Annotated in this window: 119 protein-coding genes, 8 tRNA genes, 1 rRNA gene and 2 pseudogenes (2 of these 130 cut by a window edge); 62 read left to right on the forward strand and 68 right to left on the reverse strand. The window is 50.3% G+C overall.

The window, feature by feature from the left end:
• Both BWM17_RS00350 and BWM17_RS00355 read left to right on the forward strand, forming a co-directional pair.
• Nucleotides 1–801, forward strand: the 3' portion of a protein-coding gene (locus tag BWM17_RS00350) for a cbb3-type cytochrome c oxidase subunit I (protein WP_309491890.1). 789 nt of this gene lie to the left of the window's left edge; only the last 801 of its 1,590 coding nucleotides appear in the window; its start codon lies beyond the left edge, outside the window; it ends in the stop codon at nt 799–801.
• Between the two features lie 121 nt (nt 802–922).
• A tRNA-Gly gene (locus tag BWM17_RS00355) sits at nt 923–997 on the forward strand.
• A 184-nt stretch (nt 998–1,181) separates the two neighbouring features.
• Here BWM17_RS00355 and BWM17_RS00360 read toward each other — a convergent pair.
• A tRNA-Glu gene (locus BWM17_RS00360) sits at nt 1,182–1,252 on the reverse strand.
• A 426-nt stretch (nt 1,253–1,678) separates the two neighbouring features.
• Here BWM17_RS00360 and purN point away from each other — a divergent pair.
• The 3 genes from purN to BWM17_RS00375 are packed head-to-tail and all read left to right on the forward strand — an operon-like array spanning nt 1,679 to nt 4,438.
• Nucleotides 1,679–2,431 carry a phosphoribosylglycinamide formyltransferase gene (purN, locus tag BWM17_RS00365; RefSeq protein WP_309491891.1) on the forward strand — a complete coding sequence of 251 codons (753 nt, stop codon included), beginning with the start codon at nt 1,679–1,681 and terminating at the stop codon, nt 2,429–2,431.
• 15 nt (nt 2,432–2,446) lie between these two features.
• Entirely contained in the window at nt 2,447–3,367 is a 921-nt protein-coding gene (locus tag BWM17_RS00370) for a bifunctional 5,10-methylenetetrahydrofolate dehydrogenase/5,10-methenyltetrahydrofolate cyclohydrolase (RefSeq protein WP_414641309.1), read from the forward strand.
• 30 nt (nt 3,368–3,397) lie between these two features.
• Nucleotides 3,398–4,438 (forward strand): hypothetical protein, encoded by a 1,041-nt coding sequence (locus BWM17_RS00375; RefSeq protein ID WP_309491894.1) that lies wholly within the window; start codon nt 3,398–3,400, stop codon nt 4,436–4,438.
• 140 nt (nt 4,439–4,578) lie between these two features.
• Here the strand turns inward: BWM17_RS00375 and BWM17_RS00380 are convergent, their stop codons facing one another.
• The gene (locus BWM17_RS00380; protein WP_309491895.1) at nt 4,579–4,776 is read right to left on the reverse strand and encodes a 30S ribosomal protein S17e; all 198 of its coding nucleotides are present in this window, start codon (nt 4,774–4,776) and stop codon (nt 4,579–4,581) included.
• Between the two features lie 217 nt (nt 4,777–4,993).
• Here BWM17_RS00380 and BWM17_RS00385 point away from each other — a divergent pair, with 217 nt between their 5' ends.
• Both BWM17_RS00385 and BWM17_RS00390 read left to right on the forward strand, forming a co-directional pair.
• A complete protein-coding gene (locus BWM17_RS00385; RefSeq protein WP_309491896.1) occupies nt 4,994–5,215 on the forward strand; it encodes a histone family protein in 222 nt (73 codons plus the stop codon).
• A 191-nt stretch (nt 5,216–5,406) separates the two neighbouring features.
• Nucleotides 5,407–5,528 (forward strand) — tRNA-Gln (locus BWM17_RS00390).
• Between the two features lie 11 nt (nt 5,529–5,539).
• On the opposite strand, the gene BWM17_RS00395 is transcribed toward BWM17_RS00390, so the two are convergent.
• Complete coding sequence (locus BWM17_RS00395; RefSeq protein ID WP_309491897.1) at nt 5,540–6,640, reverse strand: peptidylprolyl isomerase; 1,101 nt, start codon at nt 6,638–6,640, stop codon at nt 5,540–5,542.
• 146 nt (nt 6,641–6,786) lie between these two features.
• Here BWM17_RS00395 and BWM17_RS00400 point away from each other — a divergent pair, with 146 nt between their 5' ends.
• On the forward strand, nt 6,787–7,383 hold the full coding sequence (locus tag BWM17_RS00400; RefSeq protein ID WP_309491898.1) for a CDP-alcohol phosphatidyltransferase family protein: 597 nt from the start codon (nt 6,787–6,789) through the stop codon (nt 7,381–7,383).
• 55 nt (nt 7,384–7,438) lie between these two features.
• Here the strand turns inward: BWM17_RS00400 and BWM17_RS00405 are convergent, their stop codons facing one another.
• Nucleotides 7,439–8,287, reverse strand: a complete 849-nt coding sequence (locus BWM17_RS00405; protein WP_309491899.1) for a hypothetical protein — start codon at nt 8,285–8,287, stop codon at nt 7,439–7,441.
• Nucleotides 8,288–8,387: 100 nt separating this feature from the next.
• On the opposite strand from BWM17_RS00405, the pseudogene bcp reads away from it, so the two are divergent.
• Nucleotides 8,388–8,847: pseudogene (gene bcp / locus BWM17_RS09645) on the forward strand (thioredoxin-dependent thiol peroxidase).
• A 7-nt stretch (nt 8,848–8,854) separates the two neighbouring features.
• Here bcp and BWM17_RS00415 read toward each other — a convergent pair.
• A complete protein-coding gene (locus BWM17_RS00415; protein WP_309491900.1) occupies nt 8,855–10,060 on the reverse strand; it encodes a DUF1152 domain-containing protein in 1,206 nt (401 codons plus the stop codon).
• A 148-nt stretch (nt 10,061–10,208) separates the two neighbouring features.
• Between BWM17_RS00415 and BWM17_RS00420 the strand changes: the two genes are divergently transcribed.
• Nucleotides 10,209–10,670: a hypothetical protein gene (locus tag BWM17_RS00420; protein WP_309491901.1), complete on the forward strand. Its 462-nt coding sequence runs from the start codon at nt 10,209–10,211 to the stop codon at nt 10,668–10,670.
• A 176-nt stretch (nt 10,671–10,846) separates the two neighbouring features.
• Here the strand turns inward: BWM17_RS00420 and BWM17_RS00425 are convergent.
• Nucleotides 10,847–10,931: transfer RNA gene (locus BWM17_RS00425), tRNA-Leu, on the reverse strand.
• Nucleotides 10,932–11,092: 161 nt separating this feature from the next.
• Here BWM17_RS00425 and BWM17_RS00430 point away from each other — a divergent pair.
• On the forward strand, nt 11,093–11,584 hold the full coding sequence (locus tag BWM17_RS00430; protein ID WP_309491902.1) for a hypothetical protein: 492 nt from the start codon (nt 11,093–11,095) through the stop codon (nt 11,582–11,584).
• On the opposite strand, the gene sfsA is transcribed toward BWM17_RS00430, so the two are convergent.
• On the reverse strand, nt 11,585–12,301 hold the full coding sequence (sfsA, locus tag BWM17_RS00435) for a DNA/RNA nuclease SfsA (RefSeq protein ID WP_309491903.1): 717 nt from the start codon (nt 12,299–12,301) through the stop codon (nt 11,585–11,587).
• 249 nt (nt 12,302–12,550) lie between these two features.
• Complete coding sequence (locus BWM17_RS00440; protein WP_309491904.1) at nt 12,551–13,399, reverse strand: class I SAM-dependent methyltransferase family protein; 849 nt, start codon at nt 13,397–13,399, stop codon at nt 12,551–12,553.
• A 74-nt stretch (nt 13,400–13,473) separates the two neighbouring features.
• Here BWM17_RS00440 and BWM17_RS00445 point away from each other — a divergent pair, with 74 nt between their 5' ends.
• Nucleotides 13,474–13,638, forward strand: coding sequence for a DNA-directed RNA polymerase subunit P (locus BWM17_RS00445; protein WP_309491906.1), 165 nt, complete (start codon nt 13,474–13,476; stop codon nt 13,636–13,638).
• On the opposite strand, the gene tgtA is transcribed toward BWM17_RS00445, so the two are convergent.
• From tgtA to BWM17_RS00480, 7 genes are all read right to left on the reverse strand, one after another.
• Nucleotides 13,635–15,251 carry a tRNA guanosine(15) transglycosylase TgtA gene (gene tgtA, locus BWM17_RS00450; protein WP_309491907.1) on the reverse strand — a complete coding sequence of 539 codons (1,617 nt, stop codon included), beginning with the start codon at nt 15,249–15,251 and terminating at the stop codon, nt 13,635–13,637. The two genes, BWM17_RS00445 and tgtA, sit on opposite strands and share 4 nt — an antisense overlap.
• A gap of 137 nt (nt 15,252–15,388) precedes the next feature.
• Nucleotides 15,389–15,742 carry a twin-arginine translocase TatA/TatE family subunit gene (gene tatA / locus BWM17_RS00455; RefSeq protein ID WP_309491908.1) on the reverse strand — a complete coding sequence of 118 codons (354 nt, stop codon included), beginning with the start codon at nt 15,740–15,742 and terminating at the stop codon, nt 15,389–15,391.
• A gap of 14 nt (nt 15,743–15,756) precedes the next feature.
• Entirely contained in the window at nt 15,757–16,557 is an 801-nt protein-coding gene (gene tatC / locus BWM17_RS00460; protein WP_309491910.1) for a twin-arginine translocase subunit TatC, read from the reverse strand.
• 124 nt (nt 16,558–16,681) lie between these two features.
• Nucleotides 16,682–17,218 (reverse strand): type 1 glutamine amidotransferase domain-containing protein, encoded by a 537-nt coding sequence (locus tag BWM17_RS00465; RefSeq protein WP_309491911.1) that lies wholly within the window; start codon nt 17,216–17,218, stop codon nt 16,682–16,684.
• Nucleotides 17,219–17,276: 58 nt separating this feature from the next.
• Complete coding sequence (gene dnaJ / locus BWM17_RS00470) at nt 17,277–18,368, reverse strand: molecular chaperone DnaJ (protein ID WP_309491913.1); 1,092 nt, start codon at nt 18,366–18,368, stop codon at nt 17,277–17,279.
• 167 nt (nt 18,369–18,535) lie between these two features.
• Nucleotides 18,536–20,350, reverse strand: coding sequence for a molecular chaperone DnaK (gene dnaK, locus BWM17_RS00475; RefSeq protein ID WP_414641311.1), 1,815 nt, complete (start codon nt 20,348–20,350; stop codon nt 18,536–18,538).
• A 184-nt stretch (nt 20,351–20,534) separates the two neighbouring features.
• Nucleotides 20,535–21,062, reverse strand: a complete 528-nt coding sequence (locus tag BWM17_RS00480; RefSeq protein WP_309491915.1) for an Hsp20/alpha crystallin family protein — start codon at nt 21,060–21,062, stop codon at nt 20,535–20,537.
• A gap of 87 nt (nt 21,063–21,149) precedes the next feature.
• Between BWM17_RS00480 and BWM17_RS00485 the strand changes: the two genes are divergently transcribed.
• Both BWM17_RS00485 and BWM17_RS00490 read left to right on the forward strand, forming a co-directional pair.
• Nucleotides 21,150–21,896, forward strand: a complete 747-nt coding sequence (locus BWM17_RS00485; protein ID WP_309491916.1) for an ArsR/SmtB family transcription factor — start codon at nt 21,150–21,152, stop codon at nt 21,894–21,896.
• A 14-nt stretch (nt 21,897–21,910) separates the two neighbouring features.
• Entirely contained in the window at nt 21,911–22,381 is a 471-nt protein-coding gene (locus BWM17_RS00490) for a YkgJ family cysteine cluster protein (RefSeq protein ID WP_309491917.1), read from the forward strand.
• A gap of 138 nt (nt 22,382–22,519) precedes the next feature.
• On the opposite strand, the gene BWM17_RS00495 is transcribed toward BWM17_RS00490, so the two are convergent.
• Nucleotides 22,520–22,981, reverse strand: a complete 462-nt coding sequence (locus BWM17_RS00495; protein ID WP_309491918.1) for a 50S ribosomal protein L22 — start codon at nt 22,979–22,981, stop codon at nt 22,520–22,522.
• Between the two features lie 143 nt (nt 22,982–23,124).
• Here BWM17_RS00495 and BWM17_RS00500 point away from each other — a divergent pair, with 143 nt between their 5' ends.
• A complete protein-coding gene (locus BWM17_RS00500) occupies nt 23,125–23,721 on the forward strand; it encodes a class I SAM-dependent methyltransferase (protein ID WP_309491919.1) in 597 nt (198 codons plus the stop codon).
• On the opposite strand, the gene BWM17_RS00505 is transcribed toward BWM17_RS00500, so the two are convergent.
• From BWM17_RS00505 to BWM17_RS00515, 3 genes are all read right to left on the reverse strand, one after another.
• Nucleotides 23,681–24,622: an MBL fold metallo-hydrolase gene (locus tag BWM17_RS00505; RefSeq protein WP_342766479.1), complete on the reverse strand. Its 942-nt coding sequence runs from the start codon at nt 24,620–24,622 to the stop codon at nt 23,681–23,683. The two genes, BWM17_RS00500 and BWM17_RS00505, sit on opposite strands and share 41 nt — an antisense overlap.
• 212 nt (nt 24,623–24,834) lie before the next feature.
• The gene (locus tag BWM17_RS00510) at nt 24,835–25,971 is read right to left on the reverse strand and encodes a uroporphyrinogen decarboxylase family protein (protein ID WP_309491921.1); all 1,137 of its coding nucleotides are present in this window, start codon (nt 25,969–25,971) and stop codon (nt 24,835–24,837) included.
• 17 nt (nt 25,972–25,988) lie between these two features.
• Complete coding sequence (locus tag BWM17_RS00515; RefSeq protein ID WP_309491922.1) at nt 25,989–26,651, reverse strand: cobalamin B12-binding domain-containing protein; 663 nt, start codon at nt 26,649–26,651, stop codon at nt 25,989–25,991.
• A 196-nt stretch (nt 26,652–26,847) separates the two neighbouring features.
• Here BWM17_RS00515 and rrf point away from each other — a divergent pair.
• A 5S ribosomal RNA gene (gene rrf / locus BWM17_RS00520) occupies nt 26,848–26,966 on the forward strand.
• Nucleotides 26,967–27,123: 157 nt separating this feature from the next.
• On the opposite strand, the gene BWM17_RS00525 is transcribed toward rrf, so the two are convergent.
• The 4 genes from BWM17_RS00525 to BWM17_RS00540 form a co-directional block, all read right to left on the reverse strand.
• Nucleotides 27,124–28,317, reverse strand: coding sequence for an MFS transporter (locus tag BWM17_RS00525; protein ID WP_309491923.1), 1,194 nt, complete (start codon nt 28,315–28,317; stop codon nt 27,124–27,126).
• A gap of 54 nt (nt 28,318–28,371) precedes the next feature.
• Complete coding sequence (locus BWM17_RS00530; protein WP_309491924.1) at nt 28,372–29,055, reverse strand: hypothetical protein; 684 nt, start codon at nt 29,053–29,055, stop codon at nt 28,372–28,374.
• Between the two features lie 159 nt (nt 29,056–29,214).
• Complete coding sequence (locus BWM17_RS00535; RefSeq protein WP_309491926.1) at nt 29,215–29,850, reverse strand: hypothetical protein; 636 nt, start codon at nt 29,848–29,850, stop codon at nt 29,215–29,217.
• Nucleotides 29,851–30,001: 151 nt separating this feature from the next.
• On the reverse strand, nt 30,002–30,709 hold the full coding sequence (locus BWM17_RS00540) for a helix-turn-helix transcriptional regulator (protein ID WP_309491927.1): 708 nt from the start codon (nt 30,707–30,709) through the stop codon (nt 30,002–30,004).
• Nucleotides 30,710–30,969: 260 nt separating this feature from the next.
• Here BWM17_RS00540 and BWM17_RS00545 point away from each other — a divergent pair, with 260 nt between their 5' ends.
• Nucleotides 30,970–31,689 carry an ABC transporter ATP-binding protein gene (locus tag BWM17_RS00545; RefSeq protein ID WP_309491928.1) on the forward strand — a complete coding sequence of 240 codons (720 nt, stop codon included), beginning with the start codon at nt 30,970–30,972 and terminating at the stop codon, nt 31,687–31,689.
• Nucleotides 31,686–32,378, forward strand: coding sequence for a heme exporter protein CcmB (locus tag BWM17_RS00550; RefSeq protein ID WP_309491929.1), 693 nt, complete (start codon nt 31,686–31,688; stop codon nt 32,376–32,378). The genes BWM17_RS00545 and BWM17_RS00550 overlap by 4 nt, the downstream gene beginning before the upstream one ends.
• Nucleotides 32,379–32,555: 177 nt before the next feature.
• On the opposite strand, the gene BWM17_RS00555 is transcribed toward BWM17_RS00550, so the two are convergent.
• The 5 genes from BWM17_RS00555 to BWM17_RS00575 form a co-directional block, all read right to left on the reverse strand.
• Nucleotides 32,556–33,251: a cytochrome c biogenesis protein gene (locus BWM17_RS00555; protein ID WP_309491930.1), complete on the reverse strand. Its 696-nt coding sequence runs from the start codon at nt 33,249–33,251 to the stop codon at nt 32,556–32,558.
• 2 nt (nt 33,252–33,253) lie between these two features.
• Nucleotides 33,254–34,414 carry a carboxypeptidase-like regulatory domain-containing protein gene (locus BWM17_RS00560; RefSeq protein WP_309491931.1) on the reverse strand — a complete coding sequence of 387 codons (1,161 nt, stop codon included), beginning with the start codon at nt 34,412–34,414 and terminating at the stop codon, nt 33,254–33,256.
• Nucleotides 34,415–34,485: 71 nt separating this feature from the next.
• Complete coding sequence (locus BWM17_RS00565) at nt 34,486–34,989, reverse strand: cytochrome c-type biogenesis protein (protein WP_309491932.1); 504 nt, start codon at nt 34,987–34,989, stop codon at nt 34,486–34,488.
• The gene (locus BWM17_RS00570) at nt 34,986–36,941 is read right to left on the reverse strand and encodes a heme lyase CcmF/NrfE family subunit (RefSeq protein ID WP_309491933.1); all 1,956 of its coding nucleotides are present in this window, start codon (nt 36,939–36,941) and stop codon (nt 34,986–34,988) included. Before BWM17_RS00570 ends, BWM17_RS00565 begins: the two co-directional genes overlap by 4 nt.
• Before the next feature lie 24 nt (nt 36,942–36,965).
• Nucleotides 36,966–37,355: a cytochrome c maturation protein CcmE gene (locus BWM17_RS00575; RefSeq protein ID WP_309491934.1), complete on the reverse strand. Its 390-nt coding sequence runs from the start codon at nt 37,353–37,355 to the stop codon at nt 36,966–36,968.
• Between the two features lie 296 nt (nt 37,356–37,651).
• On the opposite strand from BWM17_RS00575, the gene BWM17_RS00580 reads away from it, so the two are divergent.
• From BWM17_RS00580 to hemA, 4 genes are all read left to right on the forward strand, one after another.
• Nucleotides 37,652–38,629, forward strand: coding sequence for a formate dehydrogenase subunit gamma (locus BWM17_RS00580; protein ID WP_309491935.1), 978 nt, complete (start codon nt 37,652–37,654; stop codon nt 38,627–38,629).
• Between the two features lie 146 nt (nt 38,630–38,775).
• Nucleotides 38,776–40,326, forward strand: a complete 1,551-nt coding sequence (locus tag BWM17_RS00585; protein WP_309491936.1) for an ammonia-forming cytochrome c nitrite reductase subunit c552 — start codon at nt 38,776–38,778, stop codon at nt 40,324–40,326.
• Between the two features lie 153 nt (nt 40,327–40,479).
• The gene (locus BWM17_RS00590; RefSeq protein ID WP_309491937.1) at nt 40,480–42,363 is read left to right on the forward strand and encodes an ammonia-forming cytochrome c nitrite reductase subunit c552; all 1,884 of its coding nucleotides are present in this window, start codon (nt 40,480–40,482) and stop codon (nt 42,361–42,363) included.
• Between the two features lie 69 nt (nt 42,364–42,432).
• Complete coding sequence (hemA, locus tag BWM17_RS00595; protein ID WP_309491938.1) at nt 42,433–43,758, forward strand: glutamyl-tRNA reductase; 1,326 nt, start codon at nt 42,433–42,435, stop codon at nt 43,756–43,758.
• Nucleotides 43,759–43,813: 55 nt separating this feature from the next.
• Here the strand turns inward: hemA and BWM17_RS00600 are convergent, their stop codons facing one another.
• Entirely contained in the window at nt 43,814–43,945 is a 132-nt protein-coding gene (locus BWM17_RS00600) for a hypothetical protein (protein WP_309491939.1), read from the reverse strand.
• A gap of 139 nt (nt 43,946–44,084) precedes the next feature.
• A tRNA-Arg gene (locus BWM17_RS00605) sits at nt 44,085–44,188 on the reverse strand.
• 122 nt (nt 44,189–44,310) lie between these two features.
• On the opposite strand from BWM17_RS00605, the gene lysS reads away from it, so the two are divergent.
• Entirely contained in the window at nt 44,311–45,957 is a 1,647-nt protein-coding gene (lysS, locus tag BWM17_RS00610) for a lysine--tRNA ligase (RefSeq protein ID WP_309491940.1), read from the forward strand.
• A gap of 36 nt (nt 45,958–45,993) precedes the next feature.
• On the opposite strand, the gene BWM17_RS00615 is transcribed toward lysS, so the two are convergent.
• From BWM17_RS00615 to BWM17_RS00630, 4 genes and pseudogenes are all read right to left on the reverse strand, one after another.
• Nucleotides 45,994–46,917, reverse strand: a complete 924-nt coding sequence (locus BWM17_RS00615) for a hypothetical protein (RefSeq protein WP_309491941.1) — start codon at nt 46,915–46,917, stop codon at nt 45,994–45,996.
• A 36-nt stretch (nt 46,918–46,953) separates the two neighbouring features.
• Nucleotides 46,954–48,897, reverse strand: coding sequence for an arginine--tRNA ligase (locus tag BWM17_RS00620; RefSeq protein WP_309491942.1), 1,944 nt, complete (start codon nt 48,895–48,897; stop codon nt 46,954–46,956).
• A 170-nt stretch (nt 48,898–49,067) separates the two neighbouring features.
• Nucleotides 49,068–50,243, reverse strand: a pseudogene (gene pscS, locus BWM17_RS00625) (O-phospho-L-seryl-tRNA:Cys-tRNA synthase); the annotation flags it as partial.
• A 42-nt stretch (nt 50,244–50,285) separates the two neighbouring features.
• Nucleotides 50,286–51,308, reverse strand: coding sequence for a DUF169 domain-containing protein (locus BWM17_RS00630; protein WP_309491943.1), 1,023 nt, complete (start codon nt 51,306–51,308; stop codon nt 50,286–50,288).
• A 456-nt stretch (nt 51,309–51,764) separates the two neighbouring features.
• On the opposite strand from BWM17_RS00630, the gene mtrE reads away from it, so the two are divergent.
• The 12 genes from mtrE (at nt 51,765) to BWM17_RS00690 (ending at nt 60,427) form a co-directional block, all read left to right on the forward strand.
• Nucleotides 51,765–52,670 carry a tetrahydromethanopterin S-methyltransferase subunit E gene (gene mtrE / locus BWM17_RS00635; protein WP_309491944.1) on the forward strand — a complete coding sequence of 302 codons (906 nt, stop codon included), beginning with the start codon at nt 51,765–51,767 and terminating at the stop codon, nt 52,668–52,670.
• Between the two features lie 14 nt (nt 52,671–52,684).
• Nucleotides 52,685–53,425 (forward strand): tetrahydromethanopterin S-methyltransferase subunit D, encoded by a 741-nt coding sequence (gene mtrD, locus BWM17_RS00640; RefSeq protein WP_309491945.1) that lies wholly within the window; start codon nt 52,685–52,687, stop codon nt 53,423–53,425.
• Nucleotides 53,426–53,429: 4 nt separating this feature from the next.
• Entirely contained in the window at nt 53,430–54,233 is an 804-nt protein-coding gene (gene mtrC / locus BWM17_RS00645) for a tetrahydromethanopterin S-methyltransferase subunit MtrC (protein ID WP_309491946.1), read from the forward strand.
• 10 nt (nt 54,234–54,243) lie between these two features.
• Nucleotides 54,244–54,582, forward strand: a complete 339-nt coding sequence (mtrB, locus tag BWM17_RS00650) for a tetrahydromethanopterin S-methyltransferase subunit MtrB (protein ID WP_309491947.1) — start codon at nt 54,244–54,246, stop codon at nt 54,580–54,582.
• Nucleotides 54,583–54,586: 4 nt separating this feature from the next.
• Nucleotides 54,587–55,369 (forward strand): tetrahydromethanopterin S-methyltransferase subunit F, encoded by a 783-nt coding sequence (mtrF, locus tag BWM17_RS00655; RefSeq protein WP_309491948.1) that lies wholly within the window; start codon nt 54,587–54,589, stop codon nt 55,367–55,369.
• A 4-nt stretch (nt 55,370–55,373) separates the two neighbouring features.
• A complete protein-coding gene (gene mtrF / locus BWM17_RS00660) occupies nt 55,374–55,592 on the forward strand; it encodes a tetrahydromethanopterin S-methyltransferase subunit F (protein ID WP_309491949.1) in 219 nt (72 codons plus the stop codon).
• 11 nt (nt 55,593–55,603) lie between these two features.
• Nucleotides 55,604–55,837, forward strand: coding sequence for a tetrahydromethanopterin S-methyltransferase subunit MtrG (gene mtrG, locus BWM17_RS00665; RefSeq protein ID WP_309491950.1), 234 nt, complete (start codon nt 55,604–55,606; stop codon nt 55,835–55,837).
• Between the two features lie 9 nt (nt 55,838–55,846).
• Nucleotides 55,847–56,788 carry a tetrahydromethanopterin S-methyltransferase subunit H gene (gene mtrH / locus BWM17_RS00670; protein ID WP_309491951.1) on the forward strand — a complete coding sequence of 314 codons (942 nt, stop codon included), beginning with the start codon at nt 55,847–55,849 and terminating at the stop codon, nt 56,786–56,788.
• A gap of 91 nt (nt 56,789–56,879) precedes the next feature.
• Nucleotides 56,880–57,239, forward strand: a complete 360-nt coding sequence (locus BWM17_RS00675) for a hypothetical protein (RefSeq protein WP_309491952.1) — start codon at nt 56,880–56,882, stop codon at nt 57,237–57,239.
• 104 nt (nt 57,240–57,343) lie between these two features.
• A complete protein-coding gene (locus BWM17_RS00680) occupies nt 57,344–58,750 on the forward strand; it encodes a cobyrinate a,c-diamide synthase (RefSeq protein WP_309491953.1) in 1,407 nt (468 codons plus the stop codon).
• A gap of 29 nt (nt 58,751–58,779) precedes the next feature.
• Nucleotides 58,780–60,198: a cysteine--tRNA ligase gene (gene cysS / locus BWM17_RS00685; RefSeq protein WP_309492369.1), complete on the forward strand. Its 1,419-nt coding sequence runs from the start codon at nt 58,780–58,782 to the stop codon at nt 60,196–60,198.
• A 49-nt stretch (nt 60,199–60,247) separates the two neighbouring features.
• Entirely contained in the window at nt 60,248–60,427 is a 180-nt protein-coding gene (locus tag BWM17_RS00690) for a hypothetical protein (protein WP_309491955.1), read from the forward strand.
• Here the strand turns inward: BWM17_RS00690 and ileS are convergent.
• Entirely contained in the window at nt 60,424–63,612 is a 3,189-nt protein-coding gene (gene ileS / locus BWM17_RS00695; RefSeq protein WP_309491956.1) for an isoleucine--tRNA ligase, read from the reverse strand. The two genes, BWM17_RS00690 and ileS, sit on opposite strands and share 4 nt — an antisense overlap.
• A 192-nt stretch (nt 63,613–63,804) precedes the next feature.
• Between ileS and BWM17_RS00700 the strand changes: the two genes are divergently transcribed.
• Entirely contained in the window at nt 63,805–65,871 is a 2,067-nt protein-coding gene (locus BWM17_RS00700) for an STT3 domain-containing protein (RefSeq protein ID WP_309491957.1), read from the forward strand.
• Here BWM17_RS00700 and BWM17_RS00705 read toward each other — a convergent pair.
• The 5 genes from BWM17_RS00705 to BWM17_RS00725 form a co-directional block, all read right to left on the reverse strand.
• Nucleotides 65,868–66,059: an RNA-protein complex protein Nop10 gene (locus tag BWM17_RS00705; RefSeq protein ID WP_309491958.1), complete on the reverse strand. Its 192-nt coding sequence runs from the start codon at nt 66,057–66,059 to the stop codon at nt 65,868–65,870. The genes BWM17_RS00700 and BWM17_RS00705 overlap by 4 nt on opposite strands.
• Nucleotides 66,060–66,073: 14 nt before the next feature.
• Nucleotides 66,074–66,883: a translation initiation factor IF-2 subunit alpha gene (locus BWM17_RS00710; RefSeq protein WP_309491959.1), complete on the reverse strand. Its 810-nt coding sequence runs from the start codon at nt 66,881–66,883 to the stop codon at nt 66,074–66,076.
• Between the two features lie 71 nt (nt 66,884–66,954).
• On the reverse strand, nt 66,955–67,152 hold the full coding sequence (locus BWM17_RS00715; protein WP_309491960.1) for a 30S ribosomal protein S27e: 198 nt from the start codon (nt 67,150–67,152) through the stop codon (nt 66,955–66,957).
• A gap of 11 nt (nt 67,153–67,163) precedes the next feature.
• The gene (locus tag BWM17_RS00720; RefSeq protein ID WP_309491961.1) at nt 67,164–67,439 is read right to left on the reverse strand and encodes a 50S ribosomal protein L44e; all 276 of its coding nucleotides are present in this window, start codon (nt 67,437–67,439) and stop codon (nt 67,164–67,166) included.
• Nucleotides 67,436–67,984 (reverse strand): hypothetical protein, encoded by a 549-nt coding sequence (locus BWM17_RS00725; protein WP_309491962.1) that lies wholly within the window; start codon nt 67,982–67,984, stop codon nt 67,436–67,438. The genes BWM17_RS00720 and BWM17_RS00725 overlap by 4 nt, the downstream gene beginning before the upstream one ends.
• Nucleotides 67,985–68,130: 146 nt before the next feature.
• Here BWM17_RS00725 and BWM17_RS00730 point away from each other — a divergent pair, with 146 nt between their 5' ends.
• Entirely contained in the window at nt 68,131–68,334 is a 204-nt protein-coding gene (locus BWM17_RS00730) for a ferredoxin (protein ID WP_309491964.1), read from the forward strand.
• Nucleotides 68,335–68,340: 6 nt separating this feature from the next.
• On the opposite strand, the gene BWM17_RS00735 is transcribed toward BWM17_RS00730, so the two are convergent.
• A complete protein-coding gene (locus tag BWM17_RS00735; RefSeq protein ID WP_309491965.1) occupies nt 68,341–69,582 on the reverse strand; it encodes an FprA family A-type flavoprotein in 1,242 nt (413 codons plus the stop codon).
• Between the two features lie 95 nt (nt 69,583–69,677).
• Here BWM17_RS00735 and BWM17_RS00740 point away from each other — a divergent pair, with 95 nt between their 5' ends.
• Nucleotides 69,678–71,399, forward strand: a complete 1,722-nt coding sequence (locus BWM17_RS00740) for a 2-oxoacid:acceptor oxidoreductase subunit alpha (protein WP_309491966.1) — start codon at nt 69,678–69,680, stop codon at nt 71,397–71,399.
• 1 nt (nt 71,400) lies between these two features.
• Nucleotides 71,401–72,258 carry a 2-oxoacid:ferredoxin oxidoreductase subunit beta gene (locus BWM17_RS00745; protein WP_309491967.1) on the forward strand — a complete coding sequence of 286 codons (858 nt, stop codon included), beginning with the start codon at nt 71,401–71,403 and terminating at the stop codon, nt 72,256–72,258.
• A gap of 54 nt (nt 72,259–72,312) precedes the next feature.
• On the opposite strand, the gene BWM17_RS00750 is transcribed toward BWM17_RS00745, so the two are convergent.
• Together BWM17_RS00750 and BWM17_RS00755 are read right to left on the reverse strand one after the other, a co-directional pair.
• A complete protein-coding gene (locus BWM17_RS00750; protein ID WP_309491968.1) occupies nt 72,313–73,716 on the reverse strand; it encodes an NAD(P)/FAD-dependent oxidoreductase in 1,404 nt (467 codons plus the stop codon).
• Nucleotides 73,717–73,792: 76 nt separating this feature from the next.
• Nucleotides 73,793–74,632, reverse strand: a complete 840-nt coding sequence (locus tag BWM17_RS00755) for a metallophosphoesterase (RefSeq protein WP_309491969.1) — start codon at nt 74,630–74,632, stop codon at nt 73,793–73,795.
• A gap of 173 nt (nt 74,633–74,805) precedes the next feature.
• Here BWM17_RS00755 and BWM17_RS00760 point away from each other — a divergent pair, with 173 nt between their 5' ends.
• Both BWM17_RS00760 and BWM17_RS00765 read left to right on the forward strand, forming a co-directional pair.
• The gene (locus BWM17_RS00760) at nt 74,806–75,150 is read left to right on the forward strand and encodes a hypothetical protein (protein ID WP_309491970.1); all 345 of its coding nucleotides are present in this window, start codon (nt 74,806–74,808) and stop codon (nt 75,148–75,150) included.
• Between the two features lie 83 nt (nt 75,151–75,233).
• On the forward strand, nt 75,234–75,896 hold the full coding sequence (locus BWM17_RS00765) for a V-type ATP synthase subunit D (RefSeq protein WP_309492370.1): 663 nt from the start codon (nt 75,234–75,236) through the stop codon (nt 75,894–75,896).
• Here BWM17_RS00765 and BWM17_RS00770 read toward each other — a convergent pair.
• Nucleotides 75,883–76,254: a nascent polypeptide-associated complex protein gene (locus tag BWM17_RS00770; protein ID WP_309491971.1), complete on the reverse strand. Its 372-nt coding sequence runs from the start codon at nt 76,252–76,254 to the stop codon at nt 75,883–75,885. The two genes, BWM17_RS00765 and BWM17_RS00770, sit on opposite strands and share 14 nt — an antisense overlap.
• Before the next feature lie 75 nt (nt 76,255–76,329).
• Between BWM17_RS00770 and BWM17_RS00775 the strand changes: the two genes are divergently transcribed.
• The 3 genes from BWM17_RS00775 to hflX are packed head-to-tail and all read left to right on the forward strand — an operon-like array spanning nt 76,330 to nt 78,623.
• A complete protein-coding gene (locus BWM17_RS00775; RefSeq protein ID WP_309491972.1) occupies nt 76,330–76,803 on the forward strand; it encodes a PUA domain-containing protein in 474 nt (157 codons plus the stop codon).
• Between the two features lie 55 nt (nt 76,804–76,858).
• Nucleotides 76,859–77,374: a multiprotein bridging factor aMBF1 gene (locus BWM17_RS00780; RefSeq protein WP_309491973.1), complete on the forward strand. Its 516-nt coding sequence runs from the start codon at nt 76,859–76,861 to the stop codon at nt 77,372–77,374.
• A complete protein-coding gene (hflX, locus tag BWM17_RS00785; protein WP_309491974.1) occupies nt 77,325–78,623 on the forward strand; it encodes a GTPase HflX in 1,299 nt (432 codons plus the stop codon). Before BWM17_RS00780 ends, hflX begins: the two co-directional genes overlap by 50 nt.
• Here hflX and BWM17_RS00790 read toward each other — a convergent pair.
• A complete protein-coding gene (locus tag BWM17_RS00790) occupies nt 78,613–79,179 on the reverse strand; it encodes a tRNA (cytidine(56)-2'-O)-methyltransferase (RefSeq protein WP_309491975.1) in 567 nt (188 codons plus the stop codon). The genes hflX and BWM17_RS00790 overlap by 11 nt on opposite strands.
• Before the next feature lie 193 nt (nt 79,180–79,372).
• Between BWM17_RS00790 and BWM17_RS00795 the strand changes: the two genes are divergently transcribed.
• The 3 genes from BWM17_RS00795 (at nt 79,373) to BWM17_RS00805 (ending at nt 80,511) form a co-directional block, all read left to right on the forward strand.
• On the forward strand, nt 79,373–79,876 hold the full coding sequence (locus tag BWM17_RS00795; protein WP_309491976.1) for a hypothetical protein: 504 nt from the start codon (nt 79,373–79,375) through the stop codon (nt 79,874–79,876).
• The gene (locus BWM17_RS00800; RefSeq protein WP_309491977.1) at nt 79,869–80,426 is read left to right on the forward strand and encodes a TIGR00295 family protein; all 558 of its coding nucleotides are present in this window, start codon (nt 79,869–79,871) and stop codon (nt 80,424–80,426) included. Before BWM17_RS00795 ends, BWM17_RS00800 begins: the two co-directional genes overlap by 8 nt.
• Before the next feature lie 9 nt (nt 80,427–80,435).
• Nucleotides 80,436–80,511 (forward strand) — tRNA-Val (locus BWM17_RS00805).
• A 67-nt stretch (nt 80,512–80,578) separates the two neighbouring features.
• On the opposite strand, the gene BWM17_RS00810 is transcribed toward BWM17_RS00805, so the two are convergent.
• Together BWM17_RS00810 and aspS are read right to left on the reverse strand one after the other, a co-directional pair.
• Nucleotides 80,579–81,262, reverse strand: coding sequence for an N-glycosylase/DNA lyase (locus BWM17_RS00810; protein WP_309491979.1), 684 nt, complete (start codon nt 81,260–81,262; stop codon nt 80,579–80,581).
• Complete coding sequence (gene aspS / locus BWM17_RS00815; RefSeq protein ID WP_309491980.1) at nt 81,259–82,581, reverse strand: aspartate--tRNA(Asn) ligase; 1,323 nt, start codon at nt 82,579–82,581, stop codon at nt 81,259–81,261. The genes BWM17_RS00810 and aspS overlap by 4 nt, the downstream gene beginning before the upstream one ends.
• A 169-nt stretch (nt 82,582–82,750) precedes the next feature.
• Here aspS and BWM17_RS00820 point away from each other — a divergent pair, with 169 nt between their 5' ends.
• On the forward strand, nt 82,751–83,590 hold the full coding sequence (locus BWM17_RS00820) for a thymidylate synthase (RefSeq protein ID WP_309491981.1): 840 nt from the start codon (nt 82,751–82,753) through the stop codon (nt 83,588–83,590).
• A gap of 1 nt (nt 83,591) precedes the next feature.
• On the opposite strand, the gene BWM17_RS00825 is transcribed toward BWM17_RS00820, so the two are convergent.
• The 3 genes from BWM17_RS00825 to albA form a co-directional block, all read right to left on the reverse strand.
• The gene (locus BWM17_RS00825) at nt 83,592–84,125 is read right to left on the reverse strand and encodes a hypothetical protein (RefSeq protein ID WP_309491982.1); all 534 of its coding nucleotides are present in this window, start codon (nt 84,123–84,125) and stop codon (nt 83,592–83,594) included.
• Nucleotides 84,126–84,248: 123 nt separating this feature from the next.
• Complete coding sequence (locus BWM17_RS00830; protein WP_309491983.1) at nt 84,249–84,992, reverse strand: MBL fold metallo-hydrolase; 744 nt, start codon at nt 84,990–84,992, stop codon at nt 84,249–84,251.
• Nucleotides 84,993–85,113: 121 nt separating this feature from the next.
• Nucleotides 85,114–85,389, reverse strand: a complete 276-nt coding sequence (albA, locus tag BWM17_RS00835) for a DNA-binding protein Alba (protein WP_342766484.1) — start codon at nt 85,387–85,389, stop codon at nt 85,114–85,116.
• Between the two features lie 188 nt (nt 85,390–85,577).
• On the opposite strand from albA, the gene BWM17_RS00840 reads away from it, so the two are divergent.
• The 3 genes from BWM17_RS00840 to BWM17_RS00850 all read left to right on the forward strand — a co-directional run bounded on the left by BWM17_RS00840 (nt 85,578) and on the right by BWM17_RS00850 (nt 86,415).
• Nucleotides 85,578–86,045, forward strand: a complete 468-nt coding sequence (locus BWM17_RS00840) for an Lrp/AsnC family transcriptional regulator (protein ID WP_309491985.1) — start codon at nt 85,578–85,580, stop codon at nt 86,043–86,045.
• A gap of 102 nt (nt 86,046–86,147) precedes the next feature.
• The gene (locus BWM17_RS00845; protein ID WP_309491986.1) at nt 86,148–86,315 is read left to right on the forward strand and encodes a 50S ribosomal protein L40e; all 168 of its coding nucleotides are present in this window, start codon (nt 86,148–86,150) and stop codon (nt 86,313–86,315) included.
• Nucleotides 86,316–86,338: 23 nt separating this feature from the next.
• Nucleotides 86,339–86,415 (forward strand) — tRNA-Val (locus BWM17_RS00850).
• A gap of 48 nt (nt 86,416–86,463) precedes the next feature.
• Here the strand turns inward: BWM17_RS00850 and BWM17_RS00855 are convergent.
• Together BWM17_RS00855 and BWM17_RS00860 are read right to left on the reverse strand one after the other, a co-directional pair.
• Nucleotides 86,464–86,883, reverse strand: coding sequence for a secondary thiamine-phosphate synthase enzyme YjbQ (locus tag BWM17_RS00855; RefSeq protein WP_309491987.1), 420 nt, complete (start codon nt 86,881–86,883; stop codon nt 86,464–86,466).
• A 165-nt stretch (nt 86,884–87,048) separates the two neighbouring features.
• Nucleotides 87,049–87,285 (reverse strand): hypothetical protein, encoded by a 237-nt coding sequence (locus BWM17_RS00860; RefSeq protein ID WP_309491988.1) that lies wholly within the window; start codon nt 87,283–87,285, stop codon nt 87,049–87,051.
• Nucleotides 87,286–87,462: 177 nt separating this feature from the next.
• Here BWM17_RS00860 and BWM17_RS00865 point away from each other — a divergent pair, with 177 nt between their 5' ends.
• Entirely contained in the window at nt 87,463–88,107 is a 645-nt protein-coding gene (locus BWM17_RS00865) for a hypothetical protein (RefSeq protein ID WP_309491989.1), read from the forward strand.
• 103 nt (nt 88,108–88,210) lie between these two features.
• Nucleotides 88,211–88,288 (forward strand) — tRNA-Gly (locus BWM17_RS00870).
• Nucleotides 88,289–88,370: 82 nt separating this feature from the next.
• Here the strand turns inward: BWM17_RS00870 and BWM17_RS00875 are convergent.
• A complete protein-coding gene (locus tag BWM17_RS00875; protein WP_309491990.1) occupies nt 88,371–88,577 on the reverse strand; it encodes a hypothetical protein in 207 nt (68 codons plus the stop codon).
• A 143-nt stretch (nt 88,578–88,720) separates the two neighbouring features.
• Between BWM17_RS00875 and BWM17_RS00880 the strand changes: the two genes are divergently transcribed.
• Entirely contained in the window at nt 88,721–88,945 is a 225-nt protein-coding gene (locus tag BWM17_RS00880; protein WP_309491991.1) for a TRAM domain-containing protein, read from the forward strand.
• A 101-nt stretch (nt 88,946–89,046) separates the two neighbouring features.
• Nucleotides 89,047–90,234, forward strand: a complete 1,188-nt coding sequence (locus BWM17_RS00885) for a glycosyltransferase (RefSeq protein ID WP_309491992.1) — start codon at nt 89,047–89,049, stop codon at nt 90,232–90,234.
• Between the two features lie 307 nt (nt 90,235–90,541).
• Here the strand turns inward: BWM17_RS00885 and BWM17_RS00890 are convergent, their stop codons facing one another.
• From BWM17_RS00890 to BWM17_RS00910, 5 genes are all read right to left on the reverse strand, one after another.
• Nucleotides 90,542–91,411, reverse strand: a complete 870-nt coding sequence (locus BWM17_RS00890) for a DUF7714 family protein (protein WP_422653017.1) — start codon at nt 91,409–91,411, stop codon at nt 90,542–90,544.
• 14 nt (nt 91,412–91,425) lie between these two features.
• Nucleotides 91,426–92,325 carry a quinolinate synthase NadA gene (gene nadA / locus BWM17_RS00895; protein WP_309492371.1) on the reverse strand — a complete coding sequence of 300 codons (900 nt, stop codon included), beginning with the start codon at nt 92,323–92,325 and terminating at the stop codon, nt 91,426–91,428.
• A gap of 110 nt (nt 92,326–92,435) precedes the next feature.
• Nucleotides 92,436–92,828 (reverse strand): hypothetical protein, encoded by a 393-nt coding sequence (locus BWM17_RS00900; RefSeq protein ID WP_309491994.1) that lies wholly within the window; start codon nt 92,826–92,828, stop codon nt 92,436–92,438.
• A gap of 395 nt (nt 92,829–93,223) precedes the next feature.
• Nucleotides 93,224–93,544: an NADH-quinone oxidoreductase subunit NuoK gene (locus BWM17_RS00905; protein WP_309491996.1), complete on the reverse strand. Its 321-nt coding sequence runs from the start codon at nt 93,542–93,544 to the stop codon at nt 93,224–93,226.
• 407 nt (nt 93,545–93,951) lie between these two features.
• On the reverse strand, nt 93,952–94,104 hold the full coding sequence (locus BWM17_RS00910) for a YHS domain-containing protein (RefSeq protein WP_309491997.1): 153 nt from the start codon (nt 94,102–94,104) through the stop codon (nt 93,952–93,954).
• A 362-nt stretch (nt 94,105–94,466) separates the two neighbouring features.
• Between BWM17_RS00910 and BWM17_RS00915 the strand changes: the two genes are divergently transcribed.
• The 7 genes from BWM17_RS00915 (at nt 94,467) to BWM17_RS00945 (ending at nt 100,958) form a co-directional block, all read left to right on the forward strand.
• Nucleotides 94,467–95,072 (forward strand): Lrp/AsnC ligand binding domain-containing protein, encoded by a 606-nt coding sequence (locus BWM17_RS00915; protein ID WP_309491998.1) that lies wholly within the window; start codon nt 94,467–94,469, stop codon nt 95,070–95,072.
• A gap of 305 nt (nt 95,073–95,377) precedes the next feature.
• Complete coding sequence (locus tag BWM17_RS00920) at nt 95,378–96,055, forward strand: Lrp/AsnC ligand binding domain-containing protein (RefSeq protein WP_309491999.1); 678 nt, start codon at nt 95,378–95,380, stop codon at nt 96,053–96,055.
• Between the two features lie 240 nt (nt 96,056–96,295).
• Nucleotides 96,296–98,863: a heavy metal translocating P-type ATPase gene (locus BWM17_RS00925; RefSeq protein WP_309492000.1), complete on the forward strand. Its 2,568-nt coding sequence runs from the start codon at nt 96,296–96,298 to the stop codon at nt 98,861–98,863.
• A gap of 24 nt (nt 98,864–98,887) precedes the next feature.
• Nucleotides 98,888–99,127, forward strand: a complete 240-nt coding sequence (locus BWM17_RS00930; RefSeq protein ID WP_309492001.1) for a hypothetical protein — start codon at nt 98,888–98,890, stop codon at nt 99,125–99,127.
• A 15-nt stretch (nt 99,128–99,142) separates the two neighbouring features.
• Nucleotides 99,143–99,787 (forward strand): methyltransferase family protein, encoded by a 645-nt coding sequence (locus tag BWM17_RS00935; protein WP_309492002.1) that lies wholly within the window; start codon nt 99,143–99,145, stop codon nt 99,785–99,787.
• A gap of 2 nt (nt 99,788–99,789) precedes the next feature.
• Complete coding sequence (locus BWM17_RS00940) at nt 99,790–100,107, forward strand: DUF5676 family membrane protein (protein ID WP_309492003.1); 318 nt, start codon at nt 99,790–99,792, stop codon at nt 100,105–100,107.
• Between the two features lie 689 nt (nt 100,108–100,796).
• Entirely contained in the window at nt 100,797–100,958 is a 162-nt protein-coding gene (locus tag BWM17_RS00945) for a hypothetical protein (RefSeq protein ID WP_309492004.1), read from the forward strand.
• Nucleotides 100,959–101,580: 622 nt separating this feature from the next.
• Here the strand turns inward: BWM17_RS00945 and cdhB are convergent.
• The 10 genes from cdhB to BWM17_RS00995 all read right to left on the reverse strand — a co-directional run.
• Nucleotides 101,581–102,123, reverse strand: a complete 543-nt coding sequence (gene cdhB, locus BWM17_RS00950; protein ID WP_309492005.1) for a CO dehydrogenase/acetyl-CoA synthase complex subunit epsilon — start codon at nt 102,121–102,123, stop codon at nt 101,581–101,583.
• A gap of 2 nt (nt 102,124–102,125) precedes the next feature.
• Nucleotides 102,126–104,456, reverse strand: a complete 2,331-nt coding sequence (cdhA, locus tag BWM17_RS00955; protein WP_309492006.1) for a CO dehydrogenase/acetyl-CoA synthase complex subunit alpha — start codon at nt 104,454–104,456, stop codon at nt 102,126–102,128.
• Between the two features lie 69 nt (nt 104,457–104,525).
• Complete coding sequence (locus BWM17_RS00960) at nt 104,526–104,741, reverse strand: DUF1858 domain-containing protein (RefSeq protein ID WP_309492007.1); 216 nt, start codon at nt 104,739–104,741, stop codon at nt 104,526–104,528.
• A gap of 18 nt (nt 104,742–104,759) precedes the next feature.
• Nucleotides 104,760–105,083, reverse strand: a complete 324-nt coding sequence (locus BWM17_RS00965; protein WP_309492009.1) for a metalloregulator ArsR/SmtB family transcription factor — start codon at nt 105,081–105,083, stop codon at nt 104,760–104,762.
• 109 nt (nt 105,084–105,192) lie between these two features.
• Nucleotides 105,193–105,888 carry a TorD/DmsD family molecular chaperone gene (locus BWM17_RS00970; protein WP_309492010.1) on the reverse strand — a complete coding sequence of 232 codons (696 nt, stop codon included), beginning with the start codon at nt 105,886–105,888 and terminating at the stop codon, nt 105,193–105,195.
• The gene (locus BWM17_RS00975; protein WP_309492011.1) at nt 105,851–106,966 is read right to left on the reverse strand and encodes a 4Fe-4S dicluster domain-containing protein; all 1,116 of its coding nucleotides are present in this window, start codon (nt 106,964–106,966) and stop codon (nt 105,851–105,853) included. The genes BWM17_RS00970 and BWM17_RS00975 overlap by 38 nt, the downstream gene beginning before the upstream one ends.
• On the reverse strand, nt 106,959–110,423 hold the full coding sequence (locus BWM17_RS00980) for a molybdopterin-dependent oxidoreductase (RefSeq protein WP_309492014.1): 3,465 nt from the start codon (nt 110,421–110,423) through the stop codon (nt 106,959–106,961). Before BWM17_RS00980 ends, BWM17_RS00975 begins: the two co-directional genes overlap by 8 nt.
• Complete coding sequence (locus BWM17_RS00985; RefSeq protein ID WP_309492016.1) at nt 110,420–110,893, reverse strand: hypothetical protein; 474 nt, start codon at nt 110,891–110,893, stop codon at nt 110,420–110,422. Before BWM17_RS00985 ends, BWM17_RS00980 begins: the two co-directional genes overlap by 4 nt.
• A 9-nt stretch (nt 110,894–110,902) precedes the next feature.
• Complete coding sequence (locus BWM17_RS00990; protein ID WP_309492017.1) at nt 110,903–111,304, reverse strand: cupredoxin domain-containing protein; 402 nt, start codon at nt 111,302–111,304, stop codon at nt 110,903–110,905.
• Between the two features lie 7 nt (nt 111,305–111,311).
• A protein-coding gene (locus BWM17_RS00995; RefSeq protein WP_309492018.1) for a 4Fe-4S binding protein crosses the window boundary here: on the reverse strand, nt 111,312–112,354 show its 3' portion. 418 nt of this gene lie beyond the right edge of the window; 1,043 of the gene's 1,461 nt are visible here — the last part of the coding sequence; its start codon lies off the right edge, out of view; the stop codon is at nt 111,312–111,314.

The following is a 112,354-nucleotide window of genomic DNA, read 5'->3' on the forward strand; positions in this document are numbered from 1 at the left end:
GTGTTCTGGTGGGGTTTGGATATGATTGCCGACGGCGATGTTTTGATATGGGTGGCTGGAGCCTTGTATCTTCTCGCTCCTTTACTCACAAACCGGAAACTTTACGCTGAAGATGTGGTGAGGAAGGTTATCCTAGCAGACCTTCTCATCTCCATGGGCGTGTGGAGCCACCATCTGATGTCCGACCTTCCCCAGCCTTCGTTTATGAGGCTGATCTCAGGGCAGTTCATAACTTGGGGTGAGTTCTTCACCATGGGGCTGACGTTTTTCGCCGTCCTGATGACCGTCTGGCTGGCTCGGCCGGTTAAGCTAACTATGCCTCTGAAATTCATGCTGGGGGGTATTTTCGGCTTCATGCTTGGAGGAGGTTCAGGGCTGCTTCAAGCCAACTACGCTTTGAACCTAGTCATGCACAACACCCAGTGGGTTCCCGGATTCCACATTCACCAGATGGTGCTGGTGGGGTTAGGCGGCGTCATCTTCGCTGTCATCTACGCTCTTCTGCCCATGTTGACAGGCACTGAGTTGAAGAGTCAGAAGCTGAGCAACCTTCACTTCTGGCTTTGGATGATCGGAGGCGTAGGTATGGCCTTTTCCATGGGGCTGGCGTGGACGCCGGGTATGCTGAGGAGAACCCTCTACCCTGACACTACCATCTACCTGCCCTATATGAGCTCAGCCATGTTCTTTGGAATACTGCTCGCCATCGGATTCCTAGCCTTCATCATAAACCTCGTCCATACCTACGGGCTGCGAACACTGGTAGGACTCTTCATACCTCAGAGGAAAACCAAACCCTAAACCGGCCGGACATCCCTAAATAGGCGAGCTTTTTTTCATGCCGCTGAAGACTGGAGGAGAATATCTAAAAATCCGGAGAGAGTTAAATCTAAGAGCGAGTAATAGTAGAAATCTGAACGGCGCGGCCGTGGTCTAGCCTGGCCTAGGACAGGGGCCCCCCAAGCCCCTAACCCGGGTTCGAATCCCGGCGGCCGCATTCAGCTACCCCGTTTACGGACTTCGTCTATCCTTTTGATCCATCAGCCTTTGCAGGCTTGCAAAATGCGAGAAGGGGAAAAATGGATTTTGAGTTAATTCTTTGAGCATCTCCTGCCGGTCTTTTTGACTGCAAATACGCATAAAGCGGAAATTTTAACCAGCAACATAAGAAGGTTTATTAGTGCTCCGGGCGGGATTCGAACCCGCGACCTCCGGCTCGAAAGGCCGGAATACTTGACCGGGATTTACCAGCCTGGCGCAGGAAAACCCCGCACCGTTTGAGGGCTGCCTATACTACCGGAGCTCCCTTGTCTGAGCGTGGCTTCGACCTTCTAGGTTTGGAAAGCTAGACGCGGGAAGGGTTTAAAAGACTTTCTTCAGAAAGACCTACTTCTCAGCCACCGGCAGCGGTGGCATTGCTGGCAGTTTCCGCGGCAGGTTTTGAGGTTTGAGTTTTTAAAAACTAGACGGCCGTCTATGAGTTCCACGTTGAAATATCTCTGTAAGCTGCAGTCTTCTTTCAAGTTTCGCATGAATAATTCTACAAAACGGATGGGTGGCGGAGTATTTTAGGGTTCCCTTTATCGTCTTAAATTCAGATAGGGGCCCCATAAAATATTAAAGTGAAAAGGACTAACTCTGCATCATCCTCAACGGTTAAACCTCAGGATGACCCACCATGGGCGGCTGCAATCTGGCGGTTTTGGCTTCAGGCGAAGGAACAAATTTCCAAGCCATAGCCGACCATGTGGCGGCAGGGGTTCTTCGAAACGTGAACCTGAGGGTTCTGGTTTACAACCGCCCTGAGGCGAAGGTGAAGGATAGGGCGGAAAAATGCCAGGTGCCTAGCGAGTTTGTTTCCCACGCAGGTAAGGACAGGGGAGAGTTTGACGAAGAAGTCATAGACACTCTGAACAGGTATGGCGTCGACCTCATTGCCTTAGCCGGCTGGGACAGGATACTTGGAGCGGAGTTCATTGAGAAATACCGGTGGAAGATATTGAACATCCACCCATCCCTACTCCCTTTCGCCGGGGGTAAAGGCATGTACGGCCGAAAAGTCCACAAAGCCGTCTTAGAGTCAGGAGTGAAGGTCACAGGACCCACGGTTCACTACGTTGACATAGCCGTAGACCGAGGGCCGATAATCGACCAGTATCCGGTACACATCGGCGACATCTACGGACTACCCATAGCTTGGGAGGACAAGATCACCCTTCTCGCGGAAAGGGTGCTTCTCTACGAGCATAGGCTGTATTCTAGGGTGATCCAGCTGCAGGCGGATGGAAGAATAAAAATTGAAACCGAAAAAGTGGAGAGGGAAGGCATGACTTGGGAGCTGACCATCGCAGTCCCAGATTACAGCGGAAACTGGCTTAAAGAATGGAATGAGAGGCAGAGAAAGTTTCTAGCCCTTCAAAACGAAAAATAGGAAGGTGCTGAAGCCATCGCAGTCCTAATGCACGCTGAACCGATTTTCAAGAAAATCAAGGAAGAAGTTAGAAGGGAACTGGCAGCCTTCAAAGAAGAGGGAATAACTCCCGGCTTGGCCGCCATCATAGCCACCGATAACCCTCCAGAGCTCCTCACGGCTAAAAAATACGTGGCCCTGAAAGAAGCTGACTGCAGAGAAGTTGGAATCTATTTCGAAGCCCATGAAATATGCGGGTATTCTCCTGAGGACAGGGAAAAAGCTTTGCTAGGCTTGATCGAGAAGCTCAATTTAAGAGACGACATCACCGGCATACTGGTTCAAATGCCTCTCCCAGGGTTTATCAACAGAGAGAGACTTCTTGAAAAAATAAACCCGATGAAGGACGTCGACGGGCTGACCCCCTACAACAAGGGTCGAATGCTGAGCTCCTACAGCTTGGAAGAGGATCTTCTCCCCTGCACGGCGGTGGGCATCGTGCAGCTGCTGGAGTATTACAGAATAAACCCAGCTGGGAAAGACGCTGTGATCGTGGGAAGAAGCGACCTAGTCGGACGGCCTCTGCGCATCCTACTTGAAGACAGGGATGCGACAGTAACATGCCTCCACCGGAAAACCAAAAACAAGTACGAGAAAGTAGCGGAGGGAGACCTCGTCGTTTCAGCCGTAGGGCGGCCTCCTGAACTTTACAGGGAAGACTCCTTCAGGCTTACGGCGGAGCTGATAAAGGACGGCGCTGTCATTGTGGGAGTGGGAGGGAAAAGAGACCCCGCCACCGGCAAGATGTACTTCGACGTGGATGTGGAAAGCGTGTCTGAAAAGGCATCGTACGTCACGCCCAACATCGGAGGCGTAGGCTTGATGACTCGGGCGAGGCTGCTGAAAAACCTGATTAGTGCAACAAGGCGGCTGGCGGAACAAGTGAAGCCCTACTGAATTTCAGTCCTTTCCAAAGGGGGAAGCTTGGTGAAAATCAGGTTCACGAGGATTGTTAGAAAAGCCAAGATTCTGACCGGTTCTAACAGTGTGGAGGAATACCGCCTAGAACACAGAGTCGACCCCCTAACCGGCCGCTTGTCCACCGTCTGCCCGGGAATAAAGGAAAAAAGGGGATTGTTCTTCGGAAAACCGGATTGGACCTTAGTCAAGACCTTGGCAGAAGAAAGCAAGGCCTCTTGCCCCTTCTGCCCCGAGAACCTTCAAAGCGCAACAGCGAGATTCTACAATCTGAAGAAAAAAAGGCTAAGGTTTGGGAAAGCCTGGGCTTTTCCGAACCTCTATCCTCGAGCTGAATTCGAGGCAGTGGCAGTCTTAACTCCCCGCCACTTTCTTGGCCTAAACCAGTTTACCCCTCGGGTTCTCTACGAGGGCTTGAGAGTACTCCTGGAATGCGCTTGGGAAGCTTGGGAATCTAAGCCTCGTTTAAAATACGCCTGCATTGGGGGTAACTATCTTTTTCCAGCCGGAGCCAGCCTTTTACACCCCCATTTTCAGCTTATCATGCGGGATCTTCAGTTTAACTATGTAAAGGAACTTTCCCGCTGCAGTGAAGCCTACCATAGGGAACAGGGGGAAAATTATTGGGAAGCATTGGTGAAGCAGGAGAAGTCCCGGGGAGAAAGGTTCGTTGGCTACGTGAACGGAACCTACTGGTTAACTCCTTTTGCCCCCCAAGGAATGGATGAGGTTCAGGCGGTGGTTTTGGGGAAATCTCACCTCTTAGAGCTTGATGCCTGCATTCTGAAAGGTTTAGCCTCAGGCCTCTCAAAAGTGCTGAAATACTACGACGAAACAGGACTCTCAAGCTTCAATATAGCTCTCTACTCGGAGGCCTTGGGTGTGAAAACAGAGCATTTCACCTGCCTTTTGAGGGTGATTTCAAGACCCAACATGCGGGAGAACTACACCAACTTCGACGGCTGGTACGCCCAGAAGCTGCTGGATGAAACAGTACTCGTGGATTCACCGGAATCTCGAGCGGCAGATCTTCGAAAACTTTTCCCATAACCGGTTTTTACGAAGGGTCTAACCTCGTTCGTTGAAAGAAGGTCGGAGGAGGTGCCTTTACATCCTCATAAGCCCGAGGCTTCGGTTCAGGTCAGTCTCCTCATTCCAGAGGAAAAAATTCGGCAACCCTATTTAAGAATTTAGCCTGAAAGTGCGCCGTGTTTTTTGATCTTGGTGATGTAACCTGCTATCTGGTCTTTGATTTTCTTCGACTCCGACCCAGTGAGTTCGTCTACTATTTTTTTGTTATGTTCAAAATCGGCTGTGAAGAGGTTGGAATACCTTTCCATCAGAGTCTTGGAAATCCTCTTGACTAGCGCTGTCTTAATGCGGCCCAAGCTTCACTCCCAGCACAGCCATAGATGGTTTCGTGAACTTCAATAAATCATTTTGCATGAGGGCTGAAAAACTGTTTTCTCGATTTTTTCGGTAAACTCGCCTTTTTTTGAGGGAGAGTGCTTCTTCAGTTCATTTTTTAAGCTGAAAGTTAACGTTAAGCCGATGCAAAAGTTTATTATGTGATTTAGGCTAAAAATATTATTGGTGCATGGAAAAATGTCCGAAAAAGAGATGTCCCTCGCCCCTCTCCACAGGCTGATAAAAAAGGCTGGCGCCTACAGGGTTAGTGAGTCAGCTGCCGATGAGTTGAGGAGATCCCTAGAGGACTTGGCGGTTAAAATAGCCAAGGAAGCCATGGATTACTGCGCTCACGCGGGAAGAAAAACCGTGAAAAGGGAAGACATCGAGCTGGCCTTGAAGAAACTTCTGAGGGAATAACACCATTTCAGCTCCGATGCTCGCCATCTGAAAGCTGAAGTTGCTGAGAGCTTCACTCTCACACTAATCCTTACTTTCGAAGTCTTTCTTAAACTGAACGTAAGCTGATCCAGCTTTCTATATGGAGTTCTGAAATGGTTTGCAGGGAAGAGAAAAAAATAAGGGCAGCCATTTAATACTTCGAAGAATGTAGCCCGGTGGTGTAGCGGTCAAGCATAGCGGGCTTTGGCTCGCCCTTCCGCGAGAAGAAACCCGCCGACGGGAGTTCGAAAGGCGCTTTCAAGGCAGCCCGAAAGTCTCCCCCGGGCTACCATACCCGCGGTTTTATGTGCGGGCTTTCTCAGCCTTCCATTTTTCCAGTTCTCCGTCGACGGTTGGGATCGTTTCTTCGGGTATTGCGCATCGCATGGGGCCTCCTCGGCAGCCTCCGCTCCAGTAGCAGATTCTGTGGCTTCTGAGGGCTATGATGTCCTTGGCTTTGAGGGGTTCGCAGCCTTGCATTCTCAGTTTGGCGGCTATATCCTCTGTCAAGGCTCCTCCACGAGCAGCGTCCCATCTGCCCTCCCGGTATAGTTGGATTAAAGCTTTCAGAAAACAGTAGACTTTTTCTCCTCTCTCGTCAAGAACTTTCCTCACCATGTCCCGGACAGAGTTCCTTCTGTCACCCAGTTCGAAGCCTCTTTTTTTATCGAAAAAATAATGCTCCCCTACAAACCGGTCGATGTTGATCCAGACAGGCCATCCGACCTTGTTGAGGATTTCAATGAATTTCTCGTCGGAGTTCACTTGGATGATTTTTTCTAAAGCTTCCTCTCTTTCCCTGTCGGTGAAAAACTGGAGTTTAGCCGTTTTATGTTTTTCATCAAACTGGTTAAACCATTCCAGCCCTGCCTGCTTCCCCATGTTGTAGAGGTCTTTGTCGTTGTAGTAAAATCGTTTAATCAACATCCTTCTCTCTGCCAACTTATCTGCGTGTTCACCTGCAAGGCGGGGGGCTTCATCTTCTACGTCCACTATTTCCAGCTTGAACTTTATCGCTCGCCCGGCTAGGGGATGGTTCAAGTCGAGAGTAACACTGTCCTCCCTCACCTCCACGATGGTGGCCATCTGGGTTTTCCCCTCCTCGGTTTTCAGCTGAACAATGACTCCCTCCTTAATCTGCTCAGATGGCCCTTGGAACATTTCCTTGGGAATTTCAACTGTCAGGTTTTCTTCCCGTATACCGTGGGCTTTCTCCGGGGGGATGATGACGGTTTTCTTGACCCCTTTCTCAAGCCCCAACACAGCTTCTTCTAAGCCTAGAAGAACGCGGCCTTCCCCCACTCTAAACTCGATGGGGTCTCTGTGAAGGGTGGAATCGACCACGCGGCCGTCAACTTCGGCGATGTAATGCACCTTCACAAGGCTTCCTTTCTCAACAACCAAAAACTTCAACCTCTCTGAAGATGAAAAGATAGTTCGATATAAATACTCTCCTCCATCGAAAAGGAAAGGGCAACGCGAAACCGAAAGGAAAAATCATAAAGATGGGAAGCCCGTTAACCTATCGTCCGTGAAGGCAGAAACCCATGTTGACGAAGCTGAGAATCCGCGTGGAAGAGCTGCTGTGTACACTAGCCGAAGGGCTTCTGAAAGCCGGCGTCGGCCCCAACACCATGACCGCCCTAGGTTTCATCCTAGCGGTTTCCGCAGGCTATTTTTACGCGTTTTCCCCCCAACCACGGTTTATTTGGCTGGCTGCCTCCCTACTCCTTATCTCAGGACTGTTCGATGCTTTGGACGGGGCGGCGGCTAGGCTCAGCGGCCGGGCTACGAGTTTCGGAAGCTTCTTAGACTCTCTGCTGGACAGATACAGCGACGTAGCTGTCATCTTCGGAATCACTCTCTCTTACAGGGAAGTTTCAGTCCTCGGGGTTTCCGGAATGATATGGGGAATACTGGCTCTCACCGGTTCTCTGTTGGTGAGCTACACCAGAGCGAAGGGGGAAAGCCTAGGCATTTCCATGGGGGGAGTAGGCTTGGCGGAAAGGCCGGAGCGCATCCTCATCATATTTGCTTCCAGCATCTTCCTCCGGCCGGATTTGGGTTTGGCCGCTGTGGCCGTGTTATCCAACCTAACCGTGGCTCATAGGAGCCTTCACATTTACCGCCAATCCAAGCCCAAATAAGCTGGCTTTTAACCTCCGCTTTCGCCTTCAAAGTGACACCTGCGGTTGAAAAGAGCTAGGATGCTTCCAGCTGCTTGAACATCTTCAAATATTCGGTTTTGATGTCTTTCTCCCTCTCCTCGCTTCCTAAGACTTTCACCAAAAGCTCGGAGGGATATTTCTTCAAGTCCTCCATCAGGAAGCGAGGGGAGGTGAGCAGAAAATAGGGCTTGGCAAGTTGAACCAGTTTTTCAGCTTCCCATCCTCCCCTCTGGATGGCCGCCCTGATCTCTTCAACCTCGATGCCTAAGGCTCTGGAGAAATAGTGAGCGGATAGAGACACTGCCTTTTCCAAGGTTTCTTCGAAGGAGATAGGGAGATAGAAGAGAGGCTTCCTCAGCCACCACCTCTTCTCTAGTCTCGGAGTCAGATAGAGGTAGTGCCGGATGGGTGTGCCTGCGAATTTTTCCCTAACCTCTTCGTTGACGCTTAACATTCTTTTACCTATCCCCGCGAGGAGGATGGGCATGGGGAGGGGGCTCAACTTTTCCACCGCCTTTTCCATCGCCTCTCTCCATATCTCTAAGGGCTTCCCCCTCTTTCTTTTGAGGGGATATTTCGAAGATCCGAGAACCAAGGCTATACCGGCATGCCTCTCTCTGCCTTCCACTGTGCGGACGAATTCTTCCAGAAGCCTCTCCGAATCTTCAGCTAGAATTTGCAGAGTGTACACAGCACGGCTTCGCCCTTGTGTTTCGCAGGCTTCCAAAAACCTTTGATACGACCTCAGGGGTAGGCCTTCTTTTTCGGCGTCGAAAACATGGTACTGTGTCAGCTTGGGGGCGCTACCTATGAGGTTGACGATGTCCTCATCGGAGATCTCGCTTCTCTTGTAAGCGAAACCGACTAAGCGGCTGTTTTCCATTTTCCAAAGAGAATTGGGCGGCTTCTCCTTATTTAAATTTCACAGCACGGGTGAATAGGCTTATCGGGTGGGGCGTCTAAACAATTGTTTAGGGGACGTTATCTTGGTTGAGGTAGGCGATATGGCTCCGGACTTCACCCTCATGTCCGACAGCGGCAGGGAGGTTTCCTTAAGGATTACCGGGGAAAGAAAGTGGTCCTCTACTTTTACCCGAAGGACGGAACTCCCGGATGCACCCAAGAAGCTAAGGAGTTCAGGGATTTAGGTGAGAAGTTTGAGGAGGAAGACGTGGTCATCTTGGGAGTGAGCAAAGACAGCGTTGAGTCTCACCGGAAATTTAAGGAGAAAAACCGTCTGCCCTCCCCCTTCTAAGCGACCCGGAGGGGAATGTTCTGGACCTCTACGGGGTTTGGAAGCGGAAAAGTCTTTACGGCAGAAGTTTTCTAGGCGTGGAGAGAACCACCTTTCTCATCGACGAGGAAGGGAAGGTGGTGAAAATCTATCGGCAGGTTAAGGTGAAGGATCATGCGAAAACCTGTCTCCTTGACCTCGCAGGTTGAGCGACGGCTACCCCGTAGGTTTTGCCCGTCCTCCAGCTGGCTTTCCTAGGCTTGACTTCGGTGAAACCCGAATGGGCAGCCGGCTTTTCCGCCGAGTTTTCTCCCATTCCTTGTAGGAGGTAATGTTCAGCCTCCTGATTTCAGCTTCAAAATCCAGCTCCGTGAAGACTCCCCTCCGGTGTAGGGCTTCGTTGGCTTCCCAGAGGGATTTGGAGCCTTGAATCCTCTGAGCTAAGGGGCTTAGGCTGAACAAGGTTTTTGCATCGAGGTAGAAGGTGAGGGTTGAAAGAATCGATACGTGAACCTTCCTCGTTCCCTCCCTTATGCGTGTTAGGCCTCTGAATCCCCTGGCGGCCATGAGGGGAATGTTGCTGGCCTCGGTGAAAACCATCTGCGAAATTTTTTCCATGAGTTTTACATCCTCAGCGGTCATTCCCCAAGCTCCGAGATAACCCCCCGCCCTCGCCACCTCAGAAAGCCGGCTTAAAATCTGTCCTCCGGAGAGTTCCCCGTCGCTTCCAAACCCGAAGACGCCGATGACCGGTGAGCCCCCCAGCTGGGCTAGGGCTGAAAGCATCATGGCGTCGGCTAATGGGGAGCGCAGGCCTTTTTCGCTCCCTTTCGCCAAGACATCTCCTCCGCTGTCGATGCCGAAGACTAAGTTCACGCCCAGCTTCTTCAAAGCCTCTTTCAGGCCCGTACATAGGCCTTCAACTCCCAAGGTCAAGTCCAGGAGGAGAACTTTTTCACCCGTAGCCTCTGCGAACCTAGCTGCTTGGAAGACGACGCCTTTCCTGCTCTTAGTCTTCTTCCCCGCCAAGGCAACGGTTTCGGAAAGAGGGTAAATGTTTTCCATTTCTTTTAGAGGACGAGGCCCCGGCTCAGAGTCCACCACAAACCTTTCCCAAGGGACGGTTCCGAAAAACACCTCCCAACCGGCATGCTTGAGGAGATTGGCTGTAGGGACAGTGGCGAGAATGTCTCCTCCGCCTCCTATTCCCGCCACCAAACACCGCCCACCCTCAGCTTTACCGAGAACTTTCTCCAAGAACATGGGGTGAACCCCCGGAGTCTGTTTTTCGGGGTGGTTGAAGCTGAGCCTAGGCGGCCTTTCAGTCTGGCTCTGGGAAATACACAGCCTTACGGGTGATTTCCAGAGAGCAGGCGTTATGGGTTGAGCAGTGCCGCTGGCATGCTTGAGCGGTTTCCTCATCGGAGTAACCCAACCCGCATAGTTCGCAGGTGTAAACGTCTTTCCCGTCCTTCCTTATCTTTTTAACCAAAGTGCCACCATCCATCGAAAGCCTTAAAGAAGTAAAGTCCGCCTCTTTTTAAAGGTTTAAAACCTTTCCCACCCCAAGATGGGCGGAGGAGAAGGGGAAATAATACCTCGTCTAGCGGCAGTAGGCTTGGCCTTAAGCGCGGCCGGAGCTGCCTTAGATTTCACCTCAGGAACCCTCATGCTTCAAAGGACTTTCATGCCCACAATGCCCGGCATGGGAATGGGGATGAGGATGGCCGCTTTCCCCGCCTACGCTGCTTGGTGGGCTTTTCTGCTGTATGCCCTCGGAAGCCTGCTCATAGTCACGGGAATCCTCGGAGCCACAAGGATGAGTATGGGAAGGATGCATGTCTTCGGAGCTCTGATGGCAACTTACGGGGTTATCATGCTGGCCGTCGGAGCCCTGATGCTCTCGGGAGTTACACCCATGATGCAAGGGGCCGTCTTCTCCGGCTTGGGGATGCTCGCCGTAGGGGCAGGTATGACAGTTAACGGGCTGCTAATGGTCGCCAGCCAAAAGGTCATGAAGCCCAGCACCTAAGCCGCAACAGAAGATGTCGTTCCTCCCCACCGTGCTAAAGGGGATTGGGGGAATTTGGAGTTTAACCATTATGCTGAAAATCCGCAGGCTAATACGCAGGGATGGGAAATGAACCTACGTCTTCTATTAAACATGAAGAAACTCCCCCTTCCAGCCTCCTTCCTCAAAAAGAGAGGTGGAGGGGGTGGGATTTGAACCCACGAGGGCCTACGCCACGGGATCTTGAGTCCCGCCCGTTTAACCTGGCTTCGGTACCCCTCCTTTGAGGCTATGAGGTTGGTAGCTTCAGGACCCTAAAATATCTTCACTCTTTCGGAAGACTTGTAGTTTGGTAAGCGCTAGGTATAATAAACCTAGCTTCCATCCCTCCCTTGAAGGCTTCTACTCAAACGGACGCTTTCAGACTCTTCAAGGGAATAACAATGGATCGAGAGTGGTATCGAAAGAAGGTTAGGGAAAGCCAGGATTTCGGAGACCTCTTCGAAGTAGTCAAGAAATCCGTTCTAGAAGTGCTGGGCCACCAGAGAGCTGGGCTGATGCTTTACCTAGCTGACTTACCGCTTTACGTGGGCGCCTATCATGGAGTGAACTCCAACACCATCGTCGTCAACCGGGCTTTGCTCAGGCTGGTACGCGAGGAGACAGAGTCAGCGGAGGAAATGAACTCCTTCGTCTACGTCCTCCTCCTCCACGAGTACCTCCATTCTTTAGGGTTTGTGGACGAAACTCAGGTCAAAAACCTAGCCAGACGTGTGGCCTTGGAGACCCTCGGAGAGGAGCACCCAGCGGCTAAGGCCTCTCAAGACCCTTACTCCTTGCTGAAGCGCAGGATCCCCTTGGACACCCCCTTTGCCATGGACGCGCCGGAGCTCGTCAAGGATTTTGATAGGCAAGCTCAACGCTACTTCGTCTAGTCACAGGGCCACTCTGATGCGGCCTATTAACTCCAATTCTCGCCCTGTAAACCGGGCTGAGTACGCATAGACTTCCAGTCCGCCCAAGGCGGCCTCCCTCAGGGAAGCTGCAAACCTAGGGTCCGCAGCGGAGTTGGCAGTGAAAACTTCAGCATCCTCCCTCTGCACCACGAAAACTAAGCAAGCCCGATGACCCATTTCCAAGGTTTCCGTTAGCTCTTTAACATGTCTTCGACCCCGCTCCGTGGGGGCGTCTGGAAAGAGGGCAACTCTTTCCCTCACCAGCGTGCAGGATTTCACCTCTACCCAACACTCGCCACCCGAAGAATCGGCGAGGAGGAAATCGAAACGGCTTCCCCTGAACCTGGGTTCAGAGCGGATGATCCGATAGCCCCTGAACTCCTCTAAAAGGCCCCGGCTCAGAGCCTCCGCCACAACTTGGTTAGGCAGCCTAGCGTCCACGGAAACCTTAACCCCTCCGGGGAGAACAACCCCTACAAGGGTGTAACGGGTTTTTCTTCCCTTCGAACAGGCTGCTTCGGCGAGGATGACTCTGCGTCCCGGCTTCAAAAGCTCCTCCAGCCTTCCAGAATTTGGGAGAAAGCAGACTTCCTTCCGGTGGTTTACTTCAAGTTTAACTGCGGCTGAAAACCGGGTAAGCCTTTTGAGGAAAAGGCCCTCCCTCAGCCGGCCTTGGAGAGGGATGGTGCACTTCAAAGTTGGAGCTCCTTAAAGGTGAACCGTGACAGAGGGTGATCAATTTCCTCTTTTCTGCTTTCCATATCAATCCTATGTTCTATCAGACGCTGCCGAGGGTTTCTAGAATCTTGAGGGGGATACATTCATCCTCTTACTTTCGTGAGAGCACGAGGGCAGAGAAAAAGGTTATGCTCGCGACTCCCCCAAGGGTTTGGAGGGATAACTCTCCATGGCTTACCGAAGTTTATTGAGTTGCTTTGTTTTTCTTTAAAAAGGCGTCATTTTGATGTCTAAGGCTGTTTGAAACCAGCGGGGTCCTGTTGACCTGACAATCCGTCCGTTAGAGATGGTGAATTTCCCTTCGAGTCTGCGGGCAACCTTCTCCACTGTTTTAACTACCGGGTCTTCTCCCTTGGCAGCGTGGACAAAGTCATAGTAGTGGATCCAGCCTTCTCCGCCGGGTTTTAGACATTGCACAGCGTAGGGAAGGTACTCGTAGGCTTTGGCTGGGAGGGGCATGAGGACTCTGTCGGCGGTTCCTCGGAGCCTTTGGGCGGCTTCTTTGGCGTCGGCGAGGATGGGCTCCACCACGCTTTCCACTCTGTTCAATCGGATGTTTTCCTCCAGGTATCGAACTGCATCAGGGTTAATGTCGATGGAGTAGACCTTAGCCGGCTTGGCTATCTTGGCTATCACCATACTGAAGCTTCCCACCCCAGCGAACATGTTTACCACAACCTCCCAAGGCTCTACCATCTCCGCTATCCTCCTTCTCTCGAATTGAAGCTTGGGTGAAAAATAGGCTTTGGAAACGTCCACCTTCAGAAGGCAGCCGTGCTCCCTGTGCACGGTTTCGGTTCTATTTTCACCGTAGATAAGCTGGAGCCCCCGGGTTCTGAAGCCGCCTTCCACCGGGCCTATCTGCTTGAAAACGGACTTAACCTGCTTGTTCAACATCGCCACCGCCTCGCCTAAAAGCCTCTCTTGGGCAGCTGAGAGTGCCGGAAGCTTGAGGATAGCAATGTCCCCTATTATCTCCAAGGAGGAATGTAGGTCTAACTTCTCCCCGCCAGGGAAGACCTTCTTCAGGTAGTCTTTGAAGCTTCTTCCCCGCATGTTCAGAGCTCCTTGAAGAAGGTTTATTAGGCCTGTGAACTAAAAATGCTAGTCTTCAGGAGGACCTTCAACCCATGGCCGGAGAAAAAAGTGGGATCCAGTATCAGTGTTTCCGATGTGGAAAGAAGGTGTACTATGAAGAGTTGACAGCCATGCCTGAACTTAAGTGCCCTGAGTGCGGATATAAGATCCTGAAAAAAGTTAGGCCGCCTATCGTAAAACACGTTAAGGCCCGCTAGCCACGTAGCCCTCGGACAGCCTCCTCTAAGCTTTTCTTCAAGCCTTGGAGAGACCCTTCAGCCCAAGCTCTTTTCCTGCCGTTGTTCACCCGGATGCCTGCTTTTTCCTTCAACTGCCGGACATGCGCCCTGTCGAGCAGGCGCGAGTCCCTGTGGAGGATCACCTTTGAGTAATTTTGGGTTTTTACATACTCGACGATGTAGGCTGCTAGATTTCTTTTCATCTCCAGACTGTAGGGTTGAGCAGCTTCAAACTGAGACAGCGGATATACCTCATCCAGTTCTAGGGGGACAATTCCTAGGGCAGGGCTGTAGAAGCAGAAATGCACCGCTTTTCCCCCGGCTGGAATCGCTTCTAGAATTTTTTTGATCTTCCCTGAGGAGGATAGGTGGAAAGGCTTGGAATCAGGCTCAGGTAGGAGGACAAGCAGTTTTGAGGAAGGGGGCTTTTCATAGGACTTCAGCATTTTCCACCTATGCCGGAGGATTTCAGGCCTTCTGAGGCTGTGCTCACCGTAGATGAGGAGGCCTCTGGGCTTGATGGAGGGAGTAAACTTCTCCATCCACTCCGCGTATTTGGCAATTCTCTGGAAAGCTTGGGAGAGGGATGGGTGAGCCTTAGCCCTCAGTTCTAAAAGCTCCCAAAGCCTACCTTCGACGATGCTCTGCTTAACGCGTTGAACTTCAGCCTGGGAGGCGTAGAGGTTGTGGCTTAAAAGAAAACGGTAGACCTGGGCTTTTCCTTCCTGCTTCAGCTTTTCAGGCGTGGTGCTCTTACAAGCGGGACAAGAGCAGGGAAAATATTCCAGCCTCTCAAGCCTGAGGGTGCCGTTTTCTGTAATGTATCGGCCATCTCTGGCGTAGAGGGCGTAGGCAGCGGAGTCGAAAAGGTCGCAGCCTAGAGCCACGGCGAATGAAAACATGAAAGGATGTCCGGCTCCGAAGAGATGGAAGGGTTTTTGGATGGGGAGATTAGCCTTAGCGGCGGCTATCATGTCCACTAAGACGTCGAAGAGGTAGCGCTCCATGACCTCCGTGGGGCTTCCTAGGGCGTAGAGGTCGAAGGGAAGACGGCCTATCTCACGCGCAGACCACGCCACCAGATCCAAATGCTCGCCCCCCTGCACGGGGCCCATCCATAGGGGATCGTCCTCTTCGAAGAACTTCACAGCCTCTTTGGCCCTTTCTAAGGTTGTCAACACCGTGGATTTGGCGTAGGCCCTCCCCGTCCTCCAGCCGGTGGGGATGTCCAAGATGATGGCTATGTCCGGCTTGATCCTCTTCTGGAACTCTATGATCTGTCGAGACGTGACAGCGACTCCTCCGTACCGGAGAACCTGATAACCTCCCGAATCCGTCATCACAACTCCTTCGAAGTCTAGGAAGCGGTGAACTCCTTTCTCCGTAACCTGAGCTTCAAAATGCTTCTTCAGAAGATAGGCGTTAGTCATCAGCCCCCCGTAGCCGAATTCCTCCCGAAGCTGCTTTGGCGCTATGTCTAAAACCCTAGGATTGAGCACTGGAAGAAGGGCAGGGGTCTCCAAGATTCCGCTTCTGGTCTTCAGCCGGCCTATTCTTCCTAGAAGGTCTTTATCCCTAACCTCGAAGCTCAAACACTCAAACCTCCTCAGGAGATTCCCTCACCCAAGAGGTGGGAAGCTGAAATCTCCTTTTCCACTTCCACGGACAAAAAATTTCCAGAACGCCCTAAAAGGAGGGACAACAATGGAGGGCTGGAGGGTTTCCTGGGCTACCTCATCATAGCCTTGGCTATTTCTTCTTTGAGCTCAGCTTCGGTTTTGCCCTCTGTTTCTATGCCCAGTTCTTTGGCGATTTTTATGAGCTTATCCAATTCTTCCTCAGAACTGGTGGAGGGGGATTGAGAAGGAGGGGTGGATGATAATTGTTTTATGCTTTGGAGTTCTTTCTCTATTTCGCTCTTCCCTTTTTGATATTCCCCTGTTGCCCTCCCTAGACTTCTGGCTAACTCCGGAAGTTTCTTCGCTCCAAACAGGAGGACTACCACAACAACTATGAGGATGACCCATTCCATTCCGTGAATTGTTGGAACAAAGCCCAGATGCTCTATTCCGAAATTCAGCATAGTTACTCAGCCCTTTAAGATAATGGCCCGATCCCTATTTTAACCTTATGGTAGGTTGTAAGAAGATAGCCCGCGGCATAGAGAACCAACATGGGCCCTGCGACCAGGAACATTGTGATACCGCTTCCGTCCGGAGTTATCAACGCGCCAAAGATTAGCATACCTACCGCGGCGTAGTTGAAGTTTCTTTTCCAGAAATCCGACTCCACAACTCCCACGGAGGTTAAGCCTACCATGATGATGGGCATCTGGAAGGCTAAACCGAAGGCCAGGAGAAACATCAAAACAAAAGACACGAAGCTGGTGATGGTGAGGAAAGTGGTCAGATTAACGGACAGGGCATACCGAAAAAGAAAGTTCAGAGTGAAGGGTATGACGTAAAAATAGGCAAAAATCGCCCCACCGATGAAAAGCGCAGCGGAGGGGATAGCCATCCTCAAGATCAGTCTTTTTTCATGAGGGTAAAGCCCAGGAGCCACAAACTTGCCCAACTGGTAGACTATCATGGGCATGCCGAGGGCGATTCCCAAGAAAATGGAAACATAGAAAAGAGAAAAGATGGCTTCTCCGGGAGTCGTGACGATAACCCTCACGTATTCGGGAACGAGATCCTCCTGAAGCTTTTGCAGAAACTGGGCGGCTATGTTGTGGAAAGGATCTGGAAACAGGTAGTACACCGTGAAGCCGCCGACGTCGCTGTTTCGGAGGGAAAAGGCGAAACTTCCCGCGGAGATGGCCATCACTGTTATGATGGCGCGTATAACCCTAGCCCTCAGCTCCGCGAAATGCTCCATCAGACTCATTTCTTTGGACATGGATCCACCAAGACGGCGGCTGGGCCATTATATTTAACGGAAAATGCCCCTCAAAAACCTTCCCTTCTAAGAATAAGAATGCCCCTTGAAGAGCTTTCAGTGGAAGATCCCCGGGGAAGGAACCTTATGTCTTGCGGCTTGGCTTAGAGCTTAGTGCGCTGATTATTTCTCGGCAAAAGTAGGGCAAGTCTGCGGGGGACCTTGACGTAATCAGGTTTCCATCCCGCACTACTGGGGTGTCTGAATATCTTGCCCCAGCGTTTACCACATCGTCTTTTATGGCTGCGAAGCAGGTGATATGTCTACCTTGGAGGAGTTTAGCTGAAATCAAAACTTGGGCGCCGTGGCATATGGCTGCTAAGATTTTGCCTTGCCGGTGCGCAGTCTTTACAAGTTTCAAGACTTCCTTATGCCGCCTCAACCTGTCGGGAGACCATCCTCCGGGGATGATGAGACCGTCGAAATCTTCAGCCCGGGATTCTTTCGCCGTCAAGTCAGGCTTTACGGACAGGCCGCGTTTGCCTTTCACTGTTTTCCTGTCCGGGGCTAAAACTTTAACCTCGGCTCCTTCCTCCATCAGTCGGATGTGAGGGTAATGGAGTTCCAAGTCCTCGTAGTCAGGGCCGGCTAAGATTCCGATTCTTTTACCCTTCAGCATCATCTTTACTCCTATATAGAAGGCTGTGGTCTTTTTTATTGATATCGATGAGGGAGAGAGGCTAAATTATACCCATTTCTCGGCCCAATTCCATGAGAAGCTGCTTCTGGCGGCCGGTCAGCTTCGTCGGCACCCGCACCTGGATTCTCACAAACTCGTCTCCCCGCCCGAAACCTCTCAGTTTAGGCATCCCTTTTCCCTTTAACCGGAAAACAGTGCCAGGCTGGGTGCCCGGGGGGATTTTCAGCTTAGCCTTTCCATCTAAGGTGGGAACCTCCATCTCACCGCCCAACGCTGCGAGGACGAAGCTGACGGGAACCTCGCAGTAAAGGTTGGGGCCGTCTCTCTTGAAGATAGGATGAGGCTTCACATGGACTACCACATAGAGGTCTCCTGGGCGGCCTCCTTGAGCGCCTACGTCTCCTCCGCCGCTGATCCTCAAGCTGGTTTCACCTTCTATGCCTGGGGGGATTTTGACGCTTATCTTCCGCGTCCGCTGCACGTTTCCCGTGCCTCGACATTCGCTGCAGGGCGAGTCTATGATCGTTTTCTTCCCGTGGCACCGGTTGCATGTTAGGATTTGCACAAACCGAGCGAAGCCTGAGGTTTGGACATATTGAATCTGGCCCGTTCCATGGCATTCAGGGCATTTCCTCGGCTGGGTGCCAGGCTTAGCGCCGCTTCCTCCACAAACATGGCATGTTTCAATGCGGGGGACTTCGACTTCCGTTCTTAAACCGGAGGCAGCCTGTTCGAGAGTGATGTCTAAATCGTATCGAAGGTCTGCGCCTCTTTGAGGTTCGTATCTCGGGCGGGCTCCGCCGAAGAACAGGTCGAAGATTCTTTCAAAGCCTCCGAAGCCGAAGCCTAGGTCTCGGAAGATTTCGTCAAAGTCAACGCCTCGGAATATGTCCTCCGGAGTATATCTGTCGCCTATTCCAGCATGGCCGAACATGTCATATTGGCGGCGCTTCTCATCGTCGGAAAGGACTGCGTAGGCTTCGGATATTTCCTTGAATTTTTCTTCAGCGTCGGGAGATTTATTCCGGTCTGGGTGGTACTGCATGGCCAGCTTTCGGTAGGCGTTCTTTATTTCCTCCTTGGTAGCATTTCTGGGCACGTTGAGAACTTCGTAGTAGTCCCGCTTACTCATGCCTAGCCGTCCTCCCCACGGCTGGGGGTGGATGAAGCCCGCTTCTAGGAGGATGCAGCGTTCTTCAGTATGCTGTCAACTTTAACTCCGCCACATCCAAGTCGCTAAAATACAGAGAATACAATATTAGCTTTATCCCGTGGAAGCAGGGACGTTGAAAAGCCGGGTTACTTTTTCCCTTCATCAACTACCTCGTAGTCGGCATCCACAACCTTTCCTTCCCCCTGCTGGGAACCTTCCTTGGAGGGGGGAGGCGAACTGCTTCCCCCGCTGGGCGCCTGTTGCTGGGCGGCTTGCTGGTACACGGTGGCTCCTGCAGTTTGCAGCGCTTTGGCCAGTTCGTCGGTTTTAGCCTTAATCTTATCCACTTCCTTGCCTTTCAGAGCCTCTTTCAGTTCTCCAACGGCTTTTTGCACCCTGTCTTTCATGTCTTGGCTGAGTTTGTCTCCCAGTTCTCCTAGGGTTTTTTCCGCCGTGTAGATCATGGAGTCAGCGGCGTTTCGGATTTCAGCTTCCTCCTTTCTTTTCCGGTCTTGTTCTGCAAACTGCTCCGCCTCCTTGATCATCCGCTGCTTTTCCTCCTCGGAAAGTTTTGTAGAGGCTGTGATGGTGATCTTCTGCTCCTTGTTGGTGGCCAAGTCCTTGGCGGAGACGTTAAGGATGCCGTTGGCGTCGATGTCGAAGGTGACCTCTATCTGAGGGACGCCTCTGGGGGCTGGGGGGATGCCAACAAGATTAAACCTACCCAAGGAAATGTTGTCGGAGGCCATAGGCCGCTCTCCCTGCAACACGTGGATGGTTACCGTGGTCTGGAAGTCGGCGGCTGTGGTGAAAATCTGGCTTTTCCTAGTGGGTATGGTGGTGTTCCGCTCGATGATCTTGGTGAAAATACCTCCTAAAGTCTCAACTCCGAGGGAGAGAGGGGTTACATCGAGAAGAAGAATGTCTTTAACCTCCCCCGCGAGGACACCTCCCTGGATGGCGGCTCCGATGGCCACGCATTCCATGGGGTCGATGCCTCGCTCCACCTTCTTGCCCATGAATTTCTCCACGAACATCTGAACTATCGGCATCCTCGTCGGGCCGCCTACGAGAATAATCCTATCAATGTCCTTTGGCTCCAATTTAGCGTCCTCCAAAGCCTGCCTCATGGGTCCCCGGCAACGCTCCACGATGGGAGCGATCAGTTCCTCCAGCTTCGCCCTCGTCAAGGTTATGTTCAAATGTTTGGGGCCGCTGGCGTCAGCGGCGATGAAGGGCAGGCTGATGTCGGAGGTCAGGGTGGTGGAGAGCTCTATTTTGGCTTTCTCCGCAGCCTCCCTCAGCCGCTGCATGGCAACTTTATCCTCTCTCAAGTCGATGCCTGTTTCTTTTTTAAATTCATGGACCAAGTAGTCGACGATGGCGTTGTCCATGTCCGTGCCTCCCAGCTGAGTGTCCCCGCTGGTGGCTTTGACTTCGAAGACGCCTCCGCCGAACTCCATTATGGTGACGTCGAGGGTTCCTCCGCCGAAGTCGAAGACCATGATCTTCTGCTCCTTTTCAGCCTTGTCTATACCGTAAGCTAGGGAGGCAGCCGTCGGCTCGTTGATTATCCTCACCACATCCAACCCGGCGATGATGCCGGCGTCCTTGGTCGCCTGCCTCTGGTTGTCGTTGAAGTAGGCTGGGACGGTGATCACGGCTTTCTCCACTTTTTCCCCGAGAAAAGCTTCCGCGTCTCGTTTGATCTTTTGCAGAATGAAGGCGGAAATCTGCTGAGGAGTGTATTCTTTTCCGAAGATCTTAACTTTATAGTCTGTGCCCATCTTGCGCTTTATGGCGGTGACTGTTCCCTCCGGATTGGAAATAGCCTGCCTTCTAGCCGGCTCACCCACCAACAGCTGACCGTCCTTGGTGAAGGCGACATAGGAGGGGAAAGCCTTCCCCGCGACAGTTAAGCCTTCAGCGCTAGGTATGATGGTGGGTCTTCCGCCTAACATAACCGCTGCCGCTGAGTTGCTTGTCCCCAAGTCTATGCCAATTATTTTAGCCAAAGGGAAAACCTCCTCCAAGTTTAGCTTATTTCTAACCTACCTGAAGCTTTGCTGTGCGCAGGAAGCTTAATTTTTTCATCCCATCGATGGAAACACCGTTTTATAAACTCATCGGCAAACTTCACCAGCGCTACTTGACCTCGATTCTCACCCCTTCCTCTTTTGGCTTCGGCTCCTTCTTCGGCAGCTCGATTTCAAGGATTCCCTTATCCATCTTCGCTTTCGCCTTGTCTGCAAGAACCTCTTCAGGCAGCGTTATCCGCCGGTGGAAAGCCCGGTAGGATCTTTCCCGGTGGAGGTAGGATTTTTCGTGCTCCTCCTTCACCTCGCGGTGCTCAGCTCTGATCTCCAAGGTATCTTTGTTCAACGTTAGGTCAACTTCCTCCTTACTGTATCCAGGAAGCTCAACAGTCACGACCAACCTGTCGCCCTTGTCCACCACATCCACATAAGGCGTCCGAACTGCTGGTTCAGGCAGCCGCGGCATGAAATCCCATGGTCTGAAGGGGAATCTCCACGGTTGAAGTAATCCTTCGAAGCCCATCCTGAAATCTTCAAACAGCCTATCCAATTCGCGGATGAAGTTGGTGGGTCGCCACCATCTAGGGATGATCGTTTCACGTTCTGATTTTTTGAGGTCTATGTCCTTTTCTACCATTTTTATCACCTTTAGTAATTAACCTAAGGTTAGTAACTGGATGATAATATTTAAATATTTCGGTGGAATTTATTGATTTGGGCGAGGATGTCCGTAGGTCAGGAAGACGCAGGTCTCCTGCTGGAGATCTTAGGCAACGAGACTAGGAGGAAGATTATTCAGCTTCTTGCCGACGAGCCGAAATACCTCCTTCAGTTAGCCAAGGAAGCAGATGTCAGTCAGCAGGCGGTGCTTAAGCACCTAGCCTTGTTGGAGAAATACGGCTATGTGACTTCTTACGAGGTTGAGAGCGAACTCGCTGCGCCGCCGAGAAAATACTACGAACTGGCTAGATCGTTCTATCTGTCTATAGGGTTGACTAAGGGTGCCTTCGACTTCATGATCCAGAAGATCCCTTCAGAGGAGGGGGGGGAAGAAGCAGAGTTTCCTAGACGGTTGAAAGAGTTGAGAAGGCAGCTCAGAAAATTTGAAAAAACCTCCGACCTCCCTCAAGCCTTATCGACGGCTGATGTTTTGCTGGATGAAATCAATCGCCAAGCCAAAGAGTTGACTGAGGCCAAGCTCTTCCTCTTGACGTTGAAGCAGAAGATAATGGGACGAGTCCGCGAAATGGTAAGACAGGTGACAGGCACGGTGGTGGAAAGGAGAGTCCTCCGTTCCCTCTTGGGCACCGGAGGCGTCGCCGACATCGAAGCTCTCTCGGAAGAGCTGGACGTTCGCGAAAAAGAAGTTGAAAGAGCGTTGGATTCGCTGCAACGGAAACTGGGTTTTTTGAGGAAAAGACCTAAGGCTTCAAGGAAGCCAGCTTACCGCCGTAGGGAACGAAACCGTTAGAGGGGAAGGAAGTCGTGTTCGCACCTCATCTGCTGGCTTGGAGGCAGGTGAAGAACTGGAGATGTCTGGGCTGCGGGGACTGCTGCAGAAGGTCTGTAGTCATGGTCAGCCGCGGGGAGGCCTCCAAGTTTCTCCAGAAATATCCCTGGTCTCTAGAGAGCCTAGGCGCCAAGAGCATTATCAAACATAACCCTTGGGGGAGATGCGTCTTCCAAGTGGGAAACCTCTGCAGCATCCAGCACGACAAGCCTCTGGCCTGCAGGCTTTGGCCTTTCCACCCTCGGCTTAAGCCGTTGAGGACGGAGGATGCCGGTGAAGCTGAATACTCTCACCAAGGCCAACGCTACTACATCTATGTGGACAGAAGATGCGTCGGCCTAGGGAAGGGGCCGCCCATAACTTTAGCCCTAGCTGAGGTTGTGAGAATGGTGGAGGGAATCCCCACCCAGCCGAAGTACACTACCATTCCCCTCCAGCTGCTTTAAAGCTGAACGCATAGCTTCGCCTACAAATCCCAGCTGAAACGTGTAAAAAGATTATGCCGTATATGACATGAGGTTTTTGGCGGGCGCCTATACCAGCCGCTGAGATGGTGGGATGTTTCCCGCATCTCTTTTCCGAGTTTAGATCTCGGCTGCAGCGAACTCCACGTGGGTGAGCTGCTGGAAGTAAGGTGAACTTCTGCCGAAGGCTCGGGGAATATACTTCCTTATCTTCATCGCCCTTTGGGCTGCTGCATGCACTATTCTCAGCCTTTCCGGGTCAAGCCCTTTCTCCACAGCGTTGGCTTCCAAAGCCTTCAGAACCCTCAGGAGTTCCCGGGAGGCTTTCTGAGGGTAGCGCCCTGCATGCCAGCCTTGGAGGCCGCGGCGGTGGGGAACCTCCTTCTTATGTCGCTTGTAGGGCACAGCCCTCTTCCCTTGGATGACTTCTTCGAGAAACTTCTTGGCGTGCTCCAGCCGCATTTTTCTGATGGAGGCGCATATTTCCCTAGCGGCTTTAGGGGAGATTCTCAAGTCTCTTCCGCTGGCTATAGCCGTCTTGGCCTTGTCCAGTTCTTTAATGGAGTACCCCCAGCTGGGCATCGGCTTTCCAATCCTCGGAATTTGGGGAAATATCAAAGCTTTAAGCTCTAATAAAGTTTCTTGAAAACCCGACTAAAACACTGGAGAGGGCAAACCTTTAGTTTCCCTCCTTCCCCTGAGGAGAAGAGGAGACTGACTGAACTGTGCCCCACATCTTCGACGCAAGCAGAAAAGACCTTTTAGAAGACCCTGAGCGCTGGAAGGGAACCAGCATCAGCACTATGCTCAGAAAGGCGGGGTTAAGAAGGGGAAAAAACATGGTCGATATGGGATGTGGAACAGGTTTTTTCTCTCTACCAGCCTCGGAGATAGTGGGATTCCGAGGCTTAGTCTGCTCTATAGACCTTCAATTGAAGATGCTGGGTTTCTTGAAGTCGAAGCTTAAGACATCGGCCGGTGTCAATGTGGAGCCCGTGCTTTCCAGCATTTTAGACGCTCCCCTCCACACAGCATCCGTGGACCTAGTCCTCTTGGTGGACACGCTCCATGAAGTGGAGCGGAAGAACGCCCTCCTCAAGGAAGCCTGGCGGATCCTGAAGCCCAAGGGCCGAATTGCCGTGGTAGACTGGAAAAAGGCCAGGATGGATATCGGGCCTCCGTGGGAGGAGAGGCTGAGCTTGGACGAGGTACTCCATCTTCTAGCCCAAGCCGGCTTTGGAAAGCCCTCCGCCTTCCAAGCGGGTCATTACCACTACGGGGTTACGGCCGTGAAGCCAGATTCTTCCTCTCCCCAAGGTTAGATGTTTTGGAGGCAGAGGTGGTTCGGCTTCCACCGCTCTTATAGAGCTCAAGCCTGCTGGCTTCCAGCATCTCCACTTTTCTCCCCAAGAACTCAGCGGCAGTGAGGACTTGAACCCCTCGGCGTTCAGCGGCTTCACAGAGGGGAGAAGCCAGCTTCCTGTAATTGAGGTCCCTCATGAAATGGTGTTCCAGCAGAATTGTTTTAACCGGAGTCTTCTCCACGATCTTAGCTAGGTTTTCCATGGAAGTCTCCAAACTGGCTTGGCTGTACCGGTAGCCCAGCATGTAGGTCAGGGGGCCGTCGACGATGAGGAAGCTGGGCTTCTCATCGAGAATGAACCGAGCTTGCTCAGGGAGGGAGGGCCCTTCCACATCGGAGGTGTAGACCAGCTTCTCTCCCCCCACCCCAATGCTGACCTCCACCACATAGCCCAGCTGAGTGTCGGTTCCGTGGGCGACGGCTTTGGAAAACCTCAGGGAAGTCCTGCCGAAAACCTTATGCACTCCGTCGGCGTAGTCTAGGGTCTTGGGGAGGCCTCGGATGGCTTGGAGAAAGCGAGGCGCCCTCTCTGCTCTTTGGCTGTAGTTGATGTTTTCCCGAGGATGCTTCACAAAGACCTTTTTACCTGTGTAAATGGAGGTGGGGATAAGTCCGCCTAGGTCGTGGTGGTCGTAGTGGTAGTGGGTTACGATGAGGATGTCGGAGGCCTCAGCGTGGCTCTGCACAGCCTTGGCACATTCCTTCTGCCTAGCCAGCTCCAAGGGATGCGTAGGAAGCCCGAATCTTCGGGGAGCCAAAGAGACCCCAGGGTCTATGGTGATCTTGACATCCTCCGTCTCCACGTAGGTAGCCATGGACCTGACGCCGAAGCTGTCGAAGGCCAGAGGCTTAATCAACATTGCCCCAAACCTACAGTGCTTTGCCTAAATAGAAGCTTTCTAGCTAAAAAAACTTCTAACAAAAATAAAAAAAGATACTGGAGCGGTAGACCGTGTTAAAATATCGTCGAAATTTACGGCCAAATGCAGACGCTGAATTTTAAGCCAGCATGTTTTCGTGACCTGTTCGCCGGCTTATATCTTGGAAGCAGCGAGCTTCGGCTGGTTTCAGGTCAGCGGTAGACTCCGTATTCTCTCGCAGCCTTCACTAGGGCTTTAAAGTTCTCCGAGGGGGTATCGGGATTGGTGTCGCAGCCCGGCATCACTATGAAACCTCCCCCCTCTGCTGCGTAGTCTATGTTCCTTTTTACCGTTGCTCTAACCTGATCCGGAGTGCCCTCCAGCATGACAGAAATGGGGTCTATGTTGCCGCATACGCAGACCCTGTCGCCGACCATTTTCTTCACCGCTTTAAGCATGATGCTGTAAGGGTCGTCCGGGTCAAGGGCTACGGATTCGCCGACCACTTCCTTCAGGAATTTCAAGCTTAGCGGCCTTGTCTTCACATCTCCATAGTTGGCATGGATAGCGCCTGGAGATCCTTTCGGTATTACATCCGCCGCCATCTGCAGAATTCCCGTTGTGTCTCCGCAGGGATGGTTAATGGGTATCATTCCAGCTTTGGCTATGGCATCGCAGTCTCTTGCTAAATAGGGTTTCACAAATTTTTCATGCTGCTTTGGAGACGTAGCCTCGGTGGACGCTACAGGGTCAAGAAGAGCCACGGCATGTGCACGGCCTTTAAAGGCGGTATGGTATTTGATGGAATAATCGGTTATCTTGTCTAGCAGTGAATGGACTTTTTCAGGTTCCTTCACCATGGCCCTGAACATGGATTCATGTCCCATAAGATTACAGGCTGTGCTGTAGGGCCCTGATACGATGACAGCGACTGCTATATGGTCTCCAACTTTATCCATCAGAATTCCCGCCTCTTCGATAACAGTTCTCATCCTGGGATGCTCCTCTGGAGCCGGGAAGGTTAGGTTGTCCACATCCTCCCATGACTTTATTACCCTGTAACGAGTGTCCACGATGGGCATGTGCTTGCTCCAGTAGTTTTTAGCCCCCATGGCCTTTGCTTCAACGAAGCAGCCGTCGATGCCTGCGACGACGATATCGTCACCGAAATTTTCATTGGCAGCAATCTTTGCCTTCGCCATCTTTTCAGCATCATCGATGGCTGTTTGGGGTCTTTCCCCAATCTCCCAAAGGGCTCTCGTGATGGCTAGGGTGGCTACCGGCACTTGGTCTGGCTGTCCTCTCTGCAACGCTGTGGCAACCCTTTCAAGACTGGTCATTTTAGCCATGATCTTCACCCTCCTCTCTATCCTCCACGCCCCACTAGGCTTCGAGCTGCTTCCACTGCCCCAGGGCCGTCGGCCGCCCACTTGTCACATCCTATCTGCCCCGCCCATTTTTCATTGGTCGACCTTCCTCCGACTAAAATTTTAAAGTCTTTTCGAAGCCCTCTTTTCTCCAGTTCTTCCACCACGTCTTTCACGTGGTCCCTAGTCACACTCATAAGGCAGGAGAGGGCTATGATGTCCGCTTTGACATCGACCGCCTTATCGATTATTTTGCCAGCCGGCATATCAACTCCCATGTCTTCGACGGTAAAGCCTGAGCCCTGCAAAAACAACCTCACGATGTTTTTTCCAATATCGTGGATGTCTCCCTCCACGGTTGCCAGCACAATCTTTCCGATTTCTTCTTCTTTTTTCCCAACTTCTTTTCCTAGATGTTCCAGTATAGGTTTCATCACAGCTTGCAATGTTTCTCCGCAGAGGACGAGTTCTGAAAGGAAATACTCGCCTGTTTCATATTTTTCACCTATAATCTTGGTAGCCGGCAATATCGCCTCCGATATCAAAAACCTTGCAGATGCACCTTCGCTCAGCGCCTTATCCGTCAATTCCACGGCTTTCTCCGTATCGTACTCTACCAATGTCTGTTTCAGATTTTCAATATATTTGATCAATCTTGGCACCATTATTCTACGTGAGGAAATCTTATATAAGTTTTATTTGCATAAATTTTATGAAGCTTTCATCCAACATCTTCGCAAGCCTTTTGAATCATCATCGGACCTTTTTCCAAAACACGGCTTTAGGAAACCCTATGATTTTTAGCTCCATCAAGGAAAAGTTTTTATCCCCTTCCAGCTTTAACCCTTTCCGCTGGAGGTTTACGGCCACAGCTTCCGGGGTAAGACCCGATCCCGTCCGATCTCGGAAGTGAATCCCGGAGGCGCCGCTCAATACTGCTCTCCGAAAGGGGGCGGGAAAGGGCGGTGCCGTGAACCTCCCTTCTTCTGTGAACTTTTTAGAGGAATATCCACCTTACCTTTAGAGTTTACGCGTTTAGATTCCTCCAGGTTCACCCCCTTGTAGGAGGAAAATCTGGGGGATCCGGTTTTCTTCAGCATTATTTATTTAAGCCAATTGATCCACTAGGCTTTGTCAATCGAGAGACTTTTGACGTTTTAACAAGTAAGCTAACAGCACAGCACCCACGGTGATGAACAAACAGAAAATCAAACCCGGCCGGTAGCTGCCTGTAACGTCAAAAGCATACCCCAGTAGGATGGGCCCTAGGATGCCGCCAACTCCGAAGGTGGTGGTCAGTGCCCCCAAGTTCAAACCTATCTTATCCGGTCCAAAGGTTTCTTCCACAAGAGGCGCTACCAAAGCCCAAACACCAGCGGCGCTGAACCCGAATACGACCGCGAACACATACAGCATCCAAACATCGTCCACCCAGAGGAGCCCGACGAAGACAACCGCCTGAGCGGCTAAACATGCAACCAGCATGTTCTCTTTGCCGACTTTGTCGGAAACTGCCCCCACAGCAGGCGAGCCGGCGATGGTGCTACCGCCCATCAGCCCTAAAGCCAAAGCAGCCATGACGCTTGATATCCCAGCGTCCGTAGCAAAGGGGACAAGATGCACAAGCAAAGAAGTGAAGCAGAGACTTCCAAAAAAATAGATCCCGTAGAGTATCAAGAAAGACCTTGTAAAGACAGCTTGCTTTGTAGACAAGCTTACTTGCAAAGGATCCTGCTTCCTCGCTCGGACTTTTAGCCCATCCGAGTTTGCATGGTTTTTCATCAGAAAAGCCGCGAAGGTGATAATTCCGAGGAGTGCGAATCCCAAGGTTACTAAAGCTCCCCGCCATCCGTAGGTTGAAGTTAGGATTGCGGCTATAGGCGCCATGGAGAGAATGCCCAGCCCGTATCCGGAATTGGCAACACCTACGGCTAGCCCCTTCTTTTCTTCAAACCACTTGACCACAGTCGAAATAGGCGGCACCCAAAGGCCGCTGGAGCCGAAGGAGGCTATACCCCAGAAAAGATACAGATGCCAGACAGATTCTACGGAGGAAGACAGAATCAGCCCGAGGCCCACGAGAATACCTCCAAACATGATAACCTTCCTCGACCCGTGTTTGTCGCTTAGATGCCCCATGAGGACGGCTGAAAAACTGTGCGATATGGCATACAGCGAGAAGACAGAAGAGGCCACAGCCCTGCTCCAGCCGAACTCTTCCATCAAAGGTTTGAAGAACACACCGTAAACCTCGAAAACGCTGAAGGTGAAGAGGCACAGCGTCGTGGCCGCAACCACTACCCATCCGTAGAAAAAATTGGCCCTCAAAGAGCGTGAACTCCAAACTTCTGCTGAAGACTCAAAACTGTACAAAGAGGCTTATTATATTTTCGGGAGAATCTTTGAGTATTTCTCCATCCTCATTTTCCTTCCTTCAGGCTGAATGAGCCAAGTCATCCAGCAGAGTTCGATGGGTCTATACCCACAAGTCAGAGCAAGCTCCTCAGCTTTTTTCACAAACTCGAGGTCGTCGTTCACAGGCTCTAAGCCGGCTTTCACCATGATCTCGTTCACCACTCTTTTGACTATTTTATCAGGCATCACCGTGTCCACACCGCCCATCATCCTAAGATACTGAAATGTATTCACACCTACACCTTTGATCCTTCCAACGGGGTCCTCCCTCCATTTTTGGAGGTCGGCGCTTCTAGCCCAAGTCCTGAGGGCTTCCCTATCATCGCCCAGCGCTGAAAGGTGGGAAGCTATGGCCTTGGCCATAGCCCATGAGCGCCTGTTTCGCCACACTGCCTTCAGTTCCTCCACGTTCGCCTCAGATAGATCTTTGAGGTTTTTTATTTTACCACTTTCCACAAACTTCTCGCGGAACTCCTCCACCTTCGGAACAACGGCGGTGAAGTAGTTTAGACCGATGGAGGTGAACGCGGCGTCCACCACCATCAAAACCACGCTTCCACCCCACCTCTCTGTTCTGAGACATCTACTGCAATGCTCCTTTATCCCGGAAACTTTTTGCATGTAACCGTCAACAATTCTCTTCAGCAACATCGGGCACTCCTCGGACGAGAAAACCGTCTACTATGAGGGAGATATTTCTCCATTTTAAGTTGAAAAATTATATTTAAAACCTACAGCCGACAGTTACGAACGCATTTCATGGTGTGGGGGCTCGGGAAGCATTTGGAAGCCAGCTTGATACTTAGCTTATTAGCTTACTCTCCTCCCACCCCATTCCTGCCTGTAATGGCACTCATAGCAGTTTTCACCGAATCTTTCCGCCCATTCCTCATGGCAATTGATACACACATCAACACGGGGTTTTATCTTCTCAAAGCCGCCTTCAGTGTGGCAAAGATCACAGTCGATTTTAGAGTGAGGCGTTTCTGTGTGGAGATACGTGATCACATGACATCGGTCACATTCGGCGAAGTTTAAGTTGCCATATTCATCAGGCAAATGCCCTATAGGTGAACCCCAATCTTCCCGAGGATGGCATTTGTAACAATTGGTGTCCATCATGTATTCTGGAAGATCCTCATGGCAGTGTATGCAAACATCCACGGTAGGCACCTCGATTCCAGGTCCATGCATACCATGGCATTGTCTGCAGGCGATCTCCGAATGAGCCTTAACCTCGTGAAGACTGTTTCGGAGATGACATTCTTCGCAGATGGCTGATATCTGAGGATTGGTAAAGTTTATGAGAACAGGAACCTCGTATATGCCTAGAACATATCTTCCTACCATGATCACCGACTGGGGTCCGCTTTCATGGCACAGATGACACTCGACGAAACTTTGTCCGTGAACTGATATCTCCCAGTCCTGAACAAAAGGCTCCATTATATGACATGCGCTGCAGTAGCGTGGATTTGAGATGATGCCGGTCCCTATCTGGTAAGTTAAAACCGTAAAAGTGAGAAAGCTGAAAACTAGAATCATAACTAGGGCAGTGATCCCTATTTTCGCCACTCGACGCAATTGAACCCCCCGGTTACAATTTCTTCAATACTGTTGTGCAACATCTATCTCCGTCGATAATGCAGTCTTCGAGTTTTACGTCATAGTTTCCAAGGCATCTACTAATGGATCGAAAATAGGCAGCGTGACCTTCGCAGAGGGTCTTGGGGCTGAGCTTCGAGATTTCGTAGAAGATGCAGTTGAAAATTTTTATCACCAAGTCCCCCTCAGGCGTTCTAGTTATCGAAGGATAACAACCCATTTTTTCCAGTTCGCTGAGCACATGAGTGCAGAATTTCTCCTCGTTCCATTGCTGAATTCGATGCTGAAGGCTAAGGTTTCTCATCATGTTCTCCCCCATTTTTTCTCCAATCTCCCGGAGGAGAGTCGCTGCATATTTTTCACCTTTCTTATCAATAAGACTTTCCAGCAATAATTGAGCCAGCAGTTGGTACTGACGCTGGGGGAAACCTAGATTCATATATCTGTTTGCAATTTTATAATACTGTTTGGGTCTGCCTGGGCTGCCTCTTTCCTCCAAAAAGGACTCTACTAAACCTGCGTTTTCCAAGATTCTCATATGGTGGCGGAGGGTTATGGTTTTGAGGTTAGTCTTTCTCGAAAGTTCATCCAAGTCTAAAGGTCCACAAGTTACAAGAAGGTCTAATATAAATCTTCTAGGTTTGATGGAAAGAGCCTTATAGGCTTCTTCGTCTTTCAGGTTTGAATTTGTTGAGAACAAATACTCACAACATATTCTATTGAAGCCTGCTTCTTTTATTTTTTTCTCTTTAATTATATATATGGATAATATAATATTTATTTAAATTACAAATGAAAGAAAAATAATTATTAAGCGGAAATATCAAGTTCACCTCGAGCTTAACTCCCGTGCCTCAGAGGATACGGTAGGTTTAAGTTGTTTTCGAAGATAGCAATAGAATATATCAACACATGAGTTGAGAACAAAATCTTTAGAGACTAAGGGAACAGTGTTTTCCATTGAAAGAACACACACCAGTTGTTATCGAGCACCTCGCCAAGCGCTACGGCTTTAGATATGCGCTCCTAGATGTTACGTTGAGCGTGGGCCGGGGAGAAGTTTTTGGCCTCCTCGGTCCCAACGGCGCAGGCAAAAGCACACTTTTGAAAGTGCTTGCCACACTGGTGTCTCCATCCGGCGGCTCTGTACTAATAGACGGCCTCAGCTTGAAGGATAGGAAGGTGGAACTCCGGAGGAGGATAGGCTACCTAGGCCACGAGCCTCTTCTTTACAGGGACCTAACAGGTGAGGAGAATTTGAAGTTCTACTATAAGTTCTACCATTCTTCGCCTCCAGAGTACGTTCAGGAAAAATTGGATGAGGTATTTGAGCTTTTGAGGATAGGGGGCTGGCGGCATGAACCTGTCAGAAACCTTTCCAGAGGATTTAAGAAGAGGTTCGACTTTGCCAGAGCCATCATTCATGATCCTGAACTTCTGCTTTTCGACGAACCTTTTTCAGGCCTTGACATGGAAAGCCTAGAGGTCGCCCGTGAATTTGTGCGAAGCATGGAAGGGGAAAAGACTATCATCATCTCCACCCATAACATCGAAGAAGCCAAGGAGCTTTGCAACAAGGCAGCACTCCTAGCAAAAGGGCGACTTATCCGCTTGTTGGAGGCCGGCGATATAGACGAGGTAAGCCTCAAAGACGCCTTTAAGGGAGGAGCCGCCCGTTGACAAGCCAAACTCTCCATGAGTTAAAATGCGCCATCTACGTTGCATCCAAGGATCTTCTGGCTGAGTTGAGGAGGAAGTATGAAGTTTTTTCCATGCTCACTTTTGCCCTGATCTCTATCATAATATTCAACTTCGCCTTCGGGATTTTCTCTGCCGCAGTGCACCAAGCGGTTCCCGCCATAATATGGATAATAATTTTGTTCGCAGGAATGTTCGGTTTTTCCACGGTGTTCACGCGGGAAAGCGATCAAGGCACGCTCGACGGCTTGAGAATGCTTCCCATCTCCTCCCAGTCCATATTCTTGGGGAAAGTGGTCTACGGCTTCCTTCTGATGGGAGTCATCGAGGTGATTTTTGTTCCTTTGAGTATGGTGCTTTACAGCTACACCTTCACTTCCAGTTTCCTATTAACAGGATTGGTTTTCGTCCTAGGAACGTTGGACCTCGCTGTTGTGGGAGCTTTGGTCTCGGGTTTGACGATGTATACGGAGTCAAGGGCTCTGCTGATTCCTCTGTTGATGTTTCCGCTGGTGCTGCCGGTAGTTATCCCCCTCGTCATTCTGACCCAGAAACTCATCCTTGGAGTAGAGTTCTATTCTGTGCTGCCTGAGCTGAGGATGGTGGCTCTCACTTTGGCGGCGCTGGCAGCCGCCGCTCTCCTGCTTTTCGACTATGTCCTCCAAGATTGAAGCTGAAAGTTTCCACTGGAGAGACAGTTGGCGAGACGGTTTATTCCCCTTGCTCTTTCAGAGTGTGTAAGACCTTTCTGAGAGATGAAACTTTGCGGTCTAACCATAAGACATACAGGAAGATAACACCCCAGAAGATCATGGACATCGTCAGTAAGGTTTCTAAAAGCCCCATTTTCACACCTCCTTTCCATATTTTACGGCCTCTGTTCTCTCCTCCATCCGAAGCAAGTCTAGGGTGATCCGGAAAAGCAAAACGTAGATCAACGTGACCGCAGCGAGGGCCACCATCAATGTGGCAACCATCGACCCTGTTATGAGTAAGCCCGTTGGTTTTATGACCACGGGGTGAAGCGTAAACCAGAGATGAACCGATAGATAGCTTAATGGCACAGTTATGAAGGCTACGATCCCCAACACAGCCGAAAGCCTCGCCCGCTTCTCCCTGTCTTCCACGGCCAGCCGAAAGGAAAGGTAAGCAACATAGACCAGCCAGAGGATAAGAGTGGTCGTCTCCCGTGGGTCCCAGTGCCAGTAGACCCCCCAAGCTGAACCAGCCCATAGAGACCCAAGTATCAAGGCCAGCCCACAGAAGACAACCCCCAACCTAGCTGAGGCGTCGGCGCAGAGGTCCCAGCCGCTTCGCCCGGTGCGCAGAAACATGAGACTTCCAACAAACGTAACCCCGAAGGCTAGGTAAGAAACCCACGCTGCTGGAACGTGAAGATAGAAAACTCTATAGAGCTCCCCCAACGTAGCCTCTGGAGGTGCGTAAAAATATGTGAGATAAATAGATAAAGCATTGAAGATAAAAACTAGGGGAAGGAATCCGTAGCGCCACAGAGCTTGACGGCGTTCTGAAACCACAACCACTTTTATCCACTCCTCTTCTTCTGAGAATTATCTTCCTTTCCTCTCTTCAGTTTATTCAATTTTTTCTGAGCCTCCGTCTTACGGCTCTCATATCTGCGTATAAGCTGGACGTATACTTCTGGGGAGATAACTCCTAGCCTATAGTCAGACTCCAATCTACGGAGAGTAGCCTCGGAAGCCTGTAGCTCTCCTTCCAGTTGCATGATAGTTGAAACAGCCGATTTTACTCCCCCCTTTTTCCTTAGCATATTCAGATAAAGGGCAGCCACGCCTATAATAGCGATGACTCCCGACATCCAGAGAACAGAGTTGGCGATAAATCGAAGCTGAGATAAACCTGAAACCTTGACGATTATCTGGGAGCCGGCTTCCATCTTAGAGCCTAAAAGTGCTTGGTATACCTTGCCGTTCAACGTAGTTTCACCAGCGTTCTCCAACCCCTCCGCTTCCACTTCCACGCCCGGCTTCTTCTCCACCAGCACGTGGACTAGTTGGGTGGGATAGACTAGCTGTTTGGTGAAGACGCGCTCAGAGCGTTGGAGAGGGAGCTCGTATTCCACCCATAACCTGTACTGACTGCCGGGATAAAGAGGTCCCATGGGGTCGAAGGTTACGGAGTCTTCGGAAGGAAACAGACAACAGTCCATCACGGGAGAGGTGAAGTTGTAGCGATCTGGGGGAACGTTTAGTCGTAGAGTACTGTTGGCGAAGACCAGCTCGCCCACGTTTTGGTAGACGAGAAGCTCGTAGACTCCTAAACGTTTCTCAAGGGGAGTTAGCAGTATGTAGTGGACGAGCACCCCAATGTCTTCGTCGCTGGATGTAACTTCGTAGACTATAAAGTCAGCCTGCACTGGCTCTTGGCCGTCTAACTTCACCATCTGAAAGTAGGGAACACCTTGATAAACAACCTCGATAACGAAAGTTTTGTTTACTGGCAAGGTTTCGAATTTATATTCACCCTCCCTGCCGGTAACCGTATCCGCAACGGTGATGAACTCGTCTCCGCGCAACTCTTTGAGTGAAACCTTTAAACCGGGAAGCGGGCCTGCTGAAGATGTTACTTTCCCGACGATTACGCCGCTTTCCTCAGCGCCTTTTGCAACCTTTATGCCACTAAGACCGACGGCCATGATGGAGACCAGAAAAATAACCACTAACAACTTGCTTAACCTGTTTGATGAGGAAACCGATCCCCAGAGACAAAGAGATGCCACCAAATCGTTTGTGAGACTCATTTTTTCGCAACTCTTTCCCTAAACTTTTGGTATTCTTTCTCAAATATCTCATCGTACTTTGCCATGGCCGTCAGTAATTCCTCACTCTCATATTCTTCTTCCTCCAACTCCACATCGGAAGGTTTTCTATATGCTAAACGGTAAATTATGGCGGTTCCGCCGACAGCAGCTGCGATGGGAAGCACCCACAGCATTAGTTCTAAGCCGCTTTTCTGCGGGGTTGCCAGTATATTTTCCCCGTATATCATTTGAAGCTCGAAGATTATTTCCTCCTTCGTTTTCCCTTGACTTATCATCTGCTCTATCTGAGTACGCACCTTATAGGCGGTTTCACATTCACAGTCCGATAGAAGCATGGTACAGCCGCAGGGACACCATACACTGCGGGAAACCTCCTCCACTGTCGTTTTTACCTCTGAGGCTTGAACCGAGATCGGAAGCAACAGCAACCCGAATATGAAGACAAAGACTGCTATTTTTCTGGCGTTTTTCATCTTCATCGACCATTTCCCTTCAGGTCTTGGTTTTTCAGCACTGCTTTCTCGGAGCTGGTCATAGCAAATACTGTTGAAGCAAGCATCAGAAAAGCCCCGATCCATATGAGGTTCACAAATGGGAGTATTTTGACTTTAAAGGTGGCGTTATCCTCCCACACTTCTAAGGGGATAACGTAGAGATCCTTCAAGCCTACGGTATGGATGTGCACGCGTGTTATATATTGCTCCATTTTTTCATAATATTCTATGGAAGGTGTTGCTTCATGTATCACCCGACCGTCTTTTAAAACTAGAAGAGAAACAGTGAAAACAGCCCGGTCGGCTTTCTCGCTCACTTTAACACCTTCGAAGGATAATGTGTACCCTTCTATGCTGTAGGTCTCTCCCCGACTGAGAGTAAACATACGCGAACTGTCATACACTGAGGAGGCTGTTATACCGACGAGTATGATTACGATGGAAATATGGACAAGGTATCCTCCGTAACGCCTTCGATTTTTCTGGACAGCACGCCAAAGATTTCTCACATAACCGAAACCCTTGGTTTTACCCTCTGCCTTAATTCCCCTCCAAAACTCCAGCCCGTGAGAGGCTACCACGAATACGCATATAAACACCATAAGTAAACCTACAAAATCCCGAATGCCGAGAAGAGGCGAGATAATCAAGCCTACCATGGATGCTACAATCGGCCAAGTGAAACTTCTTTTGAGACTGGCTATGTTTGCCCTCCTCCAAGCTATGGAGGGACATATCCCCATAAGGAAAATGAGGACCAAGCCTAAAGGCACAGTAACCTCATTGTAATATTCGGCTCCTATGGTCACTTGGAAACCTCGGAGGGCTTGGGAAATGAGGGGGAAAGTGGTTCCCACCAATATTACGACGGTTAAGACGACGAATAGGAGGTTGTTGAAGAGAAAGCTGACTTCTTTTGAAAGAGACGCCTCAAAGATATTTCTGCTCCTGTAAACCTCATACTTGCTAACAAACAATCCCAGCGATGCAATTAGAGTGAGAACAATGAAAGTTGAGAAAAAGATCCCAATAGGCGACTCAGCGAAAGAATGAACCGAGGAGAGAATACCGCTTCTCGTCAAGAATGTTGCGTATATCACTAATATGAAGGTGAATGTTATAAGCAGAAAGTTCCATCTTTTCATGCCTCTTCTCTTTTCTTGTATCATAACCGAGTGGAGAAAAGCTGTGCCTACAAGCCAGGGCATCAAGGAAGCGTTTTCCACAGGATCCCAAGCCCAGTAGCCTCCCCAACCCAAAACACGATAAGCCCACCAGCCTCCTAAGACGATGCCTACACTCAAGAAAATCCAAGCAGATAACGCCCATTTCCTAGAACGGTATATCCAGTGCTCATTTCCGGTTGCCAACCCTGCCATAGCATAGGCGAAGGGAATGGTGAAACCTGCATAGCCTATGAGCAAAGTAGGCGGGTGGAAAATCATTCCAGGACTCCGAAGCAGAGGATTAAGGCCTAAGCCATCTACAGGCTTAAAGGAAAGCCTCTGAAAAGGGTTCGCCGCAAACATCAACGTAAATAGGAAAAAGAGCAGAGTTGCTGCTAGCGTGAGGGATTTGTAAATTGCGAATTCATCGTTTTTCTTATCCACAAAAAGGGTTACCGCTGTGAACAGGGAAAGCGCCCAAGCCCACAGAAGAAGTGAACCCTCCTGTCCAGCCCAGAAGGCTGAGAGCGTGTATACCAAAGGCAGAGCTCTATTGGTGTGAGAAGCCACATACATGCTCTGGAAATCGCGAGTTACAAGTAAATAGAATAACCACAAGGCGGCTATGGTGATGAACACGCTGGCTAAGAGCAGAGCTCCCCTTCCAAACCTGATTAAACCCGGATGATTTTTTTTCAGGGATACACTAAACAGAATAATAGCGCAGAAGGTTGACAGGAAAGCCGATATCAGGCTTACGTATCCTATCATCCCTTTGCACATCCATCTACTAGCTTATTCCGAGGCCTCCGGAAGTTCTTCATATTTAGAAGGACACTTAACCAGCACTTTCTCAGCTTGGAGAACTGAATCTTGAAGGGTGCCGATCACCACAACTTCATTACCTTCTTGAAATCCTGAAGGATAAACTCCGAAATAGGTTACCTCGATGGATGAGCGGTTGTCTGCAAGGATAAAAGTAAGAGTAGCTCCTACCCTCTCCACAGAGCCCTCCTTCACTATTCCTGTTACCTGAACCTGCCGCCCGTAATATTCGCTAGGCTTCTCCATCAGTTCAGAAACAGGGGTATAGGGTGTGATAGAACTTGTAAGCTGCTCATAAACTACGTAGCTACCTATTACCGCCAAGATAAGACAAAGCGCCACTATCCTCCGGGTCCTCAAGCTCGATACCCTACTTGTTTTAACATCGATATAATAGATATGAAAGTTCTTTTATAAATATTTAATAATCATATTTATTAAAATTTTTAATAATATTATTTATATATATATGTGCATAGAAAATTTTTTATCTTAATATTTAATAGTTATTAATTAAATTAATTTAAAATCGAAGAAGAACCATGCAACGCAAACTGAAAATCATTCAAATATCTACCGTATTCTTCATTCTTAACATATGCTTTTACCTTCTTTACACCCTAGTCTTACGACCCTTCATGAACGCCCTTCCGATGGTGAGTAGAATCATTGCTTCAAACTTCCCCTTCTCAGCGAATCTTCCCTCAGCCTATTCACTTCAATTCTATGTGATAGCCTTCTACTTTTTCCTCATCACTGTTTTAGTACTGCTTTTCGCAGTGCATGTGCTTCTCGACACCGTGAAGAGGTGGAGGGAAGCCGAAAGTTTTCCCATAGAAACATCGAAAGCCAAGTTTGAGCGATTCTCCCTTAACCAGAGGCTTCAACACATCGTACTGATAGTGACCTTCACCATATGCGCTGTCACAGGCTTCGCTTTGAGATACTTCGACTCTTGGGGGGCCTTTGTGATTTACTTCCTAGGCGGACTTGAAGCGAGGCGGATAGTCCATATAGTCTCTGGCTTCACCATGGGCGGTCTAGCGATATACCACATGATCTATTACGGCCGCACCTTTTTCACCACGCACAAAAGGCGAGTTGAGATCATGTTTACCAAGAAAGATCTATCCAACTTAATAGCCAACATCAAATATCTCCTAAACTTAGCCAAAGAGAAGCCTAAATTTGGGCGATATAATTATATTCAAAAACTCGATTATTGGGGTGTTGTATGGGGCATAGTGATTTTTGGTGCAAGCGGCATAGCCTTACTCTTTTTCAGGTCACCTTTTGGAGTGGGGATAGGGGCTCCTGAGCCTTATCTCCTCGTCGCCCTTCTGTTCCATGAAAGAGAAGCTGTTTTAGCCGTCTTAACTTTGCTGGTGCTCCATTTCTATTACTCCCACCTCAACGCTGATGTTTTCCCCATGGATCGGGTGTGGATTACCGGAAGCGTGCCGGAAGAGATTATGCGCAGCGAGCATCCCTTAGAATTGGAGGGGATAAAAAAAGGTAAGGTAGAGCCGCCTCTTCCCCCTGTACCTTGGCAGTCCATATTTCTTACTTCCCTCATTCTGCTGTTCATCACCGTCATGATACTTTCATATTCGTATGCGCGGGGGTTGATATGAGAAATCTTAAGCATCTGACAGCAGGGCCAAAGATAAATAAGAGAGCGATGGCGGCTTTCTCGATCATTATTATTCTTTCTATCGCTTTTAACACAGCCTTCGCCTCAAAACCTTCTTTCCCCTCCCAATCTACCGCAGCTCCTCCCATGCCGGAAGACCATGAGGGACGTACCGTCTGTAAGGGCTGTCATGAAACGGGTGTAGCTGATGCTCCTCTTCTCCCCCCATCGCCTGATCACACAGTTTTCCCTGATGATTACGTGATGTGCAGTGGATGCCATGAACTAGTTTTGTCGCCTACACCGTCCCCTACCATCGCAGTTACACCTTCACTTCCCCTGCCACCAGAAGAGTGTGGAGTATGCCACGAAGAGTACGAAGGATGGCAGCAGTCTATCCATGCTGAGAAAGGCGTCAACTGTCTTGTTTGCCATTCCGGCGTTGAAACCGTGCCTCACGAGGAAGTCGTAGTAGATCTGGCCGTGTGCAGTCAGTGCCATGGGGGAAGGTTTCAACTGGAAGTCATCAGCATCACTTGTAACTCATGTCACGATCCCCATAGTCAGACTTTGGAGGTTGAAGTCGCTAAGCTATGCAGTCGCTGCCATTCAGAGGAGTACCAGCGATGGAGTGACTCTGCTCACGGTTTGGCGGGAGTGGCCTGCGAGAAATGCCACCGTCATGCAGAGGTGGGGCACGTGCACAGGTTGGTAGAGGTCAGTTCTGTCCTTTGTGGTAGTTGTCATGTCGAGCAGTACCGGCTTGAGATAAAGCACGACATCAACTGTGCTGACTGCCATGAACCTCACAGCCAAGACTTGAGAAAGAAGGTGCCGGAGTTATGCGATAGATGCCATGACGACATATATCGAGATTGGAATATGTCCCCTCACAAAGTAGAAGGAGTCTCATGCGACGTATGTCATCCTCATGCAGAAAGCGGCCATGTTCACAGGTGGATCAACGCCTCCTCTGCCGCTTGCGGACAGTGCCATAAAACCTTTGAAGAATTAAGCGAATCGAAAATGGCTGTGTATGATATCACATGCACCAACTGCCATAACCCCCACTCCCAGGAAATTAGGACCCCCACTGTTTCCACCCTCTGCGGGCGCTGTCACAATCAGACCACAAGTCCAGAATACTATTTCTGGAATGCCAGCGTCCATAAGGCTGTGGGAGCAAGTTGTGAGACATGCCACATGTACTCTGAAGGAGAGCGGTTCAGGCATAACTTTACTCAACCTCTCTTAGAAGAAGCATGTGAGCAGTGTCACGCGATCCTACCTTCGGGAGAGTTACATGCCCTTCAGTACAGGACTGAGTATGAGATCAAGAAGGCTGAGGAGAAAATAAGGGCGGCTGAAGGAGTTATCGCCAAGGCCAAATCTGTCTTCAAAGTAAGTGAAAAAGACCCTCTAATGGTGAAAGCTGAAAGCATGCTGGCTGAGGCTGAACACATACTGGAAATGGTGAAGAATGAGAAAAGTCGAGGGTTCCATGCACCCATACTTACTCACATGCTTATATCCCAAGCCTTTAACTTGGGAGAGCAATCTCAGCGCATAGCTTTGGAGCTGGCGGGGAGTAGGTCTCTCAGTTGGGAGATATCTCTGCTGATTGCTTTAGGCATAATAGCAGTCATGGAGTTAGTAGTGTTCTCTTACAAAATTAGAAAGGCTTCTGGTAAAATTTGATCGAAGATTTTTTTTATATATATAATAATTTATAAATTTAAATTATTGTGCAAAAATTTATATATCTAATAATAGTAATAAAAGAAACGTTAGAAACCCTGCCAAAAAAGGAAGGGGGTATATACGATTAAAAATAGACATCTTATTTATTTAATGGCTATCACCATAACCATCCTAGCCTTCGGTTCCATCGCAGGAGCATTGACGATCCAAGCAAACATACAGGCTTCCCAAGAAACATACGCCGCAGAGATCCCAAGCTACGTCGGTCCAGAGACATGTAAAATATGCCACCCCGCTCAGTATGAAGAATGGAAAGACACAGGCCATGCTAACATGATACTCACCGCACAGCAAGCGCAGGAGGAAGGTTTCCCCCTGCCCGAGGGTATATCTTGGGATGATGTGGCGTACACCTTAGGAGGCATTTGGAAGATACGCTACATAAACACAAGCGGTTACTTTATAACTTGGCATTATGAGAATGGAGTCAAAACACCTGGGAAAAACCAATATAATATCGCCACAGGCGAATGGGTCGACTACCACGCTGGCGAAGTTAAAAAGTATACTTGCGGAAACTGTCACACTACAGGCTATGATGTAGAGGCCGCGTCCCCAGAGGGTATGCCTGGCATCGTAGGCAACTGGCAGTTCCTCGGCATCACCTGTGAGTCTTGCCATGGGCCTGGAGGAGACCACATCACGGGGCCCACGCAGAACAAAATGGTCATCGATGTGAGTGCGGAGGTCTGCGGGCAGTGCCATGTTAGGGGTAAGGACATCACTTACCAGCTTGGAGACCCCGAATCCTTCAGCTACACCCACGGTGAAAAGCCTCATAAACATCACCAGCAGTATCATGACTGGATTCAGAGTGAACACAGCGAATCTTTAGAGCATCTTGTAGCTTTGCCCTACGCACAGGATTACTGTTTGAGCTGTATGAGTGCAGATAAAATCCTGAACACCGATCTCATCACCTTGTTCAAGGCTCCTGAAGTAACCGTCGAAAATGCCGTGAACCCTGTTACCTGCGTCAACTGCCACAATCCCCACTCTTCCGACCTGAGAATAACGAGGCCTGCCGTCAAAGGATACCCCGCCGTGGGAGAGGTTGGGTCGACTGCTGATAAATTAACTGTCTGTACGCAGTGCCACACTGGTGGAGCCACGGTGGAGGAGAAGGATAAGGAGAGATGGCATCATACCACAGGGGAAATATTCACCGCCATAGGTAGCGTACACTATGCTTCCGGTGTTACATGCGTTGACTGCCACATGGCTCTTGACACCAAGACGGCCATTGCCTATGATCTACGCAACCATACCATGACGGTTCAATCCTATGGGACATACGATTATACATGTGGTCAAGCTATAGGCTGCCACAAGGAACAAGGCGCAGAATGGGCTGAACAGCGCATATTAGATGCCCAGACTCTGTTCAGCGAATCGCTGGAGAAGGCAGAGGCAGCCATATCTTCAGCCGAAACTACTATCATCACGGCTAATGAAACCGCAGGAATTGATATGGCCACCCTCAAAGAAGCGGAAGAACTACTGCTGAAAGCTAAAAGTAGGTTTGCCTACGCAGAGGCAGATGGCAGTGAAGGTTTCCATAACCCAACCTACACCCAGATGCTTTTGGCAGCAGCTCTGGACTATGCTGCCAAGGCTGAATTGACCGCGTCTAAAGCTATAGCCGACGCCACCATCGCCACTTTGGCTCCTGCAGAGCAAGTTGAAACCTTGCGGGCTGAGGTTTCCCGCTTGCAAGACGAAATCTCCGACCTCCAAAAACAGAACAATGCCTTAAAGAGCCAAAATGAAGACCTCCGAAAGTTAAACAGCGACCTTGAGAATCAAGTCAGCAGTTTGCAGGCGCAGGTTAGCAGTCTTCAAGACCGTGTGGCCGAGTTAGAAGCAGCGGCCCCGCCGAGGGTAGGAATGCTTTACGTTTACCTCGCCATAGGCGTAGTGGTCGGTATTATCATAGGAGCCGCCGTGATCTTCGCTGTGAAGAGGGGCAAGTAGAAGCGCCCCCCGTCCACATTTTTTGGGATCGGGATTCGTTTAGAAGTGTTTGCCATAAGGGAGGATGGTGTGAGCGGCTTGAGAATCTTTAACTTGAGGGCCACTTACAAGAAGGTTTCCATCCCTCTGCTGGAGAAGCTAACTTTCAAGAGCCCCCCGAAGGCTTTGAGGAGTTTACAGAATGCGGAAAACATCAGGGAATGCCTAATTCTGCAGACATGTAACAGGGTAGAAATCTTCGCAGTAACCTTAACCCAGGAAGACGAAGAGAGAGTGGCAGAGTGGTGGAGGAAAGAAACAGGTTTCAACTCAGAGAAATTTTACAGCCTTATCGAAGTGTCCCGTGACGTGGAAGCTGTGGGCCACCTTTTCCGGCTGGCTTCAGGCCTTGAGTCCATGGTAGTCGGGGAAGCTCAGATCCTCGGCCAGATCAGGAAGGCTTTCGAAGAGGCTAAAGCCTGCGGCACGGTAGGCCCTCTGCTCGAGAAAGTTTTCACCAAGGCGATCAAGACGGGGGGTCGAGTTCGCCTTGAAACAGACATCGGCAAGGGCGCTGCATCGGTGGGTTCGGTGGCCGTAGACTTGGCTGAGGAGGTCCTCGGTGGGCTGGAAGGGAGGAGAATCCTCATCCTAGGAGCTGGGGAAACCGGCACATTGGTGGGGAAAGCTCTTGCAGCCAGACGGCAGGCCGCGGTCTTCGTGGCCAATCGCACATATCCCAGAGCCCTTAGGCTGGCTCGGATGCTGGGCGGCCGAGCTGTGTCCTTCAGTCAGCTGGGGAAATTTCTGGCTGAAGCCGACGTGGTGGTGGTCGCCACCTCAGCGCCCCACCCAGTGTTGAAGTTGAGCGAGGTGGGGAAGGCTTTGGAGGAAAGGGGAGGAAAGCCCATGCTCATCATTGACCTTTCCCAGCCTAGGAACGTGGACGCCGAGGTAGCCCGCCTTAGGGGGGTTCAACTCCACAACATCGACGACCTCCAAAAGCTGAGCCAGCTAAACCTTAAAATGCGCGCCGCAGAGGTGGAAAAGGTTGAAAAAATCGTGGAAAAAGAAGTAGGGCGGCTGGAGTTGATGTTGAAGAGGGAAACCGCGGAACCTGTTATCTCAGCCATGCTGCAGAGGGCCGAGAAGATCAGGAGGAAAGAAGTGGAGAGATTTCTCAGCATGCTGGGCCGGGTGGATGGAACTTTGCGGAAACTCATCGAAGATATGTCCTATGAACTCGTCGAAAGAATCTTCCACCATCCAATCCAAAACCTGAGAAAAGCCGCGGAAAAGGATCAAACCTCCCTAGTTCTGGCAGCCAGAAAGCTGTTTAACATCGAAGCTGAAAGGGAGCCCCAAGATTTTCCTGAGAGCTTGCAATATGGAATACCCATGAAAGAGGCATGCTAATCAGTATTCTGACAGCCTTCGCTTCCGAAAGGCCTGACCTTTTCCCTTAACTTGCTTAGTCACCGCTAATAGGAGCAATAGCTGCCAAAGCGTGAGCTCTCGGATAGGGGTGTTCCCCCTCCCTCACATTGGTTACTCTCGTCTCTTCCAAGGCTTGGCGTCGCCATTGAGCCTTAGCAATCTTCATCGATGCCTTTCGAAGCTGTTGTAATATTATTCTGCTTCCCTGCTTGTTGTGGCATATTTTTCTACCGCTTCCTAAGAGAGGCTAACGTCTACAAGGGTTCAAATTGGAGGCTACAGTAAATTATTACCACTGACTACGGTGGCGGGCCCGGGGGGATTTGAACCCCCGACCTCCGGCTCCGCAGGCCGGCGCCCTAGTCCTGATTTTCCGGGATGACGATGAGTCCCTCTAGACGACGGGCCCTTCTTCAGCGGTGTTAGGGTTCCCGGAGGTCACCGTCAATATTATATCTGTCTCCAATTATACGGTTTACGGTTTCGACTGCTTCCCCTTCGCAGTCTTAGATCGGATGGCGGGGATTAAGTTTGGCGGGAAAAATAGGGCGGCTGGAAGGCCATTGGATTGACCGGGTGGTCAGGGAACTGGAGCTCAGAGGAGATGAGCAGCTGGTCTTCAGCACCGCCAAGACCCCCAGCGGGCCTATCCACGTCGGTGTAGGTCGGGAGCTGGTGTACTGCAGCGCCTTCGAGACCCTGCTGAGGGAGAGAGGCTTCCCCACCGCCTTCTACTTTTTCGTCGACGACTTTGACTCCCTGAAAACCTTCCCCCCGGCTACGCCTAAGGACTTCGCATCACGCAGGGAGTACCTTGGAAGACCCATGTGGGCGGTGCCCTGCCCCTACGGGCACTGCGAAAGCTGGGGGCGCCATTACGCTCAGGAGCTCATCGAAACCTTCCCAACTTTCGGCTTCCACCCCCAGATCGTCTGGTCCCACCGTCTTTACCAGACCCCGGAGATGAAAAACCTCATCCGCAAGGCCTTAGAAAAGGTGGGCGAGTTAAAGGCCATCCTCCGCCGGGTGGTTACACCCACGCTTCAGGGAGAGAAGCTTGAGGCCTTCCAAAAAGAGCTGGAAGACTGGTATCCCTGCTTGGTGGTCTGCGAAGCCTGCGGCCGCCTCATGACCACGAAGGTTCAAGCCTACGACTCCCAAGGTGACCTTCTGACCTACAGCTGCAAGGCCTGCGGCCGGAGGGGGCAGGTAAAGATAGCGGACCACCCGGTTAAACTCCGGTGGAGGATCGACTGGCCTGCCAAGTGGGCCTTGTTCAAGGTAAGCTGCGAACCAGCCGGCAAAGACCACTGCGTGAAGGGCGGAGCCTACGACACGGGGGAGCATATCGTCAGCCGGGTCTTCGGTTGGAAGCCGCCTTACCGCATTCCCTACGAGTGGATACTTTTGGGGGCGAAGGCCATGAAAACCCACAAGGGGATTTCCTTCACCTTCGCAGAATGGTCGGCTTCCGCCCCCCCGGAAGTCTACCGCTTCATGGTCCTCAGAGAAGAACCCCGCAAGCACATCAACTTCTCCCCCGAGCGGCTCCCCCAGCTCATCGACGAATTTGAAAGAGCTGAAAAAATCTACTTCAACCTAGAAAAGGCCTCAACCCCGGAGGAGGAAGCCGCTGTCCGGAGGGTTTACCCCCTCAGCCTGCCTGAGGGGCCCCCCGCCTCTCCTCCCCTCAGACTTCCTTTCAGGTTCGCCATAGTCCTATGCCAGCTGACGCCCCTCCTAGGGGAGGAGGGGGTGAAATCCAAGGTTCGAGAAGTCTTAGAGAAACTGGGGGGAGGAAAAAAAGTGGGAGAGGAGGTGATTTCCTCAGCCCAAGACAGGCTGAAGAAGGCGCAATACTGGGTCGTCCACTACGCTGGGGAAGACCTCCGATTCAACATAGCCGAAACCCTCCCCGCGCAGGTTCGAGAAATGTTAGACAGCCGACAAAGGGAAGGACTGAAGAGGCTGGCTGAAATGCTGGAGGAAAAAGACTGGGATGAGGCGGAACTTCAATACCAAGTCTTCGAGCTGGGGAAAAGCTTGGGGATAGGCCCTAAGATCTTTGAAGCGGTTTATCTGGTTTTCTTGGGGAAAAAATTCGGCCCTAGGCTGGCTCCTTTTCTCCTATCCTTAGATAAGGAGTTCGCCGTCAAAAGGTTGAGGGAGACCTCCTAGAAGCTGGAAGCTGCTGTGAAAAGCCGAAAACGATGTTCAATCGCTGATGGGGAAACCGTTCCACCGGTTTTGGAGCACATCCCGGAAAAACTCATCCAAACTGACTTCCAAGGTTCTTAGACGGCTGGAGAGGGAGGGTATGGGCTTGGCGAAAACCCCGCCTTTACAGGTTTCTATACGAGTTAGTTTAGCCACATGAGCCAAGGTTTCCCGGTCCACCTTCTCCAAGAAAATCCCCAAACCCGGGTAGGGGCAAAGCCCGCAGTCGTAGGTGCAAAACTCGCAGAGGCTGTAGAGGGTAGTCAGAATCTTAAGCCCATTAGCATCCTCCAGCGTCCTGATTTCGCTTTCCTTAGCCTCCAGAGTCTTTTCTATCCTTCTTCCAAATAGGTTTCTTTCAAGCTTCCGAGCAGCCTTGTAGACCTCGCTTCGGGTTTTCGCCCCCGTCAACACCGCCTTTCCATTGGAGAAAAGAAGGGCCACTGTTCGAGGTTCGTCGATGCGGCAGATGAGGCCGGGAAACTGCTCAGGCTCGTAGATGGTGGAAACCAGCTGGTGGGAGACTCTTTCTAGGCTTATGTTTCTCCCGAAGTTCACCAAGGCTACGATGTTCTGAACTTTGACCTCCGGCTTCCCCTCCAGTCTGACGCCTCTGCGCTTCAGCTCCGCGGCCACCTTTCTGACTGTTTTCGGAACCTCCAACTCGGAGCTTAAACCTGTGCAGATCATTTTTCCAGTCCTAAAAACCAGATTGGCTGTCTTAGGGTTTTTTAACCTCATAACAAGCCCTGGAAAATGCTTTTTACGCCGAAAAAGAGTTGGATAAGTCTTAAGAAGATTAGATAGGGCTATTTTTCGGCCAAAATCTACTGAAACGACTATGTTGCAGATTTTAATTTTCACCGTCATCTCAGCCAAAGCCCGGTGTTTCTTAAAAAGACGGGGTTTAGAATCCCTCATTATATATGTTCAAAAAGCCTTAAAACACTATCGTTTTTACATCCGAAATGGCGCTTTTATGCCCAAAAGCCTCAGAGAGTTCCCCAACACCACCTGCACAGCCTTCACCAGCCACATGCGGCTTTTCTTGGCGGTCTTACTTTCAGCCTTCAAAACAGGCAGCTCATCGTAGAAGGCGTTGAAGCTGTCAGCTACTTCGTTAGCATATTCAGCCAAGATTTCAGGTTTAAGGGAGTCCGCAGCCTCCGAGAAAACTTCAGGAAGCCTAGCCAGCTTAACCAGTAGCTGCTTTTCTAGGGGATTATCCAAAAGCAAGCTGTCCCTCGGGGGAGGAGGGGGAAGGGCTCCTGCCTTTCTCAAAATGCTGCAAGCTCGGGCGTGGGCGTATTGAATATAGGGGCCGCTGTTGGCTTCGAGGTTCAGAACCCGGTCCCAGCTGAAGGTGACAACTTTCAGGGGGGAAACGCTGAGCATGGCGTATTTGATAGCCCCTAGACCCACCGCCTTGGCGGTCTCCTTTTTTCTCCTTTCACTCATATCGGGTGAACGTTTTTCCACTTCCTTGTAGGCCATGGCGAAAGCCTCCCTCATAACCTCGTCGAAGGTGACATAGCGGCCTCTCCTCCTCGACATCTTATACCCGGGAAGGGTGACCAACTCGTAGGCGCAGTGAATGAGGGAATCCGCAGCTTTGCTGACCTTCAAGGCTAGGAGGGCAAGCTTGAGTTGAAGCTGAGCCAGCTTCTGGTCGACGCCTATGACGTTGACCGCCCTGTCCGCCCAAGAAAACTTCTTCAAATGGTAGGCGATGTCTCTCGTCGTGTAGAGGGTGGTGCCGTCGCCTCGAACTAAGACCAGCGGAGAAACCTCCGGCAGCCCTTCTTGGGATGTAAGGGTGGCAGCTCCAAGAGTCTCAGCAGCTAAACGTGCGTCGAAGGTTAAGGCGCCTCTCTGAAGTTTCACGTAGGGGGTTTTCTTCAGTTTTTCCAGAACTTCTTTAACTTCGCCGCTCCACACTAGGTTGCTTTCCCAGTCCCAAGCATCAAATTTTATGCCTGCGGTTTTCAGGGTTTTTCTAAAGCCTCTGAGGCAGAGGTTAACTATTCTCCGGATAAGCTTCACAGTCCGCGGGTCTCCGTCCTCGTAGAGTTTGAGAATTTTCTCGATGCTTTTCTCCGGATCAGAGTCAGCGTTTACAGCTTCCAAGAGTCTGTCGAAGACTTCTTTCCGCTGGGATTCCAGCTCCGAGGCTATGGCTACAAGCTCACCCAGCTGTCTCTTCAGTTTTTCAGCCTCCACCCGTTCTTTGACCGCTCCCATCCTTTTTTTCAAACTTGTAATTTCCACAAGAGTGTGAACGGCCGTGTAGAGAAAGCCCAGCCACTCGTCGGGTTTTCCTTCCACCTTCGGTTTTCCCAAGAGCATAAAACCATAGGCCACCGTAGCAACCTGTCTACCCATGTCGTTGACGTAGAAATGCCGCCTCACCACATGGCCTCGCCCTTCCAAAAGCCTAGCCAAAGCGTCTCCCAGGATGGCGTTTCTGGCGGTGCCTATGTGAAGAGGCCCGCTGGGGTTGGCGCTGGTATGTTCCACCAAGATTTTCTCAGAGGAGGCTGCGGTGACAAGCCCATAGGAGCGGCCCAGTTCCTTCACAGCTTCAAACGTTAAACTAGCCAGTTGGGGGATGTCGGCGAAGAAGTTTAGATAACCTCCCACAGCTTCCACTTTGGCAACTAAATTGAAACTCAGCTTACTAAGCTCCACGCGGAGGTTTTCGGCGATGACGGAGGACTTCAGCCCTGTCTTTTGGGAAAGCTCAAAGCATAGGCTGGAGGAAAGCTCCCCGAACTGAGGTGAAGAAGGAATCGTGGTCAAGTATTTTGGAGCTTCAAAGTCGGGGTAAACCTTTCCGAGAACCGCCAAGAGGGCGTTTTCGCATTCCTCTCGAAAGAAGCCGAAAGGATTAGGGTTCACCACGAGTTTTCACCGAATTCTCAGCTGGACGGCCTGCCTCCAGCCTTCTTCCCGTCGGACTTTAAGGCTCTTGGAAATGGATGAGGTGCAGGGACGTATTAAAGTTGTGGACAGCCATCGCTCTATCCGTAGGCTTTGAAACGAGCCTTAAACCTCTCCGGAGGCCGAATTGTCTAACCGGAGGTGTAGCTTTCGGCAATTTCGTAGAAGGCATCCTTAACCTTTTTGAGCTGATCCCAGCTTAGGCTGTAGGTTGAGAGCTTGATGTGCTTGCTCATACCTCTGTGGATGCCTGTGATCCCCCTCCTGTTCAGCTCCTCCGCCAAGAAGAAACCTTTCCTCTTATGACGTTTGGATATCTCCCAGAAAACAGGGGTTTCAAAATGCATCAGATGATGTCGGTGAGGCCTATCCCCAATGAGCATGACGTCATCTAGTTTCTCCATTTCCCCGATAAACCAGCGGACTTTTTCCAGCTCTTCATTCCAATTTCTAACTCGCTCCACTACGTAGGGAAATGAAAGCATGGCGGAAACTAGGGGCACAGCGCCTACGCTACACCCGAAAAGGCTGGGAATCTTCTTCCCAAAAGCCCGGCCGCTCCAGTGGGTCACCATAGTGGAGCTTTCAAACGTTCGTTTAGCCCATTCAAAGTTGGTGACTAGAAAACCCAGAGGGCCTAGGGAGGCCATGGATTTGTGGGCTGAAACCGTCAGGAAGTCGGCTTTCATCTCCTTCATGTTCACCGGCATGACCCCGGCTGTGTACGCGGCGTTGACCATGTAGGGGATGTCATATTCCCTTGCAATCTCCCCCACCTCCTTCACAGGATTCAGGTTACCGTAGTAGGGGTCCGCATGGGTGACCACTATCAACGCGGGAAGCTTCCCCTTCTCCTTTTTAACCCGCTCTATTCTCTCAGCGAAATTTTTCGCCTCCACCCTGTACTCAGGATAGCCTCTGTGAACTGCCTCTTCCAATTCGAAGCCCGCCATCTCAGCGGCTATGACGGTTGTGTAGTGGCAGAGGGGATCGGTGACGATGACTTTGGCATATTCCCTCGACCCGTTTTCCGCTACATAGTCAGCCAAGGTTTTCATGACGGCGAATTGGGCTCCCCGGCAGCCGAAGGTATGCTCAGCCACGTCTCCCCCGAAGAACTCCGCCACATCGGCTTGGAAGTCTTTAACGGGAGGCTTGCCTATGAGGCTGGATCTCCCGTCTAGACAGTCAAAGCAGATGGCGTAGCCGGCTTTAGTCCAGCCTTCTTCCAGAAGCCTCTTCTGAACTTCTTGAGGGAGAATGCCCCCGGTCATGATGGGGTGGATGATAAGATATCCTTTGTGGGAGTTGCTGAGACGCCTATACCTTTGAAGATCTACCGTCGTCCCTTATCCCTCATGTCCTATTTTCTGCAGGTGCCGCCTAACGTCACCTACGATCGACTTGAGAAGTCTCTCCAGGTTCTCCCCAGAGTAAAGGTCCACTCCCAGTTCATCTTCGCTGGCTGTGAGAATGAAGTCTATCCAAGGACCTCGTTGAACCACTTCATACGGTCTGATGGTTTCGGAAAGCCTTTCCACCGCTTCTTTAGCCTTTTCCTCCGAAGCCATTTTCAGGGGGATGCGAATGGTAAGCAGTTTAAATCTGCCCCTCAAATCCTTGTTGAGGTAGACCCTGACGTTGGTGCCATCGAATTTTCCAAGAAAATAATCGGTTCCCTTGGACAGGCCGATTTTTTCAAGTTCTTGAACGAGGTCCTTGGGTAGGTCGCTGGCCCGGCATCCGCAGAGGGGGCCTCCGCTTTTCATAACCTCCGATATGGCTTCAGCTGCCTGCACATATACTTCAGGAGGAGCTCCGAAGATGACTTCGTCCTCTCGAAAATCAGCCAGTAGCCGGGCTCCTTTGCAGAGGAAAGACACATTGGGCTTACGGTCCAAGTAAGGTTTGGCAGTGAAATCGCTGCAAGCCTTCTCCCCTTTAAAGTCCGCGGCTAGGCTTTCGACCCCCGCACCTTTCAGGATACTGGTTAGCTCCATCATTTGTCTCGGAGTCAAAATCGCATGGACGACGTCGGGCTCTTCCTCCATCCGGCTGAGGGGAGCAACCTGTATGCCTTTCGTGTCCGCTGGCTTAACCCTAGGCTCAACCCCGGATAGCTTCGGCTCCCTGAAACCTAGGACGAAATGGGCTGTGGAGCAGGCTTCGTCGTCTTTCCCGTAAAGAAAAACCCTGTTTTCCATGGAAGCCAAGCGGAGCGTCTTACAGTACTCCATGGGTCTCTCAGGTTTGAGAGCCTCAGTTCCATGAGCGTCTTCCTTGAGAAGTTTCACTCCGACGAGGGAGTATTTTAAGCCGAGATAGCTTCTTATCGTTTCATCGATTTCCTTCCAGTTTCTTGGTTTCACCATAAGGTCACTTCCTTTCCCAGCGTTGACTTTCTGAGGAGAATAGTCTCGTAGCGCAGGTTAAGCTTTCCTCCCAATCACATATATGCTTTAAAAATTTTTCATGATGCGGCAGGGGAAAATTAACCCGCTTTCTTAAGAAAGCCAATCCGGCTGGAAACCTAAAAGCTGAGGAGAGAAGACTACCCTCTATCTGAAGCCTTTCCGCAAAGCTTTGGGATGTTTTCGGAGAGGCAAACAAAAACCCTCCGCAACTTCTCTCACCGTATAACGGTGTTATGAATTTAAATATATATAAAGATATTTCCTTACAGGCTGCAACCTACAAACAAGCCCGGAATAGGAGGTGGAGGGAGTTCGTTTTTTAGGACTCTCAACTATCCGCTTTCTTTGAAGCAAGAAGGGGGATGCCAAAAAAATATATAGTGAGAGACTTTTAACTAGCAATAATGGTCGGCCATGGAGTTCTTAACCGCCGCCATCGTCCTCGGTGTTTTCGCCTTTATTGTAAGCTTAGGAGCTATCATCGGCTGGTTTGAAGACCTAGAATCCGACACAGGCTCACAGTCAAATCCCAATTCCCAAGTTCAACTAGCCCCTCAGATGGGAGTGCGTCATCGAATCTACAACAAGGCGATTTCCGGGGAACCCATATCCAACGGGCTGTGGGGAGCGACGGCGGGAACTGTGTTCACCGTGTTATGGTACAGTTTCCAGGTTCACCCCCTCATCGCCTTAGCCGTCGCTTCATCTTTCACCACGTTGGTTCACATTTCTCTAGCGGTTTCCTCTCATCTGGGGAGAACGGCCAGCGTGAACATCTTCAAGCAACCCCTTTACTTGGATGTTGTTACAAGCCATCTTCCCCTCATCGCCTCCCACGGCTTCATCGTCAGCACGGCGCTGGTTGCCTTAGCCTACATTTTCTACAATGTTTTCTTCAGCTTGGAGGGGCTGCTCGGCTACCCTATGCCCATACCCTTCCTCAGCTTTCTGCTGGGAATAATGGCGGGAGCCGTGGGCTCTTCGACAGGGGACATTCACTACGGTGCAGAGAGGCAGTTTCAGCATTTTCCCTTCGGGGAAGGGGTTCCCAGCAAAAACTTCGGGCAGATAACCACCAAGGCGGAGGTAGGCTGGAGAACCAGCATAGATGTGACCTATTTCTGCGCCAAATACGGCGGCCCCATGGCCGGCTTCTGCTACGCGTTGATACTGCTGGTGGATAACCTACGCCTTTTGATAGGAAACTTCACCGTAATCCTGTTAAGCCTCATCACAGGGCTGATAATCTTAGCTGCGCTCATCGGTTTCAACCGGTATTTGGAGGTTTGGGCTCGGAAAAAGTTCGGTCCCTATGCTTGAGAAGGTGTCTTCCCATGATCGATGTAATGTTGCTGGTCCTGTTCATGATAGGGCTTGGAGGAATCCTAGTTTGCGTAGGCGTCTTCCTCATTCCCATAGGCGGCGCCCCAGCGGCCATGTCTACAGCGACAGGCGTTGCCACGGGATGCGAAATGATAACCATGGGCGCTGGTGTAACCGGCCTGTTTTTGGCGGCAGCCTTCTACACCAAAAGTCTCATGTTCGTGATCATCACCGCCGGCGTAAGCTCCGCCCTCATGCTGGCGATCACCATGCTCTTCACCAACCTCATCGTCATCTTCGGCAAAGGAGTTCCCCCTGCCTTCGCCACCAAAGAGCGAGACCCCATAACAGGGGACCCGATAAAACCCTACGTGACCCCGGGAACCGTCGGCCACGGTGTCCCCACCGCCCCCTATCTGGGCGGGGTGCTGGGTAGCTTTCTGGCTGGAGCGGGGGGAGCCTTGGCCTTCACAGCCATGTACCGGTTCAGCAGCGGTGCGACGTTGGCGGAGTTTGTAGGAGTCCTTCCCCAACCTGCCCCCCAAGTGGCAGCCATGGCTCTTTCCGTGATAACGGCGGTGGGTCTATACCTCATCAACGCTAACATAGCAGCTTACAGCATCCGAGGCGTCATCGAGTCTTGGCTGGATCCGAAATTTTCCAAGCTGCCCAGAGTTATCGCCGCCTGCTTCTCAGCTTCGATTCTTTTCGGAGTTCTCATCTTGTTGGTTTCAATAGGGGGTGTTGGATGAAAACATGGGCCATGTGACGAAAGGGGCTCCTAAGAAGCCTACCATAAATCCGAAATACTTAGCCATCATCGGAGTCGCCGTAGGGTTACCCGGTGTCTATCTGGGGAAGTTTTCCCCCCTAATCCCCGCAGCGCTGGCCGTGCCCGCCCTTGTTTGGGCAGCAGACGCCATTCGCCGCATAGCCGGCTACGGGTTAGGCACCGGAGTGCCCTCCATAGGTAATCTGGCCATAGGGATGGGTGTCCTCACAGCGCTGGTGGGGCTGAGATATGAGCCTGCGTTGGGCGTGGCTTTAGCGGCTCTCTGGGGCATTATGTACGGGGTTATCATCGGCAGATTGAAGATTTTGGAGATCCCTGTCTTCACCCGCTGCATAACCGAGCTGTCTGTAGGGGCCTCCGTGGGTTTGATGGCTCTCCTCAGCGCTGCTGCAGGAGGGTATACGGTGGATTTCTTCCAAGGGAGGCTTATGCCCATGATATTCTTGACAGGGTTCGTCGTCGCCGTGTTTTGGGCCACCAGCATGACCATCTTCCACCCCTTCAACGCCTGTCTGGGGCCTGGGGAAAAGCAGACTCGAACCTTAAAGCTAGCCGTTGGTGTGGCGGGAATAGACGTAACTCTCGCCGGGATCTCCGCCCTAGGAGTGGCGGGGTTGAATCCTTCTATCATGACGTTGGAAGCGGCTGTGGGCATTATCTTCCTAGGGGCAGCGGTGTGGATTGGTGGATACTATGCTTTCATAAAGGCGGCCATAAAAGAATCAGCTTCGGTGATGTGGACAGGTTTTCCGGAGGCAAAGAAGTAGAGGGAGAGCTATGGCGGCTGAAATATCTAAAGAATACGACGTGATCTTAGACGCTGAAAACGGCCTCGTGGGAGAAGCTCGGATGGATGTGGTCACTCTTGACATCATGCCCTTGGAAAAAAGTTTGAGGGAACTGGAAAAGTTGGCGGAGGAGCTTCTCTCCAGCCTCAACCCAGCTTCAGAGCCTCTGTTTTCAAGGCCTCTCCGAGGAGGCATATACAGGAGAGCGGGGCTTCTGACCAATATCTTCCTAGGCTTTCTCATCGGCTGCCTGTTCTTCGCCATTATAATATTCACCTACTTGGCGGTTACGAGCCCTGAAGCCTTGAAGGCTGTGGGAGGAGGATAGTTCCATGGGCCAAAAAGAAGGGGGCGAGACCGCGGAGCCCAAGCCTAAGGTGAATAAGGTTCCAGTGTCAGAGTGGCCTGTGGCTCCCGGAGACTATTACGTAGGCAACCCGGAGGGATGCGTGGCTGTGGTAACCCTTGCCTCCGCAGCCTTGATTAAACCCCTCCTCGAAAACCGGAACGTGGCTCTCTGTGGGGAATGTAAAACGGAAAACGTTGGGATTGAGAAGGTTATCTTGAACACCATCTCCAACCCCAATATTCGATTTGTAGTGGTGTGCGGAACCGAGGTTGCAGGCCACGTGACCGGGGGATGCTTCAAGGCCCTGTGGGAATTCGGCGTTGACCCTGAAACCAAAAAGATCATAAAGGCTCCGGGGGCCATTCCCTACATTGAAGCCGTACCTCCTGAAGGCGTGGAGAGGTTCAGAAAACAGGTTCAAATGGCAGCCATGGTGGATGTGGAAGACCTAGGAGTCATCCTAGCGAAAATAGAGGAGCTGGCAGCCCAAGACCCCGGCGCCTTCGGAGAGCCTCCGATGATCATTAAGATAGCGGAGAAGGTGGAGGAAAAAGCCGCTGTGAGAATTCCCCTGATGGTTTCCCTTCCCCCAGCCGTCGACTCTATGAGAAAAGTCGTCGGGGATGTGGAATACAAGGTAAGGCTTCTGACAAGGGAGAGAAGACTGACCATGGGTGTGTACTCCACGAGGCATTTAGGTTTCGCTCTGGGCTTTTTCGCTGCCTTAGGTACCTTGTTTCTGCTCCTCTTAGCTGGATTGGGGTGAGATGGTGGAGAAAGCCAAACGTAGGGCTGTAGAAACCTTGTACACGCCGGAAATGGCTCTCATTGAGGCTCGGATACATGACCTGAAGACAAGGTTGCTTCTCATCGGAAGAGAGAACCGTTTTGCTGCAGGTTTTTACGGAGGCTTGGTTAAAGGATTCATGTGGGGCATGATCATCTCCCTGCTACTGTTCGGAGTTATATTCGCGTATTTCATACCGTGAGGAGATACTGAATGGTCGGTAAACCGGACGGGGAAGAAGTAGTGGTTCCGACGGTAGTTACACCACCGGAGATAAAGGAGTTCCATGATAGACTGGACGCCGTCGATGAGAAGATCGAGTTCGTCCTCGGGGAGGTTGCCTTGAGGAGAGGTCTAACCGCTGGAACGTGGATGGGTTTCCTCTACGGCCTAGCGCTAGGCCTCACCATCATCACCTTCCTAAAATACGTGTTACATTGGATGTAGGTGATATGCATGTTCAGGTTTGAAAGGGAACAAACCATAGTGGAAGTTGGAAAAGTGAAGTTCGGAGGACAGCCAGGCGAGCTGCCCACGCCCTTGGCGGGCACAATTTTCTACAAAGGGCATAAAATCATCACCGACCCGAAAAGCGGAGAATTCGACAGAGCTGCGGCTGAAGCCCTGTTGAAAAAGCAGGAAGAGCTTTCAGAACTCACAGGAGTTCCGCAGGTGGTTCAGGTTTTTGCGGAGGCCCCTGAAGTCATGATCAAGTATCTTGATTTCGTTTCAAACTTCACCGATGCCCCCCTCCTCATAGACTCCACAGACGCCACCACCCGGCTTCAAGGGGCTAAACATGCAGCGGAAGTGGGGCTACAAGATAGGGCGATCTTCAACTCCATCAATGTTTCCATCACCGAACAGGAGATGGCTGTGCTCAGAGAAACCAGCCTGCCTGCTATTGTCTTAGCTTTTAACCCTAAGGATCAGACAACGGTAAAAGGGCGGATGGAAGTGATGACTACTGGAGCGGGTTTAATGGAAAAAGGCCTCCTAGACATTGCGAAAGAACTCACTGAAAAAATCCTTATCGACGTGGCAGCTACGGCTTTAAGCTTAGGGGCAGGGCCTTCTGAGAGGGCAACGTACGTGATGAAGACTAAATTCGGGCTGCCGGTGGGCACAGGCATACACAACGCTGTTTCAGCTTGGACTTGGCTTAAAAAATACAAGAAACAAATCCCTGAAGGAAAAGACGTTTACAGAGTCTGCGATATCTCCAGCTCCGTTGTCCATGTCCTATGCGGAGGAGATTTCATCCTTTACGGGCCTATTGAAAACGCTCCCTACATCTTCCCAACCGTAGCCTTCGCCAACATCATGGTGGCCGAGGCTGTTAAGGAGGGCTTGGGAACGAAGCCGGCTGAGGAGCATCCCGTCAACAAACTCTGCTAAAGCTCTTTCCTCCTTTTTTGTTTACGGTTTTTCAGCTAGATTTATAACCCTTAGGCTGAAATAATAGCTCAGAACTTCTCAGGTGTTTTATATGAGTTGGAGAGTGGCCAGTGAAATAAGGCAGAGGACAGGGCACCGGTTCAACATAGTCATCCAAAGCCTGCCTGAAGACAGCGAAGCGGCCATGACCTTCGAGGAGCTTTTCAGAAGAGTGAAGGCCAAAGAGTTTCTCGGGGATGAAGCCGAACTTGCGGAGAATCTGGATGCTTTAGAAAAAAGAAGAGAAATAGGCGTGAAGACAGGACCCGACCAAGTCAAGAGATATTGGGCAACTCCTAGAGGAAAACTGGAGACTAGAAAAAGAAAAGCCCTCATAAAACTTCACACCCAAGAGCTTACGGAAAATGAAGTGGCTGCCTTAGAAAGAATGGCCTCTAAACCTAAAGCCTAGAAGCGCTAAACGGCTAGGCGAGCTTGAAGGGCCCTGTTCCGTAACTCTCACCGTTTCCGGTTTTTATTAAAATTTATAGAAAGCCAAAGCCTCGGCGGCGTGAAATGAAACCTCATTCAAACGCGGACAGCTTGAAAAAACCGCGGCTGGTGGTGGCGGGGGCTCAGAGCAGCTCAGGGAAGACCACAGTTACCTTAGGCCTCGCGGGGCTTCTCATGAAAAGAGGCTACCTAGTTCAGACCTTCAAAGTAGGCCCTGACTACATCGACCCCAGCTATCACACTGGCATCACCCGGAGGCCGTGCCGAAACCTCGATTCATGGATGGTTCCTCTGCCCCATCTGCTGGAGATATTCGCTCACGGCATGGAAGAAGCTGACATAGCCTTGGTGGAGGGTGTCATGGGCCTTTACGACGGTATCCACGGCGCAGGGGAGGCTGGAAGCACAGCGCAGGTAGCTAAAAGATTGAAGGCGCCTGTGATCCTTGTAGTTGACGCTCACAGCATGGCGAGGTCCGCTGGAGCTTTAGTTTTAGGCTACAAAAGCTTCGACCCCCAGCTCAGCCTCAGGGGGGTGATTCTGAACAGGGTCTCTTCCCTCTCCCACGCTCAATGGTGCAAGGAGGCGATCGAGAAAGCAGCTAAGATCCCCGTCGTAGGCGCTATACCCAAGAGCGGGGAAATAGAAATGCCTGAACGCCATTTGGGGTTGATCCCTGTAAAGGAAAAAGAAAGCCTAGGAGGTTATTTTTCAAAGATAATCTCCCACATGGAGTCCCACGTGGACTTGGCCATGATCTTGGACGTCGCTGCTTCAGCCCCAAAATTGCCTGAAGTGAAGAAGGTGCTTTTTCCGTCTACTTCTCTTCCTAAAAAAGTGAGGGTAGGCGTCGCCTTAGATGAAGCCTTCAATTTCTACTACCAAGAAAATTTGGACTTGTTGAGTCTCCACGGCGCTGAGCTTGTGCCCTTCAGCCCCATCCACCACCGGAAGCTTCCCGAGGTAGACGGCCTATACTTGGGAGGAGGATTCCCGGAAGTGCTTCCCAGAGAACTGGAAGCTAACAAGACCGTGAGAAACGAGATAAGGAAGGCGGCAGAGGACTCCATGCCTGTCTACGCGGAGTGCGGAGGCTTGATGTATCTCACGAGATCCATCACCGATTTCAACGGCCGCACGTATAGGATGGTGGGTATTTTCGACGGCAGGACCCTTATGACCAAGAAGCTCTGCCTAAACTACACTTTAGCCAAAGTGGTGAAAGGCCACCTGCTGGCTGGTCCGGGAGCGAAACTGAAGGGCCATGAGTTTCACTATTCAAAGATCGTGGAAATCCCCCGGGACGCCGTCTTCGCCTACAGCATGGAGAAAGGCTACGGCATCGACGGGAAACATGACGCTTGGAACCTGTATAATACCTACGCCTCCTACATGCATGTCCACTTCGCCCACAGCCTGAAATTGGTCAGAAATTTTATTGCACACTGCCAGAAATACAGCAAACACTGAAGGGAGGACTGAAGGCTTCGGGGTTAAAAATATATAACACGCTGACAGGCCGGGAGGAGGAGTTTAAACCCATAGAAAGCGGAAAGGTGAAAATCTACACCTGCGGCCCCACCGTGTACGACTACGCCCATATCGGGAACTTCAGAACCTTTGTGCTTCAAGACGTTCTAAGGAGGTGGCTGAAATACAAAGGCTACGAGGTCTACCAAGTCATGAACCTAACCGACGTTGACGACAAGACCATCAGAGGCGCCAGAGAAACCGGTCTCTCCTTGAAGGAGTATACCGCCAAGTATACGGAGGCGTTTTTCGAGGACGCGGATAAACTTGGCATTGAAAGAGTTGAAGTCTACCCCAAAGCCACCGAGCACATCCAGGAAATGGTAGAACTGGTCAAGAAGCTCATGGACAAAGGATTCGCCTACCGAGGGGAGGACGGTTCGGTGTATTTTGACATCTCAAAATTTCGGGAATACGGCCAGCTGTCCAAGGTCAAGCTACGCCTTTTGAAGGCGAAAGGCCGAATCAAAGCTGACCAGTACTCTAAGGAGGAGGCAGAAGACTTCGCCCTCTGGAAGGCGTGGGACGAGGAAGATGGGGATGTTTTTTGGGAAACAGAGCTGGGGAAAGGTAGACCTGGATGGCATACCGAATGCGCAGCCTTGTCCATCAAATATCTGGGGGAAACCTTCGACATCCACGCCGGCGGAGTCGACCTCATGTTTCCTCACCACGAAAACGAGATAGCTCAGGCAGAAGCGGCGACTGGTAGAAAATTCGTCAACTACTGGCTTCACTTCAACCACCTGATGGTGGAAGGGAGAAAAATGTCCAAGTCTCTGGGAAACTTCTACACCCTGCGGGACTTACTTCAGAGAGGCTACCACCCTAAGGCCATAAGATACGTTCTGCTTTCAACCCATTACCGTAAGATATTAGACTTCTCCTTGAAGAATCTGGAGAAGGCATCTGATGTCGTCGGAAAACTAGAGGACTTTCTCCATCGACTAAAGGAAGCCAAGGGAAGGAAGGAAGAGGGAGAGAGAGAAGAAGCTGAAAAGCTGATTTCTCAATGCAAAGAAAGCTTTGAAGCAGCCATGGACGACGACTTGAATGTAAGCATTGCTTTAGCCTCGGTGTTCAGACTTGTGAGAGAGGCCAACAGGCTTATCGACGAAAACAAGCTTGGAGAGAAGGAGGCGGAAGACATGGAAGGCTTCTTAAAAAACGTGAACAGAGTCCTCAACCTCGTCGAAGAAAAACCCAGACCGGAAAAGCTTCCCGAAGAACTGGAGAAACTTCTCATCAAAAGGGAAGAAGCCCGGAAGAATAGAGATTGGAAAACCGCCGACGCCCTTAGGGAAGAGCTGGAGAAGAAGGGGTTAAAAATAGAGGACACACCGAAAGGGGTGCGGTGGAAGTGGAAAATCAGTTCTCCAAGGAGTTAAGAAACTTTATTTGAAAGTTCACCGCATCTACTAGCCTAGGGATTGGGTTATGCCTCAACTGGCTGTCTGTAAAGATTGCGGCCATCTTCTCTATAAGGGCGTCGACCTGAAGCCGGCTGAGGAGATCATCCAACTTAACGGTGGAACATGTCCTAAATGCGGACGGAAACTGGAATTCTTCATTGACAACGTGGAGATCTTTCCGGTGGAGGACTTGGAAAAAAGCTAACTCCGAATTCTTTCCAGCAATATCTTTATTTTTTCCTCCCCCACCAGCCACTCTTTTAGGTAGGCACCTTCTCCGGCTGGTTTAACGTTTTCTATGTTCTTCAGCCTCAGGTTTCGGATTCTAACCTCGGTTTTGATGTAGTCTTCCATCTGCTTCAATATGGATAAAGTTTCCGAGCTGGCATACCCTAGGGTGGCGTCCACGTAGTCTTCGATGTTCAACTGCATGTCTTTCCTCATAAGCTGGGCTCTCCGAACTATTTCCCGGGCTGCGGATTCTGCCAGAAGCTCAGGGGTCTTAGCTGTATCCACATACACACGGCCGTGGTCAAAATTCTCCGCAACGATGCTACTCGGGTAGATTTCTTCAACCTTGAAGTCTTCTTTTTGAAGCTTGTAGGTTTCCCCCTCCACGGATACTTCGACTTCCCCCTTCTCTTGGAGCAACTGGAGGGCTGTTCCTTCTCCCATCTTCTCCAAGCCGGCCAACACTTTGGGAAAGGCGGATTTAAACTTCAAACCCAAAGAGGCATGCTGAGGTTGAAGTTTAAGCTTTAGGAAGGGCGGCCGCTCTCCAGGGCGAAGAATGAGTACTTCTTTGGCGTTGGCTTGGTTGAGGAGTATCTCCTTCCTTCTGGTAAAGGCTTCGTGAGCCGCTTGGTCTGAGGGGAGCAACGTGACCGTCCGCACAGGCCATCGGAGTTTTATCCGCCCTTTTTGCCTCGCGGCAAGGACGGCTTTCAAGGCTTCTCTGCAGATTTGAATATCCCTTTCAAGAGTTTCGTCCACCAATTCATTTTTTCTCTCAGGCCAACTGCAGAGGTGAATACTTTCAGGCTTCCCGGGGGATAGAGCTGAGTAAAGTTCCTCAGCCAAGTAGGGGGTGAAAGGGCTCATGAGCTTCAAGGCCTCTAAGAGCACCGTATAGAGGGCTGTGTAGGCGGTCATCTTCTCCACAGCCTCAGCTTCAATCCACGTTCTCCTCCTGATCAACCTGAGGTAGAATCGGCTTACATCCTCGACCAAGAAGTCGAAGACTTCCCTTAAGGCTTTGTGAAGCCTGAAGTTCACGAGGTTCTCGGTGACCTTCCCTGTCATAGATTGGCATCGGGAAAGAAGCCATCTGTCTTCGTCTTTGAGCTGCTTCCAAATTTTTTCCAGAGGCCAATCCTCAGGATTGAACCTGTCCAACTGCATGTAGGTTACTGCAAAGGCGAAAACGTTCCAGACCACGTTTAAGACTCTTTTCACCTGGGAGAGTTCTTCAACGTCAAAAAGTAAGGTGTCCTCGGGGGCAGCCTTACCGAGAAGGTAAAACCGGGTTACGTCAGCCCCGTAGAGGTTTAGGATTTCCTCAGTCCAGATTACGTTGCCTTTAGACTTGGACATTTTCTGGCCGTATTTGTCGAGGACATGGCCTTGGCATAAAACCTTCACGTAGGGGGTTTTATCGTAGAGGGTTACTCCCGTGGCTAGGAGGGAATAAAACCACCCACGGGTCTGGTCCACTGCTTCGGTGATGAAATCATAGGGGTAAAGTCTCTGAAAAAGCTGAGGGTCTTCCAAGGCGTTTATGGATGCGGAATGAGCTACACCGGAATCCAGCCAGCAGTCGAGAACGAAGGGAACGCGGCTCATTTCCTCTCCGCAGCGAGGGCATTTTAACACTACCTCGTCTATCCATGGACGGTGAAGTTCAAGGCGGCTGGGGAGTTTTTTGGCTTCTTTCACCAACTCCTCCCGGGTTCCGATAACTTTCAAGGCTTCGCATTTTCCACACTTCCACACATTGAGAGGGCTTCCCCAAACCCTTGTCCGCGAGATACACCAGTCTTCCGCGTTGCAAAGCCATTCCCCGAATCTGTTTCTCCCAGCCCACTCCGGAAACCATTGGACTGAGCTGTTTTCCCCCAGCATCCTTTCCCTGAGAAGGGAGACTTGAAGAAACCATTGTTTGTCCGCCCGGTAGAGGAGGGGAGTGCCGCATCTCCAGCAAGTGGGGTATTCATGCTCAATTTCTCCAGACCAGACAAGCAGCTCCTTCCTTTTCAGGTCCTCCACTACTGCCTTATTTGCCTCTCGGAAGAATATCCCCCCATATTTACCCGCCTCCCCGGTGAAGAGGCCCTTTTGGTCGACAGGGCAGAACACGGGTATTCCGTATCTTGCGCCAACCTCAAAATCTTCTGGGCCGTGGGCTGGAGCTGTGTGAACGCAGCCTGTTCCCTCTTCCATGGATACATGCTCCCCGCAGATGACGGCGTGGTCGTGAAGGTTGGAATGTCTTCTGTGAGCAGGAGTTTCTTCCATCAGCGGGTGAACATACTTGGCGCCTTCCAGTTTCCGACCGTTGAAAGAGTCAACTTTAACGTAGTCTTCCACTTTAAGCTGCTGGAAGACGCGGCTGCGAAGTTCTTCGGCGAGAATCCAAACTTCCTCCCCTACTTTAACCTTGACGTAGGTGTGATCCGGGTGAACTGACACAGCTTCGTTTCCCACCAGCGTCCAAGGGGTTGTCGTCCAGATTAAAATATACTCCCCGGGTTTATCCTCTAATTGAAACTTGACGATGATGGAAGGGTCTCGTAGGGTGGCGTAGCCCAGACTCACCTCATGGCTGGAGAGAGGTGTCTCGCAGCGGGGACAAGTGGGTACTACCTTGTAGTCTTCTTTAAGCAGTCCTTTTTCGTAGGCTTTCTTAATAAACCACCACACAAACTCAATGTACTTATCTTTCCTCGTCTCGTAGGCATGGTCGTAGTCCAGCCATAAGCCGAGTCTTTCAGAGTTTTTTCTCCAATGTTGAATGTAGAAATCCACCAGCCTACTGCATTCTTCAACAAACCGGCTTAGGCCTATCTTCTCTAAGTCTCCCTTGGATTTTATCCCTAGGTTTTTTTCAGCCTCGATCTCCACAGGCAGACCTTGACAGTCCCATCCGGCTTTCCGCCAGACGTTTTTCCCCCGCATAGCTTCGAAGCGTAAAACAGCGTCCTTCATCGCCCTTCCGCGAGCATGGCCGATGTGCATGAAGCCGTTGGCCGTGGGGGGGCCTTCTAGGAACCTGAAAAGAGGCCCGGTCTCCCTTAGCTTGGAAAGCTTGTCTCGGATGCGGTTTTTAACCCACATTTCGGAGACTTTTCTCTCCACTTCAATAGGATCGTAGGAGGGCTTGAGATTTCTCATGACATTACCACTGAAGGGGTGATCTGTCGCTTTTCCTTCTTAGATGCGTGTTCTAGAGATAGAAATTCAGCCTATAATAGTTTTTTACGCGATCCACGCGGCGAGATTTCAAAAAAATTGGGCCTATAAAACAAATTGAGGCGGCTGCTAAGGTTTAAAGCCTTTAAAGCTATTAAAAAACAGGGTTGTAGGATGACGGCCAGAAAGCCGGTGAAAATGCTTTCGAAAGAAGCGCTCCGTTTCAGCCTTATGGATGAAGCTTCAAAAATCGCTTTCTCCGGATTCTTTCAAGCGGGTCTGCTGGCCCTCATCGCCGGCTTGGCCTTCACCGTGCGCATACTGCCCTTGCAGTGGGGAGCTTACCTCTCAGAGTTTGACCCTTATTGGCATTTTTACGTCAGCCAGCATATCGTGGAAGAGGGGCTAGGGTGGATTTTCAAGCCTGAAGGCTGGCGTGACTTCCAGACGTGGTATCCTTTTGGGAGAGACGTACCCTCCACAACCCCCATGGGGTTGCCCCTAACAGCAGCTGCCTTCTTTTTCCTCTTGAAAGGCTTCGGCCTATCGCTACTGGATGTGGCTATTTTTCTTCCCCCAACTATGGCTGCCGTCACCTGCGTGGCGATTTTCTTCCTAGGGAAGGAGGTGGGAGGCCGGGAGACAGGCTTACTTGCCAGCCTTTTCTTGGCTTTCAACAACGCTTACGCCAGCAGAACGGTCTTAGGGTTTTTCAAACATGAATCCGTAGGTATTCTCGCGATCGTCTCTATATCCCTTTTCTTTCTCAAAGCCTTGGACAGCTCCAAACCCCTCAGTCGGAGTGTTTTCTTCGCCGTGCTGGCGGGACTGGCTTTAGGCTACCTCAACATCTCTTGGGGGGCCTTCTACTACATGATGACGATCCTTCCTCTCTTCCTTTTCGCAGCCATAATCTTTCGGGAATACAGTTCACGCCTGTTCATCGCCTACTACATCACTCTCAGCCTCGGCATCCTCATCGCCCTCCCTTTTCCCAGGCCTGGCTTGGGGGTCATAGCCTCGCTGGGAGGGTTAGCCGCTGTAGCCGGCTTTTTGGAGCTGGTGCTCTACGAAGGCCTGAGGCGGGTTAAGTCTCTCAAGAGCGGTTATTTGCCGACCATCCTCAGCTTGGTCGTGGTGGCTGTGGGAGCGTTGATTCTCAGCCAATTTATGGCAGGGCTTCCGGGAAAGGTTCTCACCGTCTTGGATCCCAGCCTCAGAGTCGCCACCCAGTCAGGGGTCATCATGGAGTCGGTGGCGGAGCATAGGCTTAACACGTGGGCTTCCTTTTACATGCAGTTTGGAAATCTGCTTATTCTCGCTCCCTTGGGCTTTTACTTCGCTTACAGAAGAAAAAGTCCATCAGACCTTTACTTGATCCTATTCGGAGTCACAACTCTCTATGCTGCTGCTTCCCTCATTAGGCTGAACCTCATCCTAGCTCCGGCCTTCAGCCTCCTTTCAGCCTTCGGGGTTGTAAATCTGGCCAAGCCTGCTATTGCCGCCATAAAGAAAGTAGAGCTTAAACCGGTTAAGAAGGTGATATCAGCCGTCAATCCAAAGCTGGGATTGGCTCTGCTTCTGATTCTGCTAGCGACGATGGCTCCTACCTTCTACAGGACCGTTGAAACCTCCGAAGCCCCAGCCACCATAGCTTCCAGCAGCGTTCCAATAAAAGAGTTTCGGGGAGACTGGTTGGAGGCCTTGGAGTGGATACGCGGCAACGTCCCTGAAAACACTCCCATCATCTCCTGGTGGGACTACGGCTACTGGATAGCCTTGGTGGGCAAACACCCCAGCGTGGCGGACAACGCCACCATAAACGTAACTCAGATAGCACACATAGGGCAGATTCTCCTCTCGGAGGAAGCTGTTGCCCTCGACCTGTCAAGAGAGTACTTTGACACCGACTACATACTGATCTTCGTAACAACAGCCCCGATTGGAGCTCTTCAAATCAGCCATTTACCTTGGGGATATGGAGATGAAGGCAAATGGGTCTGGATGGCCCGGATCGCTCAAGGAACCCACCCTGAGATAAGCGTGGAGAACGCTGATAGAAATGGGGACGGTCTACCGGATGAGCACACTCTCTTGGGCAAGGTGATCCTCTACTCCATCGGCCGCATTGCAGAGGAAGATTTTGAAAAATTCGAAGTAGCCTACGTTTCTCCGTCCCATTTCTGGATCGACCAGCCTAAAACAACCACGCAGGTGATAATTCTTAAAGGTAAGGCTTAAGCCGAGCTTTCCGCCGCCTGTTTTTGAGCTATTTTCTTCATAGCTCTTCGATATTTGCCGTACTTATCTTCCACTGAAAACTTAGGGGGAATGGGGGAATATATGGTTCCCCCGCACTTGGGGCATACAGTCTGACTTAAAGTGTAAACTCCGCAGTCACGGCATTTTCTAAGAAGGGACGGTGACAAGGGATAACCCCTTTTCAGCTTGTTCTTTTGAATGTTCCTTGACCACCCTGTCTTCGAATTTCGCTGAGGGCGCATTCTACGACTTCTTGAAGAGTCTTCTCCGCTTCCTTGTAGTTTCTAGCCACCACTTCCACGGCGTAGTTAGGCGCACCCAGAGTGTATATGTCGACATTGACCTTCGCCTTTTTTGCTTTCTTAGACCGGCATCCTAGAAGGACGTTTTTGATCACTTCTACCCCTCTAGCTTCGGGGCAGGCAAGCTGCAATACTCCTTTTATTTTCACCGTGGGTAATTTTATCCTCTGCCGAGCTACTTCCCTCAGAGCAGCAGCCCAATCTTTAGGTATCTTTAGCTTTTCAGCGAAGTCTTCTCCTTTCTCCAGTAGTTCCTCCAGACCGGCGTAGGCGTTTTCAAATTTCTCTTCCAGTTTGGCTGTTACTTCTCGAGAGAAGGATTTTGGGTCCAGCTTTAGGTTTGCCGCGGCGATTTCCAAGATGGATTCGACTTTTTTCCCACGTTTCCATTCTAGAAGCTTGTCCTGTCTTTCTTTACCGCTGACTCTTCTCAGCGACAGGTCTATGTGCCTTTTTTCAGGGTCAACTCTTAAAACTTTCAGAACGACTTTTTCCTTTTCTCTGACGTAATCTCTGACGTTTCTAACCCATCCGGAGGAGACCTCTGAAATGTGAAGCAGCCCGTCCATGCCTTCGTACTCGTCCAGTTTCACGTAGGCGCCATATTGGGTTATCCGGTCGACTGTGGCTATGACCAGTTCTCCTACTTCAGGTAGCTCCTTTTGGCTTATCGAAACACCACCTTCCAACCGGCTCAAACTCCCATAATTGTTGTCTCTTCCAGAAAATACCATGCGCCCGAAACAGGCATTTCCGCTGTTCATCCCAATCTTTCCACGATTTCTCCCTTGAGGACTAGTTTCCCTCCCTTCGGCTCCCCCAAGACCGCTCCGCATACGTTGCAGTTCACCGTGATGGAGGCCTTGTTGAAAGTTATCTGCTCGTTGCCGCAGTCAGGGCATTTCACTTTCACAAAGAGACTTTCAGGCTTAGGTATCAACTCGCCTCTTTTAACCACGAGCATTCCCCTCATGTTACTTCAACTTTCCTCAGCCTTATGCCGCGTTTTTGAAGCGTATAGCCGCACTGCTTGCAGGTCAGTTTCACCACTGCCTTCTTGGTCGTTTTACTCGTTCTTTTGAGTTCGGGAAATTTCTGTCCACCGTAGCCGTGCTTATCTCTTTCATGATGTCTCGCCCCGGCGGAGAGGGCTCTTTCTTTCCCTTTCTTGTAAAGGGAGAGGGAATGAGCAGTGTGTTTTCTACATCGGGGGCAGTAAACGTTCACGCTCTTCGGAAACCTCATGATAGTTCCACCCTTTTAGCTACTCCGTATTTAATTAATCCTTCTGCTATTTCCGGAGGAAGGCAGGCTACATCTTCAACCTCAAAGGGCCCGTAGGCCCTCAGGTCAGCCCCTACCAAAGCTGGGGACTCCTTAAGAAAACGGATAAAAACCCCTCCCCGTCCTTCTTCTGCCCTAGGAGAAATCTCTCCCTTTTCAAGAGTTGCTTTTAACCTAGAAAAAATCTTGGCAGCGTCCTGCAATTCCTCGTAAACGGCTTTTTCTTCTTCACCCAAAGGCGGCTTCAAGGTTTTTTTATCTGAAAGCAGAATCGATTCAGCCATTTTTTTTAGTCGGAGGTGAATTAGGTCTGAGGCTAGGAGGGTTGCTTTATTTTTTTCTTTTATTTTTAAGCGCGCTTTGAGAGACCCTTTGTCTAGGTCTTTGACTTCATCATCAAGCTTTTTCAAATAAGAGCTAAGTTTTGCGTAGAAATCCGAATTCAACGGGCTGAGTTCTTCGGTTTCGCTTTCCTTACGCCATGCCTCGTAGAGGTCTTTAAACATTCAAACCGCCCGGGGGGATTGACATCCATAATGCGCTTATTTTGAAACGCTAACCCCAAAATAAGGATTCTGTTCCGCGGACCTAGGTTTCACGCGCCATTTCTCTGTTGGGGTTAGAAAAGCTTAATTATTTCAGATGAGACCTATTGGCGGTTGAATTGAAGAAACCCAAAGTCGACCGGTCTAAGTGCGAAGGACACGCGGTATGTGTGGGGATAGCCCCTGAGGTTTTTGAACTGGACAGTGAAGGTAAGGCTTACGTAAAGAATCCTGAGGGCGCTGATGAGCAGAGCATCGAGGATGCCATAAACGGCTGCCCTGTGCAGGCCATTTCTTGGGTAGAAGAGTAACACCTTCTAAACCTTCGGAAACCCGTGTTTCCCGCCTTCATAGAAGGCGATGTCTGCCACCCTTCTTCCCATAACCCTAGCCTTTTCTAGGTCCTCCGAGAGAGGGCTGCCCCTCACCTCCAAGGGGTTTCCCACCAATCTAAAGCCTAAGGCATTAAGCCGTTCCACCAGTTTTTTAACTCCTCCCCGAGACCAACCGAAACTTCCGAAGGCCCCTGCAACCCTTCCTGTCAGCTTCTTACTTTCCAGAAGGCGGAGAAAATGGGCGACGGGAGGGAAAAGGCCGTGTTCATAGGTGGGGGTGCCAACGATGAGAGCTGGAGCGTCTAATAGGGCTCCCAGCGTCTTTGCAGGAGCATCCTCAACCAGATTGCAGACTACTGCTTCGCCGCCTGCTTCTTCGACGCCTTCTACCAGAGCTTCCACGAGTTTGAAAGTTGTCCCGTACATGGAGCCAACGGCTATGACCACTTTTCTGGCATAGTCCGGTCTGCTCCAAGATGACCAGAGGCTTATAACCTCCTCTCTGTGAGCGGTGTAGACTGGGCCGTGGCTTGGCGCCAACACCTCGAACTCAAGCCCTAAAGCTTTGAACTTCTCCACAGCCTTCAGCACGTACTCCCTGTACCTGCTGATGACTCCTGCGAAATACTCCCTAGAGGCTTCCTGAATATACCGTTCAACATCTTGAATATCAGCATCTAAAATGGCTTTTTCAGGAAGACGCTTGAAGGATCCGAAAAGGTCGCAGCTGAAAAGGATTTTTTCCTCGGCGAGATACGTGCTCATGGTCTCCGGCCAGTGGAGGAACGGTGTTGGAACGAACCTGAGAGATTTTCCTCCCAGATCGATTTGGGTGCTGTCTCCTCGGACGATGAGAGTTTGGGGCTCGAGATGGTAGAAGGCCTTGAGCATCGAAAAGGCCATGGGCGTGAGTACTACTTTGGCTTTCGGTGCCTTCTGCAAAAGTTTGGGCACAGCTTCCGTGTGGTCTTGCTCCATGTGGTTGAGGATGAGGTACTCTATCTCCGCTGGGTCGATAACTTGCTCTATTTTAGCCAGATGCTCTTCCTCGAACCTTGACCCCACCGAGTCGATTAACGCTATGTTCTTCGAACCTACCACTAAGTAAGAGTTGTAGGAGACACCTTCCGAAACGTCCCAGAGGCCTTCGAAAAGCCTCGTCACAGTGTCATTGACTCCTACCCAGTAGACGCTGGGGGCTATTTTCAACGTTTCAGTAACCAATGCTACATCATCAAAAAGGCATCACTCCTTCCTAAAATTTAATTTTTAGCCCAATTCAAAACTATCCTTATATGGTTAAACAGGTGCAGGGAAACATGGTTGAGTTTAATTTCAGAGCCGGCGGAGCCGCCGGTCAGGGTGTTCAAACCGTCGGATATATTCTGGCGAAAACCTTGGCAAGGGGTGGCCTCTACGTGCACGCTTCTCAAGATTATGAGTCAAGGATCCGGGGAGGCCATAATTTCTTCCATATTCGCGTGTCTGAGAACCCAATCTACGGCACTTCCGAGAAAGTAGATTTGTTGATAGCCCTAGATAGTCGGACCGTCGATCTACATTCAAAAGCTCTCACGGCGAAAGGAGTTGCGGTGTTCGACGGGGAAAAGACGGGAGTGGAGGCAAGGGAACCTTGCTTTTTCGACGTCCCTTTTGAGCATCTGGCCTCAGAGGCTGCTGGTAGAAGCATGTTCAGTAATACGGTGGCCATCGGCGCAGCCCTCAGTCTTGTCCGCTATGATTTCAGCATTTTGCGAGCTGTGTTGACGGAGGCTTTCCAAGCGAAGAGCAGGAAGATCGCGGAGGACAACGTTAGGGCTGCGGAGGCGGGCTACAAGTACGCAGAGGAAAATTTCAAAGGGAGCTTGGAGGTTGAATTGAAACCCACCCAACGTCCTCGAAGGATGCTGATCAACGGGGCTGAATCTGTGGCGTTGGGAGCGTTGGCTGCGGGATGTAAATTCATGAGCGGCTACCCTATGACGCCTTCCACTGGGATACTCCAATACATGCAAAGTAAATCAGCTGTTCTCAAGCTTGTAGTGGAGCAGGCGGAAGATGAGATTGCCGCCCTCAACATGGCAGTGGGCGCTTCCTTCGCAGGAGTTAGAGCCATGACCGCTACCTCCGGGGGAGGCTTCTCCCTGATGGTGGAAGCCTTCGGTTTAGCCGGCATGACTGAAACCCCGGTGGTGGTGGTGCTGGGCCAACGGCCGGGTCCGGCTACAGGTTTTCCTACTAGGACGGAGCAGGGTGAGTTAGAGTTCGTCATCCACGCTGCGCAGGGGGAGTTCGCCCGAGCTGTTCTAGCTCCACGCGACGCTGAAGACGCCTTCTACCTCATGAGCAAGGCTTTCAACATAGCTGAGAGGTACCAGATTCCCGTGGTGGTGCTGACCGACCAGTATCTGGCGGACTCCTATTGGACGGTGGAACGCTTCGACCTTTCTAAGATAACCATCGACAGAGGAGAGCTACTCTCAGAGGAGGAGGCTTCCAAGATTAAAGACTACGCTCGCCATAAGTTGACGGAGTCAGGGATCTCCCCCCGCGCTCTCCCCGGGTACCCAAGGGTGCTGGTGGTGACGGACAGCGACGAGCATACGGAAGACGGCCACATCACCGAGTCCGCCGAAGTCCGTGTTAAAATGGTTGAAAAGAGAGTTTGGAAGACGAGAGGACTAGAAAAGGAGATGACCCCTCTCACCTACGGTTCTGAGAAGGCGGGAACAGTTCTGCTGGGTTGGGGTTCCTCTTACGGTGCGATAAGGGAAGCTGTAGACCGTCTGAACGGTGAAGGGTTTGAGGTTAGGATGCTTCATTTCAACGGCCTCTGGCCTTTCCCAGCGGCTGCCACCATGGAGGCGTTGAAGGGTGCGGAGAGGAGGATCATGGTTGAAAGCAATGCCACAAGCCAGTTGTCAAGAGTCATCAGAGCTGAAACAGGAATTCAGATGACGGGTAAAATTCTCAGATATGACGGCCGGCCTCTCACAGCCAGCTTCATCGTGGAAGCTTTCAAAAGGGAGGTGGCATCCTAGGATGGTAAAGCTTGAAGACTACCGTGGAGGAGAGACCGCTTGGTGTCCGGGATGCGGCAACTTCGGAATACTCACCGCGTTAAAGAAGGCGCTTGTTGACCTTGGCATCGCTCCCTATGAAGTTCTGATAGTTTCAGGCATCGGACAGGCTGGGAAGCTGCCACATTACATGAAGTGTAATACCTTCAACGGTTTACACGGTAGAACCTTGCCAGTGGCCACCGCCGCCAAGCTGGCGAATCATAGGCTGCATGTCTTCGCTGTGGGGGGAGACGGAGACGGGTATGGAGAAGGCGGAAACCATCTCATCCACACCATAAGGAGAAACGTGGGTGTGAAATATCTTGTGCACAACAACCAAATCTACGGGTTGACTAAAGGTCAGGCTTCGCCCACCAGCGACCTGGGATTCGTGACGAAAACCACCCCCCGAGGGGTTGTCGCCCCTCCCCTGAATCCTATAGCACTGGCTTTGGCGTTGGGGGCAAGTTTTGTCGCCAGAAGCTTCTCAGGTGACATCCCTCACCTTGTCCACGTGCTCAAAGAGGCAATCCGGCATCGAGGCTTCGCCTTAGTTGACATTCTCCAACCCTGTGTCACCTTCAACTACCTGAACACCTTCGCTTGGTATAGGAAGAGAATCTACAAACTTGAGGAGGAGAAAACCTACGATTCCGCCGACAGGTTTAGCGCCTTCAAGAAAGCTCAAGAGTGGGGGGACAGGATCCCCGTAGGCGTATTTTACAAGGAAGGAAGACCGACTTTCGAAGAGCAATTCCCAGCCCTCAAGGACGGGCCGCTGGTAAAGCAGAAAATCGAACTCCAGCGGTTAGAGGGGCTCATGGAGGAATTCACATAGCTACCTAAGCCGGCTCGTCCCTGAAAAACTTAGAACAAAGCCTGCGTCCGACGGTTAAACTTCAGATTTAGCCAAGTCTACGCCTTCTTTTCTAAGGATTCCCTGCGCGGCGATGATTCCGGTGGCGGCGGCTATGACGATTCCGCGGGACAGCCCTGCGCCGTCTCCGGCTACGAAAAGATTTTCCACAGGGGTTTCCAGCTCCTTGTTTGTGTAGATTCGATTGGCTGAAAACTTTACTTCCGGAGCGTAGAGGAGGGTGGACGGAGAAGCTACTCCCGGTATCACCTTGTCAAGTTTCTGAAGACCCTCGATGATGTCCCTCACAATCCTGTGGGGCATGGCCATGCCTATGTCCCCAGGGGTCACCGTTTTCAAGGTGGGCTTAACATGGCTCCGTTCGATCCTGTCCCACGTAGACCTCCGACCGTTTTCCAAGTCGCCCAGCCTTTGGATGAGCGGCCTCCCGCCTCCCAGCAGAGTGGTTTGGGCTGCTATGGTGCGGCCGAAGGCGGAGGTATCCTCCAAGGGCTGGGTTAGGTTTACCTTCACCAAAAAGGCGAAGTTGGTATTGGAGGACTGGGAGTTCTCCATGGAATGACCGTTCACTCCTACGACTCCTTCCTCGTCGTAGACCTCCAAACAAACGAAGCCTCGGTGGTTTACGCAGAAAGTCCTGAGGAAATCGTCGTATTGCTCAGTGTAGATGTGAAACTTGGGGTCGCGGCTGATGCTGGTCACAGGCTCCATGATGACCGCCGGAACCTCCACCCTCACCCCTATGTCGATGGGCTCATGGCGGGTGGGAATCTTAAGCCTCTTAGCCTCTTCCGCCAACCAGTTCTGGCCGCTTCGACCCGGTGCAGCTAGTACGTATTTACTTTCAATGACTCCACCCCCAGCCAGCTCCACCAGTCCCTTCTCCAGTTTTAAGGCCCTTTTTCTGAGGAGAAACTGAACTCCCTTCCTCATCAAGTCTTCCATGAAGTTTTGAATAACCTTGGGAGCGTTGTCGGTGCCTATTTCCCTCTGGGGTATGGAGAGGAATTTAACTCCGGCAGCCGCCGCTTTTCTCTCCAATTCCTCCGCCTGTTTCGGGCTTGGGCTGTAGAGCCTGTTGGGGCACCCATAGCGTAAGAAGGTCTTATCCACATGTTCGATTAGGCTCCAGGCTTCTTTCTCACTCTTCACCAAGGGCGCCAGGTCTCCGCCTACGTCGATTCTCAGATTCAGTCTTCCACTGGAAAGGGTTCCTGCGCCTCCAACCCCGCAGAGAACATGGCAAGGAACACAGTTGGCGCACCCCTTGTAAACCTGGTCGGGGCAAACCCTCTTCAGAGGTTCGTCCCCTTCGTCCACCACCAGAACTTTCAGCTTACTTTTTTCAGCGAGCTCCAAGGCTGCGAAGAGGCCGGCAGACCCTGCGCCCACGATGGTGACGTCGGTCTTTAGCTTCAAAGCGTATTTTCCCCTAACATTTAGGGGGAGGAAATTAATATGCTTACCTATCGCATAAATCAATTTAGCCGGGTTTTCAGGCGTATTCCCTTAGGCTCTTTAAAGCTCCGAGGAAAGTTCCGTCTGTGAGGAAAACCTCCGCCTTAGGAACAAGCACTCCTTCAGAGCGCATGATGGGGCCTATCAGCTCCTGGGGGTCGACTGCGTTAACGGCCAAGCCCCCTAATAAGTCGTTGAAGGCAGGCATGACGATAAGCTTGGTACAGTGAGCTTGAACGCCGAACTTATCCCTGAAAACCCTCTCAGGGTTTCCCTTCTCTCCCACTTCTATGTTTCTATGGTGGAGAAAAGATTTAACCAGCTTCCTACGGTTTATGGGCACCTTAATCCACGCAGGCTTCAAGGTTCTGAAGCCGAAAAGTCCTCTAAACTGAACCGCGGGGTGGTTGTGGCCTATCACCCAATACTCAGCCTCAAAGAGTTTTGGGGAAGGCCAAGCATGTCCGTGGAAAAGCCCTATCTTCTGTTTTTCCCTCAGAATGAGACCTCTGCTGGAGACCAGTTCCACTCCTGAGCCTAGGAAAGGCTCTATTCCCACATCATGGTTTCCCACGATGAGCTGAAGCCGAGGAACTTTCCTCTTCACTCCCTCAAGGAACTCAGGAATGTCCCTCCACTCTTGGGGTGAAACCTGAGGGATGCCGTGTTTGAAGTCGCCCAGAATTATGAGGCGGCGGGGTTTAGCTTTCTCAAGAAGCAGAAGGAGGCTGTCCATCAGCTTCCTACTCTGAGAAGGGAGGTTTATCCCCAACCCGGCCAGCTCAAATTCAAATCCCAAGTGAAGGTCGCTGACGATCAGCACCCGCTCACGGCCGCCCACCAAGAGAGCAGGCCAAGGGACATAGGGGCGAATCAAGTTTCACACCAATCGCGGATGCTAAAGTAAAAGCTACAGTCTTAAAGAGACAAAGCCCATTTTAAGCATAGCGGGGATCGGCCACGTCAAAGGACGAAGTAAAAGCTCTTCAGACCCTCTGCGAAGAACTCAAAGCGCAAGGAGGCCTTACCAAGAGGCAGAAACAGCTGCTGGTGAGAACCTTCGGCAAGCGGGGTGAAAACGCCTTGAAAGCCTTAGAGGATGGGGCGGTTAAAAAATACATCTTCGAGCCCAGCGGACGCGTGGTCTGGGTGGTGGTGGGAAAGGAAAGAGACTACCAAGTTCTGCCCTCCGTTAACTATTGCAGCTGTGACGATTTCTATTTCAGGGTTCTAGACGGTGAGACATCTCTGTGCTATCACGTCATCGCCCAGAAGATATCGGAACTCTTAGGCAGGTTTGAAGTCATAGTAGATTCCGATGAGATCTATGAGGCTTTAATGGAGGAATGGAGGCAGATAAAGAAGCATGACTTTCCAAAGGAGGAAAACTCTTAAAGATTTAAAAGAAGATAAAACAAAAACGAGTAGCTGCCTCTAGGCGTGGAGAAGGGCGGTGGTGTTCCCTGTCAACAGAAATCATCCCGGGAGTTCATGCCACAAGGTTTGAGCTACTTTTGCTCAGGAGAAGAGTTAAGCTAGCCCGGCGGGGCCATGACCTTCTCGTCGAAAAGAGGGACGCGCTGCTTCTCCACTTCTTTGACGCCCTGAGGGATATAGCCCCCCTGCGAGGGAAAATGGTGAAACGGCTGGAGGAAGCCTTCAAAAGCTTCCTAAGCGCCCAGCTGGCCTTAGGCTCAGGTAGGCTGCACGGTCTGTCCTACGGTGTTCCAGACCGCTTCGACGTGGTAGAGAGAAGCCGAAACATCATAGGAGTCACGCTTCCCTTCTTTGAGCTGAAAGTCAAGGAAAGGCCTCAGGAACGTTGGTGGTATGATATCCCCGAAACCTCCGCCTCCTTGGATGACGCCCTGAAAGCCATGGAGGAAGCCTTAGGGCTTATGGTCCAGCTGGCTGAAATTGAAACAGCCGTTAAAAGACTGGCGGAAGTCATAACCATGACCAAACGGAGAGTCAACGCCCTGGAGAACATCATCATTCCAAAATTTGAAAACACCATCCGATTCATCCAAATGCACCTAGAAGAACGGGCTAGAGAAGATTTTTTCAGGCTGAAACGCATTAAAAGAATTCATGCTGCTGAAGAAGCTGAGCGTGCAGCCGCCGCCCCTACTGCTTTCTAGAGGTTAAAAGAAGTATCGCCTGAGCTAGGTTGCCTTGGGTTTCCTCCAACGCCCTCCGGGCTTCTTCCAAGCTTACTCCAGCTTGCTGAGCCACCAGCTGAACGTCTTCGTCGGGGACCTGAAAAGCCTTGGCGGACTGGGGCTCGCCGGAGGGAAGTGCCCTTTCTTCTAAGCCTTCACCCACGACTTGGAAGAGTTTCTGACCTTGGACTTCTATGACAGTCACGGAAGGATTTTGAACCGCCAACTCCTTGTCAGCCGTCCTGAAGATGACCTCCTTCACCTCAGGCATGCTTTGGGTGCTCATTCCCATCCTGTCCATCATTCGCTTGAGCTCCCGGGGACTGAACCGCCTCACACTTACTCTCCTCTCACATTAGTTTATAGGCGGAAGGGTAAAAATATTTAAATTCAGAGTGTTGAGGTAGCTTCCATGCCGGAGGATGCCCTTCAAAAGATCAGAAGCATAGCCAACTACCAGTTCAGCCGGGGAGCCGGTAAGGCGCTGTTTCCCGAAGGAGTAACCATAAGACACTCTAAGAGAACAGGGAAAGTCAGGGAGGTCATCTGGAAGGGTAGGCTTCTTGCCTCTTTGAGGGCGACCTCCGGAACCTTCGCTCTCACATTGGAGGGCTTCAAAAGACTACTGGAGGCGTTCAAGCCTCCTAGGTTTAGGGTAACTGTGCAAAACGATGTAGCGGAGTTGATAAGGCAAGGTCGAACCGTCTTCGCCAAGCATGTAAAGGACGCCGACCCAGCTATCAGACCTCAGGATGAAGTTGCTGTGGTCGATGAGGACGGTGAACTCCTCGCCGTGGGTAAGGCCCTTCTCAGCGGAGTTGAGATGGTGGCTTTCCAATGTGGGAAAGCCGTTCGAGTCCGTCGAGGTCGAGGACAGACGGCGTAGGGGCTGGAAGCTTTAAATTTCTCCCAAACCCTTCATGCATAAGGGTAAATGTATCATGCTCTGTGAGGTTTGCGGTCGAACCATTCGCAGCCAGCCGAGAAGGGCCGTCATCGAAGGCGCCTTGTTGCAGGTTTGCGATGACTGCGCCAAGCATGCCTCCTCCACATGGGGGGAAAGAGGGAGACCCAGCCCCAAGACTTTTTCCTCTAAACCGGGAAGAGCTGGAAGGGTCAAGATTGAGGAAGAAGACTACGTGATGGTGGAGGATTACGGCCAGAAGATCAAGAGAGCTAGAGAGGCGCGAGGCTGGTCTCAAGAAGAACTAGCCCGTCGGATTAACGAAAAAGCCTCCTTTATAGGAAAGGTTGAAACCGAGAAAGTGGTCCCAAGCTTGGAGGTTGCGAAAAAGCTGCAGCACATTTTCGGTTTTCCCCTCCTGACTCAAACGGCTTCCCTCCCATCAAGCCCAGCTCCCCTTCAGTCTAAAACCTTGGAACTTACCTTAGGCGATATAGCTGTCTTTGAGAACAGGGGAAAAAAGAGTGGCAGGTCAGAGGCTCATTCTGGTTGAGCGGAGGCTGCACGGGGAGAAAAGCCTTCTTCACGAACTGGAAAGCCTAGCTGAAGCTGCCGGCCATCAAGTTTTAGGCAGGCTGGAACAGGTTAGGGGGCTGGACTCCCGTTTTCAGATAGGCCGTGGGAAGGCTGAAGAGCTGGCTAGAATGGTCAAAGAGCTGGGCGCTGAGAGGGTGGTTTTTGAAAACGAACTGAAACCTGTTCAGGCTTATAATTTGGCCAAGCTGACAGGCGTGGAGGTTGTGAGCAAGTTTCAGCTTATTCTGGAAGTCTTCACCCAGCATGCCTCCACCAGGGAGGCTAATCTCCAAATAGAGCTGGCCCGCCTCCGATATGAGTTGGCTAGAGCTAAGGAAAAAGTCAGACTGGCTAAGAAAGGCGAGCAGCCGGGTTTCCACGGCTTGGGAAAGTACGAGGTTAACGTCTATTACGACGCCATCAGAAGACGGGTTTCCCGCATAGAGGCTGAGCTTAGGAAAATCAGAAAGGAAAGAACCTTCAAAAGACTGCGGAGGGAAGTCTTAGGCTTTCCCACCGTCTCCCTCAGCGGCTACACCGCTGCGGGTAAAAGCACCCTGTTTAATGCTCTGGCCGGGGGAAAAGAGAAAGTCACAGGCAGCCTCTTCACAACCCTGTCCCCGAAGATTTCCTCTGTAAGTTTTAGGGGCAAGAAAGCCATGCTGGTGGACACCGTAGGCTTCATCGACCGCCTGCCTCTGACCCTCATCGAAGCCTTCAAGTCGACGTTGGAGGAAACTGTGTTCTCCAGCCTCATCATCTTGGTGGTAGACTGCAGTGAAAGCGTTGAGGAGGTGAGAAGGAAGCTGAAATGCTGCTTGGATACTCTCCGAGAAATCGGCGCAGCCTCCACACCCATGATCGTGGCCCTTAACAAAGCCGACTTGGTCGGGGAAGCTGAGGCTAGAAACATGGTGGAACATCTCAGGGATTTGGCGCCCAACCCCCTCCTCATAAGCGCCCTCTACGGTTGGAATTTGGAGGAGCTGAAGGAAGCTGTCAGCGATCATCTTAGAAACTTTCTCAAAGCATCTTTCGAGCTTCCTCTGAACTCCGCCTCCCTCTCTCTCATATCCAACATCCGAAGATTCTCCACGGTCCTTAACCAAGACTTTCAGGGGAAAACAATTCTGCTGGAAGTAGAGTCAGCCGATTATTTGATGGACAAGATAAAGGGCCGTGTGGAAAATATCGGAGGCAAGATGCTCGAGGCCGTTAAGGTCTGATTTTAACGATTTTCTTGCCGCGGTGTTGAGGGATTATCCTAAGCTCACCGCCCTCAAATTGTTTCTCCAATTCTTTTCCCTCAAAATACCTGTCCAAGAACACGGCTAGACTGGAGATTTCTGAGTGGGGCTGATTTCCCACGGCAACGTTGAAATCTGAAATTTTCTCTGAGAAAAAGGAAACTGGAACCTTCTGAGATCCTACTATGACCATGATAGGCTTTCCGCGGGCTTTTATTTCGCCGAGAACCTCAGGGGTGAGGTTTCTCCCGTAGACGGTCAGATGGACCACGAGGCCACCCTGGGCTCTCCAGTCTTCCACAGCCTTCTTCCAAGGAGTTCCCATTTCGATGAAGAAGGGGCCTCCCCACCGTTTGACTATTTTATCCACGGACTTTCGAATGTTCTCATCTTGAACGTCGCTTACGATGATTCCTTCAGCGCCTAGGGCTCTCGCTGTCAATGCCACATGGGTTGTAACCCTGTAGTCTCGAGGTCTGTGCCCCCACCGTAAAACCACTATTTTAGGGGGAGGCTGAGTCTGCGGAGGCTCCATCACTTACGGCCTCGCTTGGAGTGTTGTTTTTTGTTTCTGAGAATTAGTTAGAGTTAAATGTTCTAAAAGTCTATCTTTCTATTGATATTCAGACGCGTGTTTAAGTCTTTGCTTGGAAAAGCCTTGGAGCTGACATAGGCTGTGGACGTGTTCGCCTCCATCTCTATTCCCGCCCTTCCGAGCGTGGCATCCTATGAGCGAGTCTAGGCTTTTCGAAGTGATCTTCAAGCTGGGAGGGGAAGAAGCTGTCAAGATAGCTCGGCAGTTGAAGAAGATGGGGCGGGCGACGGAGGACGACATAACCAAGGCGACGGGGGTCAACCTCAACGAGGTTAGGAAGATCCTTTTCAAGCTGCGGAGTTTCTCCCTTGTCTCCTCGGAAAGCGTTCAGGACAAGAACAGTGGGTGGCTGATATACTACTGGATGCTTCAACCTGACCGTCTGGAGAGTCTAATCCGAAGCCAGAAGAAGAGAGTTCTGGAAAAGTTGGAGGAAAAACTCGCCTACGAAAAAAGCCATGACTTTTACCGTTGCGTTAATGGCCCTTGCGGAAAGATTGCCTTCGAAGAGGCTGTGGAGTCCTTTTTCCGTTGCCCCAAATGCGGGGGACCTCTTGAACATTTCGACAACACAGCCGTCCTTGAGGTTCTGGAAAGAGAAATCAGGAAGCTGAAAGAGGAGATGGAACGTGAATAATCTTCCCGGCAGGAAGGAAGCGGAGGCTATTCTGAAAAAGGTGGGATGCTCTGAAGAGGTCATAAACCATGCAAGGGCAGTGACCAAGTTAGCGCTGAAGCTGGCTGAAACGCTTCGCAGTAGGGGGTTGGAGGTGAATTTGAAGCTGGTGGAGGCAGGTGGGCTTCTCCACGACTTGGGAAGATGCAGAACCCACGGTGTGAAACACGGCTTCATAGGAGGGGAGATCTCTCGGACGCTGGGTCTACCTCAGCCTCTCGTGAACATCGTGGAAAGACACGTGGGCGCAGGCATTCCAGCTGAAGAAGCTGCGGAGCTGGGTCTCCCAGCTCGGGACTTCATCCCCCAGACTTGGGAGGAGAAAATCATCGCCTACGCTGACAAGTTGGTGATGAGAAATAAGGTCATAGATTTCGAAGAAGCCTTAAAGGAGCTGTCCCGAAGCCTAGGGGAGAACCATCCCGCCTTGGGGAGGTTTCGAAAACTTCACAGGGAAATCTCTGAAAATTTAAACCAAGCTCTCTCATCTAAAAGAAAGGAAAAGTCTTGAGGCTCCCGGGGGCCGGTGGTCTAGCGGCTATGATATCGCCTTTACGAGGCGATGGTCGCAGGTTCGAATCCTGCCCGGCCCACCATAAAATTAACAGGACAACAGGGTGGGAGCCTGAATTCTGCTCGCTGGGCACGCTTCTGGGCTTCAACCTATTTCAGTACCTCGCCGGTTTTCACATACCAGAGATAAAGATCCAGCTGCCCCACCGGCATACCTACTCTTTCAGCCACTTTTTTCAGCCTCTTTTCCAGTTCTAGGTAGGTTTTCGCTGTTAGGGTTTTAGGCGTACCTTCCGTTAGGCCGTATTGCTCCATAAGTCTCCGAATATGTCTGTCCAAGATTGCCAAGTCTAGGTAGCCTAGGTTTCGGAGGAAGTGGCTTGCTTCCTTGAAGCCTAAGCCTTGAACATTTCTCGCCAGCCACGCCCTAGCCTCAGCTGAGCTGGAAAACCGGGAGAGGATGGCTCCTATGTTCTTGAACCTTCTGGCTTTTATGATGAACTCCGCTCTTTTATTGTAGTATCTGTGGCCTAGCCTCTTCAGCCTCTCAGCCAAATCCCCCTCAGGAAGCCTTAGAAAGTCTTCGCCTAACACCTGCTGTATTTTCATCCCCAGCCTCGCTGAGGAGTTAGCGGTGAGTATGCAGAAGCAGAGCTCAGAAAACTTTTCACCGTCGCCGCATTCCTTCAACCTCTGAAACGTTCTTATCCTCGCATCAACCACGTTTCTGACGGGAAGCTTCTTCAGCCTATCTATCTCAGCCACCAAGTCTTCGACGTTCTGCTTTTTTAAGGCTGAAGAAGCCAAGGCCTGCAGCCGCTCGCGTATGTTCATGGGGTAAGTCTATCTCGGTCCCGGGGGAAGAGGATGCATTCCCTGACGTTTTCTTTTCCCGTGAGAACCATCAGCAGCCTGCCAAGCCCCAACCCCCAGCCAGCATGGGGAGGCATGCCGTAGTCGAAGACTTTCAGGTGGTGTTCAAAGCTTTCAGGGTTTAACCCTTGCTGACGAAGCCGTTCCACCAAGAGGTTTTTATCATGGATCCGAGTGCCGCCTGAGGCCAGCTCAATCCAGCTGTACATGAAGTCGAAGCCTTCGCAGATTTCAGGCTTGTCATCCCTAGGTTTGATGTAGAAAGCCTTAGCCTCGGTAGGCCAGTCTGTGATGAAGTAGTAGGTGTGCGGGTTGAGGTCGCCTAACATCCGGAGGGCTGGAGTAGGCAGGTCTTCACCCCAGGAAACGTGGAAGTCTCTTTCCTTCAAAAGCTCCAACACCTCATCGTAGGTGTACCGGGGGAAGGGAACGCTTGGAATCTGAAGCTGCCTGTTCAACAGCTTCAACTCTTCCCCGCATTTATCCATCACATGCTTGACCACGTAAACCGTAAGCTCTTCGAGGGTTTTCATGACGTCATCCCCGTTGGCGAAGGCTTGCTCGATGTCGACGGAAATGAACTCCGCGGTATGCCTCACCGTCCGAGATTCTTCAGCCCTGAAATAGGCGGCTATTTCGTATACCTTCTCCATGACGGAGGTCAGCTGTTCCTTATAGAGCTGGGGGCTTTGAGCTAGGAAGGCTTCCCTGTCAAAGTAAACCACGGGAAAGAGGGAGGCGCCTCCCTCGGTGGCGGTGGCGATAATCTTCGGAGTCTGAACTTCGATGAAACCTTTTCCATCTAAAAACTCCCTTATAGCCTTGATGACGTGATGGTTTATCTTGAAGACCGCTAAATTTTCCGCCCTGCGAAGGTCGAGAATTCGGGCGTTAAGCCTCACATCCAAGTCAGCGGGAACCCTCCCCGTGGGGTCTAAGGCCAGCGGATGCCTAGCCGAGTTGAGTATCTTCAACTCCTCCGGGATGATCTCCACGCCCTGTTGGGCTTTCTCACTGGCCCTGACGGTTCCCTTCACTCCGACAACGTACTGTTTCCCAAGCCGCTCTATTTTCTCGGATATTTCAGGCTTCACTTCCTTGAGGGGAACGGTGACCTGAACAGTTCCCTCCCTGTCAGTCAGGAGGATAAATTTTATTCCCCCTAAGTTTCTCAGACTCTGAACCCAGCCGAACACCACCACCTTCTGCCCATCCAGTTCGGGGGTTATTTCAGATGAGTAGTGAGTTCGACGCCAGTCTCCCAGTTTATCCACGGACACAGCAGTCCGCCCTGCCTCTCACTTAGCTACAGTTCTCCTCCAATTTATCTTTAGCACTCCCCTAAAAATCGAGCCTCCCTAAAGCTTCCCAGCGGCTGGGGGATAATTTTTAATTGAACGGTGTGGAGGTGAATAAGGGCTTCTCCAGGAGGGTGTTGCCGCCATAGACATGCCGGTTTTGACTGTTGAAGCTGAGACGGTGGGTGAAGCTTGGGAAAAAGCCGTGCTCAGCGTTTGGAAGCAGGGAATAAAGAAAATGACCCAGTATAAGATGGCCAAGAAAGGCAGAATGGTCAACATGCTCAGCAAAGCAGCCACAGCCCTCATAGTCGTGGACATCCCCCTCAAGGAGCCTCGACTTCACGCCGGAGACGCTGTGGGGCAGCAAGCTATCATCGGAGGCTACCTGGACGAAATCATAGAAGGAACCAAGGATTTTTATGTGGAAGAGGGAAAATGGCACTACACCTACCATCAAAGACTGATGAACTACAAGCCGCCTGCGCTTCCGCCTATCGACCAGATGGACAGAATTTTGAAAGGCCTCATGGAAGGAGACCTGTTTTCTAGGAGACTTCAGGCTGTCACATGGCAGGCTTGGGTAGATGGAGAATCAGCCAATCCTCCCTGCCTTCAAAGACTATGGATAACCGTGCCCACAGCAGACTCTGAGAAAAAGCCGGGCAGAAGGTACAGGGTGAACCTTCAAAGTTGCTGGCGTTCTAGAGACCTCTTTGACGCTTGGTCGGCCAACGTCAACGCCTTGATCGAACTCTGCCGGCGTAAAATCGTGGAGCCCCTTAACGAAGCCTTTCAAAACAGGCGCATAAAATTTGAAGTAGGCCGTTATGTGGACTTCTCCAACGACCTACACATTTACGAAAAGGATTTCAAAGAGGTGGAAAAGTTCCTCAAAACCTTGAAGAAAAAGAAGACTCTGGGGGAAAGGCCTGAAAAAAGGAGGAAAGGCGTTTCCTTCGACGTACTCGTTAGGCTGGGAAAAAGATGACCTAACTCGGCCAAGTTAAAACTTGGCCTTCAACCTCCACTCTCAGGCTTATGTTCATGATTTTCTTGGCCAACTCTTTCAGCAGCTCAACATTAGTAGGCAGCTTTCTGGCGTCCCTTTTCGGAATGACCACCTTGGTTTCAATGGAGCCGTCGGGAAGCCAAAGAGTGTTGATAGCTAAAACCGTTGCAGGCGCAAAGAGCTCTTCCAAGAAACGCCTAGGCTCTTCGTTGTAGGGCAAGATCCTCACCCTCTTTTTCCCAGTTCGCTCTGAGAGCTCTTTGAGAAACCTTCCTCCGTAGCTGAGAAGACGGTTTACGTCCTCCTTTTTAACCAGCACTATCAAGGTATTACCTGCTTCCATAGAGCCGTGAAAATACGTGTCCTGAAGAGCTGGATACTTGGCTTCCATGCCTAGGAGGATTTTAGCGACTTTTAAATCTGATTCAGAAATCTCCCCGGATTTCACCTTCTCCTCACATTTAGAGCAGAGTATTCCACTTTTCAGATCCACAGTGCAGATCTTTGAAAGCAAACCTCAGACACATCCCCCGAGGGGACCACGGCAAACCCGGATGAATAATAGTTTTCTCCGACGTATATAAAACTGGGCTTACCGCTGCTCAGATAATCTGAAAAAGGCTTATTTCGCAGATTTTTACAGTTCCAGCTCCTGAAGATCCTGTGCGACAAAAACCTCGCCGCTGAACTCTTTGGCAGCTTGACTTACCATTTCACTCTCCCGACCCCGGTTGAAAGGGAAGAGGTGGAAAAGGGCCAGTTTCTTCGCCTCAGCCAACTCAGCGATTCTCCCAGCCTGCCCGGCTGTGGAATGCTTAGTCATGAGGGCTATGTCCCTTTGCTCGTCGGAGAAGGCTGCATCATGAATTATCAAGTCGCATTTGTAGGCGAATTTTGCCAGAGGCTCATGGAAAGCCGTGTCCCCCGTGTAACATACGCTTCTGCCGTCCAGCTCCACCCGATACGCTAGGTTGGTAGGTTTGTGGTCGGTTTTGCACACTTTAACTTCACCCAAGTCCTCCGTTCCCTTCAGCGGCTTATAGACGAGGGGATAGGCGATGAATTCTTCTGGAGTGTTTGTAAGCTTAAGAAAACCTTCAGTCATCTCTTTGACCCCTATGTGGCCTAGGACCTCTAAGGCTTTCTTTCTGTCCTCCATCTGCATGGCCCATATCAAAGCGACAAGATCGCAGACGTGGTCAGCGTGGAAGTGGGTTATCATCACCTTCTCCAGCTGCCCCAAAGTGAAGCCCATCAGCTTAAAGTTCTTCAGAGAGCCGCTTCCGCAGTCCATCAGAATGTTTCGGTTTAACAAAATACTCGGACAGCTGTTTTCCTTGGTTACGTAAGGGCCTCCGGAGCCTAGAAAGCTTACCTTCAAAAAGGCACCCCGATTTTTCTTAAGTGAAATCCGACACTTATTTATGTGTTTAATGCCTCTTGGGCAGGAAAAAAGGGAGAAGGTGGATTTTTGACTGTTTAACGGCTGAGCATGTCTTCGACTACTTCACCAGAGATATCTCTATGGTGCTTACGTTGGTCGGAACTCCGCCTTCTTCAGCTGTCAGCTGCTCAGTGCCTATTTTCACGTCTCCGATCTTCACGTCGTGGAGAAAACGTCGGCGGACTATTTCAACCACGTCTACAGCTCTGCTTATGGCTCTGCCTCTGGCTTTTATAGAGACTTGGGGCTCTCCTGCTTGGAGGAGAGTTAGCGCAGCCAACACGTAGCTCATCACAGGTTTTTTGCCTACTAGTACATGGTTGCTCTTTGACATTTCCATTTCTCCGTCGCAGCTATCGATGTCTTTCACATTTCAAAGAACAGAATAGGGATAAATACGTTACGGTCGGCGAGCTTTCTACGGTTTATTGCTTATAAACCGGGAAGGCGGGCAGCCTTTGTCGGGAAACCCATAACTTTTTTAATGTAAATCCCGCCAACAGTAATTGAGGGTATTAGGAATTGCCTGAAACAACGGTGCTCACAGGTAAAACCCTGAAAATTCTTCGACTGCTCTTCGAAAGGGCGAAAATCTCATATTCCTACGTGGCGGAGGTGGACCAAAGCAAGCTCGCGGAAGAATTTAAATTGACCAGGCAGGCGTTGAACCTGCATCTGAGAAAGCTAAGGTCTCAGGGGCTGATCCGCACAGGCCGGGGCTTTGTGGAGATAACCAGCCGAGGCCTTACAACCTTAGGTTTGTCCAGCAACATAGCCTTGGTTTTCTTGAAAATATCCCCCCAAAGAAGGAGTGAAGCCTACAAGAAAATTGCATCTCTGCCTGTTTGGCAGGTGTTCAGGGTGGCTGGAGACATGGACTTGGTTTTTGTGGCGGAGGCCAGCCGTCTCGACGAAATTCTCCAATCAATAGCCCAGATTGAGGGAATTGAAAAAACTCACTCTTTCATCACCCTTGAAGCCTTGAAGTAGCAGCCGGGCCCTCCAACCTAGAAAGCCTTAAAGGCAAGGTTTAAGTCGATAATATAGCTTCAACAAACCCGTCTAGATGGTGTACCCATAGGAGGCTGGCAGTTGCCTGTAACAGACTTTTTCAGCCGCACCCTAGCTCAAAGGCACCGTCTCTACTACAAAATCTGCCGCCGCTGCGGAGTAAAAAACTCTCCCGCAGCTTGGAAGTGCCGAAAATGCCGCAGCACCAACCTCAGATGGAAGAAGAGGGAACTGGGAGCCAAACAGTAACCGTGACTTTAGCCTAAGTTTTAGGGCCGGTGGTCTAGTTGGCTATGACGGCGCCCTCACGCGGCGCAGGTCGCAGGTTCGAGTCCTGCCCGGCCCACCATGGAAATTGTTCCCCGGATGTTTCCCTGTTTCGCCTGGGTGTTAGGGGCTATTCTCCCACTATCTGAACTACGAGTTGCCGTGCTCTGCTGTGGATGTCCAGTTCGATGAAGACTATTTGCTGCCACGTCCCTAACGTCAGCTTTCTTTCGACGAAGGGGACAGCTAAGCTCGGGCCTACGAGCGACGCGCGGACGTGAGAATGCCCGTTACCGTCATGCCATCTTTTCTCATGTTCATAGGTGAGGTTTTTCGGTGCAATCCTCTCCAGCATGGCTGGGAAATCCTTCAGCAGCCCTGGTTCGTATTCTATAGTCGTTAGGCCTCCTGTGGAGCCGGGGACGAAGATTGTGGCTACTCCGTTTTCCAGCCTTGAAAGCTTCACAGCTTCAGCGACTTCGTCGGTTATGTTTATGATGTCCAGTTCGCCTTTGCTGCGGAGGTTGATGAGTTTGGTTACCACGGGCATGGCTGCCACCTCTCGAGTAAAGGGGTGGAAGCCTCCTCTTTAATTTTCACCAGGAGAATCTGAAATTATGCCGAAATGGGGTTCGATAATGGAGAATGTTGCAGCCACAGCCGGGGAGCCGTTGATTGAGAGGGGTAAGAAGCCTGTTTGATTCTTGTTTCTCGTCTATTTCCGTATAACTTTCTCGATTTTTCTTTTGATGTCTTCGCAGATCATGATTTCAAGGTCTTTTACGAGGTTTCCTCCTGCTTTGCTTCCTGTTCCCATGTAAAATCCGCATTTGATGCAAACCCAGTGGGCAAAGGTCTTCGCTGCCACCTGCCCGCCCCAGGTTCCGAGCGCTGAAAACGGGATGAGAACTCCGTCGCAGTTGGGGCATGGGGGATAAGAGCCTCTTTCCACGCATTTTCCTCCTTACTTTGTTTAAGGATTTCTGCAGATAAACGTTATATGCAGATCACTGCACTCATCCTTAACTGTTTAACTAAAGCGGTCGACAGTGGTTGACCGGATTCCCCAGTTTGATGCCGGGCAATGCAAAAACATATCTTCCCCTTCGTTGAAGACTAATTCAGCAAGATGGAAAGGTTCGACGAAGACCTTGAAAGATTGACGGCGAAGCTGAATGAAGGGGAGCAAAGCGAAGTTAGCGCGGAGTTGAAGAGAGTTAAAGATAAACTGATAGATCTTCGAGAAAAGAACCTTGTGAAGATAAACCATTCCGTGCTGGAGATGGTCTGCGCTAAACATCTCATCAAGGCGGGATACTGCGTGGAGGTGGAGTACCAGCTTAACGACTGGCTGACATGCGACCTTTACGCTGTCAAGGGGGAGGGACGGCTTATTCTGGAAATCGAAACAGGCTTCACCCCGCCGGAGCATGCTTTGGACCCGTACACTTACAATAAAGCTCGAACGGCCAGTAAAATTGCGCGGTACAGCTCCTACGCCGACAAGTTTGTCCTCGGAACCACTCCGACGAATATTTTACCCATCCCCCCAGTTTTCCTGAAGCCGCCCAAATATCGGAGGGTGAGCGAAGTGAAGGAGGTGAAAACCCTGTGCGACGCTTACTACAGGAATCCCCCTGTCAGCTGCGAGGAGATAAAAAACTCACGCCTCCACGCCATCTACATCATCGACGTGGATAAAGGAACCGTGAGGGAAATCGACCCGGAAATCTACGTGGAAATCGCCTTCAAACTCCCCCTTATGCGGAAGTAGAACCGACGTCAGCTGAGGAATATACTCGATAGTTTTATATCAACTAACCTAGCTAGTTCCTCATGCTTCTGCAAACAATTCCGCGGGCAAGCTAATGAGCGTCGCGGCCGTGGTCTAGCCTGGACTAGGACAGGGGCCCTCCAAGCCCCTAACCCGGGTTCGAATCCCGGCGGCCGCACCACTCTGGAGCTGAATATGTACTTTTTATTGGTCTGCTAGTATCCCTTTACCTGACTTCTAGCTAACTTGTCTTAGGCGTATGGCTAAACCTGAGCTAACATGGATCCAGCGAACTTAAAGCCTAGGCTTCGGATGTCATGGTGGGTGTGGACCCTATGCCCCATCATGGTCCACATAATCGAAGACAGCAAGAAGAACCTGTACTCGTTCTTATAGATGCACGCAAAAGAAGACAGCCTAACCCCTTGAGTATTGTTTCTCTCACTTACCCACCCTCTTGAATTAGACATTTAGCTATGTTTATATCTTGGCTTAGCTATATTTTAAGAGTTAGCTTTAGGGAAATGGGCGAAGGCTAAACTGCGTGCCCCGCTTTTTACCTCGCTACTATTTCTTAATGTTCTAACTTAAATTGAGCGAGGTGAAAAGCATCATGAGTTACCAAAGAGATTTTGGAAGTAGGAGTTTCAGAAAACCGGCGCCTGTTGAAGCTGGGAAAGAGTACGAGGTAACGATAACCGAAACGAGCCGTCGAGGAGACGGCGTAGCTAGGATTCAAGGATTCATAATTTTTGTAGCCAGTGCTAAGCGCGGGGAACAGGTGAAAATCAGAATAACAGATGTGAAAAGTAGGTTTGCACAGGCAGTAATCGCATAGTGATACAGTCAAGGCCTATGCAAACCAGTCTCGTATTTACAATTGGATGCAAGCGGTATGAGCTAAATTCAAAAAGAATACATTCGTAGAAGGTTTCTATCATGAAGATTGCTTATATTTCCACATATCCTCCGACATCCTGCGGGATAGCTGAATATACCAGAAACCTTGCTGAGGCTACCAGTAGGCTTACCGGCGTTAACGTTACCGTACTTTCAGACAATTTTGGGAATTCTGCGGCTCGAATAGACGAGCTGGGAATACTAGTGATCCCGTCGTTTTCTCCAAGTAAGCTGAGCTATGGGAGTCTTCTGAAGGTCGCCAGCGAACATGGACCCTTCGACGTGATTCATGTGCAACATGAATATGGATTGTTCAGGCCCACGGTTAGGACGTTGGAAGCCTTTAAAGGATTAAAAAAGCACTGTAGGAGGCTCACGGTGACAATGCACACGGTCGTCAGCTCCTTCAGGAAGAGGATTGCTGAGCATCAGGAGAGACTCTGCAGGACATCAGATACCGTAATAGTTCACAACACTGCTCAGGAGTATGAGCTCCTGTCTCAAGGGGTAGATCCGGCGAAGGTGCAGAAGATTCCCCATGGAACTTGCATAATAGGTTTTTCAAGGATAGACAAAGGTGAAACCCTTAAAAAGCTGAATCTATCCAGTTTGAACGGCAAGTTTCTCTTCGTTTGCCCAGGTTTCATTAGACGGGATAAAGGCCAAAATACTCTCATAAAGGCGTTTAGCAGGGTTCATGAAAAGCTTCCAAACACGGCCTGCATAATAGCAGGTATTCCTCCGAGAGTAAACGGAGCTGAACTTGTTGCCAACGTAGAGTCAAGTCTAACAGCCGACGGCGTGAACGGAATGATAACTATGAAGAAATATTTGACAAATGATGAGCTTGACCTTATACTTAAAGCGGCGGATGTCGTCGTTTTTCCCTATAAGGATCAGCGGGGAATATGGAGTGTAAGCGGAGCCTTCCATAAAGCTGTGGGATGCTTTAAGCCTGTGATATGTAGCAGGGTTCCAAGACTTGCAGAGTGCTCTATGATGGCGCCGGACATTACGGTGCCTAAAAACGATGTGAACGCTTTAGCTGAAAAAATGATGACAGCCGCAACTCATTATGAAGGATTTCTGAAGAAATGCAGACCGCTGATGGAATTAGCTCTATCAACTTCCTGGCAGAAAATAGCTAAAATGCATTTAAACCTATACCAGCAAGCCCTCACCAAACATGAAAGACTTACGGCTAAGACGATGAAAATTACCTTTTAATAGATGAAGAGGCTTAAACTTCTAAAATTACGAATATTTCATTTAAAGGAATAACCATGAAAATTAAACCTATTCAGCATTAGCACGGTGAATCCTGGCAGCCGCACCAAAAACCATCAGCAGAGATTAGAATGTGCATACTCTAACTTTCATTAGGTTCTAGAGCTTAAGAAACATTTGGCACTTTCAAGGTTCATTGGAAACAGCGGTAAACTTGCCGTATGTTTTAATCAGTCCTCTGTTTCAGTTGCGTGATCCAATAGTTCTTCGTTTATTCTTTGTTACTGGTAACTTTTCTTTCGAATCATCATTCAAGATTCAAATTCAATAAATTCAGAATTGCCTCCTCAACGTCTCCTACCGTTGCGCCCCAAGATACGTAGGTAACGTTCCCTTCACGTTCGTATCCTTTGTCGATAGCGCAGCATCGGCTGATACATTTTTCTCCAACACCTTGCTGGGCGACTATCTTCTTAGGGCAGATATCAATAAGTGTCGGTTGTTCCCTGTATAGAGTGGTGAATGTTCTCAGTGAGAGTTCACATCCGATCAGCGTGATGTTATTTAAACCTAATTTGGATAAGTCTGGTGCCTGGTCAAGATATAAGGTATTTTTTCCACATTTTAAAGTGGGGGTATGGCATGGAAACATTACGTATCTTGTCTTTCTTGCCCGAGCCAGCTTATTCAAATCCACAAGTCTCGGAACAATTTTTATCGGCTTCCTTATCCTGCCAGTGCCTAAGGCCGATTCTGCCAATTTCACAAGTTTCGGAGGCTTGGGGGGTATAACATCGAATATTATTAGTGGCGTAGATGTTTCTTTATGGACAAAGGAGATGTGTTCAAATTTGCCTTTCACTATCACTGTCTCTTTTCCGATTTCTTCTACTATTTTCGCCATTGCACTTGGATTCAAGACGTCCAAGCTTGCATCCTCTACGTATGCTGTGTTGGCTGGCAACGAGATGATTTCTACCTTTTTTATTCCCAGAAATAACTCTCGGCCTTCCACTTTATTTATTCTCGCAACCGCCCAATCTCTGCCATTGTTTAGTATTACATAATTAGTGACAGTATATACTAACTTCCCAAGAGTCTTTTTCGTGATAGCATTTTCGGTCAGAGGAAAGGAAACTCTTTTTACGCTCACTTCACGGCAATGTTGCGGTATCATATTTACACCCGCACTTAGTCTCCCCTGCCGAAAGCTAACATCTTCTCTACAGGATGCCTAGCTCTCTCGATCACGTCCTCAGAGAAGCTCACTCTAGGCTCCAATATTTCTAACGCATTAAGGATGTTCTCCAATTTTATCTTCTTCTGAGTTCTGCAGAAGGCCTTCTCTACAGGGTAAAATTTTTTACCGGGGTTATCTTCCATCATTCGATTGATCAGCTCCAGCTCCGTTCCGACTATGAATTCCTTCTCCAAAGAATTTGCCACATATTTTAGCATCCCGTCGGTCGAAAGTACGACGTGGGCTAGGTCAACTACGTCGGGTGTGCATTCCGGATGTATGAGTATCTTTGCATGTGGATGGGCTTTGGTGAGTTTAAGGATGTCGCTCCTTTGAATCATTTGGTGTACGGTGCAGAAACCGGGCCATGCTATTATTTCTTTGTCTGGAACAAACCTTTTCACGTAGGAGGCAAGATTCTGGTCCGGAACAAAGATCACCTTTTTTGTATTCAGCGATGTCACGATTTTCACAGCATTTGATGAAGTACAGCATACGTCCATTTCACATTTGCATTCTGCTGATGTATTGAGATAACCGACTACTTTAGCGTCCGGATGAATTTCTTTCATAGTTTTTAATTCTTCACGTGTAATCATCGCTGCCATGGGACACTTGGCATTCTCATTAGCGTACAGAACAGTTTTATGCGGAGCTAAAATTTTTGCGGTTTCGACCATGAAATCCGGACCGCAAAAAACAATGATATGTTGTTTAACATTTTTTGCAAGCATTGCCAAGGACAACGTATCACCAACATAATCCGCAACAAACTGAATTTCATGACTCTGATAGTTATGTGCCAAGATAACGGCATCTCTTTCTCTTTTTAATTGGATTATCTTCTCCACCAAATCTAGTAAATTATCTGCGGACGCAAAGCTCAAGTGAGTCCACCTATCCTATTACAAGTTCGGTGAGAACCTATGTTTCTTCAGAGCAAAAGAAGAGAAAACCGGTACTAATGACAACTCGCTCCACTGCGAGAGCTTTTACCTGTTAATGAGGATGGATCAAGTCCCTCTAGTTTCAGCTTCTTCATCACAAACCCTTTAACATCCATTAAGAGAGGGTTTCCATTCCTTTTAGCAATGTCGAAAACAGGTTTCGCCATGTAAACTGGAATTCCAACAGGGGTGTCCACCCTTACGAATGCTTCTCCAGGGTTTCCCCCCTCCACCATTATGGTATTAAGATATGGTACAGAGTGACTGGCATCGCTTCCACCGCATCCTCCGCCTCCAGATCTAAAACCGAGATTTACAAGAATTGACGGATTGCTTAATCTACTCTTCTTTATGAAGGCTAAAGCCCTTTCTGTGAATTGAATATTTACCCCAGAACTATCGGACATACTCACTTTTCATTCACTATATTTTTAGATAGATTACTTAGCTAAAATACATTTGTATTTCCTTTCACCAAAGGAAAAGCTTGGGTAGGTTTGTTAAATGAAATCTTTTGGCATATTTTTTTCTCAGAGAAGCAAATTAACAGTCTAACAATTGAAGAAAGGAACATAATAATTCATACTTCGGCCGGTTCAAGTGAAAGGCTTAAGAGAGAGCTTTCATCGACTACAATTAACTAGAAAGGTACGAAGGAAGAGCCCAGCCTCTAAAATCACATACGCTTCAAAGCTTCGGTAGAGATTATATTCTTCAGAGCTAAAGAGCTTAATCTCATAAGAGAAGAATGAATCAGTAAGGAGCATGTTCTTTGAAGCCATGAAATAAATATCTACACGGTTTACCATCTTAATCTACGAAGTCTTCTCACATCAAGGGTATCATAATGCCTATGTACGTTGATGATCAGGAGTAAAGCTATAGTTGCCACTGCAGCCCCTATAACAATCGATACAATGACTACACTCTGGGCTAAGGCATCGACTGATGCGGATAGAGAAATACTCTGCCCCAAAGCTATGAAGTTTAGATTGACGGCTGACGTGATTATCTCTATTCCTATAACTATTACTATCATGTTCCTTTTTACGGCAATAGTGTAAACGCCTATAATAAAAAGAACAGCTGCTGCGGCAATATACCAAGTTGGATTTACTACCATGAGTCAACCTTCTTCGATAACTCACAATAATAAAGTTCCCATCTGCCCTTACCATTTCTTTACAGTGTGCAAAGTTACAAGAAATAAGACAACAACAGCGCCAGCATTGATCAGGATCTGAAGACCGGCGACCAAAGGAGCGCCCAAAATGAAAAACATCACACCAACGAGAATGTTCATGAAAAAGAAGGCGGCGACATTCTTCGGAAGCCTAGATTCGCAACACAATAGAGCCGCTATGATAGTTAAGCCGATTATCATGAGTTGGAGGATCTCATAAAGAGATATTTCCATTCTTTCCATCTACCGCAAAGACAGACGCAGATACACTTCGTTCTATTTTCACCCTTATAACACCATAAATAAAGAAAACTTTACCCATAGCATTGGGCAGTTCTGTTCGAGGTTTAATGATGCATGCCTACGTACTTCGCCGGGTCCTCGTCGAACTTAGCTTTACAGCCGGCAGCACAGAAGTAGTAGGTTTTACCCATATGCTCCGACTTATATTGTGCTGTTTTCTCATCGACCTCCATCCCGCAAATAGGATCTTTCGCCAAGACATATCACCTCTTCCAACTTGTTCATTTTCGGGAAGATATGATGGAATATCATTTAAAATGATTGTTATTTCTATTCGAATAAAATGAAAGAAACCGTGATGGTATTCTCAATAAACATCGTTCCCGTTTTTTTATGTAAAAAGAAAAATAGACAGTAAATAGTTTAGTGATTCAGGAAAGATATGGTATAAGAGGCGATATATCTCCATTTCCAAAAAATGTCAAGAATATTCTGCTGATATCTCTTGAAAACTTTACTGAATATTTATTTGTTAAAGTGCAATTAAGCTGATGTAATTTTGATGAGAGAAAAAGAATTATTAGTCTATAAGTCGAATAATAGAAAATAGGGAGATAATATGTCTTCCATAGTAATCGACAAAGTTGATACAGGTATAATTCAGGCACTTCAGAAAGACAGCAGAACATCATTGAAAGAGATCTCAAGATTAGTGGGCATCAGTGTACCTACCGCGCGCGCAAGAATTCAGCGACTCGAAGATCTCGGAGTCATAAAAAGATTCACAGTAGCTATAGACCCACAGAAACTGGTAGGAGGTATAACCGTCTTGCTCCATTTAGATGTAAAACTTCCAAACATCAAGGCTGTCGGAGAAAGGCTTTCACAAATGGAGGAAGTTACAGAAACCTACTTAACCACTGGAGAATACGATGTCGTTGCTAAGATCTGTGTACCGGACATGCGTTCTCTCGAAGAGTTCATCGCCCACAAGTTAAGCGAAGTTCCTGGTATAGAACACGCCCACAGTAGCATAATTGTGGAGACTTTAAAAGAGTTATACGGACCGGTTCTACGTCCAGGATTCGGCATCAGGCTTTCCTGTTACTATTGTAAGCGAGAGATAGCTAAAGACCCGGTAAGAAAGACTATAAATGAAAGGGAGTATTATTTCTGCTGCGATACCTGCGCTTCTACCTACCAGCAAAGGTTCATAAAAAGCTGAACCTCTGGTTTCTGTTCTTGATCAGTCTGTATGCCCTGATAACTCCTACCGGGTCTTTCCACAGATAGGCAGAACACCTGCAATATTAGAGAACTTTTCGGCTATCCCGTAATCTGCGATGACCCTTTTGCACGACTCCAAGGTTATGGAAATGGAGGAAACCCTTTTTTAGAGTCAGGTGGTAATCGACTCTCCGGTAGCATATTGTGAAAGCTTTTGGCCATCCAGCATGTTTCCATTGCTTTTTCACTAAAACAACCTTCAAGATATAAGTACTCTAGGTTAAGAAATCAGCTCTAAATTTAGTGAAAAGTAAAACGCTTCTCTCTTCATATTTTGGAAAGAGGAAAAGAAAGGGATATAGAAGGTTGCCAACAGATAACAAGTGGAGGATAATGATGCTTCTAGAGCTTGACAACATTGATATAAACATCCTTAAAATACTTCAGAAAAACAGTAGAATATCTTTGAAAGCTATCTCCAAACTAGTAAAGACCAGTGTACCCACAGTCCGTACAAGAATAGAAAAAATGTTCGAACTAGGAATCATAAAACGATTCACAATAGCCATCGACAGTCAAAAGCTCCCAAGAGGTACTGAAGCGTTCATTAGCCTTCAAGTTAAGTTGCCAGAAGTTAAGGAAGTGGTTGAGGTTCTCTCAAAAATGGATGAAGTTACCGCGATTTACCACACCAGCGGAGAATATAACCTCATAATAAGGGTATGGTTGCAGGATATACGTTCACTTCCAGACTTCATTATCTGCAAGTTAAGCACTATAGAAACTATAAGGAGTTTCCAATGTAGCATACTCGTCGAAAGCTTCAAGGAACATTATGGGCCCGTGCTAAAGCATGAGTTAGGGTTAAAGCTATTATGCTTCTATTGCAGAAAAGATATCACAGATGATCTCGTTACGAAGACCATAAACGGCGCTGAGCAATATTTTTGTTGCGAGACGTGCGCCTCGGCTATACGCTAAGAATGGAGTTATCCTCTGGATCTCTTTTCCCATCGTGGTACTATTATTGCCATCAAAATTTACCTATCCGCCAAAAATTTCTGATAAAATTCGATAAAGAAATAATTCAGCTCCATGTTGTTAGATAAACAATAAAGGACAACCAAATTATACCGACGGTATCCATTTAACTATACACATTAGTGGGAGTGAGTGAAAGAGGGCTGATTAGATACGGAAAAAATTGAACGTAAGAAAACTGTGTTAAAGATAGGTGGAATGACTTGTGCCTCCTGCGCTCAAACCATAGAGAAAGAACTGTCTAAACTTGAGGGTGTAACAGAGGTTGCAGTCAATTTTGCAGCTGAAAAGGCGACAGTCGAGTACGATCCAGAAAAGATAGATCGGACAAGATTGGAGAAAGCTGTTTCCGATGTAGGATACAGGGTAATCAAAGATGAGATTACGCTGAATATTCACGGTATGACTTGCGCTTCCTGCGCCCAAAACATCGAAAAGGCACTGAGCAAAGTTGAGGGGGTATCCAATGCAAGCGTAAACTTTGCGATGGGGAGGGCTGTAGTCCAGTATGACTCGTCTCAGGTAAGTGTAGCTGAACTTAAGAAGGTTGTAAAAGACTTAGGTTATGAAGCGGTGGAGAGAGTTGAGGAGACTGCGGAAGATAGGGAAAGAGCAGCGAGAGAGAAGGAGATAAGAACTCAAAAGCACAACCTTATGATCGCTGTAGCCCTAACTGTTCCCCTTGTGTTATTCAGTTTTCGCGACACCTTCGCTGGCTTCTATGAAAGTATCGGATTGGGTTTTCTTCCCATGTATACTCTACCGGAGAACAAGTACCTCCTTTATCTCATGTTTATTCTGACCACCATCATAATGGCTGGGCCTGGAAGACAGTTCTTCACCGGAACTTACAAGGGATTAAGGCACGGCACCACGGATATGAACTTGCTCATAGCCACAGGAACAGGTGCCGCTTACGTGGTAAGTGTCGTAGCAACTTTCTTTGCGTTAGGCCCGGGGTATAGAGAGGTCTATTACGATACTGCCGGGCTGCTTGTATCGTTCATAGTTCTTGGGAGATACTTGGAGGCAAATGCGAAAGGCAGAACCTCTGAGTCTATCCGAAAACTGATGGGTTTGCGGGCTAAGATAGCGAGAGTGATTAGGGCTGGTGTGGAAAAGGAAATCCCTGCCGAGGATGTGTTGGTTGGAGACCTTGTCATCGTTAGACCGGGTGAAAAAATACCAGTTGATGGAATAGTGAGGGAAGGCCATTCGGCTGTAGATGAGTCCATGATAACTGGTGAAAGCCTCCCCGTTGATAAGAAAGTAGGCGACGAAATTATTGGCGCAACAATCAACAAAACAGGAGTGTTAAAAGTTGAAGCTACAAAAGTAGGAAAGGACACAGCACTATCGCAGATTATCAAATTAGTGGAGGACGCTCAGACCTCAAAGGCTCCAATTCAGAGGATCGCCGACTACGTGGCAGGGCACTTCATAGTCGCCGTGCACGTACTGGCTTTGGCAGCCTTCTTCTTCTGGTTCTTCGTAGGATATCCAACATTCACACCTGGAACTATATTCGAAACAGCGAGTCCTTTCCTCTTCGCGCTCCTCATAGCCATTACAACCCTCGTAATAGCATGTCCATGCGCTGTCGGGTTGGCCACACCCACCGCTATCATGGTGGGAACAGGGAAAGGCGCCGAAAACGGTATCCTCATCAAAGGGGGAGAGGCATTAGAGAATGCTCATAAACTAGACACCATCGTATTCGATAAGACAGGCACTCTGACAAAAGGCGAACCGTCCCTAACAGACATAATCGTTGCCAGGGGATTACTGGCGAATCCGGGTCCGAGTATAAGTCAAATCCCACCGGAAGAAATAGTTGTTCTGGAAAAGTGGAGTGAAGAGAGTGTGTTAAAGTATGCTGCGGTAGCCGAGAAAATGTCTGAACACCCTTTAGGAAAGGCGATCGTGGAGGGCGCGAAGGAAAAAGGAATAGAGGTAGACGACCCTGAGGCCTTCAACGCTATTCCCGGCCACGGTGTGGAAGCGAAATACAATGGCAAACTAATTCTTCTCGGAACACGCAAATTGATGAAAGACAATGGCATAGACATTGAGCACTTGGAGGAAGAAATGAAAACATTGGAAAACGATGGGAAAACAGCGATGATTCTTGCGGTTGATAAAAGACCTGTTGGCCTAGTCGCTGTTGCAGACACCCTCACAGAGTACGCTAAGGAGGCTGTGGATGAACTTCACAAGATGGGCTTAGAGGTGTTGATGATTACAGGAGATAATGAGCGAACAGCAAAAGCAATCGCTAGGCAAGTGGGCATAAACAGAGTTCTCGCAGAAGTGCTTCCTAAAGACAAGGCTAACGAGATTAAAAAGCTTCAAAGCGAGGGCAGGAGAGTCGCCATGGTCGGGGATGGAATCAACGATGCACCCGCTTTGACCCAATCTGACATCGGCATTGCCATAGGAAGTGGAACTGATGTTGCCATGGAGTCCGGCAAGATCGTGCTAATCAAAAACGATGTTAGAGACGTTGTCTCCGCAATCAAACTCAGCAGACAAACTATGAAGAAAATTAAACAGAACCTATTCTGGGCTTTTGTCTACAACGGCACGGGACTACCTGTAGGAGCGGGGGTTCTGTTTCCCTCACTAGGCTTTTTAGTCAGCCCTGCGTTGGCCGCTGCCTTCATGGCTATGAGTTCCGTATCGGTCACTGCAAACTCATTGTTATTCAAAAGATACAAGCTTAAGAAGGTGCATCATCCGGCTGCTTAACCTGACAATTAAGAGGTGATAAAAATGAGTGAAATAAAGAGAAGAGTTCAAGGCATAAACATGTTAGTTTGCGTCTTGGTTTCTGTGGTGATAAGCTGGATATTCTATACCCTAGCTTTGCAGATGCCCGGTAGATTCGCGCAGTACACGAAGATCGACGTACTCGCAGGTGTAGGGTTCGTCTTTATCCTTTCGATGATAATTTCTTTCTCCCTCATACCCGCATTTATGGAGAAACTGTCCGCTACGCTGAAGATAAAATAGGCATTTATACTTTAGTTGGAAGGAAAGAGAATGGTTGAATACGGTTACGGTCACTGGGATGTAGTAATATTAAATATTATGCTTTTCTCCTTATTTCTGCTGTTCATACCCTTCAGAAGGAAGGTTGCATATCCTCAAAAGAGTATCTACCTAGCTTTCATAACCGCACTGTTTGCGGAGATGTACGGTTTCCCTCTAACCATCTACATTCTCACTGCCTATTTCGGCTATAGTAACCCGTTAACACATGAAGCTGGACACCTTTTATACCCTGAGCAGGGAATGATGTCGCCGTTCCATATCTTATCGAACTTCATGATATTAGGTGGAATAATTCTCATAATAGCCGGCTGGAGAAAAATCCATAACGCTGGGGGTAAGCTTGTAACCGAGGGCGTATACCGACACATCCGTCACCCACAATATCTCGGACTGCTCCTACTCGCATCCGGACTGCTTATCCAATGGACCACCCTTCTCACCGCCCTCATGTGGCCGGTACTGATATACCTCTATGTCAGATTGGCGAAGAGGGAGGAAAAAGAAATGGAGGAGAAATTTGGAGAAGCATACTTAGAATACAAACGCGGAGTTCCGATGTTTATTCCCTTCCCCAAAATCCACGTAACAGCGTTCAGTGATCGTTTGAAGGGTGAGTAACTTTGGCGGAGAAACGTGGAAAAATGAGTTTAAAAGTAAAAGCCTTCACGTTAAGCATAGGTTTTATGATAATATATATTATTTGTGTTGCATGGGATTTAGCTTTTCCGGAGTATGCGATGTATCAGGTTTGGGCTCCCTTATTCCCGGGGTTTACATGGCTAAGCTTGTCTAGTTTTCTTCTCGGACTTTTCGAGGCCTTCATATATGGACTGCTTATCGCAGTAATATTTGTTCCCCTCAACAATTTTTTCAACAAAAGATTCGAAGAACCAACCAGACCTCCAAAAATGGAAGAAAAGGTGAAAGTTACCAACTGATGACATTTGGGTGAAGATGCGTGCTTCGAGCTGGCGTTAGAGGGCCTAAAAGTGTTAGTCTATGCTTACAATCACCAGAGCGAGATTAAAGACGCAGATAAGATGGTTAAGAAGCTGTGACTCGCCGAAAACATAACTCTGGAGAGCATCCTTCAGGTCAACTTCATAGACACAGAAGTTTACAGCCTTCTGAGAAGGCTTTATCGGAAAATCCTAGTTAGCAACTCCTTAAGCAGGTTTAACACTTTTCTGATACTTTCATCTTCCATAAGAATTATCATGCTCGTATTGTAGTGGAAGTAACTCTCTTTTTTATTTATAGTCTTTCTCATGGAAGTCTTTTATTCATGAATAACAGGCTGTCTGATCGAAAGACGTTTTTGAGTTGCTACATATTTCACCAGCTAGTTTTTTCTTCTTGTGAAAAAATAGAGCAGATGATTTTTTTGAAAAATCCGTCAACATATCTCTAAATTTCTCCCAAAAGAAACGACAATTCTTATAAAAATCTCAGAACTTCAAAAGCATAATTACGAAGTGATAGGTATTGAAGGAAGCACCAGAAAATGCTTGAGCCTGTACCTATAATGACTGTAGCTATATGTAAATGAGCTTTTCAGGAGCGAGATTACAGATGAAAGAAAAGCAATAGTCTATCGCTATTTGGAAATGGATTATCTTTCAATCATATGAAGGTTGACAGCATCATGATGCTTTCTAAAAGCAAAGCTTGGAGAGAACCAGCAGCGTCTGGTTTTGTGAGCAGCCTCGCGTTACTATTTGCATATTTTGGAATTTTAACTGTTGGCGATTCGTTCAGCCATGCCATTGAAGAATTTGCTGAAGTGTGATACTAAACTTTCCAGTAAGCTTGCGCAAAAAAGTCTGACACCGCTTGAATTTCTTCATCTGTAAAAGTTACACCTATCTCAATAAGTCCCTGTTCATATCATCATTGTGATAGTATGACTTTACATCTATTGATCCGTCTTCAAAGACATCCCTAACAAAACTAATCGCTCTAAAAACATTGATCTTCCCAGAGCCTTTAGGATAAGGGGCGACATCACCAAGGGGAAATACCAAGACTATGACACCCCAGGCGTCAACCCGGGGGAGGTTCTCACCAGAGAAGCCCTATTCCAACCAGCCAGAGTATACATAGCCCCTCAAGAACTGGAAGACCGCCAGCTGAAAGTTCTCAGCCAAGCCCTAAAGGAGACATTGAAACAGGAGCTGCTGGCAGATCGATGAAAAAGTACCCATTCAGGTCTGGAACAGTAAGTCCCGGCGGCCGCACCAAAACCAGCCGCTGATTCGCTGGGTTTTTTCCGCGTTCCCCGTTCTTATTTTTAAATTTCTCCTCCCTGCTTTCATCCTCGCCGAACTACGGGCCGGCTGCCTCTTATGTTATATATGTACATATATGGCCTAGGGTAGTGAGTCTCTCTTTTCCCCGGCCCGGGGAGGACTTCAAGAAGTTTTTGCTTCCAGTTCTTCTAAGATTTTTTCGAGGTCTTTCTTCCAACGGTCCTCAGTGGCCGTCTGGAAGGAGAAGGTGGCGTTAGGCTGGTAGAACCTGTCTAGGGAGAGAGTTTTCAAATGGGAGGCGAAATGTTTTAGGGTTGAAAGAAGCTGGGATTGGAAGAAGTATATTCCTCCAAGAAAGACCACTAGGTCGTGGTTTCCCTCCCCCCTCAGCCCCTGCCAGTTTTCATCCCTCATCCGGTTGACCAAATCCTCTAAGCCCATGCAGGTGAGGGGGACGTCTCCAATTCTTTCCCTGAAAACCCTGAAACATCCGGGGGAAACCACAACAGGAGAACCCGTCAGCTCAGCCAGCCGGTGCACGAACTTCACCACGTCGACGTCTTCCCCCTTTGCTCCGAGCACGTTGCCTCCCACTACTATCAGCGGCCTTTTCGCGTTTCGCAGTAGCTTAGCGGCCATCTCCGGTTTGAGGGTTAAAGCCTGCTCTAAGCCTGGAACCTCAGCCAACTGCCAAGGAGCCGCCAAGTTTACCGCCTCCTTAACACCAGCCTATCGAGAAGGGTGGTTCCCAGCTCCGGAACAGTCTTAGGCTTCCAGCCTTGACTCCTCAAAACTGGCAGCAGCTCATCCTTCTCCAACACCGGCAGGTCGGACTCAGTTCTCACGAATAGGTGAAGGTCCTCAGGCAGGGTTCCGTAGAGTTTTCGGTATAAATCTAGGTAGTTTCTCAGCTTGATGGAGCGGCCTTTGAGGGTGTCGTTGGGCCTCATAACCAGCCGGGCGGCCAGCACGAGGGCTTCCTCCTTCGTCTCAGCCACATACCACAGGTGCTCAGGAGCAGGGCCGGTGTACTCTTTTTCCCCGCTTCTGACGTTGTAGGGCATCCATTTTTCATCCACGTCCGGCCGGCCTAGGTAGGCCCTCCGATGGGCTACACCCTTGGGTCCGAGGATCACGGGGATTCCCAGCCTCGTCGCTCCGGTGGCAATAGCCTCCGCCTTCTGGTTCTGAGTCCCCCAGACAATGGCCACAGCGCCGATGCGGTTTAGGATGTAGTCGGCTATCTCCTCAAAATTGGCCCTAAGCTTCCGACGTGCGAAGATGTTGGCGATTTTGACAGCTGCCCCTAAGATGTGGGCGTTGGAAACGCAGGAGCCGGTGTTGACGATGCCTCCCGCGTCGAAGCTGCCGGGGTATTTCTCGTACAGAGTCCGGCCTTCCTCGTCCTTGTAGCGGGCGATATCCATGGCGGCGCACCCCGAGGTGACAACGATGTACCGTCTTCGGGCGAATTCCTCCGCCATCTGAGCAACCTCAATGTGGCCGCGGGGGTAGTTGGAGCACCCGGCAAAGGCAACCACCCCGGGGATTTCACCCATGACAATAGGCCTGCCCACGTTTCTGATTTCCGTGTCCAGAATCGGCCCCCTTCCAGCCCTGATCTTGTACTTGGATTTTCTGATTTTTTCCATACCAGCCTCTCCGATGAGGGTGAGAACAGGGATCTTCCTCGGGCATACGCTGTCACAGCGTCCACATCCCACGCAGAGGTCGTACACTTCGGACAGCTTGGTGAGGTTGCCCTTGGCCGCCGCCAAGACGGCTTCATCCACGGGAAGGTCGGGAACACAGACCCTCCTGCAAAGGCCGCATCCGGTGCACCGGGAGGCCTCTGCCAAGGCTGCGAGAGGCTTAAGTTCCCTCCTCCTAAGGGGGGCGATTTTGACAGCGGTGCGGACGGCAACCTCAGCAGCCTTGGAAGGGTCCAGTATGAGGACCCCCATGTTTCTGCCTGAAGCCAAGTCCTCCACAACCGCGTCCACCGGGTCCTCTGTCCGGTTGGGCAGGCCGCCGCAGACTTGGTCGATGGTGGCGATGACCCGCGTACCAGCCTTGAAGGCTTCTTCTACAATGTCGACGCGAATACATTCTTGGTCGAGGACTAGAACGTCGGCCATCCCCGTCCTGGCGATGAGCTGCTGTCTTGAAAGGTTTCCGACGATTTTGACCCCCCTGTTAAACCGGGTTAGGTCGTGGGCTGAACAGCAAACACCGCCCACTTCCACCTTATCTGAGAGGCCGGACCTAGCTAGGTATTCCACCGTCTCCACACCTGGCGCGGCGTTGTGGCCGACGAAGATGATGACGGGCTTATTCCGGTCCAGCACTCCTAGGCCTATTTCTACGTAAGGTGTTTCAGCGTCGCCTTTCGGATATCCTAAGCCGGATATTTGAGCTATGTCCGCAACTTCCAAAGCAAGGTTATCCAGCATGCCGGCGTGGAGGGCTTTAGATTCGAAGTCTAGGTAATTCTGCTCCTGCCCTGTGAGGACGGAGGAGAGAAGCTGGGTGATCTGGTCGCCTATGTAGTCCAGCACCCCCTCCAAGTCGCCCAGCGTCTTAGGCTTTACTCCGGTGATAAGCCTCGTCAAGGGAGCCTCAATATCTATCTCCGAACCCAAATCTATGGGGTGGCTTCTCCCCAGCTTCTTGACCAAGTAGTCCACCAGATGTTTGGCGTGGGTTGTGTGGGCTGATGCGCCTACCACGCACTCGAGGAGAATGTGTCTTCCCTGCTGGGTTCGGATGTCGATGCCGCAGGCTCCTTTCCGCCCTTTGGCGAGGTCGCATTTACCGTAGCCGCAGAGGCAGCATCGGTCGCAGAGAGGCGAATAGAAGGGCTGATATTTTTTCAGCAGCTTCCAATCCCACTCCCGGAGGGAGGTTAGGGTGGGGAAGGGCGTCGGCCCTGGGGGTTCCTCCCAGTCCTCAGTAATCTGCCCGACTAGGATTTCCAATCCCTTTATTTTGGCGAGGGCTGAGTTCAGCTCTTTAACCACTATCTTGGAGTTTTTCACCGACCATCACCTACAATTTTTAGGGGGGTATCGAATTCCGCGGGGATTTTCTCATGAGCATTCTCTCCCTTACTTTGCGGCTTCCTTCAATTCTTCCACGAATTTTTGCACGTCCAACCCAAACCTTACGCAGGCTTGTTCTATGGTAGTGGAGCCGGCCATGGTTTTCCTCATCACCGGGTCCTTCAGGGGCGTGAAGCCCTTTTTCACGAAGACATCCAGAAGCTTCGGATATTTCTCCAAAACCTCTAACACCGTCATGTCTTTGCTTATTTCTATTTCCATGCTAAACTTTCACCTCCATCAACCCCTAGACGGCTTCCTAGGGGAACATTTTTTGGGGCAGTAGGTTTGAACATGGCAGTCGACAAGCTTGAAGAGAGGCTCTAAGGTCTCCCTGTTCAGGAAGTAGACCCGTTCCTTCCACCTTCGTTCCGGAAGGACGAAGCGACATCGAACAAGGGCTTGGAGGTTATGGGAGATCATGCTCTGACTCTGCCCCAAAGCCTTCGAGATCTGGGTGACGTTTCTGGGGCCCTCCCTCAAAAGCTCCACCACCGCCAGCCTAGTGGGGTTGGAGAGGGCTGCGAAGAAGAAAGGACATGCCTCGCTGAGGCCGTACTTCATTCAGCTTCCCCGACGGAGAATATTGGTATGAAAAATGTTTCATATCATATTATTTAAACATATCACAACTATCTAAAACTCAGCCTCGTCCAAGACAGCCCCTCACGGGTCAACTCTTTTCCTTCACATGCCTTTCCTCGGACTCCATAAACTTTTCCAGCAGAGAAGCCACGCTGGAATAATAGCCCAAAGAAGATTCTTTGCGAAGTTTACTGCAAAACTTCGGAATCCACCAAGCCAAGTGGTCTTTGAAAAACTTCAACCCAGCCTCCCGGCATACAGCCGCCTGGTCCTTCCACCTCTTATCCAGTGCGTAGACTTCTTTGAGCAGAAGCAACCCCATGAATTCTAGCTCCGTGCAGATGAAGTCAGGCCGCTCTTTCACGGAAAGCTCAACTTTAAAGGCTCGGTAAAACCCTGAAACATCCGCCAGTTCTTTAGCTTTTATGAAGGAATGCTGACAGTAATCCGTCTCGTAGAAAGAACATTTGAGGGGAACCAAGCAGAGCCTGTTGTAGGCTGCTTCCATCTCTGCGACGGAAGACTCATCCATCTGCTCCATGAAAACCTCTAGGGCCCGGCTGAGCTCCTCCGACCCAAGCAACCCAGCGGCCTCCGAAGCCCTCCTGCGGACCTCTTCACCGCAGAGCTCTCGAATTTCACGGCGGGGGTAGGCTAAGGCCTGCGAAATCAACCTGTACAGATAGCTCCGAGCGTAGAGAACCTCTCTCTCCTCTTGCTCGGGCAGGGCGGAGGGTTGACGGCTCTCAGGGTTCGTTGAATCGGTGGATTTTGTATTTTTCATCGTAAAACGGCCTTATGTAGGTTGGTTCTTCCAAGGAAACCCTTATGACCTCGTTTCCCCCGGAATCATAGGCTACAACTTCCTTGGAGGTAGGTTTAAACTTGGAAATTATTCTCTGCGTCGTCCCGAAAAGACGAAGCACGGCGAAGAGGGTTGAGTCTAGGTTGGTCCGTTTCCTTATAGCCGCCTCAACCCCCGGGCCGAACATTTGGGTTAGGAAGTCCCTAGGAACCCAGCGGGGCGGTATATAGTAGACGTTAGGCTCCAGTCCGAACTGCGGATAGAGGGGAAGCGCCACCTTCTCCACATGCACCAGGTAGTCGATGGGGTTGCTGGGGTCAACCTTTTCCGGGGGGTTCAGAAAGCCTTGAAGCCTGATCTTCCCTACGCAAGTGGCAACGCAGCGGGGGATGGTTCCCTCCTCCACCCTCGGATAGCAGGCTATGCATTTTTCACTCCGCCCCGTGTACTCCCTGTATAGAGATTTTTTGTAGGGACAGGCTTCAACGCATTTTTTGAAGCCCCCGCATCGGTTTTGATCTATGAGGACGATGCCGTCTTCCTCCCGCTTGTAGATGGCCTTCCGAGGACAGGAAGCCAAACAGGCGGGGTAGGTGCAGTGGTTGCAGATTCTTTGGAGGTAGAACATCCAGTTTTGATGGACGGGAAGCTCAACGGTGGAAGACCAGCCGGTGGGAGTGTCCTCGTAAATGTTAGGAAACCTCCACTCAGGCTCCGAGGGCATGAAGCCTAAGGCAATAGCACCCTCCGGCCTCGCTTCAAAGATGGTCTTACCGGTGTACACGCCGTTCTCCCAGCTCTGGGTTCCCAGCATCTCCAAGATCCGGTGGTCCCAGAACTGGGGGTAGCCGCCGTAGGGTTTTGTTTCCACGTTGTTCCACCACATGTACTCCTGCCCTTTGTCGAAGGTCCATGTGGACTTGCAGGACATGGTGCACGTCTGGCAGCCGATGCAGCGGTTGATGTCGAAGACTGCGGCGAACTGCTTTTTAGGCCTTTTACCTTCGTAGAGGTATTCCATCTCCCTTCCAATCTGCCAGTTGTAGACTTTAGCCACGGATGAATCCTCCTCGCAGATACTTCTTCATCGCCTCGCTTTCATTACCGGGAGTGAAGCCTGTTTGAGCAGGCTCCCATGTGTCCGCTCCGTCTAGGCTGCCGTTCTCGGCGAAGGAAATCTTCACCAAGGACTCTTTCGGAGCGCCGGTGACGGAGCAGACGTCGACCAGATAGCCTTTGCCTATTTTATGGGTGAAGTAGTCCTTCCGCACTAGGCTGTCGGTCATCTGGGTGGGGTTCAGCCATGCGCGGACAACACTCTGCTGGGAGCCGTATCGGAGGCTGGGAGGATAACCTGTGTCCGTGACAGCCAACCCGTCGGCTTTCGTCTCATGAGCCTCCACAGACCTGTGGGTGGCTCCGTAGATTCCGTGGTAGATGATGGTGAAACCCCGAGGGAGGGAGGGATTGTATCGGGCTCTGATTTTCAGCCGGGAAACCTTGTAGAAGGGGTCCCCTTTGTTCCAGCCTCGGTAGGGACGGTCTCGGGGGTTGCCGTCCACGTAGACGTAGTCGCCGTCTTTGATGCCCCGCTCCTTAGCGTCCTCAGGGTTGATGTCTAGTTCTTCCTCCCCCACCCAAGGGGTGCGCTTGTCCATGCGGTAGGGGTCGCCGAAGTTGCTGGCCCAGATGACGTTCCAGTCCACGGTGCTCCAAGAAGAGTGAACCCTATGCCTAGGCTTGGGGGTTATGCAGATGAGGTCTAAGCCGTCTTTGTCCAGCAGCGGATTCCTCGTCTTAAGCATCTCCTCCGTGGTCAGCTTAACATGCCTGACGGTCATTTCCTCCACATTCAGCGACTCCCAGTCGACTCCGTGGTCTTTCGGCTCGATGGCCCTGAAGCCCTTCGGGGCGACGATGGCGCTGGGCAGGTAGGGGGTTGACTCCATGGGCTCCCGGTGGACTATGAGGTTTTCCCCTTGGTCTAAGAACTCGTCTTCCTCCCGGTAGAACTCCAAGCGGCCTGTCCTGGTGTAGAAGGGTTTACTTTCTTGAACTTGCTCCCATCCGGGAATCCGAGGGTAGGTTCTAAAGAGGGCGAGGAATCCCTTTTCCGCAGAGAGCATTTCGTAGATGTTGTAACCTCGGGTGGTGGTGCCGCAGTCCAGAATTCTTTGGAGGTATACCTCTACTTTCCCTTCTTTCACAAATTTCCAGTGGAGAACAAACCGCTCATCGCCGGTTATTTTGGCGAGGGCGGAGGCCACGCCTGCGTAGACTTCTATATCATGCTTGGTGTCATGAACAGAGTTCATCCCTTTGGGGAACAGTTGGATGAAGGGGTTGGTGCAGGAAGCTGTCATGTCCGGGTAGGATAATTCCGTCCAAGCCTCAACAGGGAACACCACATCCGCATACTCGCAGTTCATGTTCCATTCGAAATCCTGCGCTATGTAGAGCTCCTGCTTTGGCAGAACGTTTTTGATGGTGTCGTAGTGCCATTTGCACACACCCAGCAGGTTAGCGTTGACAGCCCAAACCAGCTTGGTGGGGCTGGGCATGTGCGTCTTGCCTGTCAGGACAACCCTGCCAAACTTCGGGCTGTTTACTATCAGAGGACTGTCTCCGTAGTTCCAGTAGTGGATGGATTCGAATTTTATGTAGGCCTTCTTCTTAACGTCGCGGCCGTCGACGTCGGGGGATAATGTCTGATTGAAGGGGTCCTCCACCACGTAGCAGGGGAGATTCAGGATGGGGGCCTTGTAGTTTCCCGCGTAGCTTCCCACGTTTCCCCCAGGTTTACCGATGTTCCCCGTTAAGCTGGCGACGAGGAAGTAGGCGCGGTTGATGAGATCGTTGTGGAAATACATGTTCATACCCATGCCGCAGAGGAAACCCACCGACCCCGCTGAGGCTATGTCCCGAGCCAACCGGATGAGCATATCCTTGGGGACGTTGGTGATCTTTTCCACGTTCTCCGGTGTGTACTCCTCCGTCAGCTCCTTGTAAAGGCGGAAAATGGTCTTCACGCCGACGGTTTCTCCGCCCTTCACCGTCACCGTGCCTTTCCAGTCTAATTCTAGGTCGTCGACGCTCAGCCCTAAGGCCTGAAGCTGCTGGGCGAGATGCTCCCCCACAGCCGTGCGGCTGACCCCCACAAGCCGGCCGTCTTTGCTTCTCATCACCGCGTAGGTTTTCAGCTCCTCAGGCATTTCTTGGACAGGCTTGCCGTCGGCGTAGACGAAGGTTTCTCCGGGGTCCAAGGAGAGAGGCTTAGGGTGAGGCTCATCCTGCCGGAGTAGTTTCTTGGTGTCCTCCCTGACCAGAAGAGGCATATCGGTGAATTTTTTCACGAAGTCCTCCTTGTAGAGGGCTTCCCGGATTATCACGTGAGCTAGGCCGAGCATGAGGGCTGTGTCGGTGCCGGGGCGGATGCCAATCCAGTAGTCGGCTTTTGTGGCGGTGGGGCTGTATTCGGGAGCTATGACCACTATCTTTTTCTTCTTATCGATGCGGGACTGCCACCAAGAGGCATCGGCCATCTTGTTTTGGATCAGGTTCAACCCTGAGATGACGAGCATGTCAGAGTTCCAGAAGTCGTTGAACTCCTGGTCGAAGGTCTGAACCCCGTGAACCATGGGGTGCCCCGGAGGCAGGTCGGTGTGCCAGGCGTAGTTGTCCCAAGTCCTAGCTCCCACCGATCCCTCAGGGCCTTTACCCCTGAGGTAGTTGTCCAGCAGAGCCAGCATGTTGGCAAACCGGTACATGCCAGCCAGCCTAGTGGCTCCTAAGAAGGCCATTCCACCTCGGAGCTTAAACGTCCTAACTCCCGCCATCTCGCCTGAAGGGTCTAGGGAAGCTTCAATCATCTCCTCCGGGTAACCCTGCCTCCTGAGGAGCTCTGCTCCCGAGGGGCCGCTGTAGGTTTGGGCGATGTTCACCATGGCTTTAGCCACCAATTCAAAGGCTTCATCCCAAGAGACCCTCACCCAGTCGTCGACGCCTCTTCGGAAATATTCCTTCGGAGGCCTGCCATTCTCATCCCGGGGGAAGCCTGCGTTAACCCAGTTCAGCCAGCCCTTTCTGACTAGGGGGTATTTCACTCTAAAAGGGCTGTAAACTCGCTTCATGAAGGTCAGCCCCTTTAGGCAGCCTCTCGGATGCCATGTAGGCGTAGCCTTGTTGCCGTAGATGTCCTGATACTCGGCGACATCGTAGGCTTGCTCGATCCTGACTATCACCCCGTTTCGGACGAAGGCTCTCAGCCGGCAGTTGTGAGTGTCGTTGGGCGCGCAGACGAAGGTGAAGGATGAGTCATACCGGTATTGGTCCCTGTAGAGTTTTTCCCAGTCTCTCTCCGGGTAGGCGGCTAGAGGGTTGTCTACCTTTACTGGTTTTAGGAAGCGGAACATCAAATCCGCGGTGGTGAGTTGGGAGGCGACGTAGAAGCTGCCTACAGCCGCAGCGGTCACAGCCGCCATTTTCATGAAATCTCTTCTACTGGAATTTTTCATGACATTTCACTCTCCATTCTGATGTATTCTGTTTCCTTCGCAGGGAAACCTTGGGTGGTTTTGTCGCTCATATGCTCCTTACTGCAAGCAAACCAGCAGCCTTCTTCAGGAGGCTTGTCCACGTAAAACAGGGCATCTTTTCTGCACCCGGGGTGGAAGCATTTCACCCTAGATCGAGCCGCCCTTTTCCTCCGAGCGATTTCCACCATCTCGTCGGCTATTCGCCTTTTCTCCCCGAACAGGAACATGGTGAAAATCGAATGCTCATCTGGGAGACTGACAACTCGAAGGGAAAGAGGCTCCTTAAACTTCAGAGGCTCTTCCGCAGGTTTTAGGATGAAACTGTATCCTCCGGAACGGTAAAGAGGCTCCGTTTCCCCCCGGGGGATGAGGAAGTCGGGAAACGCGTAGAGGAGGTACTTTTTCTCCTTCAGCATTATTTCTCTCCTGTAGAGCTTGCCCTCCACCACTCCCTTCACCTACTCCACGACAGTTATTTTCCCCACCATGGACTGATGGCCTTCGCTGCAGAAGACACTGCAACGGAAGGTGAAAGTGCCTGTTTCCTCTGGGACAAATTCTATGACTGCCTTATGCCCGGGGGCAATGGGCCCGCTGTCTAACCCTAAATCTGGAACATGAAATCCGTGGGTTACGTCGGCGCTTGTGATGATCAGCTTCGCCGGCACACCTTTCCGGAGGGTTATCTCACTCGGAGACCAGCCGCCGTTTTCCGCCGCCCAGCCTGTAATCCAGACGACTTGAACCTCTTCATCCAATTTTTGGGCATCAAGCCAGAGGTCATAGCCGTAGATCGACGCAGAGGGCACCAGCAAAACGGCTACGAGAAGTGCTAAGGCTGCCCATTCTGTCTGGTTCACCGTTTTTTCACCCCATGAAAAGCCATAGGAAGATCATGCTGACGAAGGTCAGAAATACTACTTGAGGGAGAAAGGCCTTCAACGCTGCCTTGCCTTCTGGAAAGTTCTGCTTGGCGAGGCGGTAGGAGTATTTTATGGAGTAGGCAAGACCCACGGCTAAGACTATGCTTTGCAGGTAGGGAATAACCGCGGGAATCAAGGGGGTCCAAGGAACATAGAGACCGCTGAAAACATTCCAACCCAAACCAACCGGGTCTAGGAGGGCGTTGACTATATAGGACCAGTTGACCAGCAGAAGGGGGATGCTGAAGGCTATCCAAGCCATGAGGGCTAGGGGAATCAGCTCGTAGGAGAAGTCTATGAACAGCTTTTTAAGGGGCACAGACCTGACCCCGGAAGCCAGCTTAGAAGCGCCTGTAAACAGGAAGAAAACGGAGGGTGTGACCGCCAACGATAGGCCCCAAAAGATTCCCACGTAGGGAAGGAACCCTCCGACGCCTGTCAGCGCCCAACCGTAGGGGGGTGCCCAGAAAACATTGGACCAGTCTTTCAACACACCCCAAGGACCTTGCATTACCAGGATGTAGAGCCCAGCCAACGTCAGCATGATGAAAGATTTCCAAGCCTCATCTAAGGCTCTGCCCGTTTTCGCCAGAATATCCCCTCCAAACGAGCGTAGGTTGAGGGCTAGGTTGTTGTAGGGGCAGGTCTTGATGCATTCGAAGCAGAGGCCGCAGTAGTTGTTCCTCTCCAAGCCTCCTGGGTAGATTATCCAAGGACATCCGTAGCCGTTGTCGTTTCCCCTCACGCATTCCTTGGTCATGTGGTTGCGGCAGAGGGTTTTGTCCTTAGGCCTCAGCTCTAAGGCGGAGAACATGGAAAACAACCCCAAGAAGCCGCCCACAGGGCAGATGAACCTACAGAAAACCCTCCTCGAATATATCAACACCAGAAAAACGGGTACTACAAAAAGAATTAGCAACACTATGGCTGTCACAACTGGCCTGGTTACCAAGAGGGCGCTGAAGGTGGCGATGGCTAGGAAGCCTA

The sequence above is a fragment of the Candidatus Hecatella orcuttiae genome (genome assembly GCF_002009985.1).
Lineage (GTDB): Archaea > Thermoproteota > Bathyarchaeia > Hecatellales > Hecatellaceae > Hecatella > Hecatella orcuttiae.

What these genes read in the sequence shown, in the direction of transcription:
- purN (WP_309491891.1), top strand. Translation starts at nt 1,679, where the DNA reads ATGGGCGGCTGCAATCTGGCGGTTTTGGCTTCAGGCGAAGGAACAAAT.
- BWM17_RS00385 (WP_309491896.1), top strand. Translation starts at nt 4,994, where the DNA reads ATGTCCGAAAAAGAGATGTCCCTCGCCCCTCTCCACAGGCTGATAAAA.
- BWM17_RS00405 (WP_309491899.1), bottom strand. Translation starts at nt 8,287, where the DNA reads ATGGAAAACAGCCGCTTAGTCGGTTTCGCTTACAAGAGAAGCGAGATC.
- BWM17_RS00415 (WP_309491900.1), bottom strand. Translation starts at nt 10,060, where the DNA reads ATGAGGAAACCGCTCAAGCATGCCAGCGGCACTGCTCAACCCATAACG.
- BWM17_RS00420 (WP_309491901.1), top strand. Translation starts at nt 10,209, where the DNA reads ATGGGCGGAGGAGAAGGGGAAATAATACCTCGTCTAGCGGCAGTAGGC.
- BWM17_RS00430 (WP_309491902.1), top strand. Translation starts at nt 11,093, where the DNA reads ATGGATCGAGAGTGGTATCGAAAGAAGGTTAGGGAAAGCCAGGATTTC.
- BWM17_RS00440 (WP_309491904.1), bottom strand. Translation starts at nt 13,399, where the DNA reads ATGCGGGGAAGAAGCTTCAAAGACTACCTGAAGAAGGTCTTCCCTGGC.
- BWM17_RS00445 (WP_309491906.1), top strand. Translation starts at nt 13,474, where the DNA reads ATGGCCGGAGAAAAAAGTGGGATCCAGTATCAGTGTTTCCGATGTGGA.
- tatA (WP_309491908.1), bottom strand. Translation starts at nt 15,742, where the DNA reads ATGCTGAATTTCGGAATAGAGCATCTGGGCTTTGTTCCAACAATTCAC.
- tatC (WP_309491910.1), bottom strand. Translation starts at nt 16,557, where the DNA reads ATGTCCAAAGAAATGAGTCTGATGGAGCATTTCGCGGAGCTGAGGGCT.
- BWM17_RS00465 (WP_309491911.1), bottom strand. Translation starts at nt 17,218, where the DNA reads ATGATGCTGAAGGGTAAAAGAATCGGAATCTTAGCCGGCCCTGACTAC.
- dnaJ (WP_309491913.1), bottom strand. Translation starts at nt 18,368, where the DNA reads ATGAGTAAGCGGGACTACTACGAAGTTCTCAACGTGCCCAGAAATGCT.
- dnaK (WP_414641311.1), bottom strand. Translation starts at nt 20,350, where the DNA reads ATGTTAGGCGGAAGACCCACCATCATACCTAGCGCTGAAGGCTTAACT.
- BWM17_RS00480 (WP_309491915.1), bottom strand. Translation starts at nt 21,062, where the DNA reads ATGGTAGAAAAGGACATAGACCTCAAAAAATCAGAACGTGAAACGATC.
- BWM17_RS00485 (WP_309491916.1), top strand. Translation starts at nt 21,150, where the DNA reads ATGTCCGTAGGTCAGGAAGACGCAGGTCTCCTGCTGGAGATCTTAGGC.
- BWM17_RS00495 (WP_309491918.1), bottom strand. Translation starts at nt 22,981, where the DNA reads ATGCCCAGCTGGGGGTACTCCATTAAAGAACTGGACAAGGCCAAGACG.
- BWM17_RS00505 (WP_342766479.1), bottom strand. Translation starts at nt 24,622, where the DNA reads ATGTTGATTAAGCCTCTGGCCTTCGACAGCTTCGGCGTCAGGTCCATG.
- BWM17_RS00510 (WP_309491921.1), bottom strand. Translation starts at nt 25,971, where the DNA reads ATGGCTAAAATGACCAGTCTTGAAAGGGTTGCCACAGCGTTGCAGAGA.
- BWM17_RS00530 (WP_309491924.1), bottom strand. Translation starts at nt 29,055, where the DNA reads ATGTTGCTGAAGAGAATTGTTGACGGTTACATGCAAAAAGTTTCCGGG.
- BWM17_RS00535 (WP_309491926.1), bottom strand. Translation starts at nt 29,850, where the DNA reads ATGGAGCCTTTTGTTCAGGACTGGGAGATATCAGTTCACGGACAAAGT.
- BWM17_RS00565 (WP_309491932.1), bottom strand. Translation starts at nt 34,989, where the DNA reads ATGAAGATGAAAAACGCCAGAAAAATAGCAGTCTTTGTCTTCATATTC.
- BWM17_RS00570 (WP_309491933.1), bottom strand. Translation starts at nt 36,941, where the DNA reads ATGATAGGATACGTAAGCCTGATATCGGCTTTCCTGTCAACCTTCTGC.
- BWM17_RS00585 (WP_309491936.1), top strand. Translation starts at nt 38,776, where the DNA reads ATGCCGGAAGACCATGAGGGACGTACCGTCTGTAAGGGCTGTCATGAA.
- BWM17_RS00590 (WP_309491937.1), top strand. Translation starts at nt 40,480, where the DNA reads ATGGCTATCACCATAACCATCCTAGCCTTCGGTTCCATCGCAGGAGCA.
- BWM17_RS00600 (WP_309491939.1), bottom strand. Translation starts at nt 43,945, where the DNA reads ATGAAGATTGCTAAGGCTCAATGGCGACGCCAAGCCTTGGAAGAGACG.
- BWM17_RS00615 (WP_309491941.1), bottom strand. Translation starts at nt 46,917, where the DNA reads ATGAGGGATTCTAAACCCCGTCTTTTTAAGAAACACCGGGCTTTGGCT.
- BWM17_RS00630 (WP_309491943.1), bottom strand. Translation starts at nt 51,308, where the DNA reads ATGGTGAAACCAAGAAACTGGAAGGAAATCGATGAAACGATAAGAAGC.
- mtrE (WP_309491944.1), top strand. Translation starts at nt 51,765, where the DNA reads ATGGAGTTCTTAACCGCCGCCATCGTCCTCGGTGTTTTCGCCTTTATT.
- mtrD (WP_309491945.1), top strand. Translation starts at nt 52,685, where the DNA reads ATGATCGATGTAATGTTGCTGGTCCTGTTCATGATAGGGCTTGGAGGA.
- mtrC (WP_309491946.1), top strand. Translation starts at nt 53,430, where the DNA reads ATGGGCCATGTGACGAAAGGGGCTCCTAAGAAGCCTACCATAAATCCG.
- mtrB (WP_309491947.1), top strand. Translation starts at nt 54,244, where the DNA reads ATGGCGGCTGAAATATCTAAAGAATACGACGTGATCTTAGACGCTGAA.
- mtrF (WP_309491948.1), top strand. Translation starts at nt 54,587, where the DNA reads ATGGGCCAAAAAGAAGGGGGCGAGACCGCGGAGCCCAAGCCTAAGGTG.
- mtrG (WP_309491950.1), top strand. Translation starts at nt 55,604, where the DNA reads ATGGTCGGTAAACCGGACGGGGAAGAAGTAGTGGTTCCGACGGTAGTT.
- mtrH (WP_309491951.1), top strand. Translation starts at nt 55,847, where the DNA reads ATGTTCAGGTTTGAAAGGGAACAAACCATAGTGGAAGTTGGAAAAGTG.
- BWM17_RS00675 (WP_309491952.1), top strand. Translation starts at nt 56,880, where the DNA reads ATGAGTTGGAGAGTGGCCAGTGAAATAAGGCAGAGGACAGGGCACCGG.
- BWM17_RS00680 (WP_309491953.1), top strand. Translation starts at nt 57,344, where the DNA reads ATGAAACCTCATTCAAACGCGGACAGCTTGAAAAAACCGCGGCTGGTG.
- BWM17_RS00690 (WP_309491955.1), top strand. Translation starts at nt 60,248, where the DNA reads ATGCCTCAACTGGCTGTCTGTAAAGATTGCGGCCATCTTCTCTATAAG.
- ileS (WP_309491956.1), bottom strand. Translation starts at nt 63,612, where the DNA reads ATGAGAAATCTCAAGCCCTCCTACGATCCTATTGAAGTGGAGAGAAAA.
- BWM17_RS00700 (WP_309491957.1), top strand. Translation starts at nt 63,805, where the DNA reads ATGACGGCCAGAAAGCCGGTGAAAATGCTTTCGAAAGAAGCGCTCCGT.
- BWM17_RS00720 (WP_309491961.1), bottom strand. Translation starts at nt 67,439, where the DNA reads ATGAGGTTTCCGAAGAGCGTGAACGTTTACTGCCCCCGATGTAGAAAA.
- BWM17_RS00725 (WP_309491962.1), bottom strand. Translation starts at nt 67,984, where the DNA reads ATGTTTAAAGACCTCTACGAGGCATGGCGTAAGGAAAGCGAAACCGAA.
- BWM17_RS00740 (WP_309491966.1), top strand. Translation starts at nt 69,678, where the DNA reads ATGGTTGAGTTTAATTTCAGAGCCGGCGGAGCCGCCGGTCAGGGTGTT.
- BWM17_RS00745 (WP_309491967.1), top strand. Translation starts at nt 71,401, where the DNA reads ATGGTAAAGCTTGAAGACTACCGTGGAGGAGAGACCGCTTGGTGTCCG.
- BWM17_RS00775 (WP_309491972.1), top strand. Translation starts at nt 76,330, where the DNA reads ATGCCGGAGGATGCCCTTCAAAAGATCAGAAGCATAGCCAACTACCAG.
- BWM17_RS00780 (WP_309491973.1), top strand. Translation starts at nt 76,859, where the DNA reads ATGCTCTGTGAGGTTTGCGGTCGAACCATTCGCAGCCAGCCGAGAAGG.
- BWM17_RS00790 (WP_309491975.1), bottom strand. Translation starts at nt 79,179, where the DNA reads ATGGAGCCTCCGCAGACTCAGCCTCCCCCTAAAATAGTGGTTTTACGG.
- BWM17_RS00795 (WP_309491976.1), top strand. Translation starts at nt 79,373, where the DNA reads ATGAGCGAGTCTAGGCTTTTCGAAGTGATCTTCAAGCTGGGAGGGGAA.
- BWM17_RS00810 (WP_309491979.1), bottom strand. Translation starts at nt 81,262, where the DNA reads ATGAACATACGCGAGCGGCTGCAGGCCTTGGCTTCTTCAGCCTTAAAA.
- BWM17_RS00820 (WP_309491981.1), top strand. Translation starts at nt 82,751, where the DNA reads ATGCCGGTTTTGACTGTTGAAGCTGAGACGGTGGGTGAAGCTTGGGAA.
- albA (WP_342766484.1), bottom strand. Translation starts at nt 85,389, where the DNA reads ATGTCAAAGAGCAACCATGTACTAGTAGGCAAAAAACCTGTGATGAGC.
- BWM17_RS00855 (WP_309491987.1), bottom strand. Translation starts at nt 86,883, where the DNA reads ATGCCCGTGGTAACCAAACTCATCAACCTCCGCAGCAAAGGCGAACTG.
- BWM17_RS00865 (WP_309491989.1), top strand. Translation starts at nt 87,463, where the DNA reads ATGGAAAGGTTCGACGAAGACCTTGAAAGATTGACGGCGAAGCTGAAT.
- BWM17_RS00875 (WP_309491990.1), bottom strand. Translation starts at nt 88,577, where the DNA reads ATGTCTAATTCAAGAGGGTGGGTAAGTGAGAGAAACAATACTCAAGGG.
- BWM17_RS00880 (WP_309491991.1), top strand. Translation starts at nt 88,721, where the DNA reads ATGAGTTACCAAAGAGATTTTGGAAGTAGGAGTTTCAGAAAACCGGCG.
- BWM17_RS00885 (WP_309491992.1), top strand. Translation starts at nt 89,047, where the DNA reads ATGAAGATTGCTTATATTTCCACATATCCTCCGACATCCTGCGGGATA.
- BWM17_RS00890 (WP_422653017.1), bottom strand. Translation starts at nt 91,411, where the DNA reads ATGATACCGCAACATTGCCGTGAAGTGAGCGTAAAAAGAGTTTCCTTT.
- BWM17_RS00900 (WP_309491994.1), bottom strand. Translation starts at nt 92,828, where the DNA reads ATGTCCGATAGTTCTGGGGTAAATATTCAATTCACAGAAAGGGCTTTA.
- BWM17_RS00905 (WP_309491996.1), bottom strand. Translation starts at nt 93,544, where the DNA reads ATGGTAGTAAATCCAACTTGGTATATTGCCGCAGCAGCTGTTCTTTTT.
- BWM17_RS00915 (WP_309491998.1), top strand. Translation starts at nt 94,467, where the DNA reads ATGTCTTCCATAGTAATCGACAAAGTTGATACAGGTATAATTCAGGCA.
- BWM17_RS00930 (WP_309492001.1), top strand. Translation starts at nt 98,888, where the DNA reads ATGAGTGAAATAAAGAGAAGAGTTCAAGGCATAAACATGTTAGTTTGC.
- BWM17_RS00945 (WP_309492004.1), top strand. Translation starts at nt 100,797, where the DNA reads ATGAAGGTTGACAGCATCATGATGCTTTCTAAAAGCAAAGCTTGGAGA.
- BWM17_RS00960 (WP_309492007.1), bottom strand. Translation starts at nt 104,741, where the DNA reads ATGGAAATAGAAATAAGCAAAGACATGACGGTGTTAGAGGTTTTGGAG.
- BWM17_RS00965 (WP_309492009.1), bottom strand. Translation starts at nt 105,083, where the DNA reads ATGAAGTACGGCCTCAGCGAGGCATGTCCTTTCTTCTTCGCAGCCCTC.
- BWM17_RS00970 (WP_309492010.1), bottom strand. Translation starts at nt 105,888, where the DNA reads ATGAAAAATACAAAATCCACCGATTCAACGAACCCTGAGAGCCGTCAA.
- BWM17_RS00980 (WP_309492014.1), bottom strand. Translation starts at nt 110,423, where the DNA reads ATGAAAAATTCCAGTAGAAGAGATTTCATGAAAATGGCGGCTGTGACC.